Here is a 115,343-nt window from a genome sequence, read left to right on the forward strand (position 1 = left end):
CTGACCGACATCCTGGGTGACGAAGACCACCTGGGCGACATGGACTTCAAGGTTGCCGGTACCGCCAAAGGCGTTACCGCACTGCAGATGGACATCAAGATCAACGGCATCACCGAAGAGATCATGGAAATCGCCCTGGGCCAGGCCCTGGAAGCGCGCCTGAACATCCTCGGCCAGATGAACCAGATCATTGGCCAGTCCCGCAGCGAGCTGTCGGAAAACGCGCCGACCATGATCGCGATGAAGATCGACACCGACAAGATCCGCGACGTCATCGGCAAGGGCGGCGCCACCATTCGCGCCATCTGCGAAGAAACCAAGGCTTCGATCGACATCGAAGACGATGGCTCGATCAAGATCTTCGGCGAGACCAAGGACGCTGCTGAAGCGGCTCGTCAGCGCGTACTGAGCATCACCGCCGAGGCCGAGATCGGCAAGATCTACGTCGGCAAGGTAGAGCGCATCGTCGACTTCGGTGCCTTCGTCAACATCCTGCCTGGCAAGGACGGCCTGGTGCACATCTCGATGCTGAGCGATGCCCGCGTCGAGAAAGTCACCGACGTGCTGAAGGAAGGCCAGGAAGTCGAAGTGCTGGTACTGGACGTGGACAACCGCGGTCGTATCAAGCTGTCGATCAAGGACGTTGCCGCAGCCAAGGCTTCGGGCGTCTGATTCACGGCTACACGCGTTGAAAGAAAGGGTCCTTCGGGACCCTTTTTTTATGCGCGGGCCCTGTGGGAGTGGGGCCGCGTGATTCTTTCGAGGAACTTGCATCTTGCAAGCGAAACGGCAGGCCACTTTGCAAATTGCACGATCCAGCAAAATGTCTGTCTTTATAAGTTGCTGTTTTTAAAGGATTTTATTTGAGAGAAAAGTTGGCACAGCGTTCGCAATAACCAGAGTACCCCTGCTGCCAGGAACCTCGGCGCAGACTTTTCGAAAAACAGGAGTGTCTCGTATGAAGAAGTTCGCTATTGCTGCTGCCACCGCTACTGCCCTGACCCTGACCATGGCCAACGTAGCGTTCGCTCAACAATCCACCCAGGCTCCGATGATGCTCGCAGCCGGTGAAGTGACCAAGGCCAAGGAAGCCACTTCCGACACCTGGATCACCACCAAGGTCAAAGCTGACCTGCTGACCGAGAAAGGTATTCCTGGCAGCGACATCAAGGTCGAAACCAACAAGGGTGTGGTTTCCCTGTCCTCCGACGTGAAAGTGACCGACTCGCAGAAAGAAATGGCGGTCGCCATCACCAAGAAAATCAAAGGTGTTCAGGCCGTATCGGCTGATGGCCTGAAAGCAGAGTAATTTTAGTCCCGCTCGCTGATCCTGACGGTTCATGCGACAGCCCAAAGGGATTTGGGCGACCCGAGCCCCGGCCTTGCGCCGGGGCTCACCTTTTTCCGCGACCGGTCAGTCGGCGTCCAGGTGCAGGGGGGAGATCACTCGACCGTCGGACTCGGCCTGGCCAAGGCTGGCATCGACGAAGAACACCCGGTCGTCCGCAAGCTGGCCCTTGTCCACCAGGTAGTCCTTGATGCTGCTGGCCCGGGCCTGGCCCAGCTGGCGCAGCAGCACCGTGCTTTCCGCCCAGGTCTTGAGCACCGCGTCACGCAGGTTGCCGACCCGTTGCTTGGTGTCCAACTGTTCCCATTCCTTGGGTGGCTGCTGTTTCAGACGGGTGCGGTAGATACCTTCGAGCATGGCCGGCTTGTCGTCTTCCGGCACTTGCAGCATCGAGGCCTGGGCCGGCACCTTGTCGCCACGGCGCTGGAGCATCTTGTAGTAGGTGCTCTGGTATTCCCTCTCCAGGCGCTGCTCGGCGATCAACGGGCCGTCGCTGCTCTGGGCGCTGGTGCCCTCGATCTCCAGGCGCAGGGCCGGACGGTCCTTGAGCGCCGTCGCCAGCTTGTCCAGCGATCCCTGGGCGTCCGCACTCAGGTCGCTGGAGCCGGGGGCGAAGGCAACCGTACCGAGGTCTTCGGCACCACCGCCGGCGATCAGCCCGCCGATGAAGTTGAACGGCGCCTGCACCGCGCGCAGCACCAGATTGCGCAGGGTCTGCCAGACGATCGGCATCACGCTGAACTGCGGGTTGTTGAGGTCGCCGGTGACCGGCAGTTCGATGGAGATCTTGCCCTCGGTGTCCTTGAGCAGGGCCACTGCCAGGCGGATCGGCAGGTCCACGGCGTCTGGGCTGTCGACCTTCTCGCCCAGTTGCAGTTGTTCCACCACCACCTTGTTCTCGGCCTTGAGCTGGCCATTGGTGATCAGGTAGTGCAGGTCGAGATTGAGCCGGCCTTTGCGGATGCGGTAGCCGGCGAACTTGCCGGAGTAGGGGGTCAGGGTGGTCAGTTCGACGCGGCGGAAACTGGTGGCGATATCCAGGCTGGCCAGCGGGTTGAATGGATTGAGTGCACCCTTGATGGTGACCGGGGCATAGCGGTCGACCTTGCCCTTCACATCCACCTTGGCCGGCTTCGGCTGGCGGTTGTCGATGGTGCCGATCTGCCCGTTGAGTTGCTGGACCGCAGTGGCGAAGTTCGGTGTCAGGCTGAAGTCGGCGAAGTTCGCCGAGCCGTCGTTGATGTCGATCTCGCCGATGTGGATGCCCATGGGCTTGTCGTTGCCCGGGGCAGCCTTGGCCTGGGTCTTGCCGGTACTGCCTGCCGGCTGCGGGATCAGCAGGTCGTCAACGTTGGTAGTGCGGTCTTCGTTGATCATGAAGCGCGCATAAGGCTGTTGCAGGTTGACCTTGCCGATACTCAGGGCGTCGCCATGGCGATACTCGATGGCGTCCAGGTCGAGTTGCTGCCATTTGACAAAGTCACGGTCCTTGATGGTGTCGAGGGTGTGCAACTGGTTGACCCGTGCCTTGCCGGTAATGTTGAAGGCCAATGGCTCGGTGCTCTTCAGGTCGATATTGAGGTCGCTGCCGAGCATGCCGCTGCGCAGTTCGAGACGGATGAACGGGCTGATATACGACTGGGCGATGCGCAGGTCGATGTCCTGGGTGCTGACCTTGAGCTTGGCCGTGACTGGCGCCAGGTTGACCTCGCCCGCTGCCTGCAGCTTGCCCTGCTTGCCGATACCGCTGTCGAGCTTCAGGGTGAAAGGCGACTTGTTCAGGCTGTCGAAGTTCTGCAGATCGGCGTTCAGCGGGCCTACGTCCAGGGTGACCGGCTGCTTCTGCGTGCGGTCGGCCAAGTGGACCTGGTAGTTGCGTAACTGGGTGTCTTTCAGCAGGACCTGCCAGGGTTTGTCCTCGACGGCTTTTTCCTTGGGCGTCGGCTCGGCGGTGGCCGGTTCGGCCTTCTCCTTCGGGGTGGCCTTGGGTGGCTGGCTGGCGAAGAGCTTCTGCCAGTCCAGTTGCCCGTCGGACTCCAGGGCCGCCCAGGTTTCCAGCTGCTCGCTGCGGATCTTGCCGACGGTGACCAACTGCTTGGCCAGGTCGATGGAAGTTTCGCTGACATCCAGCTTGGCCAGGCGCACCAGCGGGCGCCCATCCGGGGCCTTGATGGCAAAGGCCGACACGTTCAGTGCGGTGTTTTCCAGCAACAGTTCGGTCTGCTTGCCGAGGCTGAAGTTGTAGTCGCTCTGCAGGTTGTAGGTGCCGTCCTCCAGCACCAGTGGCACCGCGTCGCGGACATAGGGCCAGAAGGCCTTCATCTTGGCGTCGCTGACCTTCAGCGAGCCTTTCGAAGCGATCGGTGAAAGGCTGAAGGTACCTTTCCAATCGATCTGCCCCCCGTTGGGACCGGTGGCCACCAAGGTCATGTCGGTGTTGTCGTCAGGCAGGGTGCTGAGCTTTTTCAGCTCCAGGTTCATGTCGTCGTAGAGGAACTCGATCGGCTCGCTGGGGCGGGCATCTTCGAAATGCACATAGCCACCGGCCAGCTTGATGCTGTCGATACGCAGGGGGAAGGGATCGCTGGCCGGCTCTTCGGGCTTGGGCTCGCTGGGCGGCAACTTGAACAGATTGACCAGGTTGAGCTGGCCGTCCTTGGCGAACAGCACTTCGGTACGAGGCTTGATCAGTTCGACCTGCTTCAGGTGCAGGGCCTTGGTCCACAGGCTGTCCACCTGCAGGTTGGCGTAGAGCTTCTCGAAGCCGATCTGCTCCTTTCCGGGCTCGCCGATCTGCAGGCCCCAGACGGTCAGCTCCAGGCTGAACGGGTTGAGTTCGATACGCTGCAGGTGCGCGGGAACGGTGGCGTACTGCGCCAGTTGCTGGTTAGCAATACGAAGGGCAATGCCAGGAAGGATGAAAAAGCCGAGAAGGCTGTACAGGGCCAGTGCAACCAGCAAGGCGCCAAGGGCGCGGGTCAATCCTTTGTGCATGTGCGGCATCTGCGTGAAGAGCGGGACGCTTAGAGTATGGCACGTTAATCGAGTTCCGATGGCTGTCGGCTGATCCGACAGCGCACGTATTGCCCGGCCTAGAGGTGCAGTACCAAGGTTTTCAGCGGAGGCCGGCTGTCCTGGGAGGGGAAGTCGGCGGCCGGTGAGATCACCTGCCATTCGCGGACCGGGCGCCCGGCTTTTTCTGCACAGCGCAGGACCAGCTCGCGCCAGTCGTCCATGTCGACCTTGGCCAGGTTGTTGTTGCAGATCAGCACGCCGTCATCGGCGGTGGTCAGCAAGGCGGGCTTGAGCAGGCTCTGGTAGTCGCGCAGCAGGTCGACAGTGCCGAAGGCGCTCTTGGCCCAGGCTGGCGGGTCGAGGAATACCAGGTCGAACTGACGGGCTTCAAGGCGTGGATAAGAGGGCAGTTTCTGTCCGCGGCGTTGGCTGATTGGCAGTCCGGCCAGTTGGCGGATCGCCGGGAAATAATCGGATTGGACGAAGTCCATCGGTGCCAGCTGTGGATTGAGTGCCCCGTTTTCACGGCCTACGGCCAGGTTGCCCTCGGCAAAGTCCAGGTTGCACACCTCGCGGGCGCCACCGGCCGCAGCGGCCAGGCCGACGCCGCAGGTGTAGGCGAACAGGTTGAGTATGCTCTTGCCAGCGCTGTGGCGCTTGACCCAGCCGCGGGCGTGCCGCAGGTCGAGAAACAGCAGCGGGTCCTGGCCCGCGTGGCGGCCGCGGACGCGGTAGTTCAGGCCCCATTCGTGACCGACCATGTCTTCCAAGGCCACGTCGCTGGCCTGGTACACGGCGTCATGCCGGTCGACCCGGCTGTTGCCCCGGGAACGGTCGTTGTAAACCAGCAGCAGGGGCTGGCCGAGGCGCAGCTCGATGGACGCGTGCAGGTCCAGCAGTGCGTCGCGGTCGAGGGTCTGGTGGAAGCTCTGCACCAGCAGTTGCGGGCCGTAGCGGTCGGCGGTCAGGCCGGGTGCGCCTTCCTGGCTGCCGTGGAACAGGCGATAGCAATCGGTGCCCTGGGCATGCAGTTGGGCGAGAAGGGATTGGCGGGCGTCGAGGGCGGCGCGCAGCGCCTGGTTCAAGGAGGACATGCACGTGGCCTTGGTTGCGGGCGTGCAGTTTACCAGTTGTGCGGCGGGGAGGGGCTTGGGCGGCCCCTCCCGCGTCGATCAGCGCTCGATGGCCAGGGCCACGCCCTGGCCGCCACCGATGCACAGGGTGGCAAGGCCTTTCTTGGCGTCGCGCTTGATCATTTCATGCAGCAGGGTGACCAAGACGCGGCAGCCCGAAGCACCGATTGGGTGGCCGATGGCGATGGCGCCGCCGTTGACGTTGACCTTCGATGCATCCCAGCCCAGCTCCTTGCCGACCGACAGGGCCTGGGCGGCGAAGGCTTCGTTGGCTTCGATCAGGTCGAGTTGGTCGAGGGTCCAGCCGGCCTTGTCCAGGCAGCGACGGGTGGCGCTGACCGGGCCGATGCCCATGATCGCCGGGTCGACGCCGGCGTTGGCGTAGGCCTTGATCCGCGCCAGAACCGGCAGCTCCAGTTCCTGGGCTTTGGCCGCGCTCATCAGCAGCACCGCAGCGGCACCGTCGTTCAGCGAGGAGGCGTTGCCGGCGGTGACCGTACCGTCTTTCTTGAAGGCCGGCTTGAGTTTGCCTAGCGCTTCGGCGGTGGTGCCGGCGCGGGGTTGCTCGTCGGTGGTGAAGGCGAGCGGATCGCCTTTGCGCTGCGGGATCAGGATCGGTGTGATTTCATCGACGAAGCGTCCGGCCTCGATGGCGGCGGCGGCCTTCTGCTGGGAGGCGGCGGCGAAGGCGTCTTGCTCCTCGCGGCTGATGCCGTACTTCTCCACCAGATTCTCGGCGGTGATACCCATGTGGTAATCGTTGAAGGCATCCCACAGGCCGTCAGTGATCATGCTGTCGATCAGACTGGCGTGGCCCATGCGCAGGCCGGTGCGGGCGCCGGGCATGACGTAGTTGGACAGGCTCATGTTCTCCTGGCCGCCGGCGATGATGATCTCGGCATCGCCGCAACGAATGGCTTGGGTGGCCAGGTGCAGGGCCTTGAGACCGGAGCCGCAGACTTTGTTCAGGGTCATGGCGGGCACGGCGTGGGGCAGGCCGGCCTTGATCGCGGCCTGGCGGGCGGGGTTTTGCCCGGCGCCGGCGGTGAGTACCTGGCCGAGGATCACTTCATCGACCAGTTCACCGTCCAGGCCGGTTTGGGCCAGGAGCTGGCGGATCACTGCGGCGCCGAGGTCAGCGGCGGGAATATTGGCCAGCGCGCCCTGGAAGCTGCCGACCGCAGTTCGGGTGGCGGCGACGATTACGACATCTTGCATGCTCTAGTCCTCTGTATTGTTCGTTTCGACATGGAGTCTGCGGTGGGCTCGCGCATAGTCGCATAGATGACGGGTGGATGGGGACCGAGAAGCAGGCCCAGGTCAGGCAATCCCCATCCGCCGCCGCGCCCGATGCGCCGAACCATCGCGCATGGCCCAGCGCAGCACCGGCGCAACCCTGTGCATGCCCATGTCGATCACGCCGTGCTTCACAGCCCCCAGCCGCAGCCCGAGCATGTCCCCCGCCCATTCCGGCAATAGCCCGATCCCCGCCTGCATCATCAGGCTTCCTACCGGCTGAGCCAGCCGGCTCGGCGCCGGTGCCGCCAGCAGCACCCGCACCACCTCCAGGCTGCGCTCGTCGCAGCGCAGTTGCGGACGCATGTTGCGCAGATAGTCCGCCACTTCCTGGCGCGACCGCGGCACGTTGCGCGCGCCAAGACGCTCGGCGACCAGGGCAATCTCGTTGTAGTAGGCATCCTGCGCCGCATCGCTGAGGTGTGGATTGCGGTAACGCAGGTGCGCAGCGAGAAAACTGCGCACCTCGGCGACATGCACCCAGGTCAGCAAGTCAGGGTCGCTGGCGGCATAGGATTGGCCATCCGGGGTCGTGCCGAGCACTTGCAGGTGGATCGTCTTGACCCGCTCGATCAGCCAGTCGGCGTCCCGGGTGGAGCCGAAAGTGGTACCGGAGATGAACTGGCTGGTGCGGCGCAGACGGCCGAGCATGTCCTGGCGGAAATTGGAGTGATCCCAGACGCCGGCCAGGGCGAGGGGGTGGAGGGCTTGCAAGAGCAGGGCGCTGATGCCGCCGACCAGCATGCTGGGGAAATCGCCGTGGACTTGCCAACTGACGCTCTGCGGACCGAACAGGCCGGGGTCGCCCTTGGGGTTTTCCAGATCGAGCTGGCCGAGGGCGAGGCCGGTGAGGCTCATCAACTGGGTTTCGATGCGGCGACGTAGGGCTTCCATGGATACCTTGCTATGCGGGGGCCGAGGGGGCCTGCATAGCAGGCCCGGATCCAGGCGACTTTGTATCAGGTATTCAACCGCTTATCGATCAACCCCTGTACCACCCCCGGATCTGCCAGGGTCGAGGTATCCCCGAGGCTGTCCAGCTCATTGCAGGCAATCTTGCGCAGGATCCGTCGCATGATCTTGCCCGAGCGCGTCTTGGGTAGCGCCGGCGCCCACTGGATCAGTTCCGGCTTGGCGAAGCTGCCGATTTCCTTGCTGACCAGCGCCAGCAGTTCTTGCCTCAACTGATCGTCCGGTTCAATGCCCTTCATCGGCGTGACGAAGGCATAGATGCCCTGGCCTTTCACATCATGGGGATAGCCCACCACCGCGGCCTCGGCGATGCTGTCGTGCAGTACCAATGCACTCTCCACCTCGGCAGTGCCGATGCGATGCCCGGACACATTGATCACGTCATCGATACGCCCGGTTATCCACAGGTCGCCTTGCTCGTCGCGGCGGGCGCCGTCGCCGGTGAAGTAGTAGCCCGGGAACGGCTTGAAGTAGGTATCAACCATGCGCTGGTGATCGCCGTACACGCTGCGGATCTGCGCCGGCCAACTGGCCTTGATCGCTAGCAACCCGGCCCCGGCGCCTTCGATCACCTTGCCTTTTTCGTCCAGCAGTACCGGCTGCACGCCGAACATTGGCCGGGTCGCGCAGCCGGGCTTGATATGTCGGTTGCTGATCAGCGGGGTGAGCATGATGCCGCCCGTCTCGGTCTGCCACCAGGTGTCGACGATAGGGCAGCGTTGCTCGCCGACCTCGTTGAAATACCACTCCCAGGCTTCCGGATTGATCGGCTCGCCGACGCTGCCGAGCAGGCGCAGGCTTTTGCGCGACGTGCCTTTCAACGGGCCTTCGCCTTCGCGCATCAGCGCACGCAGGGCGGTGGGCGCGGTATAGAAAATATTCACCTTGTGCTTGTCCACCACCTGCCAGAAGCGCGAGGCATCCGGGTAGTTCGGCACGCCTTCGAACATCAGGCTGGTGGCGCCGTTGGCCAGCGGGCCATAGACGATGTAGCTGTGCCCGGTGACCCAGCCGACGTCAGCGCTACACCAGAACACCTCGCCTTCGCGGTAGTCGAAGACCACCTTGAAGGTCAGGGTCGCCTGCAGCAGGTAGCCGGCGGTGGTGTGCAGCACGCCCTTGGGCTTGCCGGTGCTGCCGGAGGTATAGAGGATGAACAGCGGGTCCTCGGCGTCCATCGGCTCGGGCGGACAGACCTCGCTGGCAGCGGCAGTGGCCTCGTGGTACCAGAGATCGCGCGTCTCGTCCCAGTCGACCTTGCCGCCGGTACGCCGTACCACCACCACGCTGCTGACGTTCGGGCAACTGGCCAGCGCCTTGTCGACGTTCTGTTTCAGGGCGACGGTCTTGCCGCCGCGAACGCCTTCGTCGGCGGTGATCACGGTACGGCAGTCGGCGTCGAGGATGCGATCGCGCAGGGCATCCGGCGAGAAGCCGCCGAACACCACGGAATGGATAGCGCCGATGCGTGCGCAGGCAAGCATGGCGAAGGCGGCTTCGGGAATCATCGGCATGTAGATGCACACCCGGTCGCCTTTCTTCACGCCGCGCTGCTTGAGCACGTTGGCCAGGCGGCAGACCTGCTGGTGGACCTGGCGGTAGCTGAGGCTGGCGGAGCGGCTGGGGTCGTCACCTTCCCAGATGAACGCGGGCTGGTCGCCGCGGGTTTCCAGGTGGCGGTCGAGGCAGTTGTAGCTGACGTTGAGCCTGGCGTTCTTGAACCAGATGGCCTTGCCGCTGCGGATGTCGCAATCCTGGATCATGCTCCATGGGCTGATCCAGTCCAGGCGGCGCGCCTGTTCGCTCCAGAACTGCTCGGGTTGCTCGATGGATTGGCGATAGAGCCGGTCGTAGTCGCCCTGGCTCAGTTCGGCGGCACGGCTGACGGCATCGGCTTGGGGGAATTGACTGATATCGAACATGGGCACGCAACCTGTCCTGTCGTTATGGGACGGCGTGCCTTCATCGACGGCGAAGCAGCCTGCGCCGTGATACTCGAAGGCAGCCGGATCAGGACAGTGTAGTCGCTGCCCCCGGCCATGTTCGGGGGCAGCGACCGGGGGTCAGCCGCGGTGGCGGCCGCGGAAGTAGTTGATCAGACCCTGGGTCGAGGCATCCTCTGCAGGCTCCTCGATACCGCCGGTCAGACGCTGGTAGACGCCCTTGCCGAGCTCCTTGCCCAGTTCCACGCCCCACTGGTCGAAGGCGTTGATACCCCAGATCACGCTCTGCACGAACACCTTGTGCTCATACATCGCTACCAGCGCGCCAAGACGCCGCGGGCTGATCCGCTCGACCACAAGGGTGTTGCTCGGACGGTTGCCCGGGATGACCTTGTGCGGCGCCAGTTTCTGCACGTCCGCCTCGCTCAGGCCTTTGTTGCGCAGCTCGGCTTCGGCCTCGCCGCGGGTCTTGCCGAGCATCAGCGCCTGGCTCTGCGACAGACAGTTGGCGTACAGCCATTGGTGATGGTCGGACACCGGGTTGAAGCTCACTACCGGAACGATGAAGTCGGCCGGGATCAGCTGGGTGCCCTGGTGCAACAACTGGTGGTAGGCATGCTGGCCGTTGCAACCGACGCCACCCCAGATCACCGGACCGGTGTCATGGTTGACCGGCGTGCCGTCCTGGCGCACGTGCTTGCCATTGGATTCCATGTCCAGTTGCTGCAGGTGCTTGGTGATGTTGCGCAGGTAATGGTCGTACGGCAGGATCGCGTGGCTCTGCGCACCCCAGAAGTTGCCGTACCACACGCCGAGCAGGGCCAGCAGCACCGGCATGTTTTGTTCGAACGGGGCGTTCTGGAAATGCTGGTCCATGGTGTAGGCACCGGACAGCAGTTCCTTGAAGTTGGCGGTGCCGATGGCCAGGGCGATCGGCAGGCCGATGGCCGACCACAGCGAGTAGCGCCCGCCGACCCAGTCCCACATCGGGAAGATGTTCTCTTCGCGAATGCCGAAGGCTACGGCTGCCGCCTTGTTGCTGGAAACGGCGATGAAGTGGCGGTACAACTCGGCTTCCGAACCGCCCTGGGCCAGGTACCAGGCGCGGGCGGCCTGGGCGTTCTTCAGGGTTTCCAGGGTGTTGAACGACTTCGACGAGACGATGAACAGGGTGGTCTCGGCGCGGATATTGGCCGCCAGCTCATGGAACTCGCTGCCGTCGATGTTCGCCAGGTAGTGGCAACGTACGCCGCGCTGGGCGTAAGGCAGCAGGGCTTCGGAGACCAGTTCAGGGCCGAGGAAGGAGCCGCCGATGCCGATGTTGACCACGTCGGTGATCGGCTTCTCGCTGTAGCCGCGCCACAGGCCGTCATGGATCTTGCCGACCAGTTCGGTGACCTGGTTGAGCACCTTGTGCACTTCCGGCATCACGTTGACACCATTCACGCTGAGCTTGTCGCCTACCGGGCGGCGCAGTGCAGTGTGCAGCGCCGGCCGACCTTCCGAGGCGTTGACGATCTCGCCGGCGAACAGGGCCTGGATGGCGTCCTTCAGACCGACTTCATTGGCCAGACCGACCAACTTTTCGCGGGTCTCGGCGCTGATCAGGTTTTTCGAGTAGTCGAGGAAGAGGCCGCAACTGCTCAGGGAGAACTGGTTGAAACGTTGCGGGTCGGCGTTGAACGCCTCGCGCATGCTGAAATCCTGCATGGCTTCGCGGTGTTGCTGGAGCGCCTGCCAGGCTGGCAGAGCGGTGACATCATGAGGAGTACGGTAATACGCCATCGCTGCAGGGATCCTTGATTGCTTGAACTGCCTTGGACACGGGGAACGCGTAGCCGTTACCGGCCCGTCGCGGATTATTTCGCGACGGGCCGGTAAAAGCCATTGAGATATGTCATTTCGCTAACAGCCTGCCCTGTGACGATGACGGGGCATCCCTCCAGCTTAGCTGGCGTCGAGATTCAGGTGCAGGTTGTCGATCAGGCGAGTGTTACCGAGGTAGGCTGCGACCAGGATCACCAGGTCACGGTCATCTGCGGTGGCGGGGCGCAGGTTGAGGGCGTGGCGGACTTCCAGGTAGTCGGGCTTGAGGCCTGCGGCGACCAGTGCTTGCTGGCCTTCGGCGATCAGTGCCGGATAGTCGCGGTGCCCCTGGCCGATAGCCTCGGCCAACTGGCTCAGGGTGCGGTACACCACGGGGGCGGTGGCGCGCTGTTCGGCGCTCAGGTAGCCGTTACGCGACGACAGGGCCAGACCGTCTTCGGCGCGCACGGTTGGTTCGCCGATGATCTGGATCGGCATGTTCAGGTCGCGGACCATGGCGCGGATCACTGCCAGTTGCTGGAAGTCCTTCTGGCCGAATACGGCGAGGTCCGGCTGGACCATGTTGAACAGCTTGCTGACTACCGTCGCCACGCCTTCGAAATGTCCTGGGCGGCTTGCACCGCAGAGTCCTTCGGAGAGTTGCGGGACGCTGACCCGGGTCTGCACGCTCATGCCGTCCGGGTACATTTCCTCGACGGTGGGAGCGAACAGCAGGTGGCAACCGGCTTCGAGGAGTTTTTCCTGGTCGGCTGCGAGGGTGCGGGGGTATTTGTCGAGATCTTCGCTGGGGCCGAACTGCAGTGGGTTGACGAAGATGCTGGCGACCACGAAGTCGGCGCGCTGCGCGGCCTTGACCACCAGCGCGGCATGGCCGCTGTGCAGGTTGCCCATGGTTGGTACGAAGGCGATGCGCTTGCCCTCGCCGCGGGCGCGGGCGACCGCGGCGCGCAGCTCAAGAACGCTCTTGACCGTATTCATGCGCTGAACCCGTGTTCGCTGGCGGGGAAGGTCACGTCCTTGACCTCCTTGACATAAGCCTGGAAGGCGCTGGCGATATCTGCCTGGCCAGCCATGAAGTTCTTCACGAACTTCGGCGCGCGACCGCTCAGGGACAGGCCGAGCATGTCGTGCATGACCAGCACCTGGCCGTCGGTAGCACTGCCGGCACCGATGCCGATCACCGGAATGCCCACCGCCTGGGTGATTTCCGCAGCCAGCTCGCTGGGCACACATTCCAGCAGGAGCATGGCCGCACCGGCCTGCTCCAGGGCGATGGCGTCGGCGCGCATCTGCCGTGCCTGGTTTTCCTGACGGCCCTGGACCTTGTAGCCACCGAGGATATTGACCGCCTGCGGCGTCAGTCCGAGGTGGACGCAGGTCGGCACGCCGCGATCGGCCAGCTGGCGAACGGTATCGGCGAGCCAGGCTGCGCCTTCGAGCTTGACCATGTGCGCACCGGCACGCATCAACTCGGCACAGTTGGCGAACGCCTGATCCATGGTGGCATAGGCCATGAACGGTACGTCGGCGAGGATCAGTGCACCTTCGTTGCCGCGCTTGACGCTGGCGATATGGTAGGCCATGTCGGCATTGGTCACGGGCAGGGTGCTGTCATGGCCCTGCAGGACCATCCCCAGGGAGTCGCCTACCAGCAGGATCTCGACGCCGGCACGGGCGGCGACCTGGGCGAAGGTCGCGTCATAGCAGGTCAGCATGGCGATTTTCTCACCCTTGGCCTTGAGGGCCTGCAGGGTGGTCAGGGTTACGTCTGGCATGAAAAGCAATCCTCGTTCAGGCGCTGTGAACAATCACTGCGTACAACGCATGTATTCAACTTCTGGAACGGCACATCATCGAGCGTGGTGTTTGGGTGGACCCGTTCCAGTCCTGGTTACGCCTTGTTTTACGGCACGGGCGTGCCACGGGACGCCTATAGTCGTGAGCGCGGGGAGGGAAGTCAATTGCCGTGTTACCGCATTGTTACGTCAGCGGTGTTACGGGCGTTACCGTGGGGGAAACGCCCGCCTACAGGCGCTCCAGACCGACGAACGGGCAGTCTGCCAGTAGTTGCGCGAGGGATCGCCGGTCTGCCAGGCAGAAGCCTTCGGGCACCAGTTCGGCAAGGGGGTAAAGCACGAAGGGGCGTGCCTGCATATGGTAGTGCGGGACCTTGAGGCGCGGCTCGTCGATCACCTGGTCGGCGTACAGCAGGATATCCAGGTCCAGCGTGCGCGGGCCCCAGCGCTCTTTGCGTTCACGGCCCTGATCCGCCTCGATGCCTTGCAGGGCATCGAGCAGGGCAATGGGGGCAAGCGTGGTATCCAGCGCAGCGACAGCATTGGTGTAGCGTGGCTGGCCTGGAGACAGCGAATCGCTGGCGTAGAAGGACGAGACACCGGCCAACTGGGTGTCCGGCAACTGCGCCAGGGCGTCCAGGGCATTGCGCAGTTGTTCCTGTGGATTGGCCAGGTTGCTGCCCAGGCCAATGTAGACACGCTGCATCGGGCTCACTCGCCGGCACCACCATCGGCCCGGCGGCGCTTGCTCGGACTGCGCTTGCGTTTGCGTGGGCCGGTATTGGCGCCTTCTTCACGACCGCCCAGCTCGCGGATCATCTCGCGGCGCTCGCTTTCGTTGCATTCCTGGTAGTCGGTCCACCACTGGCCGAGGTCATCGGTTTCCTCGCCGGCGCTTTCACGCAGCAGCAGGAAGTCGTAGCCGGCGCGGAAACGCGGGTTGTCCAGGAGCAGGTCGGCGCGCTTGCCGCTGCGCCGAGGCAGGCGTTCCTGCATGTCCCAGATCTCGCGGATCGGCAGGGTGAAGCGCTTCGGAATGGCGATGCGCTGGCACTGCTCGAAGATCAGCTCGTGGGCCGCTTCGTTCATTGCCGGAATCGGCGGCATGCCACGGCTCTGCAGGTACAGCGCGCGGCCCGGCAGGGCTGGCCAGAGCAGGGCGGCGAAGAGGAACGCCGGAGTCACCGGCTTGCCTTGCTTGACCCGCAGGTCGGTGTTGATCAGCGCCTGACTGATCAGCGTGTGGGTGTAGGTCGGCTGCTCTTCGAGGGCCTGGGCACTGGCCGGGAACAGCGGGTCGAACAGTTGCAGGTCGACCAGCATCTCGAAGGTGTCGGCCGCATGGCCGGACAGGAACAGCTTCAACGACTCCTCGAATAGCCGCGCCGCCGGGATTTCCCGCAGCATCGGTGCCAGTTCGCGGATCGGCAGCACGGTGTGCTTCTCGATGCCGAAGTTGAGCTTGGCGGCGAAACGCACCGCGCGCAGCATGCGCACCGGGTCTTCCTGGTAGCGTTGGGTCGGATCACCGATCAGGCGGATCAGGCGGTTGCGGATGTCGTGCACGCCGTTGGCGTAGTCGAGGATGCGCTCGCTGACCGGATCGTAGTACAGCGCGTTGATCGTGAAGTCACGGCGCTGGGCATCTTCTTCCAGGGTGCCGTAGACGTTGTCACGCAGGATCCGTCCGCTTTCGTTGCGGGACGACTGGTGACTGTTTTCTTCTTCGTCGACCGGATGGTTGGCGCGGAAGGTGGCGACCTCGATGATCTCGCGACCGAAATGCACGTGGACCAGCTTGAAGCGACGGCCAATGACCCGCGCGTTGCGGAATTCGGCACGAACCTGCTCCGGCGTGGCGCTGGTGGCGACGTCGAAGTCCTTGGGCGTGATGCCCAGGAGCATGTCACGCACGCAACCACCGACCAGGTAAGCCTGGTAACCGGCGCTTTGCAGGCGCTCGACGATGTTCACCGCGTGGCGGCTGAACTGGTGGCGTTGCAGCGAGTGCTGCGAGTGGTTGATCACCTCAGGCGTCGTGCGGATGTGGTGCTGGACGCGCGCCGGGGGACGGAAAGACTGGAACAGCTTCTTCAGCATGGGATGCACTGTTTGAAGGAATTTTCGGCCAGAAATAGAGAAAGGCCGCATGATGGGCACGGATTCTAGCATTTAGTCGGAAAAGGGTGTAGGCACCCGAGAAACGGGGGATGAAATGACGCGGAAGGGATAGCCAAGGGGCGGAAACTACAAGGGGAGCCGAAGCTCCCCAAGAAGTAGTTGCGTGCTCTTATTGTTTTTTTGTCGGGCTTCTTGTTTTTGTTGAGTGCCCTGGCCACCAAATGCCGCGAGGCTGGTGGACTGTCTCCCTAACCGGGAGTACAAGAGCAAACGGATTGCTTTGATCGCCGATGTTGCGATGACCTTTCGATCCAACCAGTTCAGGCTCTGCTTGAGTGCAGTTTTTGTTGTTCTCTGCCTGGTTGTGGGGCAAGCCCCAAACACAACTCCTCTCCAAAAGAATCAGTTAGCTGCGCCTCCGCCGTCTTGTTCTTATTGTGCGTGAGCCGATTCGTCTTATTTTTATTGTGTTTTGCAGTGCTTGTTATTGTTCTTGTACCGAACATATAGCAGGTGCCGTGCCAACTTTTCCAAAGCCCAGTAAAACAAGGGGTTAGGCGGGATTTGGGGTGTTTTGAGGGCGAAAAAAAACCGGGGTTTCGTTACCGTTAACCCCGGTTTCTGTTACGGCCTCGTGCTGAGGTAACAGTTTTTGGCCGAAACACGGTGTTACCCGTTTGAGGGTGACACCGTGTCGCAGCCATTCAATCAGCTCTCGCTGGTTGCCCCGCTCTTGCGGCGTGGGATTCCCAGGCGCTGGCGCCGCTCCCACAGGCACTTGCGGCTGACCCCGAGCTTGCGTGCCAGCTCGGTCTCGGTCATGTGATCCTGGTGTTCGAGGACGAAGTGCTGGAAGTAGTCTTCCAGCGACAGGTCCTCGGTCGGTTCGTGGCTGGCGGCGTTGGCCTGTGCGGCGATGGCTGGCAGGTTGTCGAAGGACTCATCGTCCTCCAGGTCGCCCAGTTCGATATCGATGCCCAGCAGGTCCGCGGAAATTTCCGGGCTCTCGCAGAGAATCACCGCACGCTCCACTGCGTTCTCCAGCTCGCGCACGTTACCCGGCCAGGAGTAATGGCGGATCGCCTGTTCGGCGTCGTGGGCGAATTTCAGGTCATTGCGTCCTATGCGTGCTGCCTGGCGGGCAAGGAACGCGTTGGCAATTTCGTTGACGTCGGCGCCACGCTCGCGCAGAGCCGGGAGCTTGAGGGCGATGACGTGCAGGCGGTAATAAAGGTCTTCACGGAACTGGCCGACCTTGGCCAGGTTCTTCAGGTCGCGGTGGGTTGCTGCGATCAGGCGCACATCGACCTTTTGCGACTGTACCGAGCCGACCCGTCGGATTTCGCCTTCCTGTAGCACGCGCAGCAGCCTGGCCTGGGCCTCCAGCGGCAGTTCGCCGATCTCGTCGAGGAACAGCGTACCACCGTCTGCGGCTTCCACCAGACCGGCGCGGCCAGCGCTGGCACCGGTGAATGCGCCTTTCTCGTGGCCAAACAGCTCGGATTCGATCAGGGTTTCCGGAATCGCCGCGCAGTTCACCGAGATCATCGGTGCCTTGGCCCGACGCGACAGGTTGTGCAGTGCGCGGGCCACCAGTTCCTTGCCGGTCCCGGACTCGCCCTGGATCAGCACGTTGGAGTCGGTGGGCGCGACCTTGCGGATCTTGCTGTAGAGGTCCTGCATGGGCGGGCAGGAACCGATGATGCCGATTTCGCCATTGGCATTGCCGGCGACAGCCTTGTCGGCGACTGGAGCCTTGCCGTTGGCCCGTGGTTCGGCTACGGCTGCCGGGGCGTTCTGCCGGTCACGCAGGATGCGTGCGACGGCCTGGAGCATTTCGTCGTGGTCGAACGGCTTGGCAATGTAATCCACCGCCCCCATCTTCATCGAGTCGACCGCCGAGCGCAGGCTTGCGTAGCTGGTCATGATGAGCACCGGCGTGCCCTGGCCCAGCTTGATCAGCTCGGTGCCGGGTGCGCCGGGCAGGCGCAGGTCGCTGACGATCAGGTCGAAGGTGGCGATGCTGAATCGCTCCTGGGCTTCCTGCACCGAACCGGCCTCGCTGACCTGGTACTGGTTGCGCTCCAGCAGGCGGCGCAGGGCGGAACGGATGATGGTTTCGTCTTCGACGATCAGAATATGAGGCATTGATTCAATTCTCTCGACGGTCTCAGTTCACAGCGGACGTCGCTTCGACATGTCGTGGCAAGGTCACACGGATGCGCGTGCCACGTTGGCTCTTGGTATCGGCCGGGCTGTCGATGGTGATCTGTCCATAATGCTCTTCCACGATGGAATAGACCAGAGCGAGCCCCAGCCCCGTTCCTTCGCCCGGGTCCTTGGTGGTGAAGAAGGGTTCGAACAGGCGGTCCATGATGTTTTTCGGGATACCGCTGCCTTCGTCTTCGACGATCAGGTCAACGGTGTGTTCGCTGGCCTCGCTGCGCACTCGCACGGCGGCACCGGCGGGCGAGGCATCACGGGCGTTGGAAAGCAGGTTGATCAGCACTTGCGCGAGGCGCTGCGGATCGCCTTCGACCCAGTGCTCGGGATCGCACAGGTTGAAGAACTGTACTTCGAAATTGCGCCGGTTCAACGCCAGCAGACCGATGGCGTCCTGCGCCACTTCGGCAAGGCATACCGGCTCGTCGCTGTGTTGATGGCTGCCGGCGTGGGCGAAGCTCATCAACGACTGGACGATTCGAGAGATGCGCTTGGTCTGTTCGAGGATCTGGCTGCTCAGTTCGGTGATCTCGCCGTCTTCCTCGCGTTCCTCACGCAGGTTCTGCGCCAGGCAGGCGATGCCGGTCACCGGGTTGCCGATCTCGTGGGCGACCCCGGCCGCCAGGCGGCCGATGCTGGCCAGGCGCTCGGAGTGCACCAGCTTGTCTTCGAGCATCTGGGTTTCGGTGAGGTCTTCCACCAGCAGCACCAGGCCACTGTTGCCAGGGGCTAGCGGTTCGTCGATGGCCGCCTTGTGCAGGTTCAGCCAGCGGGTCTGGCCGTCCAGGCCCAGGCGCTGCTTGTGCAGGTGTTCGTCGGGGACGTTGATGAAGCCCAGCAGCAGGCCGCGCCAAGGTTCGACGATGGTGGTCAGGCGTGAGCCGACCACGCGCTTGGCGGGAATCCCGGTGAGCTCCTCCATGGCCTTGTTCCACATGAGGATCTCCTGGTCCTTGGCCAGGGAGCAGACGCCCATCGGCAGCTCCTGCAGGGTCTGCCGGTGGTAGCGGCGCAGGGCATCCAGTTCGGCGGCCAGGCCGGTGAGGCGCGAGTGATAATCCTCCAGGCGGCTCTCGATGAAGTGGATGTCCTCGGTGACGTAGTTCTCGCTGCCGGACTTGTAGGGCAGGAAGGTTTCCACCATGTCCTGGGCCACGCTCGGGCCCATCAGGCCGGACAGGTTGGCCTCGATGCGATCGCGCAGGCGGCGCAAGGCATAGGGGCGGCGCTCGTCGAACGGCAGGTAGAGGTCGCGCAGGGCCTGCTCGACTTCCTTCTGCGCGGCCTTGGCGCCCAGCGGCTTGGCCAGTTGGGTGGCGAATTCCTGTGGCGAGGCGGCGTGCAGTTCGCGGCGTTGCGGCCGGCGCACGTTATCCACGGCGCAGGCTTCGGCGGCAGAGACTTCCTCGGTGCTGGCATTGGTGAACAGGGATATCAGGGTGAACAAAAGCACGTTGGCCGCCAGCGAGGCGATTGCCGCCATGTGCCAACTGGTGTCATCAAGCACGTAGATCATGTTCAGCAGCGGGATATAGAAGCCCTGCAGGTTGCCCACCAGGGGCAGCAGCATGGTCACCATCCACACGATGATGCCGGCGAGCAGGCCGGCGATGAAACCGCGTCGGTTGGCGGTCGGCCAGTACAGTACCGACAGTACGCCGGGGAGAAATTGCAGCGTGGCGACGAAGGCGACGATGCCCAGGTTGGCGAGGTCCTGTTGCGCGCCGAGCAGCAGGTAGAAGCCGAAGCCGGCGGCGATGATCGCGACGATCAGCGCCCGGCGGGTCCACTTCAACCAGCGGTAGATATTGCCTTCGGCTGGCGGCTGGTACAGCGGCAGCACCAGGTGATTCAACGCCATGCCGGAGAGTGCCAGGGTGGTGACGATGATCAGCCCGCTGGCGGCGGACAATCCGCCGACATAGGCGAGTAGTGCCAGGGCTTCGTTGTTGGCGGCGATCCCCAGGCCGAGGGTGAAGAATTCCGGGTTGGTACTGGCACCGAGCTTGAGGCCGGCCCAGAGGATCAGCGGCACCGCCAGGCTCATCAGCAACAGGAACAGCGGCAGGCCCCAGCTGGCACTGACCAGCGAGCGCGGATTGAGGTTTTCGGTAAAGGCCATGTGGTACATGTGCGGCATGACGATGGCCGAGGCGAAGAACACCAGCAGCAGCGTGCGCCATGGGCCTTCCTGCAAAGGCGTGTGCAGGGCGGCGAGGGCGGTCTGGTTCTGCAGCAGCCAGACTTCCAGTTGGTGCGGCCCGCCGAACACGCCGTACAGCGCATACAGGCCGATCCCCCCCAGGGCCAGCAACTTGACCACCGACTCGAAGGCGATGGCGAAGACCAGGCCTTCATGCTTCTCGCGGGTAGCGATATGCCGCGAGCCGAAGAAAATGGTGAACAGCGTGATCATGGCGCAGAAGGCCAGGGCCACGCGGCTTTTCACCGGTTCGCCGGTGAGGATGCTGATGGAGTCGGCTACCGCCTGGATCTGCAAGGCCAGCAGCGGCAGCACGCCGATCAGCATGAACACCGTGGTCAGGGCACCGGCCCAAGTGCTGCGGAAGCGGAAGGCGATCAGGTCGGCGAGGGACGAGAGCTGGTAGGTACGCGTGATCTTGAGGATCGGGTAGAGCAGCACCGGCGCCAGCAGAAAGGCCCCCGATACCCCGAGGTAACAGGCGAGGAAACCGTAGCCGTACTGGTAGGCCAGTCCCACCGTGCCATAGAAGGCCCAGGCGCTGGCATAGACGCCCAGGGACAGGGTGTAGGTCAGCGGGTGGCGGATGATCGCCCGCGGGATCATGCCGCGTTCACTGATCCAGGCCACGCCGAACAGCACCAGCAGGTAGGCGGCGCTGATCAGGATCATCTGGGTCAGGCTAAAGCTCATCGGCATCACGTTGGCTCTGCAGGATAAAGGTCACGACGATCAGGATCAGCCAGAGCAGGTAGGGGCGATACCAGGCACCGGTCGGCTCGATCCACCAGTCCATGATGGCCGGGGAGAACAGGTAGATCCCCACGACCAGAAGCAGGACCAAACGATAGATGTACATGCTGGCCTCACTGGAATTGCGCGCTGCGAACTGGATTTATTATTGGCGCAAAACGCGGCTGATGGTAACGGAAGGGCCGACGCCTGCAAACGGGCGCATGGCGCGGGCCCAAGGGATTGAATCTATTGGCCTTTCCGTGGTTCGGCAAGCACTCAGTGCAGATCGGCCTCGGGCACTGTCAGGCGCCGCGGAATCGCTTGCGCATCCCAGTGCCGGGCGGCATGGGCCAGGACTTCGCCGGGCCGGGCTTCGAGCATGCTGGCGTCGGTGGCCTGGCCCAGTGCACGCAGGGCCCGCAGGATCAGCGGAGTGGCTTGTTCCGCCGGCAGCGGCGCGGAGCGGTAGGTCTTGCCCAGCTTGTGGCCATCGGGCTGGGTAATCAGCGGGACGTGCAGGTAGCGCGGTTGCGACAGGCCCAGCAGCTCCTGCAGGTACAGCTGGCGTGGGGTGTTATCCAGAAGGTCGGCGCCGCGGACGATATCGGTCACGCCCTGCCAGGCATCGTCGAGCACCACTGCCAGTTGATAGGCGTACAGGCCGTCGCGGCGGCGGACGATGAAATCGCCGACCTCGCGACCCAGATGCTGCTGGAAATGGCCCTGGACGCGGTCGTCGAAGGTGTAGGTCAGTTCCGGTACGCGGATGCGGATCGCCGCGTCTTCCTGGCTATGTCCAAGGTTGCGGCACAGTCCGGGATAGATGCCATTGCAGCCTTCCAGTTGCTTGCGCGAGCAGGTACAAGCGTACGCCAGGCCCTGGCGGAACAGGCGTTCGACCACTTCGGTGTAGGCGTCATGGCGGTCACGTTGGTAGACCACTTCGCCGTCCCATTCGAGGCCGTAGCTTTCCAGGGTCTTGAGGATCGCCGCCTGGGCGCCAGGGGCCTCCCGCGGCGGATCGATGTCTTCCATGCGCAGCAGCCAGCGACCGCCGACGGCGCGGGCGTCGAGCCAAGAGGCGAGGGCGGCGACCAGCGAGCCGAAGTGCAGGAAACCACTGGGAGTTGGGGCGAAGCGCCCGATGTAGCGGGAGTCGGTCATGATCTGTGCAGGCTATATAAATGAAACGGGGCGCTCGAGGCGCCCCGTTCTGCTGGAGTAAGGATCAGGCCTTGCCGACCTGTTTTTCCTTCTTCTCCGCAAGTTCCTTGCAGTCGAAGCACAGGTCCGCGGTGGGACGGGCTTCCAGGCGGCGCAGGCCGATCTCGATGCCGCAGGCCTCGCACCAGCCATATGCGTCGTCGACGATATGCTGCAGGGTCTTGTCGATCTTCTTGATCAGCTTGCGCTCGCGGTCGCGGTTGCGCAGTTCCAGGGCGAACTCTTCTTCCTGGCTGGCACGGTCGGCCGGGTCGGGGAAGTTGGCGGCTTCGTCCTTCATGTGGTCCACGGTACGGTCCACACTGCTCATCAGTTCCCTTTTCCAAGCGTTGAGCAGTTTGGTGAAGTGGGCCTTCATGGGCGGACCCATGTACTCCTCACCCTTGGTCTCCACATAAGGATCGACACCGTACATGGACTGACCGGCTTTTTGCTTTTCTACGGTGGACATGAATAGACCGCCTCTCACTCATCTGATCCAATGCGCAGGCTTGATTCCATCATCCGGCGACCGCCGGCCCTGCGACTGCGAGCCGCCGAACTTACCAGATAGGATCGGGGTGCGCTACTCCCGGTTATCTCCGCTAGGACAGCGAGGTTTACCCATACGTTCACGGCGGCGCAGGGGTAGAATCCCCTCAGTCTAGTCCCAATTGAGAGAAGGCCAATGGCTCAGCCCTACAGTGCGCGCAGTCGCGCCATCGAACCCTTTCACGTGATGGCACTGTTGGCGCGGGCCAACGAATTGCAGGCAGCCGGTCACGATGTGATCCACCTGGAAATCGGCGAGCCGGACTTCACCACCGCCGCCCCCATCGTCGAGGCCGGCCAGGCTGCGCTGGCTGCCGGGCACACCCGCTACACCGCCGCCCGTGGCCTGCCGGTGCTGCGCGAGGCGATCGCCGGTTTCTATGCCACGCGCTATGGCCTGAACATCGATCCGCAGCGCATCCTCATTACCCCTGGTGGTTCCGGTGCCTTGCTGCTGACCAGCAGCCTGCTGGTGGATCCGGGCAAGCACTGGTTGCTGGCTGACCCGGGCTATCCGTGCAACCGCCATTTCCTGCGTCTGGTGGAAGGCGGCGCGCAATTGGTGCCGGTGGGGCCGGACGTCAACTATCAACTCAATGCCGACCTGGTCGAGCGCTACTGGGACCACGATACCGTCGGTGCCCTGGTGGCCTCGCCGGCCAACCCGACCGGCACCGTGCTTGATCGCGAGGCGCTGGCCGGCCTGTCCCGGGCGACCCGCGCGCACAACGGCCATCTGGTAGTGGACGAGATCTACCACGGGCTGACCTACGGCATGGATGCGCCGAGCGCCCTGGAAGTCGACGACCAGGCCTTCATCCTGAATAGTTTCTCAAAATATTTCGGCATGACCGGCTGGCGGCTCGGCTGGATGGTAGCGCCGCAGGCGGCGATCCCGGAACTGGAGAAGCTGGCGCAGAACCTCTATATCAGTGCCCCGAGCATGGCCCAGTACGCCGCGCTGGCCTGTTTCGAGCCGCGCACCCTGGAAATCCTTGAGGAGCGCCGTGCCGAGTTCGCCCGCCGTCGCGATTTCCTGCTGCCAGCGCTGCGGGAGCTGGGCTTCGGCATCAGCGTGGAACCGCAGGGTGCCTTCTACCTGTATGCCGATATCAGCCAGTTCGGTGGTGACGCCTTCGCTTTCTGTCGGCATTTCCTTGAAACCGAACACCTGGCGTTCACCCCGGGTATCGATTTCGGTCGCCACCAGGCCAATCACCACGTGCGTTTCGCCTATACCCAGAGCCTGCCGCGGCTGCAGGAAGCGGTGGAGCGGATTGCCCGCGGCCTGCGGAGTTGGCAAGGCTGATGCAGTTTTCTCCGTTGCTCGAAGAAGCGCGCCTGCTGCGCCGCTACAAACGCTTTCTCGCCGATATCGAAACCCTCGACGGCGAGCAACTGACCATCCACTGCCCAAACACCGGGTCAATGCTCAACTGCATGAAGGAGGGTGGTCAGGTCTGGTTCAGCCGCTCCAACGACCCCAAGCGCAAGCTGCCGGGGACCTGGGAAATCGCCGAGACCCCGCAGGGCCGCCTGGCCTGCGTGAACACCGGACGGGCCAACGCCATCGTCGAGGAAGCGCTGCGTGCCGGGGTGATCAGCGAACTGGCCGGGTTTACCGCACTGCGCCGCGAAGTGCCTTATGGCGAGGAAAAAAGTCGCATCGACTTCCAGCTGACCTTCGACACCAGCCTGGCCTATGTCGAGGTAAAAAGCGTGACCCTGGGTTTTGACGGCACTACAACTGCGGCCTTTCCCGACGCGGTCACCCAGCGTGGCGCCAAGCACCTGCGCGAATTGGCCGCGCTGGCTCGCCAGGGCGTTCGCGCCGTGCAGCTGTATTGCGTGAACCTGAGTGGCATCGAGGCGGTGCGCCCCGCCGAGGAGATTGACCCGGGCTATGCCATCGCCCTGCGCGCGGCGGTACTCGATGGCGTCGAGGTGCTGGCCTACGGTGTAACGCTGGACAACCAGCAGGTGCGGATCGACAGGGCCTTGCCGGTGCTGCTCAATCCATGAGCCAGACGCCCTGGCTGTCCTCGTGGCAGCCCAGGGCCTGCAAGGCATCGCCCTCGCAGGGGCCAGCGACGCATTCGCCGCTTTCGATCAGAAACAGCGCACCATGATGGGCACAGGTGATCAGGCTGGCGCTGCTGTCGAGAAACTGGTCCGGTTGCCAGTTCAACGGAATGCCGCGGTGCGGGCAGCGATTGCGGAACAGGTAGACCTGGCCCTGGCGGCGGACACCGAGCAACTCCATTCCCCGGCTATTGAAACCACGGCTCTGGCCTTCGCCCAGGTCGGCGGAGTGACAAAGAAAGTGCATGGAGGGATTCCGTGGCGGGGTGCAGATGGCTTGACGCTCAAATGCAAATAATTATCAAATGACGGGCTCGAAAGGCGCCGGGCGTCTTTATACCCTGTCCGTTGCCTCCCTCATACCGTCATGAACAGGAAGCTTCGTTATGCGCCGATGTGCCAGCCTGATCGCCCTCTGTATCGGGCTTGTCTTCAATCCGGTGCAGGCGGAGCAACTGCCGCAACGCTGGGTCAGCGCCGGTGGCGCGCTGAGCGAATGGATCGCCGAGCTAGGCGCCGAGTCCCGTCTGGTCGGGGTCGACACTACCAGCCAGCATCCCCAATCCCTGAAAGCCCTGCCGAGTATTGGCTACCAGCGCCAGCTATCCGCCGAGGGCGTGCTCAGCCTGCGTCCGGATGTGCTGGTGGGGACCGAGGAAATGGGGCCTCCACCGGTTCTGGCGCAGATCCGTGGCGCGGGGGTGCGTGTCGAGCTGTTTTCCAGTCAGGCCAGCCTCGATGCCGTGCAGGGTAACCTGAAGCATCTGGGCGAACTGCTCGGCAAACCCGAGCAAGCCGAACAGTACTTCGCCGACTACCGCCAGCAACTCGATACCCTGCGCGAGCGAATCAAGGCTGCCCAAGGCTCGGAGACCGCCCCCGGGGTGATCCTGTTGGTCGGCCATGCCGGTGCCAAGCCGATGATCGCCGGCAAGGGCACCTCCGGCGACTGGCTGATCGAGCAGGCCGGTGGACGCAACCTCGCCACGAACGAAGGCTACAAGAACTTTTCCACGGAAACCCTGGCGGCGCTGAATCCGCAGGTGGTGGTGTTCTCCGACCGCGCCCTGACCGGCGATGCCGCGTTGCAGGCCCTGCTCAAGGAGAACCCGGCGCTTGCCGCGTCCCGCGCGGTCAAGGAAAAGCGTCTGGTCGACCTCGATCCGACCTTGCTGGTCGGCGGTCTCGGCCCGCGCCTGCCCGCCAGCCTGCAAGCGCTGGCCACGGCCTTCTACCCGACAGCGAAGGCTAAACTGGCTCCATGATCCGACTGGTAAAACCACGCACGCTGTTCATTGCCCTCGGGCTTTTGTGTCTCTTGGCGATCTGGCTCTCGCTGGCGCTCGGGCCGGTCAGTCTCCCATTGCTGGATACCCTGCGCGTCGGCGGGCGCTTGCTTGGCCTGCCGATTGCCGGCGACGGACTGGAGCAGGCTGAGCTGATCCTCGGCCAGATCCGATTGCCGCGGACCTTGCTCGGTCTGGCCGTGGGCGCGGTGCTGGCGCTGGCCGGTGTGGCCATGCAGGGGCTGTTTCGCAATCCGTTGGCCGATCCTGGCCTGGTCGGCGTCTCCAGCGGTGCGGCCCTTGGTGCGGCGATCGCCATCGTCGGTAGTACCTGGGTTGGTGGTGTGCCAGAGGCCTTCTCGCCGTACCTGTTGTCGCTGTGTGCCTTTCTGGGCGGCCTGGGGGTTACCGCGCTGGTCTATCGGTTAGGGCGGCGTGACGGGCAGACCAGCGTTGCCACCATGCTCCTTGCTGGCATCGCCCTGACCGCGCTGGCCAGCTCCGCAGTCGGCTTGTTCACCTATCTGGCGGACGACGCCACGCTGCGAACACTGACCTTCTGGAACCTCGGTAGCCTCAACGGTGCCAGCTACCAGCGCCTATGGCCGCTGGTGCTGGTGGCCACCGCGGTGGCGCTGTGGCTGCCGCGGCGTGCCGAAGCGCTGAATGCCTTGCTATTGGGTGAGTCGGAAGCACGGCACCTGGGCTTCGAGGTCGAAAAGCTGAAGCGCGAACTGGTGTTCTGCACCGCCCTCGGGGTGGGTGCAGCGGTGGCGGCGGCGGGGCTGATCGGCTTTATCGGCCTGGTGGTGCCGCACCTGGTGCGCCTGCTGGCGGGACCGGATCATCGTGTATTGCTGCCGGCCTCGTTGCTCGCTGGCGCCTCGCTGCTGCTGTTCGCCGACCTCATCGCGCGTTTGGCGCTGGCGCCGGCAGAGCTGCCGATCGGCATCGTCACCGCCTTCATCGGCGCGCCTTTCTTTCTGTATCTGTTATTGCGGGGGCGTGCCTGATGCTGCAGGTCGAGAATCTTCAGGTGATCCGCGGGCGCAAGACCGTGCTCGACGGTATCGACCTCAGCGTGCGATCGGGCCAGGTGCTGGGTGTGCTTGGTCCCAACGGCGCAGGCAAGAGCACCTTGCTCGGCGCGCTCTGTGGCGAACTGACGCCCACGCGGGGGCGGGTCTTGCTGCATGATCGGGCGCTGTCCGACTGGCCCGGGCATGAGCGCGCCCAGCGCCTGGCGGTGCTGCCGCAGGCATCTAGCCTCGGATTCGCGTTCCAGGTCGAGGAAGTGGTGGGCATGGGCCGCTTGCCCCATCGCACCGGACGCGAGCGCGACCGGGAAATCGTCAGCGCTGCCTTGCAGGCGGCGGATGCCTTGCACCTGGCTGATCGCAGCTATCTGGCGCTGTCCGGTGGCGAGCGCCAGCGCGTGCACCTGGCGCGGGTGCTGGCGCAGCTGTGGCCGGGCGAGGAGGGCAGGACGCTGCTGCTCGACGAGCCGACCTCGGCCCTTGACCCCCTGCACCAGCACACCACCTTGCAGGCGGTGCGCGGTTTTGCCGACCGTGGCGCCGCGGTCCTGGTGATTCTCCACGACCTTAATCTGGCCGCACGCTATTGTGACCATATCCTGCTGCTGGAAAACGGCCAGCCTCACGCCCTCGATACGCCCGAGCGGGTGCTGCAGCCTGCGGCGCTGAAAGCCGTGTTCGGTCTCGACGTACTGGTCCAGACCCATCCCGAGCGGGGGCATCCACTCATCATTGCCCGATAGGAGTTGCACATGTCCCGATCCCGGTCCTTCGGCCTTGTTTTCCTGTTGGCCTGGGGCCTGGCGGGTTGTCAGGCCACCGCCACGACGCCGCCATTGCCACCCTTGCCGGAATGGCAGAGCCCGGAAGGACGCGAGCATGCCGAGCTGGGGCAGATCCGCGAAACCGCCAGCGGCAAGTTGCTGACTCCGGAACAGCTGGTGGAGCGTCTGGCGCAGGCACCGCGGGTACTGGTGGGCGAACAGCACGACAACCCAGACCACCATGCCCTGCAACTGTGGCTGCTGAAGGCGCTGGCCCAGCAGCGGGCGCAGGGCAGCCTGTTGCTGGAAATGCTCGAACCGGTGCAGCAGGTCAAGGTCGATGCGGCACGCCAGCAACAGCCGCTACCGGATGACCTGGCCGCGGCCATCGACTGGCGCCAGGGGTGGGACTGGAGGTTCTATGCGCCACTGCTGCGCGAAGCCTTTGCCAGCGGCTATCCGGTGCTGGCCGCCAACCTCGATCGCGACGAGATGAAGACGATCTACCGCACCCGTCCTGAGCTGACGGGCCCGCGTTCTACGGCGCCCGCCGTGCGCGATGCGTTGCTCGAAGAGGTGCGCGCAGGGCATTGCGGCATGCTTCCGGAAGCCCAGTTGCCCGCCATGCTCGCCGTGCAGCAGCAACGTGACCGGCGCATGGCCCAGCGCCTATTGCAGGCACCCGCACCGGTAATGCTGCTGGCTGGAGGGCAGCATGTACGCAAGGACGTCGGGGTGCCGCTGCACCTGGCGGACCTCGGTGCGGGGGCGGGCAGTCCGGTGCTGATGCTGGCGCAGGTGGGCGAAGAGGTCGGGGCAAAGGAGGCGGATTACGTCTGGTTCACTTCGGCATTGCCGAAGCGGGATTACTGCGCCGACCTGAAATGACGAATCGCAGGCAAAAAAAGACCCGGCAAAACTGCCGGGTCAATAACCGTGATTAGCCTGATGAGGAGATAATCTGAGAGTCCGAACCAAGGTCTTTCAGTTTATCCAACCAGTCTCGCGACCAGTTGTGATAATCATAACGATTCTCATTTCTAAGTCAACGACTCATTCTATAAATCTTCAATTATTTTTCCGCTGGGTCGTCGCATCGAGTTGCTGCTTCAGGGCTTCCTTGCGTTCGGCGGGAATATCGTTCCAGTGCATGTCCAGCAAAGCACCTTCAATCGCGTACAGCAGCACCTTCGATGCCCTGAATCCCCGCGTGCGTACCGCCCGATAGGCATCCACCGCGCCCAGGCGGCGGAGGTCCGATGCACTGTGGATGCCTACCGCGTGCAGCCACTGTGCCGAGGTCTTGCCAAGATTCTTCAGGTGCTGGAGTTCGTCGTTCATCAAGCCTCCTTGCGCCGGCTGAACGGGTCTTGTGGAGGAATTCGCGGCGTATCAATCAGGAGTGTAGCGGCACTTGGCGATAACGCGGCTATTTGCCAGTGCCGCTGGGAAGAAGGCGCCCGACGCGGTTCGCCGGGCGTTTTTCAGCGGGTGCGGTAGCGCAGGCGAGTGCCGAAATTCACCGACATGAGGATTTCGTCAGCGCTGAGCTCGGGGGGGAACCAGGTCCCGGAGATCTGTGCGTGGGCCAGGCTGGCGCCTTCCAGAGGTACGTCGCGAAGGTCCAGGCCGCGCAGGTCGGCGGCACGGAAATAGGCACCGCTGAAGTCGATGCCCGAGGCGTCGAGGTTGCGCAGGTCGAGGCCACGGAAGTCGCCATCACGGAAATCGATGCTGGCGCCTTGTGGTTTCTCGCGGTTGAAGCCCGCGATGTCCTCGTTGTGAATCAATGCGTACAGCGAGCTGTCGAGTTGCCGTGGCTGATTCATGGTGCGCGCCTCCTGGGTGGCCAGATAATGGCATTATAGTGTCACCCATTGCGGAGGCTACGAAATAGAGGCGTGAAGTGTGGACTGCTTCACGCCTCCTGCGCCTTTTACAGGCCTGGCAGGCGTTGGCGGATCTGCTTGACCAGATCGTCCAGGCTGGCACTCTCGTTGGTTTCCACGCGCTTGCTCTGCAGAAGTTCCTCGGCGCTCAGGGCGTCGCGGCTGGCCTGTTGCGCGGCGACCACGTCCAGAGTCGCGTCGGATGGATCGTTCTGGTCCGCCTGGCGTTGCGCCAGCCAGCTGGCGATCACCGCTTCCGGTGCATTGCAGTCGAGGATCAGGAACGGTACGCCGGTCTCGCTGGCAACCTCGGCGGCGTTCTGGCGCTGTGGCTGCTTGAGGTAAGTAGCGTCGATTACTACCGGGAAGCCGGCACGCAGGACCACTTCGGCCAGATGGTGCAGGCGCGCATAGGTGGCCTGGCTGGCGTCGGCGGTGTAGATGCCGGCTTGCAACTGACCTGCCGCTGCGGCGTTCTGCTCGCCGAACAGGCGCTTGCGCTCCACGTCCGAACGCAGGCGGATGGCGCCGAGGGCTTCGACCAGGCGCATGGCCACGTGGCTCTTGCCTACGGCGGACACGCCATGGGTGATCGCCAGCAGGCGCGACGGAATGGCACTGTAGCTTTCCGCCAGGTTGGCGTAGTTGCGGTATTGGCGCAGGGTGGTGGCGCGCTGCACGCCATCGGCGTTGGCAGGCATGCTGAACAGGGCGACCTTGGCCCGCACGAGCGCGCGGTAGGCCTTGTAGAAGTTCAGTAGCTCCAGGCCTTCGTAGTCGCCGGTCAGTTCCAGGTACTGGCTGACGAAGCGCCGCGACAGCGATTTCAGGCCGCGGTCTTCCAGGTCCATGGCGAGGAAAGCGGTGTCGGCGTAGACGTCGGTCAGGCGGAACGGTTCGTTGAACTCGATGCAGTCGAAGATCACCACCTTGCCGTCGATAAGGGTGGCGTTGCCCAGATGGATGTCACCGTGGCATTCGCGGATGAAGCCCTGCGCCTTGCGTGCCGCGAGCAGCTTGTGCAGGCGGTCGAAGCTGCTGCGGGCCCAGGCCTGCAGGGCGTCGAGTTGTTGCAGGTCGGCCTTGTCGCTGAGGAACGGACGGATCTGCTCGAAATTCTGCTCCACCGGTGCCATCACCGTTTCCGGGGTGCCCAGCGGGTGTTCGACGGCAACCCGGGGGGCTTGCAGGTGGAACTCGGCGATCTGTTGCGCCATCTGGTCGATATGCGCGGTGGTCAGTTCGCCATTGGCTTGCAAGGTACTGAGCATCTGTTCCTGGGGGAACTGGCGCATTTTCAGGGCAAACTCGATCGGTGTGCCTTCACCGCCCAACTGTGGTGCTTCGGCGCTGCCGGTGATCGGCAGCACGTCGAGGTACAGTCCTTCGGTCAGACGTTTGTTCAGGCGCAATTCTTCTTTGCAAAAGTGTTCACGGCTGGACAGTTCGGTGAAGTCGAGGAAGCCGAAATTCATCGGCTTCTTGACCTTGTAGGCGTAGTCGCCAGTGAGCACGACCCAGGAAATGTGCGTCTCGATAACCCGGAAATCCTTCACGGGATGCGGGTACAGGGCGGGGTTCTGCAGGGCTGCGATCAAGGCTTGGCTCACGGGCGATCCTTCCGGGGCAAATGGGATTCTAATCGGCCATTATGGCGGCAAGCATGCCGTCTGGAAACCGCCGGGGGGCGTCTGTCGATGAACGATAAAGTGCGTATAATCCGCGCCCATGACACGTACCCGATCCTCCCGTACCCCCAAGAAACAACCGTCCGGTCGCGCCCGCGCCTGGCTTGGCTGGGCCATCAAGCTCAGCCTGGTCGGCCTGGTGGTGCTGGCCGGTTTCGCCGTATACCTCGACGCGGTCGTCCAGGAGAAATTCTCCGGCAAGCGCTGGACCATTCCTGCCAAGGTCTATGCCCGGCCGCTGGAGCTGTTCGTCGGCCAGAAGCTGAGCAAGGACGATTTCCTTGTCGAGCTCGATGCCCTGGGCTATCGCCGTGAAAGCGTGGCCAACGGCCCGGGCGCGGCGGCGGTCAGCGGCAATACCGTCGATCTGAATACCCGCGGGTTCCAGTTTTATGAAGGCCTGGAACCGGCGCAGAAGGTCCGCGTGCGTTTCTCCGGTGACTACGTGGCCGGCCTCAGCGCGGCCAATGATGCCAAGCTGGCGGTGGTGCGCCTGGAGCCGCTGCTGATCGGCGGCCTGTACCCGAAGAATCTCGAAGACCGCATTCTGATCAAGCTCGACCAGGTGCCGCCGTACCTGGTGGAAACCCTGGTTGCGGTGGAAGACCGCGACTTCTATCACCACTTCGGCGTGTCGCCCAAGTCGATCGCCCGTGCGGTCTGGGTCAACACGTCGTCCGGTGCCATGCGTCAGGGCGGCAGTACCTTGACTCAACAGTTGGTGAAGAACTTCTTCCTCACCAATGAACGCAGCCTCAGCCGCAAGCTCAACGAAGCAATGATGGCGGTGCTGCTGGAAATGCACTACGACAAGAATGAAATCCTCGAGGCCTACCTGAACGAAGTGTTCATCGGTCAGGACGGCCAGCGCGCGGTGCACGGATTCGGCTTGGCCAGCCAGTTCTTCTTCAGTCAGCCGTTGTCTGAGCTGAAGCTGCATCAGGTGGCCCTGCTGGTGGGCATGGTCAAGGGACCGTCCTACTACAACCCGCGGCGCTATCCTGAGCGTGCCCTGCAACGACGCAATCTGGTCCTCGACCTGCTGGCGGAACAGGGCGTAGCGACACCAGAAGTGGTGGAGGCAGCGAAGAAGATGCCGCTGGGCGTGACCAAGCGTGGCAGTCTGGCTGACAGCTCGTTCCCCGGCTTCCTTGACCTGGTCAAGCGCCAGTTGCGCCAGGACTATCGCGACGAAGACCTTACTGAGGAAGGTCTGCGCATCTTCACCAGTTTCGACCCGATCCTGCAGATGAAGGCCGAGTCTTCGATGGCCGATACCTTCAAGCGCCTGGCGGGCCGCAAGGGGGCGGACGACGTCGAAGCGGCGATGGTGGTGACCAATCCGGAGACCGGTGAAGTCCAGGCCCTGATCGGCAGTCGGCAGGCCGGGTTCGCCGGCTTCAACCGGGCAATCGACGCCGTGCGACCGATCGGCTCGCTGGTCAAGCCGGCGGTGTACCTGACCGCCCTGGAGAAACCGAGCCAGTACACCCTCACCAGTTGGGTGCAGGACGAGCCGTTCTCGGTCAAGGGCGCCGATGGCCAGGTGTGGAAACCGCAGAACTACGACCGGCGTGCCCACGGCACCATCTACCTGTACCAAGGCCTGGCCAACTCCTACAACCTGTCGACGGCCAAGCTGGGCCTGGAACTGGGTGTGCCGAATGTGCTCAAAACCATAGGGCGACTGGGTGTCGAGGTCGACTGGCCGGCGTTCCCGTCGATGCTTCTGGGGGCAGGCGGCATGTCACCGATGCAGGTCGCGACCATGTACCAGACCCTGGCGAATGGTGGCTTCAACACGCCGATGCGCGGTATCCGCAGCGTACTCACCGCCGAGGGCGAGCCGCTCAAGCGTTATCCGTTCCAGATCCAGCAACGCTTCGACCCGGGCTCCATCTACCTGGTGCAGAACGCCATGCAGCGGGTGATGCGTGAAGGTACCGGTCGTTCGGTGTACAGCGTACTGCCGAGTTCGCTGAACCTGGCGGGCAAGACCGGTACCAGTAACGACTCGCGGGACAGCTGGTTCGCCGGCTTCAGCCAGGACCTGCTGGCGGTGGTCTGGCTGGGTCGCGACGACAACGGCAAGACGCCGTTCACCGGTGCTACCGGTGCCTTGCAGGTCTGGACCAGCTTCATGCGCAAGGCCGACCCGCTGCCGCTGGACATGCCGCAGCCGGATAACGTGGTGCAGGCCTGGGTCGATCCGCATACAGGCCAGGGCTCCGACGCCAGTTGCCCAGGTGCGGTGCAGATGCCGTATATTCGCGGCAGCGAGCCGGTTGCAGGTGCGACCTGCGGCGGCGAACAGACTCCCGCCGACTCGGTCATGGACTGGGTCAAGGGCTGGATGAATTGATCGGCGATTGCCAAGAGGATGTGACGTGAAGAAATGGTGGTTTCCAGCGCTGACCGCGCTGGCATTGCTCAACGGTTGCGCCACCGTGCCGCGTGGCTCGATTCCGGTGGTGGACTCCGGTACCCGGGTCTCCAACAGCGAACGCGTGCAAGCCAACCGTGCCGGCAATGCGCCGGTGCGCAACGGTACCAGCCAGGCGCAGTCGGTCCCGCAGGACAGCGGCGTGACCGTGATGATCCCGCAGGGTAGTGGCGCCGCACCGATCCAGACCTTCCCGGCGTCCACTGCGCCGTCGGGCATCAGCACCGGCCCGATCACCCCGGGCCCGGTGACTTCGGAGCCATTCACTCCGCAGCCGAGCAGCAACGCGGGCAGCTACACCATGCCTTCGGCGCCGACCGGTATCCCGCGCGCCAGCAGCAGTGCGGGCGGCCTGTCGGCTGACGAGCAACTGGATGGTCCAGTGCTGGCGCTGCTGACTACTGCCCAGCAACAGCAAGGCAGTGGTGACTACAACGGAGCTTCGTCGAGCCTCGAGCGCGCGCAGCGCATCGCGCCTCGTGAGCCACAGGTGCTTTACCGCCTGGCCCAGGTACGCCTGGCCCAAGGGGATGCAGCCCAGTCCGAGCAATTGGCACGTCGTGCGCTGACCTATGCCAATGGCCGCCCCGATCTGCAGTCCGGGCTATGGAACATCATCGCCCAGGCTCGCGAAAAGCAGGGTGATGCCGCCGGTGCCGCGCAGGCACGGCAGAAAGCCCAGGCGACGCTGTGATGGATGCGCGCATCCTGGATATTGCCGATCACCTGCTGCTGATCGAGCGTGAACTGCACGTGCAGGGTTGGTGGAGCGACGAGGTCCCGAGTGCCGAGGCCCTGGCCAGCACCGTCCCCTTCGCCGTCGACAGCATGAGCTTCGAGCAATGGCTGCAGTGGATCTTCCTTCCGCGCATGAAGGAGATCCTCGAGCGTGGGCTGGCGTTACCCAATGCCTCGGGCATTCTGGTGATGGCCGAGACGGTGTACGTCGATCGCCCGGAGGAAAGTCGTCAATTGCGCAAGCTGCTGGCGGAGTTCGACCAATTGATAAGCCCATCTGCCTGATTTCTCTGCCGTTTATCGTCCGGGGCCGCTTTTGCGGCCCCGATTCGTTTGTGCAGGGGTGTCGCAAACGTTTCCGCTCGGCTGGCAGAGGCGTTGCGGCGGAATTTAAACGGTGAAGTCGCTTGACTTGCGCAGTTCGAATCAGAACAATCCAAAGTCCGCTGTAGGGGGACTGCCAGAAGCAGACCCGCTAAGCAGATCATGAGGCGCACACCCGCGCCGACCTGTTACACCCCGCAACGCGTTACCTCGCGCTGGGTGGGAAAACCCCGCAACACTTTGGGGCGCTCCCAATACTTGCTCAGTCAGTGCTGACGTAGTGGCATTTTCGTCGCTCATGCTCTGCTTGGCAGTAAACCTATTAAGACCCGTTCCGGAGCGAACGGTATTCTGGCGTTTTAGAGGTGAACAACGTGGAGCTTTTATCTGGCGCTGAAATGGTCGTCCGCTTCTTGCGTGACGAAGGCGTTAAGCACATCTATGGGTACCCTGGTGGTGCTCTCCTTCATGTTTACGATGCCCTGTTCAAAGAACCGGAAGTGCAGCACATCCTGGTTCGCCACGAGCAGGCAGCGACCCATATGGCGGACGGCTATGCCCGTGCCACCGGCAAGGCCGGCGTGGTACTGGTGACCTCCGGTCCGGGCGCGACCAATGCCATCACCGGCATCGCCACCGCGTACATGGACTCCATCCCGATGGTCATCCTGTCCGGTCAGGTGCCTAGCACCATGGTCGGCACCGATGCCTTCCAGGAAACCGACATGATCGGCATTTCCCGGCCGATCGTGAAGCACAGCTTCATGATCAAGCACGCCTCGGAAATCCCGGAAGTCCTGAAGAAAGCCTTCTACCTCGCACAATCCGGCCGTCCAGGTCCGGTTGTCGTGGATATTCCGAAGGACATGACCAACCCTGCTGAAAAGTTCGAGTACGTCTATCCGAAGAAGGTCAAGCTGCGCTCCTACAGCCCGGCGGTCCGTGGTCACTCCGGCCAGATCCGCAAGGCAGCGGAAATGATCCTCGCGGCCAAGCGCCCGATCATCTACGCAGGCGGCGGCGTGATCCTCGGTGGTGGCTCCGAGCCGCTGACCGAGCTGGCTCAACTGCTCAACGTACCGGTGACCAACACCCTGATGGGCCTCGGCGCCTACCCGGGTACCGATCGCCAGTTCGTCGGCATGCTCGGCATGCACGGCAGCTATACCGCCAACCTGGCGATGCACCATGCCGACGTGATCCTGGCTGTCGGCGCGCGTTTCGACGACCGCGTCATCAACGGCCCGGCCAAGTTCTGCCCGAACGCCAAGATCATCCACATCGACATCGACCCGGCGTCGATCTCCAAGACCGTCAAGGCCGACGTCCCGATCGTCGGGCCGGTGGAGAGCGTGCTCACCGAGATGCTCGCAGCTGTCCGCGAGATCGGCGAGAAGCCTGAAAAGGCCGCCATCGATGCCTGGTGGCAGCAGATCGAAGAGTGGCGCGGCGACCGCGGCCTGTTCCCTTACGACAAGGGCGACGGCAGCATCATCAAGCCTCAGACTGTGATCGAGACCCTGTGCGAGGTCACCAAGGGCGACGCTTTCGTCACCTCCGACGTGGGCCAGCACCAGATGTTCGCGGCGCAGTACTACCGCTTCAACAAGCCGAATCGCTGGATCAACTCCGGCGGCCTGGGCACCATGGGCTTCGGTTTCCCGGCGGCCATGGGCGTCAAGCTGAACTTCCCGGAGGCCGACGTGGCCTGCGTTACCGGCGAAGGCAGCATCCAGATGAACATCCAGGAACTGTCGACCTGCCTGCAGTACGACCTGCCGGTGAAGATCGTCAACCTGAACAACGGCGTGCTGGGCATGGTTCGTCAGTGGCAGGATATGTCCTACAACAGCCGTCATTCGCACTCCTACATGGAGTCGCTGCCTGACTTCGTCAAGCTGGCCGAGGCCTATGGGCACGTGGGCATCCGCATCACTAGCCTGAAGGACCTCAAGCCCAAGCTCGAAGAAGCCTTTGCCCTCAAGGATCGCCTGGTGTTCATCGACATCCAGGTCGACAACAGCGAGCACGTCTATCCGATGCAGATCAAGGATGGTTCGATGCGCGACATGTGGCTGAGCAAGACGGAGCGGACCTGATATGCGGCACATTATTTCCCTGCTGTTGGAAAACGAACCCGGTGCCCTGTCCCGCGTCGTCGGCTTGTTCTCGCAACGCAACTACAACATCGAAAGCCTGACCGTAGCACCGACCGAAGACCCGACCCTGTCGCGTCTGACGCTGACCACGGTTGGCCACGATGAGGTGATCGAGCAGATCACCAAGAACCTGAACAAACTGGTTGAGGTGGTCAAGCTGGTCGACCTGTCGGAAAGTGCTCACATCGAGCGCGAACTGATGCTGGTCAAGGTGAAGGCCACTGGTGCCCAGCGCGCCGAGATCAAGCGCACCACCGATATCTATCGTGGGCAGATCGTCGACGTCAGCGCCAGCGTGTACACCGTGCAGTTGACCGGCACCAGCGACAAGCTCGACAGCTTCATTCAGGCGATCGGTACTGCGTCCATCCTCGAAACCGTGCGTAGCGGCGTCACCGGCATTGCCCGCGGCGACAAAGTGCTCAGCATCTAACTCGACAAAATTAGCGAATGGCCTGAACAAGGCCGAGATAACAGGGGTATTTCATGAAAGTTTTCTACGATAAAGACTGCGATCTCTCGATCATCCAGGGCAAGAAAGTTGCCATCATCGGTTACGGCTCCCAGGGCCACGCTCAGGCGTGCAACCTGAAGGACTCCGGTGTGGATGTCACCGTCGGTCTGCGTAAAGGTTCGGCTACCGTTGCCAAGGCTGAAGCCCACGGCCTGAAAGTCGCTGACGTCGCTACCGCCGTCGCTGCTGCTGACCTGGTCATGATTCTGACCCCGGACGAGTTCCAGGGCGCCCTGTACAAGAACGAAATCGAGCCGAACATCAAGAAGGGCGCTACCCTGGCCTTCTCCCACGGCTTCTCGATCCACTACAACCAGGTCGTTCCACGTGCCGACCTTGACGTGATCATGATCGCGCCGAAGGCTCCAGGCCACACCGTTCGCTCCGAATTCGTCAAAGGCGGCGGTATCCCTGACCTGATCGCCGTCTACCAGGACGCTTCGGGCAACGCCAAGAACGTCGCACTGTCCTACGCCGCTGGCGTTGGCGGTGGTCGCACCGGCATCATCGAAACCACCTTCAAGGACGAGACTGAAACCGACCTGTTCGGTGAGCAGGCCGTTCTCTGCGGCGGCACCGTCGAGCTGGTCAAGGCCGGTTTCGAAACCTTGGTCGAAGCGGGCTACGCGCCGGAAATGGCCTACTTCGAGTGCCTGCACGAACTGAAGCTGATCGTTGACCTCATGTACGAAGGCGGCATCGCCAACATGAACTACTCGATCTCCAACAACGCCGAATACGGCGAGTACGTGACCGGTCCTGAAGTCATCAACGAAGAATCCCGCAAGGCCATGCGCAACGCTCTGAAGCGCATCCAGGACGGCGAATACGCGAAGATGTTCATCAGCGAAGGCGCCACCAACTACCCATCGATGACCGCCAAGCGTCGCAACAACGCCGCTCACGGCATCGAAGTCATCGGCGAGCAACTGCGCTCCATGATGCCTTGGATCTCGGCGAACAAGATCGTCGACAAAACCAAGAACTGATTGGTTTTGATGCAAGGAAAACGCGGCTTCGGCCGCGTTTTTTCATTTCGGGGGTCAGCTTCTGGTATAAGCTTTCATCCGTTTGTCGGCGAACCCTCGCCGCGAGCCTTTGTCGAAACTACCCAAACCGTTGCAAGGTAATCTCAATGAGCGAACGTCCCGAAGAGCCGAACAAGGCCTCTGACGCCGAAAGCCTGCTACCGATCGATGAGCATGTCGAAGAAGGACATGACGCCGAAGGACGCAAAGTCCGTCACCGTGGCATCTATTTGCTGCCCAACCTGTTCACCACCGCGAACCTGTTCGCCGGTTTCTATTCGATCATCAACTCGATGAGTGCCCAGAGCGCACTGAGTGCCGGTGATCCTCGCGAGGCGAGCAAGTATTTCGCCTTTGCCGCCATCGCCATCTTCGTGGCCATGGTGCTGGATGGCCTGGACGGTCGCGTCGCGCGCATGACCAACACCCAGAGTGCCTTCGGCGCCGAGTATGACTCCCTGTCCGATATGGTCGCTTTCGGCGTCGCTCCGGCGCTGCTGGCCTTTGGCTGGGCGCTGGGCGATATGGGCAAGGTCGGCTGGATGGTCGCCTTTATCTATGTAGCGGGTGCCGCACTGCGTCTGGCGCGCTTCAATACCCAGGTAGGCAAGGCCGACAAGCGCTATTTCATTGGCCTGGCCAGTCCCGCTGCGGCAGGTGTGGTCGCCGGTACGGTCTGGGCTTTCAGCGACTACGGTATCCAAGGGTCGAAGCTGTCGTTCCTGGTGGCGCTGCTGGTCGCCGGTGCAGGCATGCTGATGGTCAGCAACATCAAGTACAACAGCTTCAAGGAGCTGGACCTGAAGGGGCGCGTGCCGTTCGTAGCGATCCTCGCCGTGGTGCTGGTGTTCGCGGTGGTATTCAGCGATCCGCCACGTATCCTGCTGCTGATCTTCCTCGCTTATGCGGCGTCCGGTCCTGTGCAGTACCTGTTGCGCATCCGTCGTCGAAAAAACGCGGAGTAGGGCTGCAATATTTACCCGACTCCGTAGTCTACTACTGCATCTGTTCTGCGGTTCTGCGGAGTCATCATGCTGATCAAGTTCCCCCGGGCCTCCGACTGTTCCGAGTCGGAGATCACCCCCGAGTCGCTCTATCTTTCCCGTCGTTCCCTGCTTGGTGCTTCCGTGGCGGGCCTGGCCGTGGCCGGGCTGCCGGGGTGGTCGTTCGCGGCGGATCCTTCGCGCTACGCCGACGTAGAGTCGGGGGCGGCGCCTGGCTGGTTCGCCGAGAAGTTGCCGAACACTCGCTGGCAGGCGGTCACCGTGCAGGGAGAGGCCATCACCCCGTTCAAGGATGCGACCCACTACAACAACTTCTATGAGTTCGGTACCGACAAGGGCGACCCTGCGGAGAATGCCGGTGCGCTGCCTACGTCGCCGTGGAGCGTGGTCATCGACGGCGAGGTGGGCAAGCCGGGACGCTACGCGCTGGAGGACTTCATGAAGCCCTACCAGTTGGAGGAGCGGATCTACCGGCTGCGCTGCGTGGAGGCGTGGTCGATGGTCATTCCCTGGCTGGGCTTTCCGTTGTCGGCCTTGCTCAGGGAAGTCGAGCCGACCTCGAAGGCGAAGTATGTGCGCTTCGAAACGCTGCAGGATCCCAAGCACATGCCGGGGCAGCGCTCCGGTTTCGCACTGATTGACTGGCCTTATGTAGAAGGGCTGCGACTGGACGAGGCGATGAATCCGCTGGCGATCCTCGCGGTGGGTATGTATGGGCGCGAATTGCCGAACCAGAATGGCGCGCCGTTGCGCTTGGTGGTGCCGTGGAAGTACGGGTTCAAGAGCATCAAGTCGATAGTGCGCATCAGCTTGGTCAGCGAGCAACCGCAGACTACCTGGCAGCACATTGCGCCGGAAGAGTACGGGTTCTATGCCAACGTCAATCCGACGGTGGATCACCCGCGCTGGACTCAGGCTCGTGAGCGGCGTCTGCCGAGTGGCCTGTTCAGTCCCAATGTGCGTGAGACGCAGATGTTCAACGGCTATGCCGAAGAAGTGAGTTCGCTCTACGCCGGCCTGGACCTGCGGAAGAACTATTGATGCGTTATCCATTGTTCCGTTTGTGCATCTTCATCTTGGCAGCGGTATGGCCGTTGTACTGGCTGTACCAGGCCTGGATCTTCGCGTTGGGTCCGGATCCGGGCAAGGTCCTGGTGGATCGTCTGGGGCTTGGCGGATTGATCTTCCTGCTGATCACCTTGGCTATGACGCCTTTGCAGAAAGTAACAGGCTGGTCCGGCTGGATCGTGGTCCGTCGGCAGTTGGGCCTGTGGTGCTTTGCTTATATAGCGTTGCACCTGAGTGCCTATCTCTTCTTTATTCTAGGTCTTGACTGGGGGCAACTGGCGGTGGAGTTGCGCAAGCGGCCATACATCATCGTCGGTGTTCTGGGGTTCCTGGGCTTGCTCAGTTTGGCAGTGACGTCGAACCGCTACAGCCAGCGCCGCCTTGGGGCACGCTGGAAGCGCCTGCACAAGCTGGTCTACGTGATTCTCGTCCTAGGGTTGCTGCATTTCCTCTGGATCGTGCGGGCGGACCTCAAGGAGTGGAGCATCTACGCGTTGATTGGCGTGGGACTGTTGCTTCTGCGTATCCCCGCTATCAACCAGCGGTTACCCCGGTTTGGCGGGCGAAAAATGGATTCGGTAACAAAAGTTTAAATAAAGTGTTGACGCCCCGTTTTATCTCTCTATAATTCGCCCCACTTCCGGCGCAGTCGGAACGGAAAACTCCTTAGGATTCAACGAGTTAGACGTTTCAGGTAGTATCGGAAGTGCTTCGGTCGTTTACGAAGGCGGTTGAAAAAGGCAGTTGACAGCAGGTTGTAACGCTGTAGAATTCGCCTCCCGCTAACGAGAGATCGCAGCGAGTCAAGTGTTTGAAGTTGAACGAGAAATTCTGAAAAACTTCAAAATAAACGCTTGACAGGCTTAGAGGAAAGCGTAGAATGCGCGCCTCGGTTGAAGCGAAGTGCTTCACCAACCGCTCTTTAACAATTGAATCAAGCAATTCGTGTGGGTGCTTGTGATAATGGACTGGTAGTCAAAAAGATTATCAGCATCACAAGTGACTATACGAGAAATCGAAATAGTTCATTTTGAGATTGCTGAGCCAAGTTTAGGGTTTTCTCAAAACCCAAGCAGTATTGAACTGAAGAGTTTGATCATGGCTCAGATTGAACGCTGGCGGCAGGCCTAACACATGCAAGTCGAGCGGATGAGAAGAGCTTGCTCTTCGATTCAGCGGCGGACGGGTGAGTAATGCCTAGGAATCTGCCTGGTAGTGGGGGACAACGTTTCGAAAGGAACGCTAATACCGCATACGTCCTACGGGAGAAAGCAGGGGACCTTCGGGCCTTGCGCTATCAGATGAGCCTAGGTCGGATTAGCTAGTTGGTGAGGTAATGGCTCACCAAGGCGACGATCCGTAACTGGTCTGAGAGGATGATCAGTCACACTGGAACTGAGACACGGTCCAGACTCCTACGGGAGGCAGCAGTGGGGAATATTGGACAATGGGCGAAAGCCTGATCCAGCCATGCCGCGTGTGTGAAGAAGGTCTTCGGATTGTAAAGCACTTTAAGTTGGGAGGAAGGGCAGTAAGTTAATACCTTGCTGTTTTGACGTTACCAACAGAATAAGCACCGGCTAACTCTGTGCCAGCAGCCGCGGTAATACAGAGGGTGCAAGCGTTAATCGGAATTACTGGGCGTAAAGCGCGCGTAGGTGGTTCGTTAAGTTGGATGTGAAAGCCCCGGGCTCAACCTGGGAACTGCATCCAAAACTGGCGAGCTAGAGTAGGGCAGAGGGTGGTGGAATTTCCTGTGTAGCGGTGAAATGCGTAGATATAGGAAGGAACACCAGTGGCGAAGGCGACCACCTGGGCTCATACTGACACTGAGGTGCGAAAGCGTGGGGAGCAAACAGGATTAGATACCCTGGTAGTCCACGCCGTAAACGATGTCAACTAGCCGTTGGAATCCTTGAGATTTTAGTGGCGCAGCTAACGCATTAAGTTGACCGCCTGGGGAGTACGGCCGCAAGGTTAAAACTCAAATGAATTGACGGGGGCCCGCACAAGCGGTGGAGCATGTGGTTTAATTCGAAGCAACGCGAAGAACCTTACCAGGCCTTGACATGCAGAGAACTTTCCAGAGATGGATTGGTGCCTTCGGGAACTCTGACACAGGTGCTGCATGGCTGTCGTCAGCTCGTGTCGTGAGATGTTGGGTTAAGTCCCGTAACGAGCGCAACCCTTGTCCTTAGTTACCAGCACGTAATGGTGGGCACTCTAAGGAGACTGCCGGTGACAAACCGGAGGAAGGTGGGGATGACGTCAAGTCATCATGGCCCTTACGGCCTGGGCTACACACGTGCTACAATGGTCGGTACAGAGGGTTGCCAAGCCGCGAGGTGGAGCTAATCTCACAAAACCGATCGTAGTCCGGATCGCAGTCTGCAACTCGACTGCGTGAAGTCGGAATCGCTAGTAATCGCGAATCAGAATGTCGCGGTGAATACGTTCCCGGGCCTTGTACACACCGCCCGTCACACCATGGGAGTGGGTTGCACCAGAAGTAGCTAGTCTAACCTTCGGGAGGACGGTTACCACGGTGTGATTCATGACTGGGGTGAAGTCGTAACAAGGTAGCCGTAGGGGAACCTGCGGCTGGATCACCTCCTTAATCGACGACATCAGCCGTATCATGAGCTCCCACACGAATTGCTTGATTCATTGAAGAAGACGGAAAAGCAGCTTATTGGGTCTGTAGCTCAGTTGGTTAGAGCGCACCCCTGATAAGGGTGAGGTCGGCAGTTCGAATCTGCCCAGACCCACCAATTAAGTTACACCGCCTCAGTCTGGGGCCATAGCTCAGCTGGGAGAGCGCCTGCCTTGCACGCAGGAGGTCAGCGGTTCGATCCCGCTTGGCTCCACCATAATCTGCATCCTGTTGAAAGCTTAGAAATGAGCATTCGGTTCGAATGTTGATTTCTAGTCTTTATAGACTGGTCCGTTCTTTAAAAATTTGGGTATGTGATAGAAATAGACTGAACGACACTTTCACTGGTGTTGATTCAGGCTAAGGTAAAATTTGTGAGTGACTCTTAAGAGTTTTGCAAATTTTCGGCGAATGTCGTCTTCACAGTATAACCAGATTGCTTGGGGTTATATGGTCAAGTGAAGAAGCGCATACGGTGGATGCCTTGGCAGTCAGAGGCGATGAAAGACGTGGTAGCCTGCGATAAGCTCCGGGGAGTCGGCAAACAGACTTTGATCCGGAGATCTCTGAATGGGGGAACCCACTCAGCACAAGCTGAGTATCTTGCACTGAATACATAGGTGCAAGAGGCGAACCAGGGGAACTGAAACATCTAAGTACCCTGAGGAAAAGAAATCAACCGAGATTCCCTTAGTAGTGGCGAGCGAACGGGGACTAGCCCTTAAGTTGATTTGAGATTAGTGGAAGGCTCTGGAAAGTGCCGCCATAGTGGGTGATAGCCCCGTACACGAAAATCTCTTGTCAATGAAATCGAGTAGGACGGAGCACGAGAAACTTTGTCTGAATATGGGGGGACCATCCTCCAAGGCTAAATACTACTGACTGACCGATAGTGAACCAGTACCGTGAGGGAAAGGCGAAAAGAACCCCGGAGAGGGGAGTGAAATAGAACCTGAAACCGTATGCGTACAAGCAGTGGGAGCCTACTTTGTTAGGTGACTGCGTACCTTTTGTATAATGGGTCAGCGACTTATATTCAGTGGCGAGCTTAACCGAATAGGGGAGGCGTAGCGAAAGCGAGTCTTAATAGGGCGCTTAGTCGCTGGGTATAGACCCGAAACCGGGCGATCTATCCATGGGCAGGTTGAAGGTTAGGTAACACTGACTGGAGGACCGAACCGACTACCGTTGAAAAGTTAGCGGATGACCTGTGGATCGGAGTGAAAGGCTAATCAAGCTCGGAGATAGCTGGTTCTCCTCGAAAGCTATTTAGGTAGCGCCTCATGTATCACTGTAGGGGGTAGAGCACTGTTTCGGCTAGGGGGTCATCCCGACTTACCAAACCGATGCAAACTCCGAATACCTACAAGTGCCGAGCATGGGAGACACACGGCGGGTGCTAACGTCCGTCGTGAAAAGGGAAACAACCCAGACCGTCAGCTAAGGTCCCAAAGTCATGGTTAAGTGGGAAACGATGTGGGAAGGCTTAGACAGCTAGGAGGTTGGCTTAGAAGCAGCCACCCTTTAAAGAAAGCGTAATAGCTCACTAGTCGAGTCGGCCTGCGCGGAAGATGTAACGGGGCTCAAACCATGCACCGAAGCTACGGGTATCACTTAGGTGATGCGGTAGAGGAGCGTTCTGTAAGCCTGTGAAGGTGAGTTGAGAAGCTTGCTGGAGGTATCAGAAGTGCGAATGCTGACATGAGTAACGACAATGGGAGTGAAAAACTCCCACGCCGAAAGACCAAGGTTTCCTGCGCAACGTTAATCGACGCAGGGTTAGTCGGTCCCTAAGGCGAGGCTGAAAAGCGTAGTCGATGGAAAACAGGTTAATATTCCTGTACTTCCGGTTATTGCGATGGAGGGACGGAGAAGGCTAGGCCAGCTTGGCGTTGGTTGTCCAAGTTTAAGGTGGTAGGCTGGAATCTTAGGTAAATCCGGGATTTCAAGGCCGAGAGCTGATGACGAGTTGCCTTTAGGCGACGAAGTGGTTGATGCCATGCTTCCAAGAAAAGCTTCTAAGCTTCAGATAACCGGGAACCGTACCCCAAACCGACACAGGTGGTTGGGTAGAGAATACCAAGGCGCTTGAGAGAACTCGGGTGAAGGAACTAGGCAAAATGGCACCGTAACTTCGGGAGAAGGTGCGCCGGCGAGGGTGAAGGACTTGCTCCGTAAGCCCATGCCGGTCGAAGATACCAGGCCGCTGCGACTGTTTATTAAAAACACAGCACTCTGCAAACACGAAAGTGGACGTATAGGGTGTGACGCCTGCCCGGTGCCGGAAGGTTAATTGATGGGGTTAGCTAACGCGAAGCTCTTGATCGAAGCCCCGGTAAACGGCGGCCGTAACTATAACGGTCCTAAGGTAGCGAAATTCCTTGTCGGGTAAGTTCCGACCTGCACGAATGGCGTAACGATGGCGGCGCTGTCTCCACCCGAGACTCAGTGAAATTGAAATCGCTGTGAAGATGCAGTGTATCCGCGGCTAGACGGAAAGACCCCGTGAACCTTTACTATAGCTTTGCACTGGACTTTGAATTTGCTTGTGTAGGATAGGTGGGAGGCTTTGAAGCGTGGACGCCAGTTCGCGTGGAGCCATCCTTGAAATACCACCCTGGCAACTTTGAGGTTCTAACTCAGGTCCGTTATCCGGATCGAGGACAGTGTATGGTGGGTAGTTTGACTGGGGCGGTCTCCTCCTAAAGAGTAACGGAGGAGTACGAAGGTGCGCTCAGACCGGTCGGAAATCGGTCGTAGAGTATAAAGGCAAAAGCGCGCTTGACTGCGAGACAGACACGTCGAGCAGGTACGAAAGTAGGTCTTAGTGATCCGGTGGTTCTGTATGGAAGGGCCATCGCTCAACGGATAAAAGGTACTCCGGGGATAACAGGCTGATACCGCCCAAGAGTTCATATCGACGGCGGTGTTTGGCACCTCGATGTCGGCTCATCACATCCTGGGGCTGAAGCCGGTCCCAAGGGTATGGCTGTTCGCCATTTAAAGTGGTACGCGAGCTGGGTTTAGAACGTCGTGAGACAGTTCGGTCCCTATCTGCCGTGGACGTTTGAGATTTGAGAGGGGCTGCTCCTAGTACGAGAGGACCGGAGTGGACGAACCTCTGGTGTTCCGGTTGTCACGCCAGTGGCATTGCCGGGTAGCTATGTTCGGAAGAGATAACCGCTGAAAGCATCTAAGCGGGAAACTTGCCTCAAGATGAGATCTCACTGGAGCCTTGAGCTCCCTGAAGGGCCGTCGAAGACTACGACGTTGATAGGTTGGGTGTGTAAGCGCTGTGAGGCGTTGAGCTAACCAATACTAATTGCCCGTGAGGCTTGACCATATAACACCCAAGCAATTTGAGTGAAGCCGGAAGGCGCGCCAGATTGCGGTGTTGTGAAGACGAAATGACCGAAAATTTGCGACTCACACATCACATACCCGATTTGTCGTGGCGTCGAAAGACGAGACGGCACAAAGAATTTCTTGACGACCATAGAGCGTTGGAACCACCTGATCCCATCCCGAACTCAGCAGTGAAACGACGCATCGCCGATGGTAGTGTGGAGCTTCTCCATGTGAGAGTAGGTCATCGTCAAGATTAAATTCCGAAACCCCTATCTGCGTAAGCAGGTAGGGGTTTTGTCTTTGGCCGACACAATAGTCGTTTTAGTGCCTATCCTGGGCGTGCTCCCACAAATCAGGGCAAGGGCACTAGAATAGAGCCCGTCGCCGTCATTCAGAATTTTCCTATGTCCGATCCAGCCGAATCCCGGCCTCTTGCGAACCTCCCGCTGGAAGAACTGACGGCATGCCATGAGTGCGACCTGTTGATGCGCAAGCCGGTGCTCAAGCGCGATGAAAAGGCTCACTGTCCGCGCTGTGGCTATGAGTTGTACGCCCACCGGCACAATGTCGTCGAGCGCAGCCTTGCTCTTGTCCTGGCAGCGCTCCTGCTCTATGTCCCGGCCAACTTCCTGCCGATCATGCAGCTTCATCTTTTGGGGCAAAGCTCGGACGATACGGTGTGGAGTGGCGTACTCGGCCTTTACGACTCCGGTATGCGGGGCGTCGCCGTAGTGGTGTTTCTTTGCAGCATGGCGATTCCGCTGCTCAAATTGCTCTGTCAGCTGGCCGTATTGCTAAGCATCCGCTGGAATATCGGAAGAAGCTACGGATTGTTGCTCTATCGCATTTATCACCATCTGCGCGACTGGGGCATGCTTGAGGTGTACTTCATGGGCGTGCTGGTAGCTATTGTCAAGCTGGTGGACCTGGCTGAGCTGAGCCTCGGCTTGGGCCTGTTCTGCTTTATCAGCCTGTTGCTGGTCCAGGTGTGGCTGGAAGTGGTGATGTCGCCCCACCAGATCTGGGTGGCGTTGTCGGGAGAAGACCTGCATGCGGGCGATTGATGCCGGAATCCTCATCTGTTGCGAGTGTCACGAGCTCAATCGCAAGGAGCCTGGCGCCAGTTCGCAGACCTGCACCCGCTGCGGCGCCATCGTGCATGATCGGCGGCCGAACAGTCTCGTCCGCACCTGGGCCTTGCTGATTACCGCTGCCATCCTCTATATCCCGGCCAACGTGCTGCCGATCATGACCGTCAGCACCCTCGGCCAGGGCAGCCCGGACACCATCATGTCCGGCGTTATCACCCTGATGAAACACGGGATGCTGCCCATCGCCGCAGTAGTGTTCATTGCCAGTATCCTGGTCCCGACCTTCAAGCTGGTCGGGATCGCCTTGCTGCTCTATTCGGTACAGCGTCACCAGCCTCTGTCCGCGCGCCAGCGCATCCTGATGTACCGCTTCATCGAATTCATCGGGCGCTGGTCGATGCTGGATATCTTTGTTATCGCCATTCTCGTGGCAGTGGTGAATTTCGGCCGCATCGCCAGTGTCGAAGCCAACCTGGGGGCCGTAGCCTTTGCCAGTGTGGTGATACTGACGATGCTCGCAGCAGTAACTTTCGATCCCCGACTGATCTGGGATAACACGGAGTCGGACGACGACCATGAGTGATGATTTGCCTACGGCTAGAACCCGCCCAGCCTCGAACTGGTCGGCCATCTGGATTCTGCCCCTGATTGCGCTGCTGATCGGTGGCTGGCTTGGCTGGCAGGCCTACCGGGAATCCGGTGTGAACATCGAGGTGCGCTTCAAGAGTGGCGAGGGGATCGTCGCCAACAAAACCGAAGTGGTCTACAAGGGTATGCCGGTGGGCAAGGTCAAAAGCCTGGTGCTGGATGACAAAGGTAGCGAGACCGGAGTAATCGCGACTATCGAGATGAATGCCGCCGCTGAACCGCATTTGCGCAAGGGCACCCGCTTCTGGCTGGTCAAGCCGAGTGTGACCCTGGCGGGCATCACTGGCCTGGAAACCCTGGTTTCCGGTAACTACATCGCCGTCAGTCCGGGGGAGGGCGAGCCGACCAAGCATTTCGCAGCCCTGCCGGAAGCGCCGCCGCTATCCGACAGCGAGCCGGGCCTGCACCTGACCCTCAAGGCAGATCGACTGGGCTCGCTCAATCGAGACAGCCCGGTGTTCTACAAGCAGATCCAGGTTGGCCGGGTGAAGAGCTATCGTCTCGCCGAGGACCAGGGCAACGTGGAGATCAAGGTCTTCATCGAGCCGGCATACGCCTCCCTGGTGCGCAAGTACACGCGCTTCTGGAATGCCAGCGGCGTCAGTGTCGACGCCAGCCTGTCCGGGGTGAAGATCCGCAGCGAATCGCTGGCCAGCATCGTCGCCGGCGGTATTGCCTTCGCCACGCCGGAGCACCGCAAGGACAGCCCGCCCACCGACCCGAGCCTGCCGTTCCGCTTGTACGAGGACTTCGACGCGGCGCAGGCCGGCATCCGGGTCAAGGTCAAGCTGAGCGACTTCGAAGGCCTGCAGGCCGGTCGTACGCCGGTCATGTACAAGGGGATCCAGGTCGGTACGCTGAAGGCTCTAAAGGTCGAGTCCGACCTGAATAGCGCGATGGCGGAACTGACCCTGGATCCATTGGCCGAAGACTACCTGGTTCAGGGCACCCAGTTCTGGGTGGTCAAGCCATCGATTTCCCTGGCGGGTATCACTGGTCTGGAAGCGCTGGTCAAAGGTAACTACATCGCCGTGCGCCCCGGTGACAAGGGGGCGGCGCCACAGCGCGAATTCGAAGCCAGGGCCAAGGCGCCGCCCCTCGACCTGAAGGCTCCGGGCCTGCACCTGGTATTGTTCAGCGAGAACCTCGGTTCGCTGGAGGTGGGTAGTCCGATCCTTTACCGGCAAGTGAAGGTCGGTACCGTGCAGAGCTATCAATTTTCCCGCAAGCACCAGAAGCGCCTGCTGATTGGCGTGCATATCGAGCCGGAGTACGCCGGTCTGGTCAACGGATCGACACGTTTCTGGAATGCCAGCGGCATCACCTTGACCGGTGGGCTGTCGGGTATCCAGATCAAGAGCGAGTCGCTGCAGAGCCTGATGGCGGGTGGCATTTCCTTCGATACACCGACGCCGAACGTACCGCTCAAGCGGCGTATTCCCACCTTCCGCCTGAATGAAAGCCAAGAGGCGGCCAACCTCTCGGGTGTTCCCATCACCATAAAGGTGGACGATGCCGATGGCTTGAAGGTGGGTACCCCGATTCGCTTCAGAGGCCTGGATGTTGGCAAGGTTGAAGGTGTCGACCTGAGTGCCGACCTGCAGTCCGTGCTGCTCAAAGCGCGGATCACCGAGGTGCCGGAGCGCATAGCCAGGGTCGGCACACAGTTCTGGGTGGTCAAGCCAGCGTTGGGCATCGTCAAGACCGAGAACCTTGGCACGCTGATCACTGGCCAGTACCTGGAAGTGCAGCCCTCTGCGATCAACAAGGGGCCGCAACGCGATTTCACCGCCTTGCCCGAGGCGCCGGAAGTCATAGGCCCGCCGCAAGGCCTGGCTCTGACTTTGAGTGCGTCGCGCCGCGGCTCGATCAAGGCGGGTGTCCCGGTGACCTACCGCGAGATCCCGGTGGGCAAGGTCACCGGCTTCGAACTGGGTCAGACGGCCGACCGGGTGCTGATCCATATCCTGATCGAGCCACGCTATGCGGCCTTGGTGCGGGGCGGCAGTCGCTTCTGGAACACCAGCGGCTTCGGCTTCGAGTTCGGCTTGATCAAGGGTGCGACCATTCGCACCGAATCCCTTGAGACCCTGATCCAGGGCGGTATTGCCTTCGCCACCCCTGATGGCGAGCAGATGGGCAAGCCGGCTCTGCCGCAGCAGACCTTCGCCTTGTTCGACAAGGCCGAGGAAGACTGGCTGCAGTGGGCGCCGAAGATTCCGATCGGTAAATAAGGAGAAAGCCCGGGTGAGTGATCGCCCGGGCCTTTTTTCTTGATGAAGGTGTCAGCGAGGAATTGCAGGCAATAAAAAACCGACCCTAGGGTCGGTTCTTTAACAGGCTTGTCGCTTAGGCAGCAGCTTTCAGCGCCTTGATGTGGCCATTCAGACGGCCTTTATGGCGAGCAGCCTTGTTCTTGTGGATGATACCCTTGTCGGCCATACGGTCGATTACAGGTACAGCCAGGATGTAAGCAGCTTGCGCTTTTTCGGCGTCTTTTGCGTCGATGGCTTTAACTACATTCTTGATGTAGGTGCGAACCATGGAACGCAGGCTGGCGTTGTGGCTGCGACGCTTCTCAGCCTGTTTTGCACGTTTTTTGGCGGAAGGTGAGTTGGCCACCGTCGAGCTCCTCGAAAGACTTGGTAAATAGCAAACAAAATAGGCCGCGAATCATGCCGATGAGTTGACCGGTTGTCAAGGCCACGAACGGGGTTCCGCCCAGTGGTCAATCTCTCCATCGGGATGATTCCCTTCTGGTGCACGACCTGTAAACTCGGGAGCTTTTGCGCTGCCTGTTTTGCGCGGCGCGCATTATTGCACAACCGAATGACATTCGGCCTGCACTTCATCATACGGCGTGAAAAACTTTCGATGAATCTCCTCAAATCCCTGGCTGCGGTCAGCTCCATCACCATGGTGTCGCGGGTGCTGGGCTTCGTTCGTGACACCATCCTGGCGCGTATCTTCGGTGCCGGGGTGGCCACCGACGCCTTCTTCATCGCCTTCAAACTGCCCAACCTGCTGCGGCGGATCTTTGCCGAGGGTGCGTTTTCCCAGGCCTTCGTGCCGATCCTCGCCGAATACAAGACCCAGCAGGGCGAGGAGGCCACGCGCACCTTCATTGCCTATGTCTCGGGCCTGCTGACCCTGGTCCTGGCACTGGTCACCGCCGTGGGTATCCTCGCCGCGCCCTGGATCGTCTGGGCCACCGCACCGGGTTTCGTCGACAGCGCGGAAAAGTTCCAGCTCACCACCGACCTGCTGCGGGTGACCTTTCCTTATATATTGTTGATCTCGCTGTCGTCCCTGGCCGGCGCCATCCTCAATACCTGGAACCGTTTCTCGGTCCCGGCTTTTGTGCCGACCCTGCTCAACGTCGCGATGATCTTCTTCGCGTTGTTCCTCACTCCCTACTTCGATCCGCCGGTGATGGCCCTCGGCTGGGCGGTACTGGCCGGTGGTCTTTTGCAGCTCGTCTACCAACTGCCGCACCTGAAGAAAATCGGCATGCTCGTACTGCCGCGGGTGAACCTGCGCAACACCGGGGTCTGGCGCGTGCTGAAACAGATGCTGCCGGCGATCCTCGGGGTTTCGGTCAGCCAGATCTCGCTGATCATCAACACTATCTTCGCCTCGTTCCTGGTCGCCGGCTCGGTGTCCTGGATGTACTACGCCGACCGCCTGATGGAACTGCCCTCCGGCGTTCTGGGCGTCGCGCTGGGCACCATCCTCCTGCCGACCTTGGCCAAGACCTACGCCAACAAGGACCGCCAGCAATACTCGCAGATCCTCGACTGGGGCTTGCGCCTGTGCTTCCTCCTGGTGCTGCCGTGTTCCCTGGCCCTGGCAATCCTCTCCGAGCCTTTGACCGTAGCCCTGTTCCAGTACGGCAAATTCAGCGCCTTTGACGCGCAGATGACCCAGCGCGCGCTGATCGCCTACTCGGTGGGTCTTCTCGGCATCATCATGATCAAGGTCCTGGCCCCCGGCTTCTATGCCCAGCAGAACATCCGCACGCCGGTAAAGATCGCGATTTTCACCCTGATCTCGACGCAACTGCTCAACCTGGTGTTCATCGGCCCGCTGCAGCATGCCGGCCTGGCCCTGGCGATCAGCGTCGGCGCCTGCCTGAATGCCGGCCTGCTGTACTGGAAACTGCGCCAGCAGCGCCTGTTCGAGCCGCAGCCGGGCTGGACCGGCTTCCTGTTCAAACTGGTGATCGCGGTACTACTGATGTCCGCCGTGCTGCTGGTCGGTATGCATTTCATGCCGCCATGGGAAGAAGGGCAGATGTTGATGCGCTTCCTGCGCCTCGGTGCCCTGATCGCCGCCGGCGTGGTGACCTATTTCGGCAGCCTGTTCCTGTTTGGCTTCCGTCCCCGGGACTTCGCCCGCAAGGCGCTGCACTGACGGACGGCGCGGGCCGGGCGTCGGTTTTGCACAATCGGCGTCCCGGCATCGCGCTGCTGCCTGTCGTCAGCGCCCGGGTGTGGTTATAATCGACCACTTTATGAGCAAGAAGCGCGTTATGCAGCTGGTTCGAGGCCTTCAAAACCTTCGCCCCCGGCATCGGGGCTGCGTTGCTACTATCGGCAACTTCGACGGAGTTCACCGCGGTCACCAGGCTATCCTGGCGCGTCTGCGTGAGCGAGCGGCGGAGCTGGGCGTACCCAGCTGCGTGGTGATTTTCGAACCACAGCCGCGCGAGTACTTTGCTCCGGAGACCGCTCCGGCACGTCTGGCCCGGCTGCGCGATAAGGTCGCCCTGCTGGCGGCCGAGGGCGTCGACCGGGTCCTGTGCCTGGCCTTCAACCATCGCCTGAGCAAGCTCAGCGCTGACGAGTTTGTCGAGACCATCCTGGTCGACGGCCTCGGCGTGAAGCACCTCGAAGTCGGTGACGACTTCCGCTTCGGCTGCGACCGCCTGGGCGACTTCGCCTTCCTGCAGGACGCAGGCCAGCGCCACGGCTTCACCGTGGAGGCGGCCCAGACTGTCGAGCTGGACGGCCTGCGGGTCAGCAGTACCCAGGTCCGCGACGCCCTGGCCGCAGCGGACTTCGCCTTGGCCGACCGCCTGCTGGGGCGACCGTTCCGCATCCGCGGGCGTGTCCTGCACGGTCAGAAGCTGGCCCGGCAACTGGGCACGCCGACTGCCAACGTACAACTCAAGCGTCGCCGTGTGCCGCTGAGCGGGGTCTACCTGGTCAGCGTGGAGATCGACGGCAAGGACTGGCCGGGTGTCGCCAACATCGGCGTGCGCCCGACTGTTGCCGGTGACGGCAGCGCCCACCTGGAAGTGCATTTGCTGGATTTCGCCGGTGATCTCTATGGCCGGCGCCTGACGGTGGAATTCCACCACAAGCTGCGCGACGAGCAGCGCTTCGCCTCCCTGGAGGCGCTCAAGTCGGCGATCGATGCGGATATCGCCGCCGCACGTGCCCATTGGCACGCTCAACCGCTAACGAAGAGCCTGAAATGACCGACTATAAAGCCACGCTAAACCTTCCGGACACCGCCTTCCCCATGAAGGCCGGCCTGCCACAGCGCGAACCGCAGATCCTGCAGCGCTGGGACAGTATTGGCCTGTACCAGAAGCTGCGCGAAATTGGCAAGGATCGTCCGAAGTTCGTCCTGCACGACGGCCCGCCCTATGCCAACGGCAAGATCCATATCGGTCATGCGCTCAACAAGATCCTCAAGGACATGATCATCCGCTCCAAGACCCTGTCCGGTTTTGACGCACCATACGTCCCGGGCTGGGACTGCCACGGCCTGCCGATCGAGCACAAGGTCGAGGTGACCCACGGCAAGCACCTGACTGCGGACAAGACCCGCGAGCTTTGCCGTGCCTACGCCGCCGAGCAGATCGAAGGTCAGAAGGCCGAGTTCATCCGCCTGGGCGTTCTGGGTGACTGGGACAACCCGTACAAGACCATGAGCTTCGCCAACGAGGCCGGCGAAATCCGTGCCCTGGCCGAGATGGTCAAGCATGGCTTCGTGTTCAAGGGCCTGAAGCCGGTGAACTGGTGCTTCGATTGCGGTTCGGCACTGGCCGAGGCCGAAGTCGAGTACGCCGACAAGAAATCCCAGACCATCGACGTCGCCTTCCGCGTTGCCGACGAAGACAAACTGGCCGCGGCCTTCGGCCTCTCCACACTGGGCAAGCCAGCGTCTATCGTGATCTGGACCACCACCCCGTGGACCATCCCGGCCAACCAGGCGCTGAACATCCATCCTGAGTTCACCTACGCCCTGGTCGACGTCGGCGACAAGCTGCTGGTCCTCGCCGAGGAACTGGTCGAATCCTGCCTGAAGCGTTTCTCGCTGGAAGGTTCGGTGATCGCCACCGCCCCGGGCTCGGCCCTGGAACTGATCAACTTCCGTCACCCGCTGTACGACCGCCTGTCGCCGGTGTACCTGGCCGACTACGTCGAACTGGGCGCCGGTACCGGCGTGGTGCACTCCGCGCCGGCCTACGGTGAGGACGACTTCGTCACCTGCAAGCGCTATGGCATGGTCAACGACGACATCCTGACCCCGGTGCAGAGCAACGGCGTCTATGTCGACTCCCTGGAGTTCTTCGGCGGCCAGTTCATCTGGAAGGCCAACCCGCACATCGTCGACAAGCTGGCCGAAGTCGGCGCGCTGATGTTCACCGAGACCATCAGCCACAGCTACATGCACTGCTGGCGCCACAAGACCCCGCTGATCTACCGCGCCACCGCGCAGTGGTTCGTCGGCATGGACAAGCAGCCGGACAACGGCAACACCCTGCGCGAACGCGCGCTCAAAGCTATCGAAGACACCAGGTTCGTCCCGGCCTGGGGCCAGGCGCGCCTGCACTCGATGATCGCCAACCGTCCCGACTGGTGCATCTCGCGCCAGCGCAACTGGGGCGTGCCGATCCCGTTCTTCCTCAACAAGCAGACTGGCGAGCTGCACCCGCGCACCGTCGAACTGATGGAAGAAGTGGCCAAGCGCGTCGAACAGGAAGGCATCGAGGCCTGGTTCAAGATGGACGCCGCTGAACTGCTCGGTGACGAGGCCGCCCAGTACGACAAGATCGCCGACACCCTCGACGTCTGGTTCGACTCCGGTACCACCCACTGGCACGTGCTGCGTGGCTCGCACAACATCGGCCACGAGACTGGCCCGCGCGCCGACCTGTATCTGGAAGGTTCCGACCAGCACCGCGGCTGGTTCCACTCGTCGCTGCTGACCGGTTGCGCCATCGACAACCACGCGCCGTACCGCGAGCTGCTGACCCACGGTTTCACCGTCGACGAAAACGGCCGCAAGATGTCCAAGTCGCTGGGCAACACCATCGAGCCGCAGAAGGTCAACGACACCCTGGGTGCCGACATCCTGCGTCTGTGGGTGTCCGCCACCGACTACTCCGGCGAGATGGCGGTTTCCGAGCAGATCCTCCAGCGCAGCGCCGATGCCTATCGCCGCATCCGCAACACAGCGCGCTTCCTGCTCTCCAACCTGTCCGGCTTCGACCCGGCCCGTGACTTGCTGCCGGCCGAAGACATGCTGGCCCTGGACCGCTGGGCCGTCGACCGTACCCTGCTGCTGCAGCGCGAGCTGGAAGAGCACTACGGTGAATACCGTTTCTGGAACGTTTACTCGAAGATCCACAACTTCTGCGTGCAGGAGCTGGGTGGCTTCTACCTCGACATCATCAAGGACCGTCAGTACACCACCGGCGCCAACAGCGTCGCACGGCGCTCCTGCCAGACCGCGCTGTACCACATCGCCGAAGCGCTGGTGCGCTGGATCGCGCCGATCCTGTCGTTCACCGCAGACGAGTTGTGGCAGTACCTTCCGGGCGAGCGCAACGAATCGGTGATGCTCAATACCTGGTACCAGGGCCTGACCGAGCTGCCGCAAGGCACCGAGCTGGACCGCGCCTACTGGGACCGCGTGATGGCGGTGAAGACCGCAGTCAACAAGGAACTGGAGAACCAGCGTTCGGCCAAGGCCATCGGTGGCAACCTGCAGGCCGAAGTGACCCTGTTCGCCGACGAGTCTCTGGGCAACGATCTGACCAAGCTGGGCAACGAGCTGCGCTTCGTTCTGATCACCTCCGCCGCCAGCGTTGCGCCGTTCGTCGAAGCGCCGGCCGATGCGGTGGTCACCGAAGTGGCTGGCCTCAAGCTGAAAGTGGTCAAGTCCGGTCACGCCAAGTGCGGCCGTTGCTGGCACTTCCGCGCCGATGTCGGTGTAAACCCGGAGCATCCGGAAATCTGCGGTCGCTGCGTCGACAACATCAGCGGCAATGGCGAGGTGCGTCACTATGCCTAACGTCGCTGCGGGGCGCTTCGGGCGCCTTGCCTGGCTGTGGCTGAGCGTGCTGGTCCTGGTCCTCGACCAGGCCAGCAAGTTTTACTTCGAAGGTTCGCTGAGCCTGTACCAGCAGATCGTGGTCATTCCCGACTACTTCAGCTGGACCCTGGCCTACAACACCGGCGCGGCGTTCAGCTTCCTGGCTGACAGCTCTGGCTGGCAGCGCTGGCTGTTCGCCCTGATTGCCGTGGTGGTCAGCGCAGTGCTGGTGATCTGGCTCAAGCGCCTGGGACGTAATGAAACCTGGCTGGCGATCGCGCTGGCCCTGGTCCTCGGCGGCGCCCTGGGCAACCTGTATGACCGTATCGTTCTCGGCCATGTGATCGACTTCATCCTCGTCCACTGGCAGAACCGCTGGTACTTCCCGGCCTTCAACCTGGCCGACAGCGCCATCTCCGTCGGTGCGGTGATGCTGGCGCTGGATATGTTCAAGAGCAAAAAGTCCGGAGAACCTGTCCATGAGTGACATCCGTATCGGCCAGAACACCGAAGTCACCCTGCACTTCGCGCTGCATCTGGAAAACGGCGATACCGTCGACAGCACCTTCGACAAGGCGCCAGCAGTGTTCAAGGTCGGCGACGGCAACCTCTTGCCCGGTTTCGAGGCGGCGATCTTCGGCTTCAAGGCCGGTGACAAGCGCAACGTCACCGTCGCCCCGGAAAATGCCTTCGGTCAGCCCAACCCGCAGAACGTGCAGATCATGCCACGCTCGCAGTTCCAGGACATGGAGCTGTCCGAAGGGCTGCTGGTCATCTTCAACGATGCGGCCAACGCCGAGCTGCCGGGCGTGGTGAAAGCCTTCGATGATGCCCAGGTGACCGTCGACTTCAACCACCCGCTGGCTGGCAAGACCCTGAGCTTCGAGGTGGAGATCCTCGACGTGAAGGCCCTCTGAGCCGGGAGTTCCTCATGCAGATCAAACTCGCCAACCCCCGTGGCTTCTGTGCCGGCGTGGACCGGGCGATCGAAATCGTCAATCGCGCGCTGGAAGTCTTCGGTCCGCCGATCTACGTCCGCCACGAAGTGGTGCACAACAAGTTCGTCGTCGAAGACCTGCGTGCTCGTGGCGCCATCTTTGTCGAAGAGCTGGACCAGGTGCCGGACGACGTCATCGTCATCTTCAGCGCCCATGGCGTTTCCCAGGCTGTGCGCCAGGAAGCGGCTGGCCGCGGCCTGAAGGTGTTCGACGCCACCTGCCCGCTGGTGACCAAGGTGCATATCGAAGTCGCGCGCTACAGCCGGGATGGCAAGGAATGCATCCTTATCGGCCACGCCGGGCACCCGGAAGTCGAAGGCACCATGGGCCAGTACGACGACAGCAATGGCGGCTCCATCTACCTGGTCGAAGACGAGGAAGATGTCGCCCGTTTGCAAGTGCGCAACCCTGAGAAGCTGGCCTTCGTGACCCAGACCACCCTGTCGATGGACGACACCAGTCGCGTTATTGATGCTCTGCGCGCGCGCTTCCCGAGCATCGGCGGGCCGCGCAAGGACGACATCTGCTACGCCACCCAGAACCGTCAGGACGCGGTCAAGCAACTGGCGGACGAGTGCGACGTGGTGCTGGTGGTCGGCAGTCCGAACAGTTCCAACTCCAACCGCCTGCGCGAGCTGGCGGAGCGTATGTCTACCCCGGCCTACCTGATCGACGGCGCAGAAGACCTGCAACGTGGCTGGTTCGATGGTGTGGAGCGGATCGGTATCACCGCCGGTGCCTCGGCACCGGAAGTGCTGGTACGTGGCGTGATCCAGCAACTGCGCGACTGGGGTGCTGCTGGCGCGGAAGAGCTGGACGGGCGCGAGGAGAATGTCACCTTCTCCATGCCCAAGGAATTGCGCGTACGCACTGTCAGCTGATGTCCCTGTCGCACCGCAGCTGCCTGGGCTGTACGTGGTGCAAGCTGATTCGGCCGCTGGGTGCCACCCGCACGTGAAACAGCCTTTCCTGTCCGGGTGCCCCGCATATCAGCAGGGTCCCGGCCTGGAAGGCCCCTCCATCGCGCAGTGGTACGCCCAGCCCGCTGAAGCGCACTTTCCGCGCTACCGGTTGATTGCCGATCACCCTGATTCCCCCCTTCGTTGAATACTCTCGTAACAACGGCGCCTCCCCCTGTTCCGGCAGCATCTGCCAGCCCTTGCTCCAGTCACCCTCCAATGCTTGCAGCACAACCACCTGGTTACGCAGCAGGGCCTCACTGCGCGTGGCTCTCAGGGCCTGGGCGAGGCTCTCGGCAATGGCCTGCTGTTGCAGGTCGTGGCTCATCTTTTTGTAGGTCGACGTGCCCAGCTGTGTCAGCAAGGTCATCAGGCCCACGGCGAACAGCATCTGGATCAGTGTTACTCCCTGTTGCTTCATCGTGCGTTCCTCCCTGGAAGTGCTTCGCTTAGGTTCCAGTGGCGGCCCGGTGGATGTCGAGTCAGCCGGTTTTGCACAACGTTTCGGGGAAATTTCGCAGGAGGCGGATATGGCAAGGAAGCGGCAGCGGGGGCTGACCCTGATCGAGGTGATGGTGGCGCAGGTGCTGGTAGCGCTCGGGTTGTTGGGGGCGGCAGGTTTGCAATTGCGTTCGGCGCAAGGGACCGACAGCGCGCGGATGGTCAGCCAGGCCGCCTTTATCGCTCATGGCATGCAGGAGCGGGCTCGTTCGAAGCGCGGCGTAAATGGGACGGATGAAATCGAGTTTCAACGGCAGGTTGAGGCCTTCGCTGGCGCTTCGGGGCGAGGCGTGGTGCGTGGAAATGGCGTGTTGGTGAGCTGGAGCGATAAGCGCGGAGAGGGCGGGGAGCGCTCACTCGAACTGGGAGCATCACGATGAGATCGGCCGCCGGATTCAGCCTGATCGAAGTGCTGCTCGCCATGAGCCTGGGCTTGCTGCTGTTGCTGGCCGGCAGCCGGGTGTTCATCGGTGCCTTGCACAGTTGGAAAGTACAGGAGGTGGCCGCACGGTTGCAGGAGGATGCGCGCTTCGTGCTGCATCGCATCGCCGGGGACATTCGCATGTCGGGAATGTTTGGTTGCTTGCGCCTGGAGGCCGGTAACTTTCCCGATGCTGCTACCGCATTGCTGTTCAAGCAGCCGTTCAGGCTTGAGCGGACAAAGGATGGGGGATTGCAAGGCCTGACCTTGATCGGTGCCCAATGGGGGGAGCTGGCGGGCGCTCCGGACTGGACGCTGGTGACCGATTGCCGGACTGAGGCCGTTGTCGCCCATAAGCGCGCAAGTCCTGGTCCTGGTCAGTTCGCGATCCCCATCCGGCAACAGGTCTATCGATTCGTTGACCGCAGCCTGCGACTCGGCAGTGCGGGCGGCAATGCAGTGCTGGTCGACAACGTCGGTGGTTTCGATGTTCGCCGGGATGATGATCGAGTGATGCTCAGCCTTACGCTGGAAGACCCCGAGAAGCGTGTACGACCGCAAACCTATGAACTGACGGCAGTGCTACGCAATGGCCAATGACCGACGACGGCAGCATGGTGCCGTGCTGGTGCTGACCATGGTCCTGTTGGTACTGCTGGGCATCCTCGGCCTGCTGGCGATGCAGGCCAGCATTCAGCAGACTCGCATGGCCGGTAACCTCCTGGCCTCGTTGCAGGCCTTCGAAACGGCAGAACATGTACTGCGTACCGCCGAAAACCATCTTCCTGGTACGACGCCGCCCGGCTGGCACCTGTTGGGCGCGGGACGCTACCAGATCGAAGACCTCGGCCAGACCCGCAAGGCCGTGAGCATACCCAAGGACCAGGTAGTCACCCTGCTGCGCATCACCGCCATCGGCGAGGCACGGCAGGCCCGCATCACCTTGCAAAGCGTGGTGGCCTGGCCGCTCTTGCCGGACGGCGGACCCGCCCGCCGCCTCTTCTGGCGCCAACTATCGGAGGAACCTTGATGCAGCGCACACAGAGCGGCCTGAGCCTGATCGAAGTGTTGATTGTCGCCGCGCTGGTCGGCATGCTGGCGAGCATTGCCTACCCCAGCTACAGCGAAATGGTCCGCAAGGCCGCGCGCACGGAAATAGCCGGGATCCTGTACGAAAGCGCGCAGCACCTGGAGCAGCATCATTCCCGGACCGGTCGCTACCTCGACTCCGACGCGGCGAGCGTCTTGTTGCCGGATGGAAATGCCCATTACAGCCTGCATGCCCGGCGCGAAGCCGACAGCTACCTGCTGAGCGCCAACCGGCGCCCGGGTGGTGTCATGGCCTTCGATGCCTGCGGCGACTTCGAACTCGATCATCGTGGCGTCAGGTCCAATCCGGGCGGCAGCACGGATGCCGGTGCCTGCTGGGGCGGTTGAAGTCATTTATTCGGGTACTGGATCTACAGATGACCAAGCAAGTAGTGATTGTGGGGGGCGGGGTGATTGGCCTGCTGACGGCGTTCAACCTGGCAGCGAACGTCGATCGGGTGATCGTCTGCGACAAGGGCGAGCTGGGTGGGGAATCGTCCTGGGCCGGTGGTGGTATTGTCTCGCCGCTCTATCCGTGGCGCTACAGTCCGGCAGTGACCGCTCTGGCGCACTGGTCGCAGGATTTCTATCCACAACTGGGTGATCGACTGCATGCCAGCACCAGCATCGACCCGCAGGTACATGTCACTGGCCTGTACTGGCTGGACCTGGATGACGAAGCCGAGGCCCTGGCCTGGGCGCAGCGCGAGGGGCGGCCGCTGAGCAAGGTAGCGGTGTCCGAAGCCTATGCCGCGGTGCCCGTTCTGGGGCCGGGTTTCGCCAGCGCGGTGTATATGGCGGGGGTTGCAAATGTGCGCAATCCGCGGCTGCTGAAGTCGCTCAAGGCCGCGTTGCAGGCGCTGCCCAATGTCACCCTCAAGGAGCATTGCGGTATCACCGGTTTCATCCGCGAAGGCGAACGTATTGCCGGGGTGCAGACGGTCGACGGCGCGATTCCTGCCGATGACGTGGTGCTGACGGCTGGGGCCTGGAGTGGCGACCTGCTGCGCCCGCTTGGCTTCAAACTGCCGGTGGAGCCGGTCAAGGGCCAGATGATTCTGTTCAAATGCGCTGAGGATTTCCTGCCGAGCATGGTCCTGGCCAAAGGCCGCTATGCGATTCCGCGCCGCGACGGGCATATCCTCGTGGGTAGTACTCTGGAGTACGCCGGCTACGACAAGACGCCGACCGACGAAGCCTTGGCCAGCCTGCGTGCTTCGGCGGTCGAGTTGCTACCGGCGCTGGCCGATGCCACGCTCGTGGGGCATTGGGCGGGCCTGCGCCCGGGCTCGCCGGAAGGTGTGCCGTACATCGGTCGTGTGCCGGGTTGTGAAGGGCTATGGCTGAACTGCGGGCACTACCGCAACGGCCTGGTGCTGGCACCAGCGTCCTGCCAGTTGTTCGCCGACCTGATCAACGGTCGTGCGCCGATCATCGATCCGGCGCCCTATGCGCCAGCGGGACGTTTGCAAGCCCAGTGAAGCGAAGGACCTCAGCGCTTGTCGCTGGGGCCTTGTTCCAGATGAGCCGTGCTGCAATACCACTCGTTGCCACGGTGCAGGGCGCGGTCATTGGGCAGGTGCACGCCGCAATGGGCGCAACGCACCATCTTCAGCGTGGTGTCCTGGGAAGCATTGGAGGAAGAGGCGGCATTGCCAGCCTTGAACTTGCGCCACAGCCAGAACGCGGCGGCGATCAGGGCGATCCAGAAAAGTAGGCGAACCATGGTGTCCAGCTTATTTCGACGAAGATGCGCCAGTGTAGAAGAGCCACCAGGCGCGGCCAATAAAAAAGGGAAGCCCAAGCTTCCCTTTTTTATATTCCGTTGCGATCAGTCAAACACGCCGAAGGTCATGTAGCTGAACCAGGAACGGTCATCGTTGTTGCCGGCGGCTTCGTGATGATCTTCCTGGACGGCGTCGCCGTCTTTCGGTAGCAGATCTTCAGGAATGGCTTCCTTGGCGTCTTCGTATTGCTTGATCACGTCCTGGTTGGCGCGGGTCTCACCCGGCGGCAGAGGCGTGGCGGTGTTGATCAGGCCGAGGGTAGCCTTGGACAGCCAGCCGCGGTTGTCGGCTTCTTCCTGGCGAGGCACGAACTGGCCATCGACCAGGCTCGGGTGGTTCGGGTAGTTCAGCTTCAGGGTTTCCAGGCTGGTGGCTGCCAGGTCGTCCAGATGCATGCGCTGGTAGGCCTCGGTCATCACCGCCAGGCCGTCACCGACCGATGGGGTTTCCTGGAAGTTCTCCACCACGTAGCGACCACGGTTGGCTGCTGCGACGTAGGCCTGGCGGGTCAGGTAGTAGTCGGCGACGTGAATCTCGTAGGAGGCCAGCAGGTTGCGCAGGTAGATCATGCGCTGCTTGGCATCCGGTGCGTAGCGGCTGTTCGGGAAGCGGCTGGTCAACTGGGCGAACTCGTTGTAGGAGTCGCGGGCGGCACCCGGGTCACGCTTGGTCATGTCCAGCGGCAGGAAGCGCGCCAGCAAGCCGCGGTCCTGGTCGAAGGAGGTCAGGCCCTTAAGGTAGTAGGCGTAGTCGACGTTCGGGTGCTGCGGGTGCAGGCGAATGAAACGCTCGGCGGCGGACTTGGCGGCCTCCGGCTCGGCATTCTTGTAGTTCGCGAAGATCAGTTCCAGCTGCGCCTGATCGGCGTAGCGACCGAATGGATAGCGCGACTCCAGGGCCTTCAGCTTGGCTGTGGCGCTGGTGTAGCTGTGGTTGTCCAGGTCGGCCTGCGCCTGCTGGTACAGCTCGGCTTCGCTCAGGTTTTCGTCGACGACTTCCTTCGAAGAACAAGCAGCGGTGAGTCCGAGGATGGCGATCAGCAGCAGGTGTTTCACTTGCATGGCGGCTTGCGTCCCTATGACGGCCGCTGTCTTGGGCACGGCCGTCCTGTTATGATGAGCACCCCGCGGCGCACACCCGGGGTAAAAGACGCCGTATTTAACCACAAGCGCGCAGCCGAAACCAAAGGCTGTGCCGTCGCCTTGTCAGAGCATGTCCGAGATCATTCAACTTAGCGCAGAGGTGCCGTCCGAAATGGGCGGTCAACGCCTCGATCAGGTCGCCGCCCAACTCTTCGCCGAGCACTCGCGCTCGCGCCTTTCCGCCTGGATCAAAGAAGGCCAGCTGACCGTGGACGGCAACGTCATGCGGCCGCGGGACATCGTCCACGGCGGCGCCGTGCTGGCGCTGGAAGCCGAGCAGGAGGCCCAGGGCGAGTGGGTTGCCCAGGACATCGAACTGGACATCGTCTACGAGGACGACCAGATCCTGGTGATCAACAAGCCCGCCGGGCTGGTGGTCCACCCGGCGGCAGGCCATGCCGATGGCACCTTGCTCAATGCCTTGCTGCATCACGTGCCGGACATCGTCAATGTCCCGCGCGCCGGCATCGTCCATCGCCTCGACAAGGACACCACCGGTCTGATGGTGGTGGCCAAGACCCTGCAGGCGCAGACCAGCCTGGTCGCCCAGTTGCAGAGCCGCAGCGTCAGCCGCGTCTATGAATGCATCGTGGTCGGCGTGGTCACCGCAGGCGGCAAGATCGACGCAGCGATCGGTCGTCACGGCGGCCAGCGCCAGCGCATGGCGGTGACAGAGGGCGGCAAGCCGGCGGTCAGTCACTATCGCGTGCTCGAGCGCTTCCGCTCCCATACCCACGTGCGGGTCAAGCTGGAAACCGGGCGTACCCACCAGATTCGCGTGCACATGGCCCACGTCAACTTCCCGCTGGTCGGCGATCCTGTCTACGGTGGTCGCTTCCGCATTCCACCTGCGGCCAGTCCGACGATGGTCGAGGCAGTCAAGACCTTCCCGCGCCAGGCCCTGCATGCGCGCTTCCTGGAACTGGAGCATCCGGTGACCGGACAACGCATGAAATGGCAATCGCCGCTGCCGGATGACTTCGTCTGGCTGCTGTCGCTGCTCAAGCAGGACCGCGAGGCCTTCATCGGATGAGCGACCTGACCCCCAGCCTGCTGATCCCGGACTGGCCCGCGCCAGCCGGGGTACGTGCCTGCGTGACCACGCGGGCGGGCGGGGTCAGTCATGCTCCCTACGACAGCTTCAACCTCGGTGATCATGTCGGCGATGCGCCGGACGCGGTAGCCGAGAATCGCCGGCGCCTGACCGCCGAATGCACCGCCCGGCCGGCCTGGCTCAAGCAGGTACATGGCCTGGACGTGGCCTATGCCGATCCCGAGGTCATCGCCGAAGCCGACGCTAGCTGGACCGATACCCCTGGCATCGCCTGCACCGTGATGACCGCCGATTGCCTGCCTGCGCTGTTCTGCGACCGTGCCGGTACCCGCGTCGCCGCAGCCCATGCGGGCTGGCGCGGCTTGGTAGGCGGGGTGCTGGAAGCGACCCTGGATACCCTGGCGCTCGATCCGGCCGACGTGCTGGTCTGGCTTGGCCCGGCCATCGGCCCGCAGGCCTTCGAGGTCGGCGCCGAGGTCCGTGACGCCTTCATTGCCGTTCATCCGCAAGCCGATGCCGCCTTCGTGCCAGGCGTGCAACCGGGCAAGTTCATCGCCGACATCTATGCCCTGGCGCGCATCCGCCTCGCCGCGCGTGGTGTCACGGCTGTCTACGGCGGTGGCGACTGCACCGTGACCGACCCTCGCTTCTTCTCCTACCGCCGGGCTTCAACCACCGGCCGCTTCGCTTCGCTGATCTGGCTTGCGCCCCGCTGACCTGGATCAAGCCAGCTACGCTTGAAACTTCCAGAATCATCCGCATCTAGTGTGGTATCTCAGGCAGGCTTCTCTTCATCAGGTGTGTCCATCGCTCCGGCCTGCCCTTTAAAGGAAGGTAACTCATGCGTATAGACCGTTTGACCAGCAAGTTACAGCTGGCGTTATCCGATTCCCAATCCTTGGCCGTGGGCATGGATCATCCGGCCATCGAGCCCGCGCACCTCTTGCAGGCGCTCATCGATCAGCAGGGCGGCTCGATCAAGCCGCTGCTGATGCAGGTCGGCTTCGATGTTCCCAGCCTGCGCACCGCGCTGGGCAAGGAGCTCGACCAGCTACCGAAAATCCAGAACCCCACCGGCGACGTCAATATGTCGCAGGACCTTGCACGCCTGCTCAACCAGGCCGACCGCCTGGCCCAGCAGAAGGGCGACCAGTTCATTTCCAGTGAACTGGTGCTGCTCGCCGCCATGGACGAGAACAGCAAGCTGGGCAAGTTGCTGCTCGGCCAGGGCGTGACCAAGAAGGCCCTGGAGAATGCCATCAGCAACCTGCGTGGCGGCGAGGCGGTGAATGACCCCAACGCCGAGGAGTCGCGCCAGGCCCTGGACAAGTACACCATCGACCTGACCAAGCGCGCGGAGGAAGGCAAGCTCGACCCGGTGATCGGCCGTGACGACGAGATCCGCCGCACCGTGCAGGTCCTGCAACGGCGGACCAAGAACAACCCGGTGCTGATCGGTGAGCCTGGCGTGGGCAAGACCGCCATCGCCGAAGGCCTGGCCCAGCGCATCATCAATGGCGAAGTGCCGGATGGCCTGAAAGGCAAGCGCCTGCTGTCCCTGGACATGGGCGCGCTGATCGCTGGCGCCAAGTTCCGCGGTGAGTTCGAGGAACGCCTCAAGGCGCTGCTTAACGAGCTTTCGAAGCAGGAAGGGCAGATCATCCTGTTCATCGACGAACTGCACACCATGGTCGGCGCCGGCAAGGGCGAGGGCTCCATGGATGCTGGCAACATGCTCAAGCCGGCTCTGGCCCGTGGCGAGCTGCATTGCGTCGGTGCCACCACGCTGAACGAATACCGCCAGTACATCGAGAAGGACGCGGCCCTGGAGCGGCGTTTCCAGAAGGTATTGGTAGAGGAGCCGAGCGAGGAGGACACCATCGCGATCCTCCGCGGCCTGAAGGAGCGCTACGAGGTACACCACAAGGTGGCGATTACCGACGGCGCGATCATTGCCGCGGCCAAGCTCAGCCACCGCTATATCACTGACCGCCAACTGCCGGACAAGGCCATCGACCTGATCGACGAGGCCGCCAGTCGCATCCGCATGGAGATCGACTCCAAGCCGGAAGTGCTCGACCGCCTGGAGCGTCGCCTGATCCAGCTCAAGGTGGAGTCCCAGGCGCTGAAGAAGGAAGACGACGAAGCGGCGATCAAGCGTCTGGAGAAGCTCACCGAGGAAATCGCTCGCCTGGAGCGTGAATACGCTGACCTGGAAGAGGTGTGGACCTCTGAGAAAGCCGAAGTGCAGGGCTCGGCGCAGATCCAGCAGAAGATCGAACAGGCGCGCCAGGAGCTGGAGTCCGCCCGGCGCAAAGGCGACCTCAGCCGCATGGCCGAGCTGCAATATGGGGTGATCCCGGACCTGGAGCGCAGCCTGCAGATGGTCGACCAGCATGGCAAGTCGGAAAACCAGCTGCTGCGCAACAAGGTCACCGAGGAAGAAATCGCCGAAGTGGTGTCGAAGTGGACCGGTATCCCGGTGGCCAAGATGCTCGAAGGCGAGCGGGAAAAGCTGCTGAAGATGGAAAGCCTGTTGCACGAGCGGGTGATCGGCCAGGAAGAAGCCGTGGTGGCCGTGGCCAACGCGGTACGGCGTTCTCGCGCCGGGCTGTCCGACCCGAACCGGCCGAGCGGCTCGTTCCTCTTCCTCGGCCCGACCGGTGTCGGCAAGACCGAGCTGTGCAAGGCACTGGCGGAGTTCCTTTTCGATACCGAGGAGGCCATGGTGCGCATCGACATGTCCGAGTTCATGGAGAAACACTCCGTGGCACGCCTGATCGGTGCACCACCAGGCTATGTCGGCTATGAAGAGGGCGGCTACCTGACCGAGGCCGTGCGGCGCAAACCTTACTCGGTGGTGCTGCTGGACGAGGTGGAAAAGGCTCATCCGGATGTGTTCAACGTGCTGTTGCAGGTGCTGGAAGACGGCCGTCTGACCGACAGCCATGGGCGTACCGTGGACTTCCGCAATACAGTGATCGTCATGACCTCGAACCTCGGTTCGGCACAGATCCAGGACCTGGTGGGCGACCGCGAGGCGCAGCGCGCCGCAGTGATGGACGCGGTGGGCTCGCATTTCCGGCCTGAATTCATCAACCGGATCGACGAAGTGGTGGTGTTCGAACCCTTGGGTCGCGAGCAGATCGCCGGTATCACGCAGATCCAGCTCGGCCGCCTGCGCAGCCGCCTGGCTGAGCGCGAGCTGAGCCTGGAGCTGAGCCCGGAAGCGCTCGACAAGCTGATCGCTGTCGGTTACGACCCGGTCTATGGTGCACGGCCGCTGAAACGGGCGATCCAGCGCTGGATCGAGAACCCGCTGGCGCAACTGATCCTGAGTGGTCGCTTCCTGCCGGGTACCTCGATCACGGCGAAGGTGGAAGGCGAGGACATCGTGTTCGCTTGAGTTTTCGCCAGTGAAATCAAGGCCTCGACATTCGAGGCCTTTTTTTCTTTGCATTTTCTGTCGAGTGCTTGTAAAGTGCGCCCCGCTGTAAGTCATCCCGGTTTTCCAGCAGTTTTGGAAATCTGAAAACAAGTTGCAAATCAGTAAGTTGAATGCAAATTGGGGGTTGACAAAGGTTTTGAAGGTTGTAGAATGACGCGCCTCAGAGACATGAACGCAGCGATGCACAAGGTCGAAGGGTTCGAAGCGGTAGTGATACAGCGTTCGAAATTGCAGTGCTGAAATTGATAGTTCCGCGATAGCTCAGTCGGTAGAGCAAATGACTGTTAATCATTGGGTCCCTGGTTCGAGTCCAGGTCGCGGAGCCAAATTTCAAACCGGGGTATAGCGCAGTCCGGTAGCGCGCCTGCTTTGGGAGCAGGATGTCAGGAGTTCGAATCCCCTTACCCCGACCATTTTTGGGTCGTTAGCTCAGTTGGTAGAGCAGTTGGCTTTTAACCAATTGGTCGTAGGTTCGAATCCTACACGACCCACCATTTTCGAGTCCGGTTCGCTGGATTTGGATCTTAAAAGGCTGGAACGCCATTAGCGCCCAGCCACTAAAAAGGCACCTTGATCGGTGTCTTTTTTTTACCGGGGTATAGCGCAGTCCGGTAGCGCGCCTGCTTTGGGAGCAGGATGTCAGGAGTTCGAATCCCCTTACCCCGACCATCTTCAGAAAAAGGGCACCTCATAGAGGTGCCCTTTTTCGTTTGTGCCTCGATCTTTTCCTGTTGCGCTCCCACCCCCGTTTTCACTACGGTTGGCGGCGCAGGGATAGCATTTAGCCATTTTCTCGTTTCGCCGGATCGGTCTCCGTGCGTTTCCCTGTGCCCATGGTGATCATGGCCGGCGGGGAGCCTGTCGTGCTCGCCTTATTTCGTTCCCGGCGAAACATGCAGGAGCATTCGCATGACAGGACTTCACCGACACCGTCCGGCCCGTCCGTTGGCCCTCACCACGCTGGCACTACTGTGCGCCGCTGCGACCGTCCAGGCAGCAGAGGAGCGGTCCTTCAGCAACCCGCCTTCCCTGGATCAATCCGTACCGACCCTGGAGACGATACGTGGGACGCTGCTGATGAAAAAGAGCGCACCCGACGAGACTGCGCCGAAGCAGCACGCCGGTAGCGAGCGGGCGCTCGACCTGGTGATCAGGGAGACGGATAACACGATCTACAACCCGGGTACCAAGACTTACGTCCCAGTCCGCCTGCGCAGTTACACCGGCGAGAAGGTCGACCCGCAGGTTCCCTTCGTCGCCCCGACCATCGACGCCACGCCTGGCGATACCGTGCGAATCAACCTCGATAACAGCCTCAAGCCTGAAGACAGCTGCACCCAGGCACCAAAGAACGTGAACAAGCCCCACTGTTTCAACGGCACCAACCTGCACTCCCACGGCCTCTGGGTCAGCCCGACCGGCAACAGCGACAACGTGCTGCTCAAGATCGATCCAGAGCAGAAATTCCAGTACGAATACAACATCCCGGCGGATCACCCTGCCGGCACCTTCTGGTATCACCCGCACCTCCACGGTTCCACCGCACTGCAGGTCGGTAGCGGCATGGCCGGGGCTCTGGTGATTCGTGGCGATCGCCTCCCGGAAGCCAACAAACAAGGCGAGATCGATCGCCACGGTGACATCGATACCCTGCTCAAGCCCATCAAGGGGCAGGCATTCCCGGAGCGTTTGCTGGTGTTGCAACAGATTCCCTACGCCTGTGTCGGTGACAACGGAAAGGGTCCGGTCAAGACGAAGACCATTGTTCAGGATGGCCAGGAGAAGACCGTCGTCGATTGGAGCTGCAACGAGGGCGAGATCGGGGTGGTGAAAGACTACATCCAGTTCAACCCGGGCGAGTGGCAACGGTCTGGCCGCTACACCAGCGTCAACGGCCTGGTGCAGCCCGTGTTCAAGGCACAGACGGGTGAAGTCCAGCGCTGGCGCCTGGTACACGCGGGTATCCGCGACACCATCAAGCTGAAATTCGTCAAGCTGGAGGCCAAGAAGCAACTGGCCCTGCTGAAGAGCCCGCAAAGCGATGCTGTCGAAGCCGCCAAGGAATTCATCGACCAGAATTGCACCGGCGAGGTCGTGCCTTACGAGGTCATCGCGGCGGACGGCCTGACCTATGCCAAGGCCCAGACCAAGGACGAACTGACTCTGCAACCTGGCTATCGGAATGACCTGCTGGTGTCCTTCCCGAGCGAGGGTGGCTACTGCGTGATCGATGCCTCGTCGGCGAAGACGGGCAGCGTGTCGCAGGAGAACAACGGCCCGCAGCTGTTGGGTTACGTCAAGGTCGAAGGCAAGTCGATCACCGATGGCAAGGATCACATCAAGAACGCGCTGATTGCCGCTGCCCAGCAGAACATGCCCAAGGGCGTCGTGCGCGACAAGGTGGTTGCTGACTTGAAGGACGATCTGCGCCTGACCAACTTCGTGCCGCATGCCACCATCGAGCCGACGGAGCTGAAGGGAGAACCGCAGAAGCTCGTGTTCAATATCTTCGCCGACAAGGACAACGTCACCCAGTTCGCCATCGGCGAGACAGCAGAAACGGCCAAGGCTTACCAGCCGGGTGTGGTCAACCGTGAGCTGAAACTGGGCGATGTACAGCAATGGCAGTTGCAGTCGGCGCTGGCCGGACACCCGTTCCATATCCACGTCAACCCGTTCCAGATCGAGAAAATCATCGGGCCGGATGGCAAGACCGACCTTAGCGAGCCGGGTGCCGTGGATACGGACGGGGACTCGCAGTACGCCGGCCTCAAGGGGGTCTGGAAAGACACGCTGTTCGTCAAGCCTGGGGTGAAAGACAAGACCGACCCGAACAAGCTCAACTACTACACCGTGTACGTCAACACCCGCTACGAGCGCTACATCGGCGAGTTCGTGCTGCACTGCCACATCCTTGACCACGAGGACCAGGGCATGATGCAGAACGTGCGGATTTCGCTGGATGGCCAAGGGGGGGATGCTCACAGCGCGCATCACTAAGGCAAAAAAACCGGGCCCTGATGGGCCCGGTTTCGTTTCACTCGATCAGTGCAGTTTCAATCGAGGTTCCGTACCTCGGCCAATACGGCTGCCCAGCATCAGCATCAAGGTCCGGAAGGTCCCATAGAGCGCCATCTGGTGCATCCGGTACAACGACACATAGAACATCCGCGCCAGCCAGCCTTCCAGCATCACGCTGCCGGTCAGGTTGCCCATCAGGTTGCCCACCGCCGAGAAGCGCGACAGCGAGACCAGCGAGCCGTAATCGCGATAGGCGTAGGTTGCCAGTTCCTTTCCTTCCAGGCGTGCCTTCAGACTCTTGGCCAGCAGCGAGGCCTGCTGGTGTGCGGCCTGGGCCCGCGGCGGCACGTTGCGGTCGCTGCCCGGTTGCGGGCAGGCGGCGCAGTCACCGAAAGCGAAGATGTCGTCATCCAGGGTCGTTTGCAGCGTAGGGCGTACCACTAACTGGTTGATCCGGTTGGTTTCCAGACCGTCGATGTCCTTGAGGAACGCCGGCGCGCGGATACCTGCGGCCCAGACCTTCAGGCCAGCCTCGATGACCTCGCCGTTGGCGGTCTTCAGGCAGTCAGCGGTGACTTCGCTGACTGCCGCATTGGTCATCACTTTCACCCCAAGCTTTTCCAGAGTCTGGTGCACCGGCACGCTGATACGTTCCGGCAGTGCCGGCAGGACTCGCGGGCCCGCCTCGATGATGGTGATGTGCATGTCTTGCGGCTTGATCCGGTCCAGGCCATAGGCCGCCAGCTCGTGGGCGGCGTGGTGCAGTTCGGCGGCCAGTTCGACCCCGGTGGCACCGGCGCCGACAATGGCGACACTGATCTTTTCCCGGGCCTGGTCGCCGGCATGGGCGCGCAGGTAGTGGTTCAGCAGTTGCTGGTGGAAGCGTTCGGCCTGCTTGCGGGTATCGAGGAACAGACAATGCTGGGCGGCGCCGAGAGTGCCGAAGTCGTTGGTATTGCTGCCGACGGCGATGACCAGGGTGTCGTAGGCCAGGGTGCGAGCAGGCAGGAGCTCGCGACCCTCTTCATCGAGGGTGGCGGCCAGCTGGATCTGTTTGCCTGCGCGGTCGAGACCGCTCATGCGGCCGAGCTGGAACTGGAAGTGATTCCACTTGGCCTGGGCCACGTAGTTCAGTTCGTCTTCCGAAGAGTTCAGCGAGCCGGCGGCCACTTCGTGCAGCAGGGGCTTCCAGATGTGGGTCAGGTTGGTGTCGACCAGGGTGATCTCGGCACTGCCTTTCTTACCCAGGGTCTTGCCCAGGCGGGTCGCCAGTTCCAGGCCGCCGGCGCCGCCGCCGACAATCACGATACGGTGAGTCATGGGGATATCTCATAAGGTTTACGGAATTCGGGTCCTGAGTGGCCGGCCGCGCGGGGCGGGCGGAGCGGGCGAGCGCGAGGCAGCTCATAGCACCAACATACTCAGGAGGCGGCTCAACAGGCCCAGACCCACGGTCACGCCGACCACCAGGACAAGGAGCAGCCACGGCCGGAAAGGCTTGCGCTCGACTTGATGGTGGGGGGCTTGCAGGTACTGATCGACACGTCGCTGGTCTTCGGGGGTCAGGCGGCTGGTCATGATGGCCTCGGCAGGTAGACGCTTGAGAGTGTGGGAAAGCTACAGGGTTCACTGTAGTCGTTTGCCACTGGCGTACCTGCCGGCAAAAACTGGGTTCGAGAGCGAATGATTGCGCTTTGTATCACCGCCGAAGGATTTATGCCATCCCGCTTTAGGGTTACGACCTCGAGGGCCTCATCGCTGGCAAGCCAGCATACAGGGACTGTGGTGCACGCGGACCTTGTGGGAGCTGGCTTGCCAGCGATGAGGTCCTTGCATACACAGAAAATCTCAGAGACTGATCCCCACATCGAACACAATGCTGCGCCCCAGATTACTGCGCAAAAACTCAGGCGCATCCGGATGGGCGAAGATCACCCGGGCAAAGGTCGGCCCCACCAGCGACAACGAGCGCCAGCCTTGGCGCAGGTACTCGGTTGGTGGCGGGAAGTGACTGTTCAGGTCCAGGGTCTCGCGCTTCAGGCTGGCGAAGGCGATGATGTCCAACTCGCCCAGGTCTAGTCCGCGCTCCCGGTAATTGTGCGCTTTCTTGCGCAAGGTCGGCGCCAGTCGCTGCAATAGCTCCGGCGCGCCGATCCGCCGCGGCCGCGCTTCGCGCCGTACCAACTGCGCCAGGGAAAACGCACTGCGCCGCCGCTGCAGTTCCTCGCGCCATTCGTCGTTCAGGCGGCGTCCTTCGTCCAGGACGAAAAACACTTCGAACGCCGCATCACGGAACAGCACGTCCGGCGGCTCCTGCCCGGCGGCGGTGAAGTCCTCGCTGCGGTAGGGAATGTTCAAGCCTTGCAGCAGACGCTGGCAGACCCAACGCTCGCGCTCCCATTTGCGGGCATTGGACAGAAATGCATTGGCTTGTTCGGCCTGGATTGTAAGCAGGCGCAGGTAGTCTGAGTCGTCCATGGGAACAAGCTTAGCGCTCAATCATGACGTTCGGGGGAGCAAGTGGCTGATTCTGGTCGGGTTTGCCTGCTCCAGCGCAGGGCGGGGCGGCATGGCGGGTGTAGACTGCGAAGACACCTCGTGAAGAAGGACCATCGGTCGTGATTGCCGCGCAACTGTTGTCGGATCTCAGCCTGACGCTGGGCTGGCTGGTCTTCGTGCCCATTCTGGCCTGGGCGGCGGCGCGTGCGCCGTGGGTCGAACTGTGTACCGACAGTCGTCGCCAGCATTTGTTTTTCGGCACGGTGTTCGCCCTGTTCGCGTTGTGGCTGGTTCGCCGAGAGTTCGATACCGGGGTGTCCTTCCACTTCATTGGGATGACTGCTGTCACCCTGCTGCTGGACTGGCCATTGGCCGTACTCGGCGCTGTCCTCGCTCAGATCGGGCTGATTGCCCTCGGCCGCCAGGACCTGGCCGCCATGGGCGTCAATGGTGTGCTGCTGATCGGGCTGCCGGTGCTGGTCACCGAGTGTTGCGCGGTCCTCGTCGAGCGGGCGCAGCCGCGCAACCTGTTCGTCTACATCTTCTGTTCGGGGTTCTTCGCCGCGGCCTTGTCGGCGCTGCTCTGCCTGCTGGCGAGCCTGGGCGTGCTGTGGGCTGATGGGCTGTTTGCCATGCCGGTGTGGCTGGAGGACTTCATCGGCTATCTGTGGCTGATCATCTTTCCCGAGGCGTTCATCAACGGGATGGTGGTCAGCGCGCTGGTGGTGTTCTGTCCGGAATGGCTGGAGACCTTCAACAGGACCCGCTATCTGCAGGCCCCGTGGAAGGATGACGACAATTAATGCGGTTCGCGCGGGATGAATTCGCCGGAGAACAGCTCATCCTCGGCATCCGGAGCGACCGGGATCTTGTGTTCCTCGGCCGCCCAGGCGCCCAGGTCGATCAGCTTGCAGCGATCAGAGCAGAAGGGGCGGTAGGTGCTGGCGCTGGTCCATTCGACAGGGGCGCCGCAGGTCGGGCAATCAACGGTGACGGGCTGGCTCATTCGCGGCCTCCTCGCAAAGTCAGGTAGAAGTTGTGCAGGCGGTCGACCTCGGTGTGCAGCCAGGCGATATCACGGTCGTTGACCAGGATATCGTCGGCATGGCGCAGGCGTTCTTCGCGGCTGGCCTGGGCCTTGAGGATGGCCTGGACCTGCTCGGGGCTGGTCTGGTCGCGCAACAGGGTGCGTTCCACCTGCAGACTCTGCGGCGCGTCGATCACCAGCAGGCGGTCGGTTCGCTGGTACTGGCCGGACTCGATCATCAGCGGCGAGACGAACACCGCGTAGGGCGACTCGGCCTTGGCCAGGTAGCTGAAGATCTCCTGGCCGATCAGCGGGTGGAGCAGGGCTTCGACCCATCGGCGCTGCTCGGCATCGGCGAAGATCAGCTCGCGCAGGGCGGCGCGGTTGAGCTGGCCGTCCTCCAGTAGCACGCCGGGGCCGAAGCGTTCGACCAGGCTGGCGAGGGCCGGGCGACCGGGTTCGACCACCCAGCGAGCGGCCTGGTCGGCGTCCACCAGGTGCACGCCCAGTTCGACGAAGCGCTGCGCGGCGGCGCTCTTGCCACTGCCGATGCCTCCGGTGAGGCCGAGAATCCAGGGGGTAAAAGCGGGTTTGGTCATCAGGATCCAGCGAAAGACAGGAAAGAAGTGGGTATTTGACCACCCCAGAGTAATGCGATCCAGCCTGCCATTGCCAGGTAGGGGCCGAAAGGGATCGGTGTGCTGGCTTGCTTGCCGTTGGCTTTCAGCAGAATAAGGCCGAGAACTGCACCGAACAGTGATGCGAACAACAGGATGAACGGCAAGATCTGCCAGCCACCCCAGGCACCGAGCATGGCCAGTAGCTTGAAATCGCCGTAGCCCATGCCTTCCTTGCCGGTAATCAGGCGGAACAGCCAATACACCGACCACAGGCTCAGATACCCGGCGACCGCTCCCCATAGCGCTTGGTCCAGGGTGACGAACAGCCCGAAGGCATTGACGATCAGTCCTAGCCACAGCAGTGGCAATACCAGTGCGTCGGGCAGCAGGTGATGATCGATGTCGATCAGGCTCAGGGACAGCAGCCCCCAGCTCAACAGCATGAAGGCCAGCGCGCTGGCGCCGACGCCGAAGTGCCAGGCGGCGAACAGGGCCAGTCCCGCGCTGGCCAGTTCCACCAGCGGGTAGCGGGGGCTGATGCGGATCTTGCAGCCCGAGCAACGCCCGCGCAGCCAGGCATAGCTGAGCAGCGGGATGTTCTCCCAGGGACGGATGCGCTGGCGGCAGGCGGGGCAATGGGAGGGGGGCAGGAACAGGTCGAAGCGCCCATCGGAGGATTGCGCCGGTAACGCCAGCGCTTCGCGGGCCTCGTCTTGCCAGCGACGCTCCATCATCAACGGCAGGCGATGTACCAGCACGTTGAGAAAGCTGCCGACAAGCAGCCCGAGAACAGCTGCGCATCCCAGGTAGAGCGCCGGTTGGCTGGCAAGGAGGTCCCACAGGCTCATGGTCAGATCACATCACCCAGCTGGAATATTGGCAGGTACATGGCGATCACCAGGCTGCCGATCAGCAGGCCGAGGACCAGCACGATCACCGGTTCCAGCAGGCTGGTCAGGTTTTCCATCAACTGGTCGATCGATTGCTCATGATGGTTGGCGATGCGATTGAGCATATCGTCGAGCGTCCCGGATGTCTCGCCGATGCCGCACATCTGCACGCACAGGTTGGGGAACAAGGGGCTGGCACGCATCGCCACGCTCAGTGAAAGGCCGTTGCCGAGGTCGTGGCGCAGGCGGCGGATGGCCTGTTCATACAAGGCGTTGCCACTTGCCCTGGCCACCGGTTCCAGTGCCTCCACCAGTGGGATGCCGGCGGCGAGACAGGTGCACAGGGTGCGGGCGAAACGAGCCATTGCCGCGTGCTTCAGCAGTGTACCCACCACCGGCAGGCGGTGGCCCAGGCTCAGGAGGCGGAGGTGAAAGCCGGGGTGATGTCGAAACGCCTGGCGCACGCCGAACGCCACCAGCAGCAGGGCCATGCCCAGTGCCAGCAGGTGTGCGGAGAGCCAGTCGGCGAGGCCGATGACCATGCGGGTGAAGGGCGGCAACTCCGAGCCCATGCCGGCGAACAGCACCTCGAACTGCGGCACCACGTGCAACAGCAGCAGGCTCGACACCCCCAGCCCGACCATCAGCACCAGCAACGGATAGATCATCGCCTTGCGCATCCGCGCATGCAGGGTCGCGCGTTTTTCCTGGTAAGTCGCCAGTTGGTCGAGCAGGGTGTCCAGTTTTCCCGAGGCTTCGCCCACTGCCACCAGGTTGCAGTACAGCGAGTCGAAATAGCGCGGATGTTTGCGCAGCGCCTCGGACAGGCTGTGGCCGGCGCTGATGTCGCGCTTGAGGGTGGCGAGCAGGTTGAGCATGCGCGGGTGGCGGCTGCCGTCGGCGATGATGTCCAGGCCGTGGAGCAGGGGAATGCCCGCCTGGAACAGGGTGGCGAGATGGCGACTGAGCTGGGTGAGTTGGGCCGGGCTGAGTTCACGCGACAGCTTGAGCGCCGCGAGGTGCCGGGAGTGGCGGATACGCGTGGTGCGGATACCGCGTTTGCGCAGCATGGCCTTGACCAGCGCGGGACTTTGCCCGTCGCTGCGGCCGCTGACCCGGGCGCCGTTACGATCGACTCCCTGCCAGCTGTAGGTTCTGGTTTTCATGGTGGTGGCGACGTCCTTGTTGCGTATGGTCGGACACAAGTCCCGTTACAGCTCCAGCCGGCATCATTTCCCGGCCCGCACTAGAGTAGACGAGTCATCCCGCCTGGCTTGTTTCAGCGAGGTGACAAAAGATGTCGGATCGGGCCTACTGGCGCGCCTGTCGGCAGCCCCGACCGAAATGACCTGAAGAAATGCAGTAAAGGGAGTACGTCCAATGAGGATGCAGCGCGGTATTACGTTGATCGAACTGATGATCGTGGTGGCCATTATCGGCCTGTTGCTGACCATCGCCATGCCGCTCTACACCGACCACCAGGCGCGAACCAAGGCCACCGCCGGCTTCGCCGAGATCAGTGCGCTAAAGACCGCCTTCGAAGTGCGCCTGGCCCAGGGCCAGGACATCGCCAGCCCGACGCAGTTGGGTGGTCAGGAACGCACCGCCCATTGCACTATCGCCGCCACCGCAACGGCTGCCAGCGGCACGGGCAGCCTGGTCTGCGGCCTGCTCGATGCCCCGGCGGCGGTTCAGGGCAAGACAATCACCTTGGCCCGTTCCGGCAGTGGTTGGACCTGTACCACCGATGCCGGTGCCGACTATGCGCCAAAGGGCTGCACCAGTACGGCCCAATAGTCGTTATGAAACAGTGAATTGCGTAAGACGCACGGCAGTGGTAGCGTTGTCGCCACGCCGGTGTAGCTCAGTCGGTAGAGCAGCGCACTCGTAACGCGAAGGTCGCAGGTTCGATTCCTGTCTCCGGCACCAGTTCAGGTTCCAGTGAAGGCTACCAAAATCTCTGAAACCTCCGTAAAACCCGCCTTCTGGCGGGTTTTTTCGTTATGGCGTTCCGTCGGAATCCGACAGCTGCCAGCCGATTTAGGGGTAACGTTTGGGATAAAGTCGATTCGATAATGGGGTTTACCCTTATGGCTCGTACTACTGCTCCCCTGACCGACACCGCATGCCGCTCGGCCAAACCTACTGACCGCCCCTACAAGCTTTTTGACGGTGACGGTCTTTACCTCCTCGTTTACCCCAATGGCCGCAAAGGCTGGCGCTTTCGGTATGTGAAACCGGATGGGCGCGAGGGGCTGACCTCGTTTGGCAACTATCCCGTCATCGGGCTTGCAGATGCTCGGCAGAAGCGTCTGGAGACTAAGCGGATGCTGGCTGAAGGTATTGATCCGATTGCGTCCAAGCAGCAGGCCAAGGCCGAGGCGGTTGTCAGAGGCCACACATTTGAACGCGTTGCCTTGGACTGGCACAAGGAAATGTCCGTGAAGTGGGCGCCTGGCCATTCCAGGACCGTGCTGAGTCGTTTGAAGACTCACGTATTCCCGCTGCTAGGCGCACGCGCCATTGTTGATCTGGATACCTTCGACCTCATGCAGCCGCTGGAAGAGATCAAGAAACGCGGCACGATCGATGTGGCCTTGAGGGTGCAAAACTACCTACAGAGCATCATGCGTGAGGCTAAGCGGCAGCGGCTGATCACGGTGAACCCTGCGTATGACCTTGAGGGCTTCATCAGCGCGCCACGGGTTACGCACCGGCCTGCACTCCCGCTGTCACGTCTGCCTGAGTTGATGGACCGCATTGAGAACTACAAGGGACGCATGCTCACTCGGCTGACCGTCATGCTCTCGCTGCACGTGTTTGTCCGGTCCAGCGAATTGCGTTTCGCACGCTGGAGTGAATTCGACCTGAAACGCGGAATATGGGAGATACCTGACACGCGGCCTGCGTTGGACGGTGTCCCGTATTCGACCAGAGGCACGAAGATGGCGGGCGACATCCATCTGGTACCTCTGTCACCGCAAGCGGTGGCGTTGCTCGAACAGATTCATGCGATCACGGGGTACTTCGATTTGGTGTTCACCAGCGACGCTCGCTCGTGGAAGCCTATGTCCGAAAACACGGTCAACAGCGCTCTGCGGAACATGGGCTACGACACCAAGACCGAAATCTGCGGGCATGGCTTCCGGTCCATGGCGTGCAGTGCCTTGGTCGAATCCGGGCTGTGGTCAGAGACTGCTATTGAGCGGCAGATGAGCCACAGGGAGCGCAACAACGTTCGGGCGGCGTATATTCACAAGGCCGAGTTCCTGGAGGAACGGCGAATGATCATGAGTTGGTGGAGCCGTTACCTCGAAGCGAATCGGCAGGAGCATATCTCGCCGCATGAGTTCGCGAATCAGACCGGGGCAAACGTTTCTAGCCTACGAGCAAGGCGTGGCGCAGTCGAGTGAGCGCACGGCTTTGAAAATTTTGGTGATCTGCTTTCCATGCGGGTCCATCCAAACAGGGCTGCAAAGCCGCCCTGTTTGGATGGACCTCACCTAAAAAAACAAAAGCACCCAATCGGCCACTGGAAACCACGGGATTCCGTACACGCCCAATGCCATTTTCAACTGCAAAATCCAGCGGGCGAGTCGCTTGACCCTCCCGGATTGCGGGCGTAGAAAAGACAGTGCAAAGGCTGTCGTTGACAGCACCCCAGGTGACCAGAGCCTTCAAGGTCACGCCGCTCTCGCGGTGACTCTACCCAAGGGCGATTCGCATCCGGCAGCTCGCCCGGTCACTACCCATGTGATGGATGCTCTTACACATATAGCGCTCGTGCGCCAGGTACACCGTACCTCGCTGCCCTGCAGCAACCTATCCGCTTGGCCGAATATTGCGCCAACCTGTGCCCGTCTCTTTCTTCTGGAAAGAGACGGGCACTTCTACCACTGCTGCAGCCCTGATCGCACAAGGCTTTGCGGCATTCCCCCTTGTGACAATCGGCGTGACAAACGCCGATGTCACCAGCAACAGCCATGTAGATGATGGTGCCGCAGACCAGGGAGAGGACTGCACCTGACTGACAGTCAGGCATGCCCCGGTCATCGCATTGCTGCGTTTACCCGGCTCAGGATCTTCAGGCGCTGGTCTCGTCAGCCAGTGCTGCCTCCACCCGCCCACCGTGAACGGTGTTCAGGAGGCCAGATCATGAGATGCCCTTGCTCCCGGTCGTAAGGAGCCGCCAGTCCCGCGAAGAGGACATTCCCCACAGGTCGCAGGGGCCTTGATCCCTGATAACACTCAACATTCTTGGCGGGATGACGTGGGGCGAGGACTGGAGAGCAGAAAATGAGGTGAGCGATATGGCATTGGTGGGTCGACGCGATGGCCGTAATTTCGGCTACGGCAGGCAATTGAGCTACGCAGGGCCGCAAGCGCTGAAAGACATGTTCGGCGGCGGTCACTACGGCACAGTGAAGGCACACTGTGATCGGTGGCAGGCATTCGTGAAGTGGTGCCGCTCAGAACAGGGGCCGGGGATCAATGACGCGCGGCAGATTGACCGGAAGATCTTGGCCGACTATGCGGCGTACCTGCGCGACATGGTTAGGCGCGGTGAACTCGCCGTCAGCACCGCGCAAAACCGTCTATCCAGCGTTAACAGGACCATGGCAGCGCTTCGCGGTGATCAGTACGTCAAATTGCTAAGTCCGAGCAAGGCGTTGGGTATGCAGCGCATCGGAGTTCGCCAGTCGGTGCCGCAGGGCCAAGACCCCGAACAGGTTAAGCTGATCGTCGGTGCGCTTTGCCGCGATCATCAGCAACGGGCCGCCGCAATTGTTCTGTTGGCGCGAGCCACCGGCATGCGCTTGCGTGAGGCCATCTTGGCTGACCTGCCAAGGCTAAGCCGTGAGGCTAACGACCTAGGCAAGATCAACATTCAGGATGGCACCAAAGGCGGTCGCGCCGGTGCCTCGGCGCCGCGTTGGATTGCGGTGGACGAACATGTTCGAGGTGCACTTAGTTTTGCACGGCAGGTGTCGCCTGCCGGTAGCCGCAATCTGATCGCGCCAAGCGAAAGCTTCCTGAATGTTTTGCAGAAAATCGTCCGCCCTGCCCGGGACATCCTGCATGCACACAATCTCAGAGGCTTCCATGAGCTCCGCGCGGCGTACGCATGTGAGCGCTATGAGCAAATCACTCAGCACCGGGCGCCTATCAACGGCGGGCAACGCTGCGAGCTAAATCAGCACCTTGACCGCGAGGCCCGGAGGCAAATCAGCTATGAGCTGGGGCACGGTCGGATCGATGTGGTCGCTGTCTATGTAGGAGGCCGGCCATGAGCAAGCCCTTCGACATGGAGCTGTTCCTCGCTGGAGTGCTGACAGGCTCGCACGCGACGCGGCGACGCCATGTGCGGCAGGCGAAAATCATTCAGGCTGAAATTGCTGAGCGCTGGCAGCTGGAAACGCCATGGGCTTGGCAACGAAAGCATGTGGCATGGTTTCTAGAACACTGCTTGGGCCGCAGTAGTGGGGCGACTCGGTACTACTATTCTCTAACTGTGCGATTGCTCGTCCGTCGCTTAGAAAAATCATGGGTGTTTAACATCGGAGTGGAGATCTGACCCTCGATGGGTCGGGCGGATAGTGAACATCCTCCGAGCAAAGATTGCGCTTACTGAAAGCGCTGGCTAGCGGCTACTCGTAGCCTAAGAGACGTCCCTAGGGGCAATGAGGCGCGGGACGAAAGTAAGTACCAGGGCACGCTCCTTGCCCCACGATGGGGGCGAAGGGTAGCATCGAGCCATCATTAGCAGCAGGGATGCTTGAAATGCTTGGACCGCTCTCTCTCCTTGGTGTATCGCCCACGGCCCTCCGGCAGTGCGGCTATGCACTAAACAAGCTCGTTTCATGGATCAGCGGCGGAATCGCTTTGGTCATGGTAAACGGATTCGCTTCTATAATTGCGCTATTTAATAAGTTGAGGGATTTTTTCGGCAGAAAAACTGCTCTGAAAAAGGAAAGATAATAAATCATATTGGCGGCATCATGGGGTTTGATTAAGTCGCTAGTTTTCTGTTTTAGTTGATATTGAGGCTAGCTCTATAGATATGAAGTACAGCCACTTATTATCAAACACAGATTCACTTATGAATCAGATGTTCTGGTTTCAACAAACTATTGGGAAGCCTCGAGCGGCTTCGCATCGTGGAGTTGCGATAAAGTATGTCGACCTAAAAAGTATGCAGAAAAGTTTTATTAGGGAGATGAAAAGCACCGCAATGAACTGGGTGTATTCGAAGCGAAAATACAACCAGCTATTTTCAGAGGAGTTATCAAAGCGTGGCGGTGACGCGATGAATACTCAAAGCTATTTGCAGCAGGTGGCAGACCAAAAGTTTCGGAAGGGATGTCCTCAAGGGCAGTTTGGCGAACTGCTGCTTTTTAATTTTATCCAACATTTTTTTAGTGCTCCGCCTCTGCTTCGAAAAATGCAACTGACAACTAATCCGGCAGTGGAGCGTCATGGTGCAGATGCTATTCACTATCAAGAATCAGGTGATGTGCGGCTTTTCGTGCTCGGGGAGTCCAAGTGCTATGAATCAAAGTATAAGTTTAATTCTGCGCTGAAAGCTTCTATTGAAAGCATCATGACCTCATTCAACAATATCGAGGATGAACTGATTCTTTATCAGTTGGATGATTTTATAGATCCGGAGCTTCAGCAAGTAGCTACAGACTTGAAAGATGGAAATCTATCTGGTGTGCGCTTCGAACTAGTTTGTATGGTTGCATACGAAGAAAACAAAGATATTGACGCTTCTTCAGAGCAGGAAATAAAAGAAAACATAGAGCGGTGCATCGTTGAACGATGGGCTGGTGTCGCTGATGATGTTTATGATGGCATAAGAAATTCAGTGATAGATCGAATAAATTATGTGGTATTTCCCGTTTGGGGATTGGAAGCCCTGTTGAGTGAATTTTGAGGCAATGTCATGAGCGAAAGGGATATACTAAGAGCGCTATTAGAGTTCGAGTTAAGAGATTTTGCTGTTAAGTTGGGATTTGTTTCGGGTGGTTATTCTGAGCTTCCATATGAGTTGCTTTTAAAGTCGCTTAATTTGTTGAAGGGGATCTCTAACAGGGAAAGCAGCGATTTTAATAATCAAATGGCGATTATGATTGTCGCGTTGCTTTGGACTCATGCCGGAAATTCAAGGAGGGACGGTCTCCGGCAAATCCTAGCTCCAATTCTATCTACAATGGGCTTCTCTCCAAGCAATCTGATGTTGGATAAGTCATTAAAGGAAGAAGGAGTATACTCTCCAATCTCTAGCTATTTTGATAAGATTAGGATAGTTGCTCATGATCTTAAGAATCAAGTTTTGGTTGCTGATCGGGTATATACATTAACCGGGTTTCAGGCGGAGCTCTGGAAAGTTATCGATGAAAGCAACTTGATTGGGATTTCTGCTCCAACTTCGGCTGGAAAATCGTTTCTGATCTACTTAAAGATTATAGATTTGATTTCGAAAGGCGGGAGTCGAGTGGTTTATGTTGTGCCAACACTAAGTCTGATTGGTCAAGTTATGTCTGACCTGACAAAGCTTCTTCGAGAGCATGGGTTTCTTGATATCGATGTGTTGAGTTCATTTGAGGAAAATGTAGACAATTTTATTTACGTCGTCACCCAAGAACGCGCCATAGTGTTGTTTTCAGATCAGGGTGTTGAGCATCTCGACCTATTGGTCGTTGATGAGGTTCAAAATCTTGAGAAGGTTGGTAGTGATAGTGAGAACCGCCCCAAAATATTATACGACATATTGACGGATGTTCGTAATGATATTGATGTGGGGAAAATAATTCTCAGTGGGCCGCGGTTGCGTAATATTGGAAATCTAGGTTTTAGAGTGTTTGGGGAAATCTCTAGTGAAAAGACAACGGATGCTCCGCCAGTACTTAGCTTGACGTATTCGATCTTAAAAAAAGACAACAAATTTTTTCTTAATCAATACTCGACAATTTTTGAGAACCCTATTCAGTTAGAGGTTGAAAATTATTGCTCGATACAAGGGCTGGGCCAGGTTCAATACACAAAAAAATTTAATGAATATCTTCATTACGTGCTTGACCGACTAGCAGGTGATGTGAATATTGTGTTTTCCCCAACCTCTAATCAGGCTCGTAAGTCTGCTCACGCTTATGCAGAATCTAAAGCTGAGTCTAAGTTTGATGTGGCAAGTGAGTGTGCTGGCCTGGCTCAGTATCTAAGGGATTCTGTACATCCGAAATATGAACTTGCAAGTATTATTGAAAGTGGAGCGGCTTACCATACCGGTAAAACTCCGATGCATGCTAGGAAAAGTATTGAGTACGCAGCCTCAAAGTGTTGGATTGATACGCTTTTTTGTACAACTACTCTCATGCAAGGGGTTAATCTTCCAGCAAAAAATGTTGTGATTCGGAATCCAAACCTTTATACGAAAAGGCAAGGAGGGAAAGAAGCTACACTGTCTGCTTACGAGTTTGCCAACTTGCGGGGTCGTGCTGGGCGTCTTCTCACCGACTTTATCGGGCGCACTGTGGTGCTGGACGAGGAGGCATTTTCTGCAGAGGATGAAGGAGATGAGCGCGGTGCAATGTTTCCAGATAAACATAAGGAAATATCCACTGGGTATCAAGATATATATGACAGAAATGCGGAGCAAGTAGAATCTGCATTGGCTGGGCGCTCCGTAGTAGATGGGGCTGCGCCAAAAAGCCTGGTTATATATATAAGGCAAGTGTTATTTAGATACGGTCTTGAAGGTGAGTCGCGGCTAAAAAATGTCGGCCTGTATATAGATAAATCTCTGCTTGCTAGCTCCCTTGCGGAGATGGCAGCAATGAGGGTTGATAAAAAAGTTGTGATGGCTAACCGGTATTGGGATCCTTTGGACTTGGATAGACTTTATCGGGTGTACGGAGAGGCAAAAAATAAATTCCCAACTAATGTGTTTGAGAGAAATCTTTGCCAGTCATTGCTTGATTGGATTTTTTTGATGCGTAATGAGTTTCCTTTCTATTACGGTAGGTATTTAAAGTTAGGCCTTGATGATAAATATCTTTTTGGGATTGCGAAAAGCGCTGAGAGTTGGGCGAGAGAGATGCCGATGATTGATATTTTAATTAATCGGTTTGGGCGCGGCGGGGAGGGGCTTGATGAAAAAATTGATTCTGAGATTGAGAAGTTGACCAAGTATGTGAGTTTTGGCTTGCCTATGCTGCTAAAGCCTCTGGCTGATATTCGGAGCTCAGATTCCAGTATTATTTCTGCGATTGAGTTGGGGGTTTATTCCCCAATATCTAAATATCTTATGAGCCGAGGCGTGCCCAGAGAAACAGCTATTCGAGTTTCCAGGCTTTACGGAGAGGTGGAACCCGCTAAAAAAATAGAAGGTATAGATTTTTCATTTTTGAAGAGTAAGTTAAATTCTTGGGAACTCCAGCATTTGGGGCATATTTTATAATGGGTAAGTTTGGCTTGGCTCAACTCTTTGAGGTTGGAGATTATTGATAGGCATGGTTTGTGAGTTTAGTGCGCGGTTTTGCTAATAGACCCAAAGGGAACCGGCCCCTACCCCAGGTTAAAGGGTCACTTCGGGTCATTAGCTGCCGTTCATGAGTGGCCGTTTCGCCCTATTGTGGATGCCAGCTTATGAGTTCAGCTGACATAAAGGTGACCAGGTAGATGGGGTTGTAACTATTTATCTAGGTAGTGTCAGCAGGAAATTGTCGGCAATTTCAAAAAGACAATCTGTGGGATCCTCGCCGCGCTCTTTCATGTGGAGCATCTTGCATATTTTTTCGTCGTCTACGATGAGCATCAGCTTTCCATGCTCGCGCATAGCTCCCTGCGTCATTGCAATCGCGTGTTCGTCTGCGCCTAATCTGGTCATAATGATTGCCATGCGCCGGAGACCACGTTCTAGGAGATACTTCTCAGTCGTTAAAATTTGACCTTGTTTGATTTCTTGCGTGTAGTTCTTGAACTCAAAAAGTACGTAGCGACTATCAAGATGATCAATGACAAATTTCCAGAACTCGGTGGTTGGTCTCACGCGGCAAATATAGTCAAAACGATTGAGTCCATCATCAGTACGCATTTGAGAATGCCAGCCATGAAGGTCGTTCGGGAAAAGGTACTTCAGTATTTTCTCGCACACCTTCTCGTACTTTGCCCAAGCCGCCTTGCCTTTTTTAATACTTCTTAGCTCGTTACATAGCTCAGTTCCTCTTGTGTCGCGAGGTTGGAGCGGCATACCTTTGAGGAGTTTACTTCCTTGTGTAGGGTCGTCACGTGTTGGATGTGTTGTCTGAGGTTCGCTTGGGTTAGCTTCTAATAGAGAATCTAATTTTTCTGCGAGATCGGGGCGCGATGCACACCAATTTCTCAGATCAACTTGATCTACAAATGTGATGCTATACTTCTGTTCAAGCGCTTCTCTTAGTTTTCCTGGTAGAAAGCAGGAAACTATCAGCATTCCTTTCCCTGCCTGCGCAGTGATGCCATTAATTTCTAGGCGGGCAGCAGCAGCATCGATAAGAGCTGGCTGAGCTCGTGCCGTGCGATAGTATTTAACCTCAATTGCCCAGCTCTCATTTCCCAAGTTGGCCAGCAGATCAAATCCCTGATCTCCTCTAAGTCTATTGCGCGTGACATCAAAGTTATTAGCTTCCAAGATGCTGCGAGCTAGATCTTCAAATAACTGCCATGTTGCTAATGATTGATGCATGTTTAATGGGCCTAATAATTAAACTAATAGGGAAGCATATTCGCCGTGCTTGCATCCGGTAGCCTTAGTTAGGCCTCTGAGCTGAGCGAACGATATTGAGCGCATTGCTAGCCTTCGCCCGCAGGCGCGTAGTGATGTTTGAGAAAATCAGCTACGCGATCAATTTCTGGATACACAGTACCTTGGGAGATACCCAGCGACTCCAGTTGACTACGTATACGCCGCTTCTCAGAACCGATGATCAGTATTCGTTTTGATGACGAGCTCGCGATGTAGCGTTTCGGGACCGATGCAGCATTTGATTTCGACCCAGAAACGCCAAATAGAAAGAATGCTCCATCCTGTCTAATTATGCGAGGGTTCTCAAGCTTAGGCCTAACGCAGACAACCGATTCGAGGTGCTCTCGCACGATTTCTGGTTCAAAATATGGCTTTTCTTGTTTTATCTCGTGCAGGAGATAGCGAATGGTTGGTTCTTGATTGAACTTGCTCTTTGTCAAATCTTCCGACGGTACTTCAAAAGAAATAGGTCTGCGAGCAATATTCGAAATTACGCTTGCTGTATCACTGTCATAGTACTTCATCTCACCAGTAGGTACCCCAAAAGCGAGTACCTCTCCGCTTTCACTTGGCGGATCAGCAGGGTCGCATGCGAAATAGAGTGCGATAAGGGGATTCGCTGTTAAATCAAGCAGTCTTGTTGGAAGCCCGTAGTGTTGCATCTTAACAAGAGTTTGAAAGGTGGACGCTAGTGAGGTGAATTCGTTCGGGCATCTGAGAATAAGCTCCTTGAACATGATGTCTTCGTTGTTGATCCATCTAGCTTCACGATAAATACTGGGCTGAAGTAGATAAGTGAAGCTCGAATGGCCACGATAGAAGAAGGTCGTGCCACTAGGTTTTTGGAGCTTTTCCAGTGCATCCAGAAAAGTCCGTACGCTCCCAACGCGTATGGCTTCTTCCGGTTCGATGGCTGCGACTCGTTTGGACTTGACTGCCACTTATGAACCTCAAGTGCGACCTGACGTTTACCGATCCTTAAGGACCTGAATGATTACCTCCGCCTGATGATATACGCGGTGGGGCAAATTCGAACGCTACTATTTCGCCAGCAGGCTGTCTACCTGCCCACTCTATGCATCCCGACCGGCTTCTGGCTCTCAGGAAGGGCAGCTATGCTCGATATCTGCCATCCGCTAGAAGCATCTAGGAGGCGTTGGCGCATGGGGGCAGAATCCTCTAGCACTTTCCCTAATCTCGCCAGTTTTTCGTAGTCCGCGCCGATAGACAGACTGAGGATAATCTTAGAGATAACGCACCGTATCCTGAAGAATAATAGCCATGAAATTCAGACCTTTATGTTCTGATACGACTCCTGTCTCCGCACCAGTCAAATCAAGGCTTGCAGCGATGCGGGCCTTTTTTGTTTTAAAGCGGGCTAGCATGGGGCTATCACTTTTGAAGTCTCTGTGTGGCACAGGTCCTGTCAAAGCTGATCACCTCACGCCTTGCATTCACTCAGCAAACCTGCTGGGAACACTGCAGTTTCTGCCCCTTTTGCCGCTGTGTCTTTCTCATCGGACTCACAATTGTGCCTCGAGAGTAGCTCTGCTGCTTTGGAGGCTACTTTCGATTTGTGGCAAAAAGGCAGCTTCTAGCCTAATGCCAGTCAGTTATGAACCGCCCCGGGTATCGCGGAGGCTGTTTTGTTTGAGTCAGGCTGCAATTGGGCTTGTTGTCTGACTCTGTTCGTATAGTGCCTCAAACTCAGCCGGCGGCCTATTTCCAATCGGCTCCAGCAGGCGCTGATGGTTGAACCAAGCCACCCATTCCAAGCTTTCAACACTTTTCCATGGCCCTCGTTTGTGAATCAGCTCGGTCTTGTAAAGGCCATTGATGGTTTCTGCCATTGCGTTGTCGTAGCTGTCACCGGTATTGCCAACTGACGGCTCAATACCCGCTTCTCCCAGCCGTTCGCTGTAACGAATCGACAGATATTGCGAGCCTCTGTCGCTGTGGTGAACCAGTCGATGAGGCTCAGGCCGACGGGCGTGAAGGGCTTGTTCTAGTGCATCCAGAACAAACTCTGTACGCATGTGTCGGCTGACACGCCAGCCAACGATGAACCGTGAATAGACATCCACGATGAACGCGACATAGGCAAACCCCTGCCAGGTTGAAACGAACGTGAAGTCGGCGACCCAGAGCTGATTGGGGCGTTCAGCAGTGAACTGACGCTTTACCAGATCCCTGGGATTGGCATGGTCAGGATCCGCTTGTGTGGTTTTCACCGTTTTGCCCCAGGTCACGCCGCAAAGCCCCCTCTCACGCATCAACCGCTCCACTGTGCAGCGCGCTACTGCCTGATGTTCGCGATGCATCTGCCGCCAGATTTTCCTGGCCCCATAGACCTCGTAGTTTTCCTGCCAGACACGATGAATCTGTACGGCAAGTGCCTCGTCACGAATCGCTCGGGCAGAGCGCCGTGAGCGATCACGTAACCGTACAGCATGCCGCCGGTAAGCCGATGGAGACACTTGCAACACGCGGCACAGTGGCTCGACTCCAAAGCGCTGTCGATGCTCGTCGATCAGACGCCAGATCACTTCAAACGACGGTCGAGCTCCGCCTGGGCGAAAAAAGCGCTGGCGACCTTGAGGATCTCATTGGCTCGCTTGAGCTCACGAACCTCGCGCTCCAGCTCTTTGATCCGGGGATCAGCCGGGGCACTAGACGTTGCGGGGGAAGAGGCCTTGCGGATCCAGTTGCTCAAGGTCTGGGCTGTACATCCGATCTTGCTGGACACAGCCTCGATGGCTGCCCACTGAGAATCGTACGACTCGCGGACTTCGTAGACCATCCGCACAGCACGCTCACGGACTTCGGGGGAAAATTTAGGTGGTTTTGGCATAGTGGCTCCAGTTTCTCAAAAGGTGGAGCCTCCGCGATACCCGGGGCGGTTCACTATGCCTGCATCGAGTTGCGTGGGGCCTTGATCAAAGGGCATGACCTGAAGGGACCTCTGCTGGGATTTCATGGTTAGCTCTCTGAAGCGCATGCTGCCCGGTCGCTAAGGTGGGGGCAGACTTTGTTGCAGTTGTATAACAGGCCTTCAAGCACAAACGCCTGATCATGTGTTGCGGTAGGTCAATAAAGTAATGATTTTTTACCCGTCTATTAAAAATTAAACCGTGGAGAAGTACTTGTGATAATAATAAAATTCGTACATGAGAGAGGCGGTAATGAATACGAAGATCTAAATGTCAGCGCTAAAGGATAATAATTGTTGTTTCGTGCCTTGGCGAATTTAAACTGATGAAGTGCCTTGCCTCTCAATCGTACTCTAGCTGTTCAGGAGAGTTTCATGTGGTTTAGAGAGATACGGATTGGCCTTCGTTCAATAATTGCCTTTTCAACTCTCGGATTGCTGTTGGTTGCCTTGGGCGTTATTGCTCTTTATCAGATGAAACAGATGGATGTCCGAAGCGATGAGGTCAGGGCTCTGGCCCACCGTACCCAGCAATCGACCCAGGAAATCGAGTAGATGATCGCCGCCATAGACCAGGGCATCAGCCAAGCCGTAACGTCAATACGCGCCAGTTGTAAGCGGGGCGATTTCACTCTGAAGGTGGCTCGAGCTGCGGGTGCGGCAAGCCAGGAGCTGTCAAGGTTGGCGATTGACCTGAATGGTGTGGTGCAGCGCTTCCAGTTGTAAGTGGGAACGGGACTGTCACCCATGAGCCGGTAACGGTCCCGGACTTGAGAGGGGACACCAGGGGCGTCGGCATACCGGCTGCTCCTTTGCAAAGGAAGGCTATGGGATCAATGCGAACTGTCGTTCCATGGACGACAGCTTGCTCAGTCGTTTCCTTTGTTAGTGGAATTTTCGATGCCAGCGTGGCCCAAGCCAACCTTCAAACTCCGCACTCTCATACTCTTGTTTGCGTTGTTTTCTGCAGTTGTAACTCTTGCAAACAGTTTCTGGGTGACCTACAGCGTTCAGCGCGAGGCGCTTGTTCAGGATGCGTTAGAGGACAATGCGTCCTATGCCCGTAGAATCTCCGTCGGTGTAGAGCAACTGCTGGGCGCAGATATGTCCCGTCTGGCATACGGCGCTGGTCGAGTAGCCACCCGTTCAAACGACAGGGCGGCATGGACTGATGAGGTCCAGCGCCTTCTCGCTCAGGATGACAATTTCAACTCGGTGCTGATGGCCAGCGCTAGCGGCAATGTGATGGTTGCCGAGCCCGCTCGGATGCATCTAGAGGGCAAGCCTTTGCGTGATCGGGAGCCTCTCAAGCGACGTAGCGCCATGATCAGCGATGCGTTCAAGTCCATCGCCGGCAACCTGGTCATCTTTCTTTCCAGCCCCATCGAAAGCGTTGATGGCGAATATCTGGGGCTGATGGGCGGGACTGTACGCCTGGATCAAAATAACGCGCTACGCGATCTGATCGACCAGCATGTAAGGCATGACGGGGCATTCGTCTACTTGGTGGACCGTTCCGGCAGAATTCTTTATCACCCCGATCCGCAGCTTGTCGGTACGTTGGCCGATGATGTGATTACAGGTGCTGCCTTGAAGGGGGAAGGAAGCCTGCAGGATCATGGCATGCTGGCAGGCTTTGCCAGTGTACCCACCGCGCAATGGGCGGTCGTCTCGCTGCAGCCGCTGGCGTCTATCGATGCCAACCTTCGGACGTTGGCGTGGAAAGTTGTCTTGGGCATGGTCCCGCTTGGGGCGCTTGGCATCGTGGTGGTCCTGTGTGCGGGTAGTTACCTGTCCAGTCCGCTGGCGCGACTGGCGAGGTGCGCCGGGCAGTTGGACAATGCGGAAAGCTACGAGCAAATTCGCGCCGTGCCGGTACGGTTTATTGAAGAGTGGCGTATTCGACGTGCTCTGTTGCAAAGTGCAGCGCTGTTGCGTGAAAAAATTCTGCATCTGAACAGGCAAGCCCAAAGCGACGCATTGACTGGTCTGCCCAACCGACGGGCGATGGTCGATGCCATTTCTGAATGGCAGCGCTCTGGAACGTCATTCGCGGTCGTCTCCGTAGACATCGATCACTTCAAGCGTGTCAACGATACCTATGGCCACGCAACTGGCGATGACACGCTGAAGGTGCTCGCAGCCTTGCTGCGGCGTAGCGCCAGGCCGAACGATTTGCCCTGCAGGGTTGGTGGGGAAGAGTTCATGCTGTTGTTGCCTGGAGTATCCGTGGCCAACGCGACGGAGGTCGCTGAGCGTTTGCGGCGTACGTTGGAAACTACACATATCGATATTGTTGGGCAGATAACTCTATCGGCCGGTGTCGCTGACTGGCACCCGGGCGGCGATTCGATCTCGAGTGTGTTCGAAGAGGTTGATCGGCGCTTATACCAAGCGAAAAAGTCCGGGCGCAATCGAGTCGTCGCAGCCGCCGGCTGACGCAATGCGGCCCCGACAACGCGTGCGAGCGATTGCTTGATGGCAATTCCTTAACTGCATTGTACGCTCGGAAATCTTAAGAAAAGCCTATTGCCCATAGCGCGGCGCTGGCGTCATATTTAATTGGAGACTTATCGCGCTTTCTTACTTTTATTTCGTCATACGATTGTCTGGATGTCCGGTAGAAATAAACCATGGCTTTCATCGTTGTCTGATGAAAGTGGTTTTCATTCTATGGGGGTGTAAAGAATTATATTTTAAGTCGAATGTAGTTCTTTCTACCCATGCAGAAAATGAGTTATAACAGTAGTGGCCTTGTGACATTATGCAGGTGGGGGGGAGATGAACGGAGCATCCACTCGAACAGGACTTAGGCAGTGGATGTGGCGCGCCTTTGTGGGCAGTGCCTTGATTCCGCTGATCCTCGTCGAGACAGTGCTGGTGGGTTGCTATCTTCTGAGCAACCAGGCCATACGTGATGCACAATTGGCCTATCTGGGACGCAGCGCCAATGACAGCCTGGGGTCCAGTGCGGAGCAAAACGCGCTCATAATCGAGAACCAGCTCCAGCATATTGGCGATACCACCGCACTGCTTGCCCGGATGACTCAAGAGTCATTGCAACGCCCGGTCACTGCGGCTGATGAGCCTCTGGCGCTATCGGCGCAGGGCGCACGCTACAGCCCGGAAGACCGGGGAGGAGCGGCATCGTTCTATTCCTCGGTAACGCCAGTGCAGCAGCAGGACTTAGCCAAGGTCGCACGTTTATCCACACTCGATCCGCTGTTCAAGGAGATAAAGCTCCATGACAGAACCATAGCCAGCCTCTACTTCAATAGCTGGGATAGCTATAACCGCATCTATCCGTGGTTCCGTACCGACCAGCAGTATCCCCCGGACATGCGAATTCCCGAGTTCAATTTCTACTATCTTGCCGATGCCGCGCATAATCCGGACAGAGATGTACGCTGGACCGACGTGTACCTGGATCCTGCGGGGCATGGCTGGATGATGTCGGCGATCGCCCCGGTCTACAACGACGATTTCCTGGAGGGGGTGGCGGGCATCGACGTGACCGTCAACGAGCTTCTGACCCAAATTGACAAACTCAAGCTGCCTTGGAGCGGCTATCTGTTATTGGTTTCCGCCGACTCAACGATCATGGCAATGCCCGAGCAAGCCGAACACGATTTCGATCTGCGTGAGCTGACCCAAGATGGCCACTTGCAGAAACTGAGCAGTGAGCTGTTCAAGCCCGAAGATTTCAATCTGAAGTCGCGCGGCGACACCCGTGAACTTGCCGCGCGTTTGCTGGAAAGTCCCCAGGGGACGCTGGAAGTGTCGCTGAAGGGACGGGCGCACTTGATTGCCTGGAACACCATCGCTAGTACGGGGTGGCGACTGCTGGCCGTGGTTGACAAGGAACAGGTCATGGCGGCGACCAATGCCCTGGCTTCCCACTACCGCAACATCGGTTACCTGATGATCATTGGTCTTCTCGGGTTCTATCTGGTGTTCTTCAGTATCCTGTGGATGCGCTCGCGCCATCTGAGCGAGCGGCTTCGTCAGCCCATCTCAGGCATAGGCCGAATGCTGGGGGAAATCGGTCGAGGACAATGGCAGCCAGTACGTACCCACTCGTCCATTCGCGAACTGGACGACATGGCGGGCAGTGTCTTGACCATGGGTGGGCAGTTGGCTACCAGCGAACAACAAAGGCAAATGGCCCAGCGACGCTTGATGTCGCTGATCGATAACCCAACTTCCGGTATGTGGGAATACCATCTTGAAGATGATGGCATCACGTTTCGCGGTGGCTTGTGCAAACGCCTTGGCTTGCCTGTCGCGGGAATGTCCCGTGAAGGTTTCCTGGCGCGCCTATCGGCAGAGAGTGCAATTCAATTTGTCGATGCTCTGGATAGCCTGCGAGCTGGCCGAGCGCCGCGCATAGAGGTCGAGCTCAGGCTGCTGCGGGAAGATGGCAGTTGGCTCTGGCTGCTCTGCCAAGGCCGTACGCTGGACGATTCAATTGAGGGTACGCGCATAGCGCTAGGGACCCTGGTCGATATCGACACGCTCAAGAGCACCGAGGAAGACCTTCGCGACCGTACCTTGCAGGCACAGGCGGCTAGCCGAGCCAAGTCACGTTTCATATCCAGCATGAGCCACGAGTTGCGCACACCGCTGAACGCCATTCATGGTTTTGCTCAGTTGATGAGCATGCAAGCCAACGACTCACAGAGCCGTGATTCTCTTCAGGAGATTCTGGGAGCGAGCCAGCATCTTGGAAACTTGGTGGATGACCTGCTCGACTGGTCCAGCCTCCAGGCAGAAACCCAGAAGCTGACGCTGGTTGCCGTTCCTCTGCTTGGCCTGCTGGAGGAATGTGCAGAAATGATCGGCCCGCAAGCCCAGAGTGCGGGGCTGCACCTTGAATTGATCAAGCCTCCACCAGGCCTGGACGTCTGGGCGGAGCCGAGACGGCTGCGACAGGTACTGCTCAACTTGCTGTCCAACGCCATCAAGTACAACCGTCCACAAGGCAAGTTACTCATCGGGGCGGAGCAAAAACCAGATGGAGTTTGCATCTATGTCGAAGACGGTGGGATGGGAATAGAACCGTCCCTGCAAGGCGAGTTGTTCGAGCCGTTTCAGCGTCTGGGAAAAGAAAACACCGCCATTCAAGGCACAGGGATCGGCCTGGCCCTCTGTAGGGAACTGGCGTCACTCATGGAGGGCAAGATGGGGTTATACAGCGTGCCAGGAGAGGGAAGCCGGTTCTGGATAGAGCTGGCCAGGGGCGCAGAACGTGCGATGAATCCAGTGCGCGCACTCCCCCGTCCTCGATTGTTCTACTCCGGTTCGGATCCTGGAGCGATGGATACCTTCCGATTGCTGCATGCTGACCATATCGAGTTTCAGGAGGGCCCACTCGCTCACTGTCTGGCCGATGTTCGTGAGAAAGGCGCACCGGCGATTCTGCTGGTTGACTGCGACGAAGAGGATGCCTCGCGAATCAACACTCTTCGGCAGATCAGGCGGTGCGCTCAGGGACAAGATATGTCCCTGATACTCATTGGCAGCACCCCGCGCAGCCTAGCCATGCTGGGTATCGAGTTCCAAGGGGTTTTGGGTAAGCCGCTGGATAGTGATGAGCTGGCAGAGCTCATTGGCGTCCTGCTTGAACAGGAGCATAGCGATGTTCACTGATATTCCTTCCGATGTCCGCATCGTTCTCATCGATGACGTGGCAGCGAACTTGCGCCTGCTTTCATCGAGCCTGAAAGCATTTGGCTTATCCAATGTCAGTAGCTTCAATGATTCGGCAGCAGGGCTGCAGTGGCTGAATAGCAATCCTTGGGACCTGTTGCTGCTCGATCTCGACATGCCGGCGCCGGACGGTTTCCAGATATTGGAAAAGCTCGCAGGACGTGATCGCTCCAGGCAGCCAGTCATAATTCTAACCGCACTGACTGACGCTACGAGCCGACGCAGGGGGCTGGAGCTGGGCGCCAACGACTATCTGACCAAACCTCTGGATTTGCCCGAATTGGTATTACGAGTACGTAATTGCCTGCGCTTGGCTCAAACGACCCAGAAGCTTCAACAACTGAATCTGGATCTTGAGGTCCAGGTCCTGCAGCGCACGATGCAATTGCACGCGAGCTACCAAGCAGCGATACGCGCATTGGGAAGGGCCGCAAGCTATCGAGACAATGAAACGGGTGAGCATATTTATCGGATAGGAGAAATTTCGGCGCTACTGGCACAGGGCGCGGGCATGCCTGAAAACTGGTGTCAGCAATTGCGCAAGGCTTCGCCCATGCACGATCTGGGGAAGATCGGCATACCGGATCACATTTTGCTCAAAGAGGGTGTGCTGACCACCGAAGAGCGGCAGGTGATCATGGAGCATCCCACTATCGGGTACAACATTCTGCATGATGACCCGGTGGACGAACTGACGGGAATGGCAGCCCAGATTGCCTATTGTCACCACGAAAAATGGGACGGCAGCGGCTATCCGCGAGGGCTTGCAGGTGAAGCGATCCCCTTGGAGGCGCGCATCGTGGCGCTGTGCGATGTCTACGACGCCCTGCGTATGCCACGGCCTTACAAGCCGAGTTGGTCAGCGGAGCGTGCCCAAGCATATATAGTCGAGCAGTCGGGGAAGCATTTTGATCCGACACTGGTCCAGGTGATGTGTAGCCTCTTTTCGCAGATCGAGCTCTTTTTCAAGGGTAGCCAGCAGGTTGCTGGTGAGGAAAAGACTCAGTGCCAGATGCAGTGAGTTGGTCGCATCGGGAAAGGTTGGGGCTCGGGGTCCGCATGCATGACATCAACCCTTCGGCGAAGACTGGCGGCGGGCGCTGCCTCTGCTGGCATAGCAAATCGATAACTGTCCCGCCCTGTGGGAATCATGATTCAGAGATGGCCCCGTGGAACGACGGGTTCGCATCCTTCGGGAAGGAACCCCGTAAAACCCGCCCTCCGGCGGGTTTTTTCGTTATGGTGTTCCATCAGATTCCGACAGTTGCCAGCCGGTTGAGGGGTGATGCCTGGAGTAAGATTACCCACTGCTTACAACTGGAAGCGCTGCACCACACCATTCAGATCGACCGCCAGTCTGGACAGCTCCTGGCTTGCGGCGCTGGTCTGGTCGGCACCGGCTGAGCTTTGCTGAGACAGGTCGCGGATATTCAGCAGGTTGCGGTCGACCTCACGAGCGACGTTGGCCTGTTCTTCCGAAGCGCTGGCGATCACCAGGTTGCGTTCGTTGATGGAAGAGATCGACTGAGCGATTTCCTCCAGTGCTACGCCAGCGGCACGGGCGACCTCAAGGGTGAACTCGACCCGCTCGCAACTGGTGCGCATTGATGCCACGGCTTGGCTGGTACCTTGGTCGATGGCCGCGATCATCTGCTCGATTTCCTGGGTCGATTGCTGGGTTCGATGCGCCAGCGCCCGAACCTCGTCCGCCACCACGGCAAATCCGCGCCCCTGTTCACCGGCACGAGCGGCCTCGATGGCGGCATTGAGTGCCAGCAGGTTGGTCTGCTCGGCGATCGCACGGATGACGGACAGTACCTGGCTAATGTCGCGCACGTGGTTGGCCAGTTGCTCGACACTGCCGGAGGTCTGCGCAACATCCTCGGCCAGACGGACGATGGAACTGACCGTTTGCCCGACCTGCTCGCGACCGTTGCGTGAAGTCTGGTCGGCCTGGCTTGAAGCTTCCGAGGTGCTGACTGCATTGCGCGCCACCTCTTCCACTGCGCTGGTCATTTCATTGACGGCGGTGGCGGCCTGTTCGATTTCGGCGTTCTGCTGATGCAGCCCGCGCGTCGAGTCTTCGGTTACCGAGTGCAATTCCTCGGAAGCAGAGGCCAACTGGCTGGCGGAGTCGGCGATATGCTGGATAGTGCTACGCAGGCTGGTCTGCATTTCCTGCAAGGCATTGAGCAATTGCGCCGGCTCGTCCTTGCCTTTGATCTCGAAGCGCCGACTCAGGTCGCCAGAGGCGACGATCCGGGCTTGCTCTACCGCTTGTGCCAATGGAATAACCAGGCTGCGGGTGAAGACCATCGCTAATGCGATGGTCAGCAACACGGCCACCACCATCAGGGTAGCGACCAGTTTCACCGAGATGCCGAAGGTCGCGTCGCTGGCAGTCGAAGCCATCTGGGCACCCTCGCTATTGATGCGGGTCAGTTGACCCAGCGCGCTGGCAATATCCTCGGCATACTGGCCCAGCTTTTCACCCACGACATGCCTGACGCCAGCCAGATCCCCGGACTGGCTCAACGAGATCGTCAGCCTGGACTGCTCCATGTACAGGGCTTTGGCGGCCTTGTAGGTATCGTACTGGCTGCGCTCCTCCTTTGAAGAAATCAATGGCTCGTAGCGGCGCTCCGCGGCGTCCAGGTCAACCTGGGCCTTCTCCAGGCTGCGCAGCGTGCTTTCACGCGCGGCCCCTTCCACCAGGGCAAAGCGCAAGGTCAATGCGCGAACCCGCGAACTGGCCACGCTCATGTCGTTGACTGCCACGATAGACGGAACCCAATTGCCATTGACTTCTTCGCTTCGGGCATCCATCTCCTTCATCTGATAAAGGGCGATGATGCCCAGGACTAGCAACAGCAGCCCTAGAGATGAAAAAGCAAATGTTGAACGCAGGCCAATCCGTATTTGTCTGAACCACATGATGAATTCCCGAGTATCTGAAGCACGGTTAGAGGCAAGGCATGTCGTTAGTTGGCGAGCAAATTAAGTCGTCACCTAAACGGTAATTGTTATTTTTCCGAAATGGCATGTTCGACTGGTTGTTGTTGATACTCGCGTCCTCGCATTTAAATTTTATGAGCTTCATATAACGCGCTCCACGAATTTATTTTTATTCACGAAGAAATAATCGACGTTTGATTGATCTGGAGCAGCCCGCCAGAAAGCGAAGGTGATCAGTTGCCTCGACCCGTTACGCAGTTGCTCCCTCCGTCCTCAACGGCCGGGCAACATGCGCTTCAGAGTGTTGTCCTTGAGCCAGTAGTGGTGCACCAGCCCCGCAACAGCATGCAGACCGATCAGCCAGTAACCAGCACTGCCCAACCATTCGTGCCAGTCCTTGAGCTGTCGGGCCAGGGTGGGATCGAGGGCGATCGGCGATGGCAGCGAGACGTCCCAGTACGGCAGCGGTTTGCCTGCCGCAGCCAGCATCAGCCAGGCCAGCAATGGCGTGGCGATCATCAGTGCGTAAAGCGCCAGATGCATGAGACTCGCCAAGGTGTTTTGCCACGCCGGAGGATACGGACGGATCGGAGGACGGGGACTCAGGCGTCCCAGCAGACGAACCCAGACCAGCGTGAATACCGCCAGTCCCAGCAAGCCATGGAAACCCAGCAGCGGGCCTTTCAAGGCATGGCCCTTGGGCAGCATTCCCCGCAGCTCGACGCAGGCATAGAGACCGATGAACAGGAGCACCATGCTCCAATGCATGATGATGGACAGGCGACCATATCGATCGATGTTGGAATCGCGCTTCATACACGTGGTCTCTTGGAGTGGGAATCGGTGATGCCAAGGTGCCATCTGAAGCTTAAGGAAGTCTGAAGTGCGGGAGGACTGACCCTTGGAAATGAAAAAGGCCCGCATTGATCGATGCAGGCCTTTTTGTTTTTCAGGGATATGTCACGGAACTCGATGATTCACAGCCACCGAAACCTGTTTGTGCAATTCCGGGTTCGCCGTCACTCCGAACAGGCTTCAGCTTGTCAGTCCTGGCCGCGCAAGCTCAGATGTAGCAGGGGAAATGGCCGTCCCTCTCCATCCAGCGGCGAACGACCGGTTTGCACGAACCCGTAATGCAGGTAAAACCCCACCGCCTTGGGATTCTGTTCATTTACATCGACACTCAGCTCACCCTTTGAACGGCGGGCATGATCAAGTAGCGCTCGGCCGATGCCCTGGCCGCGCAGATCAGGCTCGATGAAGAGCATTTCCACATGTTTTTCATTCAGCCCGATAAAACCCAACGGACGCTCCTGCTCGTCTACCGCAACCCATAACTCAACAGCGGGCAGGTAGACATCGCGAAGCTGTGGAAGCAGTGCGTCTATATCGGAAGGTTGCAGAAAGTGGTGGGTGGCGCGAACAGAACGCAGCCAGAGGTCGAGCAGGAGCGGGTGGTCGGCGTTGGTCGCCTGACGAATGATCATTGCAGTCATCCTTAGAACACTTGATTGGAAATCAGGCCCGCTGGAGAACAGCGGACATCAGTGTCGGCAACCTTGAATGACCGCTTCGCGAATTAACGCCTGGGCGGTGCACAGCGCAGGTGGCCGGAAAGGAGGGAGGCGGGACGATACTAAGCAGGGCAGCAAGGTGTCAATAAAAATTGACGGACGCGAGCGGCACGTCTCTCGATGGCTTTCCAGACTCATTCTTTCCGGTTGCTTGCGGGGAGTGTCAGATCCCTCAAGGCAAGCCGCAAGCATCGCAATACCGACACTCACCGCGAAGCCACCAACCACGCCCCACCCACCAACAAGACCACCCCCACCACGGAAGACGCCGCAACCCCACCCGCCCTCACCGCATCCACCCCCAGCCCCACCACCAGCTGACTGGCAATCAACACCGAAATCGTCACCGCCGCCCCCAGCCGTTGATACCCGCAGATACTGGCAAACACGAAAAACGACCCCAGCACCCCCGGCAGCACGCTCCAGTAGCGCAGCGCCCCGAGCATCTCGCCAATCCCGGCCAGCCCCGAGCGCCCAAGCAGCAAGCCGAGCAGGATGACGAACCCCACCGCCGAGTTGACCAGCAAGGTGATCAGCACCGTCGAGACCGTGCTGGTGATCTGCACCATCAGCAGGTTCTGGATGACCAGCGCAGCACCGGCCGCCATCAGCAGCGCAACGATCCAGCCCATGACCTACTCCGGCACGACGCGCTGATCCAGCTTGAGCTGGAGAAATACCAGGTCCAGCCAGTTGCCGAACTTGGCCCCCACTTCCCGCAAGTGCCCGACATTCTCGAAGCCGAGCTTTTCATGCAGGCCGATGGAGCCCTGGTTGCCGGCCTCGATGCCGGCGACCATGACATGCTTGCCAATCGCCCTGGCCCGTTCGATCAGGGCGCGCATCAGCCGTTCACCCAGGCCTTTGCCCCGCTGGTCACCACGCACATAGACCGAATGTTCGACGGTATGCCGGTAGCCATCCCACGCCCGCCAGTCGCTGAAGGAGGCGTAACCCAGCACGTCCTCCGCGTCATCGACCACCACCAGCACGGGATAACCCGCTCGTTGTCTATCAGCCAGCCAGGCCAGGCGGTTGGCCGTGTCCACCAGGGTTTCGTTCCAGATCGCCGTGGAGTGGGCGACCGCGTCGTTATAGATAAGGGTAATGCCGGGAATGTCGCCGGGGAGGGCGTCGCGGATGATCATGGCAAGCTCCGGTTGTCACTATGATGGATGGATAATCCATCATAGTGGACTGCTGGCGCAAGCTCGCAACATCGCGAAAAAAGTCAGCGGCTTTTCAGTAGGGCAATCGCATAGACACAGTCAGCGTCACTGTCATTGCGAAACTCGCAATCCACCGGCGGCCCCAGTTCCAGGCAGTCGCCGGACTGCATGGCGTGTCGTACGTCTCCCTCGATGAACACCAGCTGCCCCTGCAGTACCCAGACCAACTGGCGCTGGAAGGCATAGGCGGAGGCGGGCATGGGCACGTGCTTGCCGGCGGGGAGGGTGATTTGCAGCAGATCCACGGGCAGGTCGGACTGCGGCGAGACATGCCGGCGCAGATAGCCGGTTTCCGGGTCCACCCAAACGCTTTGGTCCGAGGCGCGGAGCAGGCGGCCCTGTCGGGTTTCCGCGCGGGCGATCAGGCTGGAAATGCTCAGCCCGAAGGCCCCGGAGAGCTTGCCCAAGAGGTTGGCGGTGGGGCTGCTTTCGCCGCGCTCGACCTTGTGGATCATGGCGCGGGAAACCGAGGCGCGCTGCGACAGCTCGGTAAGGGACCAGCCGCGGCTTTCCCGCTCGGTGCGGATGCGTGCGCCAATGCGGGCGTCGAGATCGTTATCGGTAGTCATGCCGTCACTATAGTGGACGCCCGGCGCGAGGCTCAAGCCCGGGTTCGGCAGGGGTTCCTTTACCATCTGTACGGATTTTCAATCACTCGAAAAGACGCCTGGATTCAATTTGTAACATATTGAAACAATTTTTATGGGGCGGCGATTTTAAAAGAATTTTCATCCTGGCGTGACCGTTCGTCAGCTCAAGCCCGCGCCCCGCCTCGGTTCCACTCCCTGTTTCCGGGGATTATCACTAAAGGATTAATACTAAGCGCGTGTACGAATTGTCCGGCGTGGATCCAAGTTTTTGGCTACAAATCACCCCCATCAAGGAACCTGTATTCGCCAGGGTCAGGCAGTTCGACATGCAGTGTGTGTAGTTCCTGAGGGGGATGGCGCGTCACGCCAGCACGCATTCACAAACGGATTTGCCTGATCCACGAAGGAGACGCTCGTGGACAGAAGAACCGCCAAGAAATCCCGTACCGCCCTTTTTGCCCCATTGCCGCTGGCCATCAGCATGGCTGCAGCCGGTATGGTTTCCGGTTTCTTCACGCCCGAGGCGCTCGCGGCCTGTACGGGTACTCCCACGGTCACCTGTTCGGGCGGCACCATCGCCGGTTACGTTTCGGCGACCAGCAACCTGACGCTCAATGTGCAGGCCGATGCCCAGATCGTCCCGGGGGTCTCGAGCACGATCAACTCCGTGCTCCTGACCGGCACCGGCACGACCGTCAACAACTCCGGCAAGATCGATCCCTCGCTGCTTGGCGGCCTTGTTTCCCTCGCCAGCGGCTTGCAGATCAACAACGCCGCCGGTAGCACGGTAACCGTCAACAACAACGCCGGCGGACAGATACTCGGTACCTCGGACATTCTCTCGGTCAACCTGCTCGGGCTGACAGGTATCGGCCTGATCGTGCAGAACGGCGCCGGTGGCACCACGACGGTGAACAACTCCGGGATCATCGGTGGTACGCCGCTGGTCGGACTATCGGTCATCGCCGAGGACATGGCGGTCGTTGCGCTGCGCGGTGGCGCGCAAAACCGCATGACCAACAATACCAGCGGTGTCATCACGGGTCGGATCGCCATGCAGGCGTCGGTCTCGGGCAACATCTTTACCAACGCCGGCACGGTCAACGGCAGTATCAACCTGGGTACAGGTACTGCGGGCGTTTCCGGTGCGAACACCTTCAACGCGATTACCGGGTCCTTGGTCAGCGCCGGGTCGGGTATCGGGGTCGACCTTGGTGTTCTGGGTGGCCTGGGTATCGCCTATTCAGCTGCCGGTATCGTCAACGGCGGCCTGCTCAACAACGGCAACACCCTGAACCTGATGAACGCCATCGGTGGCGGCTCCGGCACCAACGGTACCGGCACGATCAACGCTACCAACTACGTCAACTTCAACAACCTGGTCGTCTCCAGCGGTACCTGGACCATGACCAACCAGCTGTTCAAGACCGGCACCACCAGCCCGAACGTCAACCTGAACGGCGGCCTGTTGCGGGTCGACTCCAACGCTTTGTTGGGGGTCACGTCGGTCAACGTCAACGGCGGCGGCCTGGGCAACGTCAGCGGTACCAACTCGACCGTCAGCAGCAACCTGAACCTGATCGGCAACCTGACGGCGACCAGTGACCTGGGCCTGACCCTCTCCGGTGTCCTGAGCGGCAGCGGTAACCTGATCAAGACCGGTACCGGTACCCTGACCCTCAACGGTGTCAACACCCTGACCGGCAACACCACCCTGACCGCCGGCACCCTGTCCCTGGGCAATGCTGCGGCCCTGGGCGCCAGCACCAACAGCCTGAACGTGACCGGCGCCAGTACGCTGACCGGCACGTCGGGCATTGCCATTGCCAATAACATCGCGCTTAACGGCGCCAACCTGAACGTGGACAGCGGCGGCGCCGGCTCGTCCTTGACCCTTGGTGGCGTCATTTCCAGTACCGGCTCCCTGACCAAGATTGGTGCCGGCAATCTGACCCTGACCGGCTCCAACAGCTTCGGCGGCGGTCTCAACCTCAACGCCGGCAAGCTGATCCTCGACAGCGCCGCCTCCGCCGGCTCGGGCACCATCACCGCGGGCATCGCCGGTACTGCGGCGCTGGACACCAACAGCGCCCAGACCCTGAACAACCTGGTCCAGCTCAACGGCAACCTGACCCTGACCGGCAGCAATAACCTGACCCTCAACGGGAAGATTTCCGGCAGCGGCGGCCTGATCAAGAACGGCACCAACACCCTGACCCTTACCGGCGCCAACGACTTCACCGGCAACTCGACCCTCGCCGGCGGCACCCTGGTATTGACCAACAACGCCGCCCTGGGCCTCGGCCAACTGACCCTGAACGCCAACTCCAGCCTGCTGGCCGACGGCCTCAACGTCGGCAACGCCATCAACCTGGGCTCCCGCGCCCTGACCCTGACCAACACGGCAGCCACTACGCTCAGCGGTGCGCTCGCCGGCACCGGTCAAGTGATCAAGAGCGGAACCGGCGACCTGACACTGAGCGGCAACAGCAACTTCGCCGGGGTCGTGCAGTTGACCAACGGCAAGCTGATCATCGGTAGCAACTCCGCGCTGGGTATCGGCAGCCTGGCGGCGGGCGCCAACACCGTTCTCGACAGCGACGCTGCGCGCACCCTCGCCGTCAATGCGATCAACATTATCGGCAACCTGACCATCGCCGGCAGCAACGACCTGGCGCTGAACGGCCAGATCGCCGGCAACGGCACCCTGACCAAGAATGGCTCGGCGAGCCTGACACTGGGCGGGGCCAACACCACCATCGGCAACACCCTGCTCAACGCTGGCACCCTGATCCTCGGTTCCCCCACGGCGCTGGGCAACCCCAACAACCTGCTGGTCGCCAGTGCCGGCACCACGCTGGATGCCAACACCGCGGTCTCCATCGCCAACGGCGTCACCCTGGGCGCCGGCGGCAACCTGACCATCGGCGGCACCTCCGCCCTGGGCATCAACGGCGTCATCAGCGGCGCTACAGGCGCGGGCCTGGTCAAGAACGGCACCGCCGACCTGATCCTCAACGGCAACAACACCTACACCGGCGATACCCAGCTCAATGCCGGTCGCCTGGTCCTGGGCTCGGCTGGCGCGGTGGGCTCGGGCACCTTGATCGCGGCCGCCGGCAGCACACTGGATGCCAATACCTCGCTGAACCTGGGCAACGCCATCACCCTCAATGGCGCCGTCAACGTCGGTGGCACCTCCGACCTGACCCTGAGCGGCCTGGTCAGCGGTACCGGCTCCCTGGTCAAGGTCGGCGCGAGCAACCTGACCCTGACCGGCATCAACACCTACGCCAGCACCACCTTGCTTGGCGGCGTCCTGGCCCTGACCAATGCTGGCGCCGCCGGCAGCGGCGATATCACCGTCGGCGGCGCATCGACCCTGGCCGGCACCGTTCCGCTGACCCTGGCCAACAATATCCACCTGAACTCCGCCCTGACCACGCCGGTCGGCGGTACCAATGCCCTGACCCTCAACGGCGTCATCGACGGCGCCGGCACCCTGACCAAGTCCGGCAGCGGCACCCTGACCCTGAATGGCGTCAACAACTACAGCGGCGGCACCGCGCTGGTAGCTGGCACCCTGTTGCTGGGCAATGGCAGCGCGCTCGGCACCGGTACCCTGAGCACCGCCGGTGGCGCCACCCTCGACACCGCCAGCGCGATGACCGTCGGCAACGCCCTGAGCCTCACCGGCCAACTGAACCTGACCGGTAACAACGCCCTGACCCTGACCGGCAACATCACCGGTTCCGGCGGCCTGAACAAGAACGGCGCCAGCGCCCTGACCCTGAGCGGCGTGGGCAGCAACTACACCGGGCTGACCAACCTCAACGCCGGCACCCTGATCCTCGGCAGCAACAACGCCCTCGGCACCAGCGTGCTGAATGCCGCCGACGGCACCGTGCTGGACGCCACCACTGGCGCGAATGCCTCCAACCAGATCAACCTGGCCGGCAACCTCGCCATTGGCGGCAGTGCCGACCTCGGCCTGAGCGGCCTGGTCACCGGCACCGGCAGCCTGACCAAGAACGGCGCCAGCGTCCTGGGCCTGAGTGGCAACAACACCTTCCAGGGTGGCGTCGTACTCAATGCCGGTGGCCTGGTGGTGGGCAGCAACACTGCCCTGGGCCTTGGCTCCCTGACCGTCGGCGGCGCTTCGATACTCGACAGCAGCGCCTCGACCATTCTCGCCAACCAGGTCGCCCTCAACAGCGACCTGACCATCGGCGGCAGCAACAACCTGGGCCTGACCGGTGTCATTACCGGCGCCGGCAACCTGATCAAGAACGGCGCGGGCAACTTGCTGCTGGGCGGCACCAACACCGGCTTCACCGGCAATACCACACTCAACGCCGGTCGTATCGTGGTCGGCACCAACAGCGCCCTGGGTTCGGGCACCGTGACTGCGGCCGACGGCACTGCGCTTGATGCGGCGGGTGCGGTCAACCTCGCCAACGCGATCACCGTCAATGGCGCGCTGTCCCTCGGCGGTACCGGCAACCTCGGCCTGACCGGCGCCATCACCGGTACCGGCAGCCTGGTCAAGACCGGCAACGCCACCCTGACCCTGTCCGGCAACAACAACTATACCGGCGGCACTACGCTCAACGCGGGTACCCTGAGCCTCGGTAGCGCCACGGCCATCGGCGCGGGAGACCTGACCGTCGGCGGCGCCGCCAGCCTGACCAGCAGCGGCTCGCAGACCCTCGCCAACAAAGTGCACCTGAATGCCGACCTGACCCTGCCGGGCAGCGCCAACCTGATCCTCGACAACGTGATCGACGGCATCGGCGGCCTGATCAAGACCGGTACCGGTAGCGTCACCCTGAACGGCGCCAACACTTACAGCGGCGCCACCCTTCTGTCCGGCGGTACCCTGGTGGCAGGTTCCAGCACCGCGTTCGGCAGCGGGACCCTGACCGCTGGCGTCGGCACTTCGCTGGATGCCAACAAGGCCGTGAGCCTGGCCAATGCCGTCACCCTGACCGGCAACGTCAACGTCCTGGGCAGCAGCGACCTGGCCCTGACTGGCGACATCGCCGGTGCCGGTGGCCTGACCAAGACCGGCAGCGCCAAGCTGACCCTGTCCGGCAACAACACCTTCGCCGGCCCGGTCAACCTCAATGGCGGCACCCTGAGCGTGGGCAGCAACAACGCCCTCGGCCTCGGCGTGCTGAATGCCAGCGGCAATGCGATCCTCCAGGCGGCCAGCGCCGCCAGCCTCAACAACCTGATCAACCTGAACGGCGGCCTGGTTCTCGGCGGCAGCGCCGCGCTGTCCCTGAACGGCCTGATCACCGGCACCGGTGGCCTGACCAAGCAAGGCACCTCGACCGTCACCCTGAACAGCGCCAACACCTACACCGGTGGCACCACCCTGGGCAGCGGCACCCTGGTGCTCGGCAACAGCCTGGCCCTGGGCAACGGCGTAGTGACCGTGACCGGCCCTGGCACCCTCGACAGCCTCACTGCGATCAACCTGGGCAACAACATCACCCTGAACGGTGCCCTGAGCATGGGCGGCACCGCCGACCAGACCCTCAGCGGCGTGATCAGCGGCGCCGGCAGCCTGACCTCCAACGGCCAGAGCAATCTGACCCTCACCGGAGGCAACACCTACACCGGCGGTACCACCCTCAGCGCCGGTACCCTGACCCTCGGCAATGCGGGTGCCATCGGCAGCGGTCGCCTCAGCGTCACTGGCGCATCGAACCTGAACACCACCTCGGCGTTCGCCCTGGCCAACGCCATCACCCTCGGTGCCAACCTGAACCTGACCGGGCACAGCGACCTGACCCTCAATGGTGTCATCGATGGCACTGCGGGCCTGGTCAAGAGTGGTGCGGGCAACCTGACCCTGAACGGTGCCAACACCTTTGCCGGCGGCACCACGCTGGCGGGCGGTACCCTGACCCTTGGCAACGCCAGCGCCCTGGGCAACGGTGCCCTGAGCGTCACCGGCGCCGCGACCCTGGACAACAGCGCGGCCTTTGCCCTGGGCAATGCCATCGCCCTCGGCGCCGACCTGACCCTGGCCGGCAACAACGCCCTCAACCTGGGCGGCGTGATCACTGGTGCCGGCGCTCTGGTCAAAGCAGGTGCGGCCGACCTGATCCTCTCCGGTGCGAACACCTTCACCGGCGCGGTGAATATCGTTTCCGGCAGCCTGACCACCCTGAACACCGGTTCCCTGGGCAACACCTCGGGTGTCAACGTCACCACCGGCGCGCTGCTCAACCTCGGTGCCAGCTCCGCGATCGGCGGCCTGAGCGGCGGCGGTTCGGTCGCCCTGGGCAACAACACCAGCCTGAGCATCGGTAGCAGCAACCTCGGCAGCCTGTTCAGCGGCGTGATCTCGGGCAACGGCAGCCTGGTCAAGGCCGGCAGCGGCAGCCTGACCCTGGCCGGCATCAACACCTATACCGGCAACACCCAGGTCAATGGCGGCACGCTGAACATCAGCGGTGCCCTGGCTGGCGGCCAGGTCCAGGTCAATACTGGCGCGACCCTGACCGGCAGCGGCTCCATCGCCGGTCCGGTGAACATCGCCGACGGCGGTCACCTGGCGCTGAACAGCGGCACGAAGCTCAGTACCGGTTCGCTGACCCTCAACACCAACTCCAATCTCGACGTCGGCCTTGGCTCACCGTCCACCGGCGGCAACGCGCTGCTCTCCGTGGGCGGCAACCTGACCCTGGGCGGCAACCTGAACGTCAGCGATATCGGCGGTTTCGGCGCCGGTATCTACCGCCTGATCGACTACACCGGCACCCTGACCGACAACGGCCTGGTGATCGGCTCCGTGCCGGGCAGCGTCCTGCCAAGCGACCTGCAACTGCAGACCGCGATCGGCACGCAGGTCAACCTGCTGGTTGGCGGCGCCAACGGCAGCGTGCTGTTCTGGGATGGCACCGGCACCGTCAGCGACGGCGTGATCCAGGGCGGCAGCGGCACCTGGGATGCGACCACCACCAACTGGACCACGGTCAACGGCACCGGCAACCGCGACTGGAGCAGCAACTTCGCCGTGTTCCAGACCCCGGCGGGCACCGTCACGGTCAATGGCACACAGGCGATCACCGGTCTGCAGTTCACCGTCGACGGCTATGTCCTCAATGGCCCGGGCGCACTGCAACTGGTCAACAACAGCAGCGGCAACACCACCTTCCGTGTCGACCCGAACGCCACCGCGACCCTCAATGTCGGCCTGACCGGCAGCGGTCTGCTGAACAAGGTGGACGCCGGTACCCTGGTGCTCAACGGCGCCAACAGCTACACCGGCGGCACCGTGCTCAATGGCGGCACCCTGGTGCTCGGCAACAACGCGGCGCTGGGCAACGGCACCCTGGTGACGGCGGCCAACACCACCCTGGACAACAACACCGCCATCACCCTGGCGAACAACATCGGCACCTTCGGCGCCCTCAACCTGACCGGCAGCAATGCCCTGACCCTGAACGGCCTGGTCACCGGCGGCGGCAGCCTGGTCAAGAACGGCACCAGCACCCTGACCCTGAACGGCGCCAACGCCTACACCGGTGGCACCACCGTCAATGCCGGTTCCCTGATCCTGGGCAACAACACTGCCCTGGGTAGCGGCACCCTGCATGTGGCCGGCACCGGCATCACGCTCGACAATACGCCGGCACTGTCGTTGGCCAACGCCATCGACCTGGCCAACAGCCTGACCCTGCTGGGCACCAGCGACCTGTCCCTGAGCGGCGTGGTCAGCGGTGCCGGTGGCCTGGTCAAGAATGGCCTGGGCAACCTGACCCTCAGCGGTCTCAACACCTACTCGGGTGGCACCACCCTGGCCGCCGGCAGCCTGACCGTCGCCAGCGGCGCAGCCCTGGGTAGCGGCGCACTCAACGTCACCGGCGTTTCCAGCCTGAACAACAGCGGCGCCGTGACCCTCGGTAATAACGTCAACCTCGGTGCCGACCTGACCCTGCCAGGCAATGCCAGCCTGACCCTGAACGGTCTGGTCGCCGGTACTGGTGGCCTGAACAAGGTCGGCAACGGCACGCTCACCCTCAACGGTGCCAACACCTACCAGGGCGCTACCAGCCTTGCCGGCGGCACCCTGGTGGTCGGCAACAACGCAGCGCTGGGCACCAGTCACCTGACCGCTGCGGACGGCACCGCGCTCGACAGCAGCGCAGCCCTCAGCCTGGCCAACGGCATCACCCTGTTGGGCGGCCTGAACGTGGTCGGCAGCAACAACCTGACCCTGAGCGGTGTCATCGATGGCGCTGGCGGCCTGACCAAGAACGGCGCCGGTGTCCTGACCCTGACCGGCAACAACGGCAACACCGGCGACACCACCCTGAACGGCGGCACCCTGGTGGTCGGCAGCGACACCGCGCTGGGCCTCGGCGCCCTGAACACCGCCGATGGCGTGACCCTCGGTACCCTGGGCACCACCTCGCTGGGCAACGCGTTCCACCTGGGCGGCAACCTGAACCTGATCGGCAATTCCGACCTGACCCTGTTCGGCCTGGTCAGCGGCGCAGGCGGCCTGACCAAGAACGGTACCGGCAACCTGACCCTGCTTGGCGTCAACACCTACACCGGGCCGACCAACCTGAACGGCGGCACCCTGACCGTCGGCAACGATGCCGCCATCGGCACTGGCGCCCTGAATGTCGGCGCCGCCTCCAACCTGGCCGGCACCGGCACCTTCAGCCTGGCCAACGCCATCAACCTCGGTGCGCTGCTGACCCTCGGTGACAACAACGACATCACCCTGAACGGCATCGTGGCCGGTACCGGCGCACTGCTGAAGAGCGGCGCGGGCACCCTGACCCTGAATGGCGCCAACAGCTACAGCGGTGGCACCACCCTGGCCAACGGCAGCCTGCTGGTCGGCAACAACACCGCGCTGGGCAGTGGCACGCTGAACATCACCGGGGCGGGGACCTTCCTCGACGCGGCGAACAACACCGGCGTGGCCATTGCCAACGCCATCGCCCTGGGTGCGAACACCCTGACCTACACCGGTAGCTACGGGCTGGCCCTGAATGGCAACATCACCGGCACCGGCAGCCTGCTCAAGAGCGGCCTGGCCTCGCTGACCCTGGGTGGCAACAACACCTTCAGCGGCGGCGTGCGCCTGAACGCCGGCACCCTGGTCCTGGCTTCGGCCACCGGCCTGGGCAGCGGTGCCTTTACCGTAGCGGGCGGTATCTTCAACAACACCGTCAGCGCCAGCCTGAACAACGCCGTGCACCTGCTCGGCACCCTGACCCTGAGCGGCGCCCAGAGCCTGGCGCTCAACGGCGTGATCGACGGCACCGGCAACCTGGCCAAGACCGGTACTGGCAACCTGCTCCTGACCGGCAACAACACCTACACCGGCAACACCTTCCTGCTCGGTGGCACCACTACCCTGGGCAGCAACACCGCCTTCGGTACCGGCAACATCACCACCGGCAACGCTGGCATCGACAGCTCCACCGCGGTGACCCTGGCCAATAACTTCAGCGTGCTCGGCACCCTGGTCATCGGCGGTACCTCCGACCTGACCCTGAACGGCGCGCTGACTGGCGCAGGCGGCAGCCTGATCAAGAACGGCGCGGGTACCCTGACCCTGAACGGCAGCAACAACTTCGCCGCCGGCGTCACGCTCAATGCCGGTACCCTGGCCGTCGGCCAGAATGGCTCGCTGGGCTCCGGCAACCTGACCGTCGCAGGCTCGTCCACCCTGGTGGCGGCCAACAACGGCGTGGCCCTGACCAACGGCATCCAGACCGACAGCCGCCTGACCGTCGGTGGCGCCAACAACCTGACCCTGAACAGTGTCATCAGCGGTAACGGCAGCCTGATCAAGACCGGTACCAGCACCCTGACCCTGAACGGCGCCAACACCTACAACAACGGCACCACCCTCAACGGCGGCGTCGTGGTGGTCGGGAACAACAGTGCCTTCGGTACCGGTTCGGTCGTTGCCAACGCCGGCAACACCGCGACCACCGTGCGCAACAACCAATTGCGAATCCTCAGCAACACCTTCGTGGTCGACGGCAACATGACCCTGGATACCCCGGCCGAGCTCCGGTTCACGGGCGCGCTCAACGGCAGCGGCACCCTGACCAAGACCGGCAGCAACGAAGTGCTGCTGCTCTCCGCCGGCAACTTCAACGGTGACATCGATGTACTTGCCGGTTACGTTACCGCAGTCGTTACCAATGCCCTGGGCGACCTGAGGTCCGCCAGCCTGGCGGCAGGTTCCGGGCTGACCGTCGATGGCAATATCAACATCGACAGCCTGACCGGCTCGGGCGTCATGCGCATCAGCAACGGCCAGGTGAGCGTCGGTGGCAACAACCTCGACGGCGTGTTCGCGGGTACCGTGACGGACAACGGCGGCTTGAACAAGGTTGGCGCCGGGGTGCTGGAACTGACCGGCACCAGCGACAACACCGGGGTCAACACCGTCAGCGCCGGTACCCTGAAAGTCACCGGCAGCCTGAATGGCAGCGGCGGCCTGAACGTCGATCCTGGTGCAACCCTGACCGGTAGCGGCAGCATCAACGGCACCACCACCCTTGCCGACGGCGCGACCCTGGTGGGCTACAGCGGCCAGAAGCTGACCTTCAACAACCTGGTGCTCTCGCAGGACAGCGTCGTCGACTTCAACCTGGGTTCGTTGACCACCAGCGCTGATGCGCTGTTCAACGTGAACAGCGACCTGACCATGGCGGGCACCTTCAACATCGCCGACTTCGGCGGCCTGGGCAACGGTGTGTATCGCCTGTTCGATTACGGCGGCAACCTGATCGACAACGGCATGACCTTCGGCGATCTGCCCACGGGTGTGACTTACAGCGATGTGACCCTGCTCACTGGTACGAGTAGCCAGGTCAACCTGCTGGTGGGCTCCCCGAACCTGGTCATCCAGTTCTGGGATGGTGTCGATACCACCAGCAACGGCCTGGTCGAAGGCGGCAGTGGCGTGTGGGACAACACCACCCAAAACTGGGCCGAGTACGACGGCTTCGGCAACCTCGACTGGCAGGGCCAGTTCGCGGTGTTCCAGGGCGCGACCGGCACCGTCACCGTGGATGGCCAGCAGAACGTCAACGGCATGCAGTTCATGACCGACGGCTACCAGCTGGTCTCGGGTACCAACGGCTCGCTGAACATCAGCAACCGTAACGGCACCTACTTCGCCGTGCGGGTCGACAATGGCGTCACCGCCACCCTGGACCTGCCGCTCGAAGGCACCGGCACCCTGACCAAGCTGGATGTCGGTACCCTGGTGCTCAACGGCGTCAACAGCTACACAGGCGGCACCGCGTTGAACGGCGGTACCCTGGTGCTTGGCAACGACAGCGCGCTGGGCTCCGGTGGCCTGGCCACTGTTGCTGGCACCACCCTGGACAGCAACCAGGCCGTGTCGATCCTCAACAACGTCACTGTGAGCGGCGCGCTTACCCTGGCCGGCAGCAACGACCTGACCCTCAACGGCGTGGTCAGCAACGTGCTCAACGGTAGCGGCAGCCTGGTCAAGAACGGCAACGGCTTCCTGACCCTGGGCAAGGCGAACACCTTCACCGGCGGGGTCGCCCTCAACGCCGGTCGCCTGATCCTGGTCGACAACGCCTCGCTGGGCGCTGGCGCCCTGACCGCCGCCAACGGTACCTCGCTGGATACCCAAGGCGCGCTGACCCTGGCCAACACCGTCAACCTGGCCGGCAACCTGCTCCTGGTAGGCACCAATGACCTGACCCTGAGCGGTCCGGTCAACGGTGTCGGCAGCCTGACCAAGCAAGGCATCAGCACCCTGACCCTGAACGCGGTCAACGCCTTCACCGGCGGCACGAACCTGGCGGCCGGCAAACTGAAACTGGGCAACAGCCGCGCCCTGGGCAGCGGCACCCTGTCGGTCACCGGTGCCTCCGAGCTGGATACCAGCAGCGCGATGAGCCTGGCCAACAACGTGCTGCTGAACGCTGCCCTGACCCTCGATGGCACTACCGACCTGGCCCTCGATGGTGTGATCTCCGGCGGCGGTAGCCTGATCAAGAACGGTCTGGGCAACCTGACCCTGAACGGCGTCAACAACTTCGCCGGCGGCCTGACCCTGAACAGCGGCAACCTGACCCTGGGCAATGCGGCGGCACTGGGCACTGGCCAGTTGAGGGTCACCAGCAATTCGCTGTTGAACAACACCAGCGCCATGGTCCTGGGCAACGATGTCGATATCAGCGGTACCCTGGCAGTGGCCGGCAACAGCGACCTGACCCTGAACGGCGTACTCAGTGGCGTCGGCACCCTGGACAAGAACGGCCTGGCAACCCTGACCCTGGGCGGCAACAACACCTTCACCGGTATCTTCAACGTCTTGGCCGGTACCCTGAAGACCACCAGCAGCGGTGCACTGGGCAACCCGGCGCAGCTCAACGTGAGCAGCGGCGCCAACCTCGACCTGGGCGGCAACCTGACCCTGAACAGCCTGCAAGGCAGCGGTGGCGTGGAAGTCGACAACGGCATCACCCTGACAGTGGATGGCGGTACCTTTGCCGGTGACCTGAGCGGTACTGGCAGCCTGAACAAGGTCGGTGGCAGCACCCTGCGGCTGACCGGTACCAACAGCATCACCGGCTCGACCACCGTCAGCGGCGGCAACCTGGTGGTTGATGGCAGCCTGGCGAGCAACACCGTCAGTGTCGGCGCCAACACCGGCCTGTCCGGTACCGGCGACCTCGCCGGCGCGGTCACCGTCGCCAGCGGCGGCAACCTGAACCTGCAGAGCGGCAACACCCTCAACGTCGGTTCGCTGGTGCTGGACAGCGGTTCCAACCTCAATGCGGCCCTCGGCGTTGCCCAGTCGGGCAACCCGGCGCTGGTCAGCGTCGCAGGCGACCTGACCCTTGACGGCAACCTCAATGTCACCGACATGGGTGGCTTCGGTGCCGGTGTCTACAAGATCGCTGGCTACGGCGGTACCCTGACCAACAACGGCCTGACCGTGAACTCGCTGCCGGGCGGCATCGACGTCGCCGACACGCAGGTGCAGACCTCGGTCAGCAATCAGGTCAACCTGGTGGTCGGCGGTGCCAGCAACGTGCTGTTCTGGGACGGCACCCACACCGCAGGCGATGGCACGGTGGAAGGCGGCTTCGGCGTCTGGGATACCACCAACACCAACTGGACCAGCGCCGACGGCACCCTCAACCAGGCCTGGAACGGCACCTTCGCGGTGTTCCAGGGCACGGGCGGCACCATCACCGTCAATGGCTCGCATGCCATCACCGGCCTGCAGTTTGCCGGCAACGGCTACACCCTCAACGATGGCATCGGCGGTGAGCTGCTCACCAGCGCCGGCGCCACCAACGTGCGGGTCGACACCGGCGTCACCGGTACCGTGGGCGTAGCGATCAACGGTGCAGGGACCCTGACCAAGCTGGACGGCGGCACCCTGGTGCTCAACGGCGCCAATGGCTACACCGGTGGCACCGCCCTCAACGGCGGCACCCTCGTGGTGGGCAACAACAGCGCACTGGGCACTGGTGACCTGACCGCAGCGGCCGGCACCACCCTGGACAGCAATACCGCAGTCACCCTGGCCAACAACGCCGTGCTCAACGGCGGCCTGACCATCGGTGGCAGCGATGCCCTGACCCTGAACGGCGTAGTCAGCGGTGC

General features: G+C 60.8%; 85 protein-coding genes, 7 tRNA genes, 3 rRNA genes, 1 pseudogene and 1 other annotated feature (2 of these 97 only partly in view). Of the genes and pseudogenes, 57 read left to right on the top strand and 39 right to left on the bottom strand.

Going from position 1 to position 115,343, the window contains the following annotated elements; translation table 11 throughout:
• Together pnp and AC5QPF_RS04690 are read left to right on the top strand one after the other, a co-directional pair.
• Nucleotides 1-672: the 3' end of a polyribonucleotide nucleotidyltransferase gene (pnp, locus tag AC5QPF_RS04685; RefSeq protein ID WP_494962217.1), read on the top strand. The gene continues 1,434 nt to the left of window position 1, outside the view; only the last 672 of its 2,106 coding nucleotides appear in the window; the start codon falls outside the window, past its left edge; it ends in the stop codon at nucleotides 670-672.
• 286 nt (nucleotides 673-958) lie between these two features.
• The gene (locus tag AC5QPF_RS04690; protein ID WP_494962218.1) at nucleotides 959-1,309 is read left to right on the top strand and encodes a BON domain-containing protein; all 351 of its coding nucleotides are present in this window, start codon (nucleotides 959-961) and stop codon (nucleotides 1,307-1,309) included.
• 105 nt (nucleotides 1,310-1,414) lie between these two features.
• Here AC5QPF_RS04690 and AC5QPF_RS04695 read toward each other — a convergent pair whose 3' ends face one another.
• The 15 genes from AC5QPF_RS04695 to dksA form a co-directional block, all read right to left on the bottom strand.
• A complete protein-coding gene (locus AC5QPF_RS04695) occupies nucleotides 1,415-4,342 on the bottom strand; it encodes a DUF748 domain-containing protein (protein WP_494962219.1) in 2,928 nt (975 codons plus the stop codon).
• A gap of 98 nt (nucleotides 4,343-4,440) precedes the next feature.
• A complete protein-coding gene (locus AC5QPF_RS04700; protein WP_494962220.1) occupies nucleotides 4,441-5,457 on the bottom strand; it encodes a class I SAM-dependent methyltransferase in 1,017 nt (338 codons plus the stop codon).
• 78 nt (nucleotides 5,458-5,535) lie between these two features.
• Nucleotides 5,536-6,714 carry an acetyl-CoA C-acetyltransferase gene (locus AC5QPF_RS04705; protein WP_494962221.1) on the bottom strand — a complete coding sequence of 393 codons (1,179 nt, stop codon included), beginning with the start codon at nucleotides 6,712-6,714 and terminating at the stop codon, nucleotides 5,536-5,538.
• 102 nt (nucleotides 6,715-6,816) lie between these two features.
• Entirely contained in the window at nucleotides 6,817-7,686 is an 870-nt protein-coding gene (locus tag AC5QPF_RS04710; RefSeq protein ID WP_494962222.1) for an oxygenase MpaB family protein, read from the bottom strand.
• A gap of 65 nt (nucleotides 7,687-7,751) precedes the next feature.
• Complete coding sequence (acs, locus tag AC5QPF_RS04715) at nucleotides 7,752-9,686, bottom strand: acetate--CoA ligase (protein WP_494962223.1); 1,935 nt, start codon at nucleotides 9,684-9,686, stop codon at nucleotides 7,752-7,754.
• Nucleotides 9,687-9,827: 141 nt separating this feature from the next.
• Nucleotides 9,828-11,492, bottom strand: coding sequence for a glucose-6-phosphate isomerase (pgi, locus tag AC5QPF_RS04720; RefSeq protein ID WP_494962224.1), 1,665 nt, complete (start codon nucleotides 11,490-11,492; stop codon nucleotides 9,828-9,830).
• A gap of 162 nt (nucleotides 11,493-11,654) precedes the next feature.
• Nucleotides 11,655-12,512 carry a pantoate--beta-alanine ligase gene (gene panC, locus AC5QPF_RS04725; protein ID WP_494962225.1) on the bottom strand — a complete coding sequence of 286 codons (858 nt, stop codon included), beginning with the start codon at nucleotides 12,510-12,512 and terminating at the stop codon, nucleotides 11,655-11,657.
• A complete protein-coding gene (gene panB / locus AC5QPF_RS04730; RefSeq protein WP_494962226.1) occupies nucleotides 12,509-13,309 on the bottom strand; it encodes a 3-methyl-2-oxobutanoate hydroxymethyltransferase in 801 nt (266 codons plus the stop codon). Before panB ends, panC begins: the two co-directional genes overlap by 4 nt.
• Nucleotides 13,310-13,559: 250 nt before the next feature.
• Nucleotides 13,560-14,036 carry a 2-amino-4-hydroxy-6-hydroxymethyldihydropteridine diphosphokinase gene (folK, locus tag AC5QPF_RS04735; RefSeq protein WP_494962227.1) on the bottom strand — a complete coding sequence of 159 codons (477 nt, stop codon included), beginning with the start codon at nucleotides 14,034-14,036 and terminating at the stop codon, nucleotides 13,560-13,562.
• 5 nt (nucleotides 14,037-14,041) lie between these two features.
• Nucleotides 14,042-15,430: a polynucleotide adenylyltransferase PcnB gene (locus AC5QPF_RS04740; protein ID WP_494962228.1), complete on the bottom strand. Its 1,389-nt coding sequence runs from the start codon at nucleotides 15,428-15,430 to the stop codon at nucleotides 14,042-14,044.
• A gap of 729 nt (nucleotides 15,431-16,159) precedes the next feature.
• The gene (locus tag AC5QPF_RS04745) at nucleotides 16,160-17,599 is read right to left on the bottom strand and encodes a sigma 54-interacting transcriptional regulator (RefSeq protein WP_494962229.1); all 1,440 of its coding nucleotides are present in this window, start codon (nucleotides 17,597-17,599) and stop codon (nucleotides 16,160-16,162) included.
• 22 nt (nucleotides 17,600-17,621) lie between these two features.
• Nucleotides 17,622-20,576: an ATP-binding protein gene (locus tag AC5QPF_RS04750; RefSeq protein ID WP_494962230.1), complete on the bottom strand. Its 2,955-nt coding sequence runs from the start codon at nucleotides 20,574-20,576 to the stop codon at nucleotides 17,622-17,624.
• Nucleotides 20,560-20,736, bottom strand: a complete 177-nt coding sequence (locus tag AC5QPF_RS04755) for a hypothetical protein (protein WP_003250005.1) — start codon at nucleotides 20,734-20,736, stop codon at nucleotides 20,560-20,562. The genes AC5QPF_RS04750 and AC5QPF_RS04755 overlap by 17 nt, the downstream gene beginning before the upstream one ends.
• Before the next feature lie 152 nt (nucleotides 20,737-20,888).
• Complete coding sequence (gene gluQRS / locus AC5QPF_RS04760) at nucleotides 20,889-21,776, bottom strand: tRNA glutamyl-Q(34) synthetase GluQRS (protein ID WP_494962231.1); 888 nt, start codon at nucleotides 21,774-21,776, stop codon at nucleotides 20,889-20,891.
• 64 nt (nucleotides 21,777-21,840) lie between these two features.
• Nucleotides 21,841-22,287, bottom strand: coding sequence for an RNA polymerase-binding protein DksA (gene dksA, locus AC5QPF_RS04765; RefSeq protein ID WP_494962232.1), 447 nt, complete (start codon nucleotides 22,285-22,287; stop codon nucleotides 21,841-21,843).
• A 216-nt stretch (nucleotides 22,288-22,503) separates the two neighbouring features.
• Here dksA and AC5QPF_RS04770 point away from each other — a divergent pair, with 216 nt between their 5' ends.
• On the top strand, nucleotides 22,504-23,676 hold the full coding sequence (locus AC5QPF_RS04770; protein ID WP_494962233.1) for a pyridoxal phosphate-dependent aminotransferase: 1,173 nt from the start codon (nucleotides 22,504-22,506) through the stop codon (nucleotides 23,674-23,676).
• Nucleotides 23,676-24,389, top strand: a complete 714-nt coding sequence (gene sfsA / locus AC5QPF_RS04775) for a DNA/RNA nuclease SfsA (RefSeq protein ID WP_494962234.1) — start codon at nucleotides 23,676-23,678, stop codon at nucleotides 24,387-24,389. Before AC5QPF_RS04770 ends, sfsA begins: the two co-directional genes overlap by 1 nt.
• Here sfsA and AC5QPF_RS04780 read toward each other — a convergent pair.
• Nucleotides 24,379-24,696: a Rieske 2Fe-2S domain-containing protein gene (locus AC5QPF_RS04780; RefSeq protein ID WP_494962235.1), complete on the bottom strand. Its 318-nt coding sequence runs from the start codon at nucleotides 24,694-24,696 to the stop codon at nucleotides 24,379-24,381. The genes sfsA and AC5QPF_RS04780 overlap by 11 nt on opposite strands.
• Before the next feature lie 139 nt (nucleotides 24,697-24,835).
• On the opposite strand from AC5QPF_RS04780, the gene AC5QPF_RS04785 reads away from it, so the two are divergent.
• Genes AC5QPF_RS04785 through AC5QPF_RS04800 form a run of 4 tightly spaced genes read left to right on the top strand, consistent with a single transcriptional unit; the run spans nucleotide 24,836 to nucleotide 28,424 of the window.
• Nucleotides 24,836-25,714, top strand: coding sequence for an ABC transporter substrate-binding protein (locus tag AC5QPF_RS04785; protein ID WP_494962236.1), 879 nt, complete (start codon nucleotides 24,836-24,838; stop codon nucleotides 25,712-25,714).
• Nucleotides 25,711-26,748 (top strand): iron chelate uptake ABC transporter family permease subunit, encoded by a 1,038-nt coding sequence (locus AC5QPF_RS04790; RefSeq protein ID WP_494962237.1) that lies wholly within the window; start codon nucleotides 25,711-25,713, stop codon nucleotides 26,746-26,748. The genes AC5QPF_RS04785 and AC5QPF_RS04790 overlap by 4 nt, the downstream gene beginning before the upstream one ends.
• Nucleotides 26,748-27,515 (top strand): heme ABC transporter ATP-binding protein, encoded by a 768-nt coding sequence (locus tag AC5QPF_RS04795; protein WP_494962238.1) that lies wholly within the window; start codon nucleotides 26,748-26,750, stop codon nucleotides 27,513-27,515. The genes AC5QPF_RS04790 and AC5QPF_RS04795 overlap by 1 nt, the downstream gene beginning before the upstream one ends.
• A gap of 9 nt (nucleotides 27,516-27,524) precedes the next feature.
• The gene (locus AC5QPF_RS04800; RefSeq protein ID WP_494962239.1) at nucleotides 27,525-28,424 is read left to right on the top strand and encodes a ChaN family lipoprotein; all 900 of its coding nucleotides are present in this window, start codon (nucleotides 27,525-27,527) and stop codon (nucleotides 28,422-28,424) included.
• 180 nt (nucleotides 28,425-28,604) lie between these two features.
• On the opposite strand, the gene AC5QPF_RS04805 is transcribed toward AC5QPF_RS04800, so the two are convergent.
• From AC5QPF_RS04805 to AC5QPF_RS04815, 3 genes are all read right to left on the bottom strand, one after another.
• The gene (locus AC5QPF_RS04805; protein ID WP_494962240.1) at nucleotides 28,605-28,877 is read right to left on the bottom strand and encodes a TfoX/Sxy family DNA transformation protein; all 273 of its coding nucleotides are present in this window, start codon (nucleotides 28,875-28,877) and stop codon (nucleotides 28,605-28,607) included.
• A gap of 143 nt (nucleotides 28,878-29,020) precedes the next feature.
• Nucleotides 29,021-29,365: a pentapeptide repeat-containing protein gene (locus AC5QPF_RS04810; RefSeq protein WP_330073028.1), complete on the bottom strand. Its 345-nt coding sequence runs from the start codon at nucleotides 29,363-29,365 to the stop codon at nucleotides 29,021-29,023.
• A 107-nt stretch (nucleotides 29,366-29,472) separates the two neighbouring features.
• Complete coding sequence (locus AC5QPF_RS04815) at nucleotides 29,473-31,035, bottom strand: AAA family ATPase (protein WP_494962241.1); 1,563 nt, start codon at nucleotides 31,033-31,035, stop codon at nucleotides 29,473-29,475.
• Nucleotides 31,036-31,153: 118 nt separating this feature from the next.
• On the opposite strand from AC5QPF_RS04815, the gene mrcB reads away from it, so the two are divergent.
• From mrcB to AC5QPF_RS04900, 17 genes are all read left to right on the top strand, one after another.
• A complete protein-coding gene (mrcB, locus tag AC5QPF_RS04820; RefSeq protein ID WP_494962242.1) occupies nucleotides 31,154-33,475 on the top strand; it encodes a penicillin-binding protein 1B in 2,322 nt (773 codons plus the stop codon).
• A 25-nt stretch (nucleotides 33,476-33,500) separates the two neighbouring features.
• Nucleotides 33,501-34,250, top strand: coding sequence for a tetratricopeptide repeat protein (locus tag AC5QPF_RS04825; protein WP_494962243.1), 750 nt, complete (start codon nucleotides 33,501-33,503; stop codon nucleotides 34,248-34,250).
• Complete coding sequence (locus AC5QPF_RS04830; protein WP_458975210.1) at nucleotides 34,247-34,579, top strand: YqcC family protein; 333 nt, start codon at nucleotides 34,247-34,249, stop codon at nucleotides 34,577-34,579. The genes AC5QPF_RS04825 and AC5QPF_RS04830 overlap by 4 nt, the downstream gene beginning before the upstream one ends.
• Nucleotides 34,580-34,992: 413 nt before the next feature.
• Complete coding sequence (locus AC5QPF_RS04835) at nucleotides 34,993-36,717, top strand: acetolactate synthase 3 large subunit (RefSeq protein ID WP_330073023.1); 1,725 nt, start codon at nucleotides 34,993-34,995, stop codon at nucleotides 36,715-36,717.
• A 1-nt stretch (nucleotide 36,718) separates the two neighbouring features.
• Nucleotides 36,719-37,210, top strand: coding sequence for an acetolactate synthase small subunit (ilvN, locus tag AC5QPF_RS04840; protein WP_042125802.1), 492 nt, complete (start codon nucleotides 36,719-36,721; stop codon nucleotides 37,208-37,210).
• A gap of 53 nt (nucleotides 37,211-37,263) precedes the next feature.
• A complete protein-coding gene (gene ilvC, locus AC5QPF_RS04845; protein WP_494962244.1) occupies nucleotides 37,264-38,280 on the top strand; it encodes a ketol-acid reductoisomerase in 1,017 nt (338 codons plus the stop codon).
• Nucleotides 38,281-38,426: 146 nt separating this feature from the next.
• Entirely contained in the window at nucleotides 38,427-39,284 is an 858-nt protein-coding gene (pssA, locus tag AC5QPF_RS04850; protein WP_494962245.1) for a CDP-diacylglycerol--serine O-phosphatidyltransferase, read from the top strand.
• Nucleotides 39,285-39,350: 66 nt separating this feature from the next.
• Nucleotides 39,351-40,364: a protein-methionine-sulfoxide reductase catalytic subunit MsrP gene (gene msrP / locus AC5QPF_RS04855; protein ID WP_494962246.1), complete on the top strand. Its 1,014-nt coding sequence runs from the start codon at nucleotides 39,351-39,353 to the stop codon at nucleotides 40,362-40,364.
• On the top strand, nucleotides 40,364-40,984 hold the full coding sequence (gene msrQ, locus AC5QPF_RS04860) for a protein-methionine-sulfoxide reductase heme-binding subunit MsrQ (protein ID WP_494962247.1): 621 nt from the start codon (nucleotides 40,364-40,366) through the stop codon (nucleotides 40,982-40,984). Before msrP ends, msrQ begins: the two co-directional genes overlap by 1 nt.
• 487 nt (nucleotides 40,985-41,471) lie before the next feature.
• Nucleotides 41,472-43,008: ribosomal RNA gene (locus tag AC5QPF_RS04865) — 16S ribosomal RNA — on the top strand.
• A 77-nt stretch (nucleotides 43,009-43,085) separates the two neighbouring features.
• A tRNA-Ile gene (locus AC5QPF_RS04870) sits at nucleotides 43,086-43,162 on the top strand.
• 23 nt (nucleotides 43,163-43,185) lie between these two features.
• Nucleotides 43,186-43,261, top strand: a tRNA-Ala gene (locus AC5QPF_RS04875).
• 235 nt (nucleotides 43,262-43,496) lie between these two features.
• Nucleotides 43,497-46,387, top strand: a 23S ribosomal RNA gene (locus AC5QPF_RS04880).
• A gap of 142 nt (nucleotides 46,388-46,529) precedes the next feature.
• A 5S ribosomal RNA gene (gene rrf, locus AC5QPF_RS04885) occupies nucleotides 46,530-46,645 on the top strand.
• Together the 16S, 23S and 5S rRNA genes with 2 tRNA genes alongside form the textbook arrangement of a ribosomal RNA operon.
• Nucleotides 46,646-46,796: 151 nt before the next feature.
• The gene (locus tag AC5QPF_RS04890) at nucleotides 46,797-47,456 is read left to right on the top strand and encodes a paraquat-inducible protein A (RefSeq protein ID WP_494962248.1); all 660 of its coding nucleotides are present in this window, start codon (nucleotides 46,797-46,799) and stop codon (nucleotides 47,454-47,456) included.
• Nucleotides 47,443-48,066 (top strand): paraquat-inducible protein A, encoded by a 624-nt coding sequence (locus AC5QPF_RS04895; RefSeq protein WP_494962249.1) that lies wholly within the window; start codon nucleotides 47,443-47,445, stop codon nucleotides 48,064-48,066. Before AC5QPF_RS04890 ends, AC5QPF_RS04895 begins: the two co-directional genes overlap by 14 nt.
• Complete coding sequence (locus AC5QPF_RS04900) at nucleotides 48,059-50,365, top strand: MlaD family protein (RefSeq protein WP_494962250.1); 2,307 nt, start codon at nucleotides 48,059-48,061, stop codon at nucleotides 50,363-50,365. The genes AC5QPF_RS04895 and AC5QPF_RS04900 overlap by 8 nt, the downstream gene beginning before the upstream one ends.
• A gap of 115 nt (nucleotides 50,366-50,480) precedes the next feature.
• Here AC5QPF_RS04900 and rpsT read toward each other — a convergent pair whose 3' ends face one another.
• Nucleotides 50,481-50,753, bottom strand: a complete 273-nt coding sequence (rpsT, locus tag AC5QPF_RS04905; protein ID WP_009403531.1) for a 30S ribosomal protein S20 — start codon at nucleotides 50,751-50,753, stop codon at nucleotides 50,481-50,483.
• A 252-nt stretch (nucleotides 50,754-51,005) separates the two neighbouring features.
• On the opposite strand from rpsT, the gene murJ reads away from it, so the two are divergent.
• From murJ to ispH, 6 genes are all read left to right on the top strand, one after another.
• Complete coding sequence (gene murJ / locus AC5QPF_RS04910) at nucleotides 51,006-52,544, top strand: murein biosynthesis integral membrane protein MurJ (RefSeq protein WP_494962251.1); 1,539 nt, start codon at nucleotides 51,006-51,008, stop codon at nucleotides 52,542-52,544.
• A 118-nt stretch (nucleotides 52,545-52,662) separates the two neighbouring features.
• On the top strand, nucleotides 52,663-53,613 hold the full coding sequence (gene ribF / locus AC5QPF_RS04915) for a bifunctional riboflavin kinase/FAD synthetase (RefSeq protein ID WP_494962252.1): 951 nt from the start codon (nucleotides 52,663-52,665) through the stop codon (nucleotides 53,611-53,613).
• Complete coding sequence (gene ileS, locus AC5QPF_RS04920) at nucleotides 53,610-56,441, top strand: isoleucine--tRNA ligase (protein WP_494962253.1); 2,832 nt, start codon at nucleotides 53,610-53,612, stop codon at nucleotides 56,439-56,441. Before ribF ends, ileS begins: the two co-directional genes overlap by 4 nt.
• Nucleotides 56,434-56,949 carry a signal peptidase II gene (lspA, locus tag AC5QPF_RS04925; protein WP_494962254.1) on the top strand — a complete coding sequence of 172 codons (516 nt, stop codon included), beginning with the start codon at nucleotides 56,434-56,436 and terminating at the stop codon, nucleotides 56,947-56,949. Before ileS ends, lspA begins: the two co-directional genes overlap by 8 nt.
• Nucleotides 56,942-57,379 carry an FKBP-type peptidyl-prolyl cis-trans isomerase gene (gene fkpB, locus AC5QPF_RS04930; RefSeq protein WP_330078190.1) on the top strand — a complete coding sequence of 146 codons (438 nt, stop codon included), beginning with the start codon at nucleotides 56,942-56,944 and terminating at the stop codon, nucleotides 57,377-57,379. The genes lspA and fkpB overlap by 8 nt, the downstream gene beginning before the upstream one ends.
• A 14-nt stretch (nucleotides 57,380-57,393) precedes the next feature.
• Entirely contained in the window at nucleotides 57,394-58,341 is a 948-nt protein-coding gene (gene ispH, locus AC5QPF_RS04935) for a 4-hydroxy-3-methylbut-2-enyl diphosphate reductase (protein WP_494962255.1), read from the top strand.
• On the opposite strand, the gene AC5QPF_RS04940 is transcribed toward ispH, so the two are convergent.
• Complete coding sequence (locus tag AC5QPF_RS04940; protein ID WP_494962256.1) at nucleotides 58,334-58,840, bottom strand: GspH/FimT family pseudopilin; 507 nt, start codon at nucleotides 58,838-58,840, stop codon at nucleotides 58,334-58,336. The two genes, ispH and AC5QPF_RS04940, sit on opposite strands and share 8 nt — an antisense overlap.
• Nucleotide 58,841: 1 nt before the next feature.
• Between AC5QPF_RS04940 and pilV the strand changes: the two genes are divergently transcribed.
• Genes pilV through thiO form a run of 5 tightly spaced genes read left to right on the top strand, consistent with a single transcriptional unit; the run spans nucleotide 58,842 to nucleotide 61,911 of the window.
• Nucleotides 58,842-59,300, top strand: coding sequence for a type IV pilus modification protein PilV (pilV, locus tag AC5QPF_RS04945; protein ID WP_494962257.1), 459 nt, complete (start codon nucleotides 58,842-58,844; stop codon nucleotides 59,298-59,300).
• Nucleotides 59,297-59,941 carry a prepilin-type N-terminal cleavage/methylation domain-containing protein gene (locus AC5QPF_RS04950; RefSeq protein WP_494962258.1) on the top strand — a complete coding sequence of 215 codons (645 nt, stop codon included), beginning with the start codon at nucleotides 59,297-59,299 and terminating at the stop codon, nucleotides 59,939-59,941. The genes pilV and AC5QPF_RS04950 overlap by 4 nt, the downstream gene beginning before the upstream one ends.
• The gene (locus AC5QPF_RS04955; protein WP_494962259.1) at nucleotides 59,931-60,371 is read left to right on the top strand and encodes a PilX N-terminal domain-containing pilus assembly protein; all 441 of its coding nucleotides are present in this window, start codon (nucleotides 59,931-59,933) and stop codon (nucleotides 60,369-60,371) included. The genes AC5QPF_RS04950 and AC5QPF_RS04955 overlap by 11 nt, the downstream gene beginning before the upstream one ends.
• Nucleotides 60,371-60,778 (top strand): type IV pilin protein, encoded by a 408-nt coding sequence (locus AC5QPF_RS04960; RefSeq protein ID WP_494962260.1) that lies wholly within the window; start codon nucleotides 60,371-60,373, stop codon nucleotides 60,776-60,778. Before AC5QPF_RS04955 ends, AC5QPF_RS04960 begins: the two co-directional genes overlap by 1 nt.
• 29 nt (nucleotides 60,779-60,807) lie before the next feature.
• Nucleotides 60,808-61,911, top strand: coding sequence for a glycine oxidase ThiO (thiO, locus tag AC5QPF_RS04965; RefSeq protein ID WP_494962261.1), 1,104 nt, complete (start codon nucleotides 60,808-60,810; stop codon nucleotides 61,909-61,911).
• An 11-nt stretch (nucleotides 61,912-61,922) separates the two neighbouring features.
• Here the strand turns inward: thiO and AC5QPF_RS04970 are convergent, their stop codons facing one another.
• Together AC5QPF_RS04970 and AC5QPF_RS04975 are read right to left on the bottom strand one after the other, a co-directional pair.
• The gene (locus AC5QPF_RS04970) at nucleotides 61,923-62,156 is read right to left on the bottom strand and encodes a PP0621 family protein (protein WP_494962262.1); all 234 of its coding nucleotides are present in this window, start codon (nucleotides 62,154-62,156) and stop codon (nucleotides 61,923-61,925) included.
• Between the two features lie 105 nt (nucleotides 62,157-62,261).
• A complete protein-coding gene (locus AC5QPF_RS04975) occupies nucleotides 62,262-63,278 on the bottom strand; it encodes an outer membrane protein assembly factor BamD (protein ID WP_494962263.1) in 1,017 nt (338 codons plus the stop codon).
• 151 nt (nucleotides 63,279-63,429) lie between these two features.
• On the opposite strand from AC5QPF_RS04975, the gene rluD reads away from it, so the two are divergent.
• The 8 genes from rluD to AC5QPF_RS05015 all read left to right on the top strand — a co-directional run bounded on the left by rluD (nucleotide 63,430) and on the right by AC5QPF_RS05015 (nucleotide 70,861).
• Nucleotides 63,430-64,392, top strand: a complete 963-nt coding sequence (gene rluD / locus AC5QPF_RS04980) for a 23S rRNA pseudouridine(1911/1915/1917) synthase RluD (protein WP_494962264.1) — start codon at nucleotides 63,430-63,432, stop codon at nucleotides 64,390-64,392.
• Complete coding sequence (gene pgeF / locus AC5QPF_RS04985; RefSeq protein WP_494962265.1) at nucleotides 64,389-65,129, top strand: peptidoglycan editing factor PgeF; 741 nt, start codon at nucleotides 64,389-64,391, stop codon at nucleotides 65,127-65,129. The genes rluD and pgeF overlap by 4 nt, the downstream gene beginning before the upstream one ends.
• A 125-nt stretch (nucleotides 65,130-65,254) precedes the next feature.
• Nucleotides 65,255-67,819, top strand: a complete 2,565-nt coding sequence (clpB, locus tag AC5QPF_RS04990) for an ATP-dependent chaperone ClpB (protein WP_494962266.1) — start codon at nucleotides 65,255-65,257, stop codon at nucleotides 67,817-67,819.
• 292 nt (nucleotides 67,820-68,111) lie between these two features.
• A tRNA-Asn gene (locus tag AC5QPF_RS04995) sits at nucleotides 68,112-68,187 on the top strand.
• 10 nt (nucleotides 68,188-68,197) lie between these two features.
• A tRNA-Pro gene (locus tag AC5QPF_RS05000) sits at nucleotides 68,198-68,274 on the top strand.
• A gap of 5 nt (nucleotides 68,275-68,279) precedes the next feature.
• Nucleotides 68,280-68,355: transfer RNA gene (locus AC5QPF_RS05005), tRNA-Lys, on the top strand.
• A gap of 98 nt (nucleotides 68,356-68,453) precedes the next feature.
• Nucleotides 68,454-68,530: transfer RNA gene (locus tag AC5QPF_RS05010), tRNA-Pro, on the top strand.
• Nucleotides 68,531-68,770: 240 nt separating this feature from the next.
• Nucleotides 68,771-70,861, top strand: a complete 2,091-nt coding sequence (locus AC5QPF_RS05015) for a multicopper oxidase domain-containing protein (RefSeq protein ID WP_494962267.1) — start codon at nucleotides 68,771-68,773, stop codon at nucleotides 70,859-70,861.
• Nucleotides 70,862-70,906: 45 nt separating this feature from the next.
• On the opposite strand, the gene AC5QPF_RS05020 is transcribed toward AC5QPF_RS05015, so the two are convergent.
• The 3 genes from AC5QPF_RS05020 to AC5QPF_RS05030 form a co-directional block, all read right to left on the bottom strand.
• On the bottom strand, nucleotides 70,907-72,202 hold the full coding sequence (locus AC5QPF_RS05020; RefSeq protein ID WP_494962268.1) for an FAD-dependent oxidoreductase: 1,296 nt from the start codon (nucleotides 72,200-72,202) through the stop codon (nucleotides 70,907-70,909).
• Between the two features lie 84 nt (nucleotides 72,203-72,286).
• The gene (locus AC5QPF_RS05025; RefSeq protein ID WP_330076096.1) at nucleotides 72,287-72,460 is read right to left on the bottom strand and encodes a DUF3094 family protein; all 174 of its coding nucleotides are present in this window, start codon (nucleotides 72,458-72,460) and stop codon (nucleotides 72,287-72,289) included.
• 270 nt (nucleotides 72,461-72,730) lie between these two features.
• Nucleotides 72,731-73,360, bottom strand: coding sequence for a DUF1780 domain-containing protein (locus tag AC5QPF_RS05030; protein ID WP_494962269.1), 630 nt, complete (start codon nucleotides 73,358-73,360; stop codon nucleotides 72,731-72,733).
• 140 nt (nucleotides 73,361-73,500) lie between these two features.
• On the opposite strand from AC5QPF_RS05030, the gene AC5QPF_RS05035 reads away from it, so the two are divergent.
• On the top strand, nucleotides 73,501-74,184 hold the full coding sequence (locus AC5QPF_RS05035; protein WP_494962270.1) for an energy-coupling factor ABC transporter permease: 684 nt from the start codon (nucleotides 73,501-73,503) through the stop codon (nucleotides 74,182-74,184).
• Here AC5QPF_RS05035 and yacG read toward each other — a convergent pair.
• The 4 genes from yacG to AC5QPF_RS05055 are packed head-to-tail and all read right to left on the bottom strand — an operon-like array spanning nucleotide 74,181 to nucleotide 77,084.
• The gene (gene yacG / locus AC5QPF_RS05040) at nucleotides 74,181-74,387 is read right to left on the bottom strand and encodes a DNA gyrase inhibitor YacG (RefSeq protein WP_330076099.1); all 207 of its coding nucleotides are present in this window, start codon (nucleotides 74,385-74,387) and stop codon (nucleotides 74,181-74,183) included. The genes AC5QPF_RS05035 and yacG overlap by 4 nt on opposite strands.
• On the bottom strand, nucleotides 74,384-75,007 hold the full coding sequence (gene coaE / locus AC5QPF_RS05045; RefSeq protein ID WP_494962271.1) for a dephospho-CoA kinase: 624 nt from the start codon (nucleotides 75,005-75,007) through the stop codon (nucleotides 74,384-74,386). Before coaE ends, yacG begins: the two co-directional genes overlap by 4 nt.
• Nucleotides 75,007-75,876 carry a prepilin peptidase gene (locus AC5QPF_RS05050; RefSeq protein ID WP_494962272.1) on the bottom strand — a complete coding sequence of 290 codons (870 nt, stop codon included), beginning with the start codon at nucleotides 75,874-75,876 and terminating at the stop codon, nucleotides 75,007-75,009. The genes coaE and AC5QPF_RS05050 overlap by 1 nt, the downstream gene beginning before the upstream one ends.
• A gap of 2 nt (nucleotides 75,877-75,878) precedes the next feature.
• Nucleotides 75,879-77,084: a type II secretion system F family protein gene (locus tag AC5QPF_RS05055; protein WP_494962273.1), complete on the bottom strand. Its 1,206-nt coding sequence runs from the start codon at nucleotides 77,082-77,084 to the stop codon at nucleotides 75,879-75,881.
• A 214-nt stretch (nucleotides 77,085-77,298) separates the two neighbouring features.
• On the opposite strand from AC5QPF_RS05055, the gene AC5QPF_RS05060 reads away from it, so the two are divergent.
• The 7 genes from AC5QPF_RS05060 (at nucleotide 77,299) to AC5QPF_RS05090 (ending at nucleotide 85,378) form a co-directional block, all read left to right on the top strand.
• Nucleotides 77,299-77,715, top strand: coding sequence for a pilin (locus AC5QPF_RS05060; protein WP_494962274.1), 417 nt, complete (start codon nucleotides 77,299-77,301; stop codon nucleotides 77,713-77,715).
• A gap of 56 nt (nucleotides 77,716-77,771) precedes the next feature.
• A tRNA-Thr gene (locus tag AC5QPF_RS05065) sits at nucleotides 77,772-77,847 on the top strand.
• Between the two features lie 161 nt (nucleotides 77,848-78,008).
• Nucleotides 78,009-79,331, top strand: a complete 1,323-nt coding sequence (locus tag AC5QPF_RS05070; protein ID WP_494962275.1) for an integrase arm-type DNA-binding domain-containing protein — start codon at nucleotides 78,009-78,011, stop codon at nucleotides 79,329-79,331.
• A gap of 897 nt (nucleotides 79,332-80,228) precedes the next feature.
• A complete protein-coding gene (locus AC5QPF_RS05075) occupies nucleotides 80,229-81,209 on the top strand; it encodes an integrase domain-containing protein (RefSeq protein WP_494962276.1) in 981 nt (326 codons plus the stop codon).
• Nucleotides 81,206-81,493, top strand: a complete 288-nt coding sequence (locus AC5QPF_RS05080; protein WP_196184738.1) for a hypothetical protein — start codon at nucleotides 81,206-81,208, stop codon at nucleotides 81,491-81,493. The genes AC5QPF_RS05075 and AC5QPF_RS05080 overlap by 4 nt, the downstream gene beginning before the upstream one ends.
• Before the next feature lie 525 nt (nucleotides 81,494-82,018).
• A complete protein-coding gene (locus tag AC5QPF_RS05085) occupies nucleotides 82,019-82,855 on the top strand; it encodes a Hachiman antiphage defense system protein HamA (RefSeq protein WP_494962277.1) in 837 nt (278 codons plus the stop codon).
• Between the two features lie 9 nt (nucleotides 82,856-82,864).
• A complete protein-coding gene (locus AC5QPF_RS05090; protein ID WP_494962278.1) occupies nucleotides 82,865-85,378 on the top strand; it encodes a DEAD/DEAH box helicase in 2,514 nt (837 codons plus the stop codon).
• A 237-nt stretch (nucleotides 85,379-85,615) separates the two neighbouring features.
• Here AC5QPF_RS05090 and AC5QPF_RS05095 read toward each other — a convergent pair whose 3' ends face one another.
• The 3 genes from AC5QPF_RS05095 to AC5QPF_RS05105 form a co-directional block, all read right to left on the bottom strand.
• Entirely contained in the window at nucleotides 85,616-86,644 is a 1,029-nt protein-coding gene (locus tag AC5QPF_RS05095; protein ID WP_494962279.1) for a restriction endonuclease, read from the bottom strand.
• A 107-nt stretch (nucleotides 86,645-86,751) separates the two neighbouring features.
• Complete coding sequence (locus AC5QPF_RS05100) at nucleotides 86,752-87,645, bottom strand: FRG domain-containing protein (RefSeq protein WP_494962280.1); 894 nt, start codon at nucleotides 87,643-87,645, stop codon at nucleotides 86,752-86,754.
• Nucleotides 87,646-88,359: 714 nt separating this feature from the next.
• A protein-coding gene (locus tag AC5QPF_RS05105) for an IS3 family transposase (protein WP_494962281.1) occupies nucleotides 88,360-89,555 on the bottom strand; the annotation gives its coding sequence in 2 pieces (ribosomal slippage) (nucleotides 88,360-89,288 and nucleotides 89,288-89,555; 1,197 coding nt in all).
• Nucleotides 89,173-89,289 (bottom strand) — a sequence feature (AL1L pseudoknot). Its footprint overlaps the gene before it by 117 nt.
• 567 nt (nucleotides 89,556-90,122) lie before the next feature.
• On the opposite strand from AC5QPF_RS05105, the pseudogene AC5QPF_RS05110 reads away from it, so the two are divergent.
• The 4 genes and pseudogenes from AC5QPF_RS05110 to AC5QPF_RS05125 all read left to right on the top strand — a co-directional run.
• Nucleotides 90,123-90,359: pseudogene (locus tag AC5QPF_RS05110) on the top strand (methyl-accepting chemotaxis protein); the annotation flags it as partial.
• A gap of 174 nt (nucleotides 90,360-90,533) precedes the next feature.
• Complete coding sequence (locus AC5QPF_RS05115; protein ID WP_494962282.1) at nucleotides 90,534-92,072, top strand: diguanylate cyclase; 1,539 nt, start codon at nucleotides 90,534-90,536, stop codon at nucleotides 92,070-92,072.
• Nucleotides 92,073-92,414: 342 nt separating this feature from the next.
• Nucleotides 92,415-95,282: an ATP-binding protein gene (locus tag AC5QPF_RS05120; protein ID WP_494962283.1), complete on the top strand. Its 2,868-nt coding sequence runs from the start codon at nucleotides 92,415-92,417 to the stop codon at nucleotides 95,280-95,282.
• Nucleotides 95,272-96,363 (top strand): HD domain-containing phosphohydrolase, encoded by a 1,092-nt coding sequence (locus AC5QPF_RS05125; protein ID WP_494962284.1) that lies wholly within the window; start codon nucleotides 95,272-95,274, stop codon nucleotides 96,361-96,363. The genes AC5QPF_RS05120 and AC5QPF_RS05125 overlap by 11 nt, the downstream gene beginning before the upstream one ends.
• A 290-nt stretch (nucleotides 96,364-96,653) precedes the next feature.
• On the opposite strand, the gene AC5QPF_RS05130 is transcribed toward AC5QPF_RS05125, so the two are convergent.
• The 6 genes from AC5QPF_RS05130 to AC5QPF_RS05155 form a co-directional block, all read right to left on the bottom strand.
• Nucleotides 96,654-98,276: a methyl-accepting chemotaxis protein gene (locus AC5QPF_RS05130; RefSeq protein WP_494962285.1), complete on the bottom strand. Its 1,623-nt coding sequence runs from the start codon at nucleotides 98,274-98,276 to the stop codon at nucleotides 96,654-96,656.
• A gap of 294 nt (nucleotides 98,277-98,570) precedes the next feature.
• Nucleotides 98,571-99,113 carry a cytochrome b/b6 domain-containing protein gene (locus tag AC5QPF_RS05135; protein ID WP_494962286.1) on the bottom strand — a complete coding sequence of 181 codons (543 nt, stop codon included), beginning with the start codon at nucleotides 99,111-99,113 and terminating at the stop codon, nucleotides 98,571-98,573.
• A 227-nt stretch (nucleotides 99,114-99,340) separates the two neighbouring features.
• Entirely contained in the window at nucleotides 99,341-99,784 is a 444-nt protein-coding gene (locus AC5QPF_RS05140) for an acetyltransferase (RefSeq protein WP_494962287.1), read from the bottom strand.
• 293 nt (nucleotides 99,785-100,077) lie between these two features.
• Nucleotides 100,078-100,503 carry a DMT family transporter gene (locus AC5QPF_RS05145; protein ID WP_494962288.1) on the bottom strand — a complete coding sequence of 142 codons (426 nt, stop codon included), beginning with the start codon at nucleotides 100,501-100,503 and terminating at the stop codon, nucleotides 100,078-100,080.
• 3 nt (nucleotides 100,504-100,506) lie between these two features.
• Nucleotides 100,507-101,019 carry a GNAT family N-acetyltransferase gene (locus AC5QPF_RS05150; RefSeq protein WP_494962289.1) on the bottom strand — a complete coding sequence of 171 codons (513 nt, stop codon included), beginning with the start codon at nucleotides 101,017-101,019 and terminating at the stop codon, nucleotides 100,507-100,509.
• Between the two features lie 83 nt (nucleotides 101,020-101,102).
• Nucleotides 101,103-101,669 (bottom strand): helix-turn-helix domain-containing protein, encoded by a 567-nt coding sequence (locus AC5QPF_RS05155; protein WP_494962290.1) that lies wholly within the window; start codon nucleotides 101,667-101,669, stop codon nucleotides 101,103-101,105.
• Between the two features lie 517 nt (nucleotides 101,670-102,186).
• On the opposite strand from AC5QPF_RS05155, the gene AC5QPF_RS05160 reads away from it, so the two are divergent.
• Nucleotides 102,187-115,343 carry the 5' portion of an autotransporter-associated beta strand repeat-containing protein gene (locus AC5QPF_RS05160; protein ID WP_494964127.1) on the top strand. 3,139 nt of this gene lie beyond the right edge of the window, so 13,157 of the gene's 16,296 nt are visible here — the first part of the coding sequence; its start codon is at nucleotides 102,187-102,189; the stop codon falls past the right edge of the window.

The organism is Pseudomonas sp. Con_6 (assembly GCF_059379395.1).

What these genes read in the sequence shown, in the direction of transcription:
- AC5QPF_RS04690 (WP_494962218.1), top strand. Translation starts at nt 959, where the DNA reads ATGAAGAAGTTCGCTATTGCTGCTGCCACCGCTACTGCCCTGACCCTG.
- AC5QPF_RS04695 (WP_494962219.1), bottom strand. Translation starts at nt 4,342, where the DNA reads ATGCACAAAGGATTGACCCGCGCCCTTGGCGCCTTGCTGGTTGCACTG.
- AC5QPF_RS04700 (WP_494962220.1), bottom strand. Translation starts at nt 5,457, where the DNA reads ATGTCCTCCTTGAACCAGGCGCTGCGCGCCGCCCTCGACGCCCGCCAA.
- AC5QPF_RS04705 (WP_494962221.1), bottom strand. Translation starts at nt 6,714, where the DNA reads ATGCAAGATGTCGTAATCGTCGCCGCCACCCGAACTGCGGTCGGCAGC.
- AC5QPF_RS04710 (WP_494962222.1), bottom strand. Translation starts at nt 7,686, where the DNA reads ATGGAAGCCCTACGTCGCCGCATCGAAACCCAGTTGATGAGCCTCACC.
- acs (WP_494962223.1), bottom strand. Translation starts at nt 9,686, where the DNA reads ATGTTCGATATCAGTCAATTCCCCCAAGCCGATGCCGTCAGCCGTGCC.
- pgi (WP_494962224.1), bottom strand. Translation starts at nt 11,492, where the DNA reads ATGGCGTATTACCGTACTCCTCATGATGTCACCGCTCTGCCAGCCTGG.
- panC (WP_494962225.1), bottom strand. Translation starts at nt 12,512, where the DNA reads ATGAATACGGTCAAGAGCGTTCTTGAGCTGCGCGCCGCGGTCGCCCGC.
- panB (WP_494962226.1), bottom strand. Translation starts at nt 13,309, where the DNA reads ATGCCAGACGTAACCCTGACCACCCTGCAGGCCCTCAAGGCCAAGGGT.
- folK (WP_494962227.1), bottom strand. Translation starts at nt 14,036, where the DNA reads ATGCAGCGTGTCTACATTGGCCTGGGCAGCAACCTGGCCAATCCACAG.
- AC5QPF_RS04740 (WP_494962228.1), bottom strand. Translation starts at nt 15,430, where the DNA reads ATGCTGAAGAAGCTGTTCCAGTCTTTCCGTCCCCCGGCGCGCGTCCAG.
- AC5QPF_RS04745 (WP_494962229.1), bottom strand. Translation starts at nt 17,599, where the DNA reads ATGCCTCATATTCTGATCGTCGAAGACGAAACCATCATCCGTTCCGCC.
- AC5QPF_RS04750 (WP_494962230.1), bottom strand. Translation starts at nt 20,576, where the DNA reads ATGCCGATGAGCTTTAGCCTGACCCAGATGATCCTGATCAGCGCCGCC.
- AC5QPF_RS04755 (WP_003250005.1), bottom strand. Translation starts at nt 20,736, where the DNA reads ATGTACATCTATCGTTTGGTCCTGCTTCTGGTCGTGGGGATCTACCTG.
- gluQRS (WP_494962231.1), bottom strand. Translation starts at nt 21,776, where the DNA reads ATGACCGACTCCCGCTACATCGGGCGCTTCGCCCCAACTCCCAGTGGT.
- dksA (WP_494962232.1), bottom strand. Translation starts at nt 22,287, where the DNA reads ATGTCCACCGTAGAAAAGCAAAAAGCCGGTCAGTCCATGTACGGTGTC.
- AC5QPF_RS04770 (WP_494962233.1), top strand. Translation starts at nt 22,504, where the DNA reads ATGGCTCAGCCCTACAGTGCGCGCAGTCGCGCCATCGAACCCTTTCAC.
- sfsA (WP_494962234.1), top strand. Translation starts at nt 23,676, where the DNA reads ATGCAGTTTTCTCCGTTGCTCGAAGAAGCGCGCCTGCTGCGCCGCTAC.
- AC5QPF_RS04780 (WP_494962235.1), bottom strand. Translation starts at nt 24,696, where the DNA reads ATGCACTTTCTTTGTCACTCCGCCGACCTGGGCGAAGGCCAGAGCCGT.
- AC5QPF_RS04785 (WP_494962236.1), top strand. Translation starts at nt 24,836, where the DNA reads ATGCGCCGATGTGCCAGCCTGATCGCCCTCTGTATCGGGCTTGTCTTC.
- AC5QPF_RS04790 (WP_494962237.1), top strand. Translation starts at nt 25,711, where the DNA reads ATGATCCGACTGGTAAAACCACGCACGCTGTTCATTGCCCTCGGGCTT.
- AC5QPF_RS04795 (WP_494962238.1), top strand. Translation starts at nt 26,748, where the DNA reads ATGCTGCAGGTCGAGAATCTTCAGGTGATCCGCGGGCGCAAGACCGTG.
- AC5QPF_RS04800 (WP_494962239.1), top strand. Translation starts at nt 27,525, where the DNA reads ATGTCCCGATCCCGGTCCTTCGGCCTTGTTTTCCTGTTGGCCTGGGGC.
- AC5QPF_RS04805 (WP_494962240.1), bottom strand. Translation starts at nt 28,877, where the DNA reads ATGAACGACGAACTCCAGCACCTGAAGAATCTTGGCAAGACCTCGGCA.
- AC5QPF_RS04810 (WP_330073028.1), bottom strand. Translation starts at nt 29,365, where the DNA reads ATGAATCAGCCACGGCAACTCGACAGCTCGCTGTACGCATTGATTCAC.
- mrcB (WP_494962242.1), top strand. Translation starts at nt 31,154, where the DNA reads ATGACACGTACCCGATCCTCCCGTACCCCCAAGAAACAACCGTCCGGT.
- ilvN (WP_042125802.1), top strand. Translation starts at nt 36,719, where the DNA reads ATGCGGCACATTATTTCCCTGCTGTTGGAAAACGAACCCGGTGCCCTG.
- ilvC (WP_494962244.1), top strand. Translation starts at nt 37,264, where the DNA reads ATGAAAGTTTTCTACGATAAAGACTGCGATCTCTCGATCATCCAGGGC.
- pssA (WP_494962245.1), top strand. Translation starts at nt 38,427, where the DNA reads ATGAGCGAACGTCCCGAAGAGCCGAACAAGGCCTCTGACGCCGAAAGC.
- msrP (WP_494962246.1), top strand. Translation starts at nt 39,351, where the DNA reads ATGCTGATCAAGTTCCCCCGGGCCTCCGACTGTTCCGAGTCGGAGATC.
- msrQ (WP_494962247.1), top strand. Translation starts at nt 40,364, where the DNA reads ATGCGTTATCCATTGTTCCGTTTGTGCATCTTCATCTTGGCAGCGGTA.
- AC5QPF_RS04890 (WP_494962248.1), top strand. Translation starts at nt 46,797, where the DNA reads ATGTCCGATCCAGCCGAATCCCGGCCTCTTGCGAACCTCCCGCTGGAA.
- AC5QPF_RS04895 (WP_494962249.1), top strand. Translation starts at nt 47,443, where the DNA reads ATGCGGGCGATTGATGCCGGAATCCTCATCTGTTGCGAGTGTCACGAG.
- AC5QPF_RS04900 (WP_494962250.1), top strand. Translation starts at nt 48,059, where the DNA reads ATGAGTGATGATTTGCCTACGGCTAGAACCCGCCCAGCCTCGAACTGG.
- murJ (WP_494962251.1), top strand. Translation starts at nt 51,006, where the DNA reads ATGAATCTCCTCAAATCCCTGGCTGCGGTCAGCTCCATCACCATGGTG.
- ribF (WP_494962252.1), top strand. Translation starts at nt 52,663, where the DNA reads ATGCAGCTGGTTCGAGGCCTTCAAAACCTTCGCCCCCGGCATCGGGGC.
- ileS (WP_494962253.1), top strand. Translation starts at nt 53,610, where the DNA reads ATGACCGACTATAAAGCCACGCTAAACCTTCCGGACACCGCCTTCCCC.
- lspA (WP_494962254.1), top strand. Translation starts at nt 56,434, where the DNA reads ATGCCTAACGTCGCTGCGGGGCGCTTCGGGCGCCTTGCCTGGCTGTGG.
- fkpB (WP_330078190.1), top strand. Translation starts at nt 56,942, where the DNA reads ATGAGTGACATCCGTATCGGCCAGAACACCGAAGTCACCCTGCACTTC.
- ispH (WP_494962255.1), top strand. Translation starts at nt 57,394, where the DNA reads ATGCAGATCAAACTCGCCAACCCCCGTGGCTTCTGTGCCGGCGTGGAC.
- AC5QPF_RS04940 (WP_494962256.1), bottom strand. Translation starts at nt 58,840, where the DNA reads ATGAAGCAACAGGGAGTAACACTGATCCAGATGCTGTTCGCCGTGGGC.
- AC5QPF_RS04950 (WP_494962258.1), top strand. Translation starts at nt 59,297, where the DNA reads ATGAGATCGGCCGCCGGATTCAGCCTGATCGAAGTGCTGCTCGCCATG.
- AC5QPF_RS04955 (WP_494962259.1), top strand. Translation starts at nt 59,931, where the DNA reads ATGGCCAATGACCGACGACGGCAGCATGGTGCCGTGCTGGTGCTGACC.
- AC5QPF_RS04960 (WP_494962260.1), top strand. Translation starts at nt 60,371, where the DNA reads ATGCAGCGCACACAGAGCGGCCTGAGCCTGATCGAAGTGTTGATTGTC.
- thiO (WP_494962261.1), top strand. Translation starts at nt 60,808, where the DNA reads ATGACCAAGCAAGTAGTGATTGTGGGGGGCGGGGTGATTGGCCTGCTG.
- AC5QPF_RS04970 (WP_494962262.1), bottom strand. Translation starts at nt 62,156, where the DNA reads ATGGTTCGCCTACTTTTCTGGATCGCCCTGATCGCCGCCGCGTTCTGG.
- AC5QPF_RS04975 (WP_494962263.1), bottom strand. Translation starts at nt 63,278, where the DNA reads ATGCAAGTGAAACACCTGCTGCTGATCGCCATCCTCGGACTCACCGCT.
- rluD (WP_494962264.1), top strand. Translation starts at nt 63,430, where the DNA reads ATGTCCGAGATCATTCAACTTAGCGCAGAGGTGCCGTCCGAAATGGGC.
- pgeF (WP_494962265.1), top strand. Translation starts at nt 64,389, where the DNA reads ATGAGCGACCTGACCCCCAGCCTGCTGATCCCGGACTGGCCCGCGCCA.
- clpB (WP_494962266.1), top strand. Translation starts at nt 65,255, where the DNA reads ATGCGTATAGACCGTTTGACCAGCAAGTTACAGCTGGCGTTATCCGAT.
- AC5QPF_RS05015 (WP_494962267.1), top strand. Translation starts at nt 68,771, where the DNA reads ATGACAGGACTTCACCGACACCGTCCGGCCCGTCCGTTGGCCCTCACC.
- AC5QPF_RS05020 (WP_494962268.1), bottom strand. Translation starts at nt 72,202, where the DNA reads ATGACTCACCGTATCGTGATTGTCGGCGGCGGCGCCGGCGGCCTGGAA.
- AC5QPF_RS05025 (WP_330076096.1), bottom strand. Translation starts at nt 72,460, where the DNA reads ATGACCAGCCGCCTGACCCCCGAAGACCAGCGACGTGTCGATCAGTAC.
- AC5QPF_RS05030 (WP_494962269.1), bottom strand. Translation starts at nt 73,360, where the DNA reads ATGGACGACTCAGACTACCTGCGCCTGCTTACAATCCAGGCCGAACAA.
- yacG (WP_330076099.1), bottom strand. Translation starts at nt 74,387, where the DNA reads ATGAGCCAGCCCGTCACCGTTGATTGCCCGACCTGCGGCGCCCCTGTC.
- coaE (WP_494962271.1), bottom strand. Translation starts at nt 75,007, where the DNA reads ATGACCAAACCCGCTTTTACCCCCTGGATTCTCGGCCTCACCGGAGGC.
- AC5QPF_RS05050 (WP_494962272.1), bottom strand. Translation starts at nt 75,876, where the DNA reads ATGAGCCTGTGGGACCTCCTTGCCAGCCAACCGGCGCTCTACCTGGGA.
- AC5QPF_RS05055 (WP_494962273.1), bottom strand. Translation starts at nt 77,084, where the DNA reads ATGAAAACCAGAACCTACAGCTGGCAGGGAGTCGATCGTAACGGCGCC.
- AC5QPF_RS05060 (WP_494962274.1), top strand. Translation starts at nt 77,299, where the DNA reads ATGAGGATGCAGCGCGGTATTACGTTGATCGAACTGATGATCGTGGTG.
- AC5QPF_RS05070 (WP_494962275.1), top strand. Translation starts at nt 78,009, where the DNA reads ATGGCTCGTACTACTGCTCCCCTGACCGACACCGCATGCCGCTCGGCC.
- AC5QPF_RS05075 (WP_494962276.1), top strand. Translation starts at nt 80,229, where the DNA reads ATGGCATTGGTGGGTCGACGCGATGGCCGTAATTTCGGCTACGGCAGG.
- AC5QPF_RS05080 (WP_196184738.1), top strand. Translation starts at nt 81,206, where the DNA reads ATGAGCAAGCCCTTCGACATGGAGCTGTTCCTCGCTGGAGTGCTGACA.
- AC5QPF_RS05085 (WP_494962277.1), top strand. Translation starts at nt 82,019, where the DNA reads ATGAATCAGATGTTCTGGTTTCAACAAACTATTGGGAAGCCTCGAGCG.
- AC5QPF_RS05090 (WP_494962278.1), top strand. Translation starts at nt 82,865, where the DNA reads ATGAGCGAAAGGGATATACTAAGAGCGCTATTAGAGTTCGAGTTAAGA.
- AC5QPF_RS05095 (WP_494962279.1), bottom strand. Translation starts at nt 86,644, where the DNA reads ATGCATCAATCATTAGCAACATGGCAGTTATTTGAAGATCTAGCTCGC.
- AC5QPF_RS05115 (WP_494962282.1), top strand. Translation starts at nt 90,534, where the DNA reads ATGCCAGCGTGGCCCAAGCCAACCTTCAAACTCCGCACTCTCATACTC.
- AC5QPF_RS05120 (WP_494962283.1), top strand. Translation starts at nt 92,415, where the DNA reads ATGAACGGAGCATCCACTCGAACAGGACTTAGGCAGTGGATGTGGCGC.
- AC5QPF_RS05125 (WP_494962284.1), top strand. Translation starts at nt 95,272, where the DNA reads ATGTTCACTGATATTCCTTCCGATGTCCGCATCGTTCTCATCGATGAC.
- AC5QPF_RS05130 (WP_494962285.1), bottom strand. Translation starts at nt 98,276, where the DNA reads ATGTGGTTCAGACAAATACGGATTGGCCTGCGTTCAACATTTGCTTTT.
- AC5QPF_RS05135 (WP_494962286.1), bottom strand. Translation starts at nt 99,113, where the DNA reads ATGAAGCGCGATTCCAACATCGATCGATATGGTCGCCTGTCCATCATC.
- AC5QPF_RS05140 (WP_494962287.1), bottom strand. Translation starts at nt 99,784, where the DNA reads ATGATCATTCGTCAGGCGACCAACGCCGACCACCCGCTCCTGCTCGAC.
- AC5QPF_RS05145 (WP_494962288.1), bottom strand. Translation starts at nt 100,503, where the DNA reads ATGGGCTGGATCGTTGCGCTGCTGATGGCGGCCGGTGCTGCGCTGGTC.
- AC5QPF_RS05150 (WP_494962289.1), bottom strand. Translation starts at nt 101,019, where the DNA reads ATGATCATCCGCGACGCCCTCCCCGGCGACATTCCCGGCATTACCCTT.
- AC5QPF_RS05155 (WP_494962290.1), bottom strand. Translation starts at nt 101,669, where the DNA reads ATGACTACCGATAACGATCTCGACGCCCGCATTGGCGCACGCATCCGC.